Source organism: Saccharopolyspora shandongensis (assembly GCF_900106995.1).
Lineage (GTDB): Bacteria > Actinomycetota > Actinomycetes > Mycobacteriales > Pseudonocardiaceae > Saccharopolyspora > Saccharopolyspora shandongensis.
Genome location: NZ_FNOK01000022.1, coordinates 55,888 through 145,131 on the forward strand (window position 1 = coordinate 55,888; position 89,244 = coordinate 145,131).

At 71.4% G+C, this 89,244-nt stretch carries 73 protein-coding genes, 1 tRNA gene, 2 pseudogenes and 2 riboswitches (1 of these 78 only partly in view); of the genes and pseudogenes, 26 read left to right on the forward strand and 50 right to left on the reverse strand.

All coding sequences use genetic code 11. The features are described 5' to 3' along the window. The 3 genes from mdlC to BLW84_RS23155 form a co-directional block, all read right to left on the reverse strand. Nucleotides 1-1,540: the 5' portion of a benzoylformate decarboxylase gene (gene mdlC, locus BLW84_RS23145; RefSeq protein ID WP_093268642.1), read on the reverse strand. The gene continues 56 nt to the left of window position 1, outside the view; 1,540 of the gene's 1,596 nt are visible here — the first part of the coding sequence; its start codon is at nucleotides 1,538-1,540; its stop codon lies beyond the left edge, outside the window. Nucleotides 1,541-1,635: 95 nt separating this feature from the next. Continuing rightward, entirely contained in the window at nucleotides 1,636-2,136 is a 501-nt protein-coding gene (locus BLW84_RS23150) for an LppU/SCO3897 family protein (RefSeq protein ID WP_093268646.1), read from the reverse strand. A gap of 356 nt (nucleotides 2,137-2,492) precedes the next feature. After that, entirely contained in the window at nucleotides 2,493-3,254 is a 762-nt protein-coding gene (locus BLW84_RS23155; RefSeq protein WP_093268649.1) for a hypothetical protein, read from the reverse strand. Between the two features lie 468 nt (nucleotides 3,255-3,722). Here BLW84_RS23155 and BLW84_RS23160 point away from each other — a divergent pair, with 468 nt between their 5' ends. The 3 genes from BLW84_RS23160 to BLW84_RS23170 all read left to right on the forward strand — a co-directional run bounded on the left by BLW84_RS23160 (nucleotide 3,723) and on the right by BLW84_RS23170 (nucleotide 7,363). Further along, nucleotides 3,723-5,384 carry a DNA repair helicase XPB gene (locus BLW84_RS23160; RefSeq protein ID WP_093268651.1) on the forward strand — a complete coding sequence of 554 codons (1,662 nt, stop codon included), beginning with the start codon at nucleotides 3,723-3,725 and terminating at the stop codon, nucleotides 5,382-5,384. Between the two features lie 254 nt (nucleotides 5,385-5,638). Further along, nucleotides 5,639-6,232: a suppressor of fused domain protein gene (locus BLW84_RS23165; protein WP_093268654.1), complete on the forward strand. Its 594-nt coding sequence runs from the start codon at nucleotides 5,639-5,641 to the stop codon at nucleotides 6,230-6,232. Nucleotides 6,233-6,373: 141 nt separating this feature from the next. Then, complete coding sequence (locus tag BLW84_RS23170; RefSeq protein ID WP_093268656.1) at nucleotides 6,374-7,363, forward strand: o-succinylbenzoate synthase; 990 nt, start codon at nucleotides 6,374-6,376, stop codon at nucleotides 7,361-7,363. A gap of 483 nt (nucleotides 7,364-7,846) precedes the next feature. Here the strand turns inward: BLW84_RS23170 and BLW84_RS23175 are convergent, their stop codons facing one another. From BLW84_RS23175 to BLW84_RS23205, 7 genes are all read right to left on the reverse strand, one after another. Further along, nucleotides 7,847-8,620 (reverse strand): SRPBCC family protein, encoded by a 774-nt coding sequence (locus BLW84_RS23175; protein WP_093268659.1) that lies wholly within the window; start codon nucleotides 8,618-8,620, stop codon nucleotides 7,847-7,849. A gap of 193 nt (nucleotides 8,621-8,813) precedes the next feature. Further along, nucleotides 8,814-9,668: an FAD binding domain-containing protein gene (locus tag BLW84_RS23180; RefSeq protein ID WP_093268661.1), complete on the reverse strand. Its 855-nt coding sequence runs from the start codon at nucleotides 9,666-9,668 to the stop codon at nucleotides 8,814-8,816. After that, nucleotides 9,665-12,097, reverse strand: a complete 2,433-nt coding sequence (locus BLW84_RS23185) for a xanthine dehydrogenase family protein molybdopterin-binding subunit (protein WP_093268664.1) — start codon at nucleotides 12,095-12,097, stop codon at nucleotides 9,665-9,667. Before BLW84_RS23185 ends, BLW84_RS23180 begins: the two co-directional genes overlap by 4 nt. Beyond that, nucleotides 12,094-12,675 carry a (2Fe-2S)-binding protein gene (locus BLW84_RS23190; protein ID WP_093268666.1) on the reverse strand — a complete coding sequence of 194 codons (582 nt, stop codon included), beginning with the start codon at nucleotides 12,673-12,675 and terminating at the stop codon, nucleotides 12,094-12,096. The genes BLW84_RS23185 and BLW84_RS23190 overlap by 4 nt, the downstream gene beginning before the upstream one ends. A gap of 265 nt (nucleotides 12,676-12,940) precedes the next feature. Beyond that, the gene (locus BLW84_RS23195) at nucleotides 12,941-14,059 is read right to left on the reverse strand and encodes an XdhC family protein (RefSeq protein WP_093268669.1); all 1,119 of its coding nucleotides are present in this window, start codon (nucleotides 14,057-14,059) and stop codon (nucleotides 12,941-12,943) included. Nucleotides 14,060-14,184: 125 nt separating this feature from the next. Beyond that, nucleotides 14,185-15,333: a vWA domain-containing protein gene (locus tag BLW84_RS23200; RefSeq protein ID WP_093268672.1), complete on the reverse strand. Its 1,149-nt coding sequence runs from the start codon at nucleotides 15,331-15,333 to the stop codon at nucleotides 14,185-14,187. Nucleotides 15,334-15,364: 31 nt separating this feature from the next. After that, nucleotides 15,365-16,252, reverse strand: a complete 888-nt coding sequence (locus tag BLW84_RS23205; RefSeq protein WP_093268674.1) for an AAA family ATPase — start codon at nucleotides 16,250-16,252, stop codon at nucleotides 15,365-15,367. Between the two features lie 205 nt (nucleotides 16,253-16,457). Here BLW84_RS23205 and BLW84_RS23210 point away from each other — a divergent pair, with 205 nt between their 5' ends. Both BLW84_RS23210 and BLW84_RS23215 read left to right on the forward strand, forming a co-directional pair. Continuing rightward, nucleotides 16,458-17,015: a suppressor of fused domain protein gene (locus tag BLW84_RS23210; RefSeq protein ID WP_093268677.1), complete on the forward strand. Its 558-nt coding sequence runs from the start codon at nucleotides 16,458-16,460 to the stop codon at nucleotides 17,013-17,015. Between the two features lie 88 nt (nucleotides 17,016-17,103). Beyond that, complete coding sequence (locus BLW84_RS23215) at nucleotides 17,104-17,331, forward strand: PspC domain-containing protein (RefSeq protein ID WP_093268679.1); 228 nt, start codon at nucleotides 17,104-17,106, stop codon at nucleotides 17,329-17,331. A 337-nt stretch (nucleotides 17,332-17,668) separates the two neighbouring features. On the opposite strand, the gene BLW84_RS23220 is transcribed toward BLW84_RS23215, so the two are convergent. The 6 genes from BLW84_RS23220 to BLW84_RS23245 all read right to left on the reverse strand — a co-directional run bounded on the left by BLW84_RS23220 (nucleotide 17,669) and on the right by BLW84_RS23245 (nucleotide 25,145). Then, nucleotides 17,669-19,669: a glycoside hydrolase family 84 protein gene (locus tag BLW84_RS23220; RefSeq protein ID WP_093268682.1), complete on the reverse strand. Its 2,001-nt coding sequence runs from the start codon at nucleotides 19,667-19,669 to the stop codon at nucleotides 17,669-17,671. A gap of 157 nt (nucleotides 19,670-19,826) precedes the next feature. After that, the gene (locus BLW84_RS23225) at nucleotides 19,827-20,486 is read right to left on the reverse strand and encodes a copper homeostasis protein CutC (protein ID WP_093268684.1); all 660 of its coding nucleotides are present in this window, start codon (nucleotides 20,484-20,486) and stop codon (nucleotides 19,827-19,829) included. Nucleotides 20,487-20,686: 200 nt separating this feature from the next. Continuing rightward, nucleotides 20,687-22,315: a chaperonin GroEL gene (gene groL / locus BLW84_RS23230; protein WP_093268687.1), complete on the reverse strand. Its 1,629-nt coding sequence runs from the start codon at nucleotides 22,313-22,315 to the stop codon at nucleotides 20,687-20,689. Between the two features lie 225 nt (nucleotides 22,316-22,540). Continuing rightward, the gene (locus BLW84_RS23235; protein ID WP_093268689.1) at nucleotides 22,541-23,779 is read right to left on the reverse strand and encodes a serine/threonine-protein kinase; all 1,239 of its coding nucleotides are present in this window, start codon (nucleotides 23,777-23,779) and stop codon (nucleotides 22,541-22,543) included. Nucleotides 23,780-23,988: 209 nt separating this feature from the next. Beyond that, on the reverse strand, nucleotides 23,989-24,192 hold the full coding sequence (locus BLW84_RS23240; protein WP_093268692.1) for a cold-shock protein: 204 nt from the start codon (nucleotides 24,190-24,192) through the stop codon (nucleotides 23,989-23,991). Between the two features lie 269 nt (nucleotides 24,193-24,461). Continuing rightward, the gene (locus BLW84_RS23245) at nucleotides 24,462-25,145 is read right to left on the reverse strand and encodes a TIGR00266 family protein (protein WP_093268695.1); all 684 of its coding nucleotides are present in this window, start codon (nucleotides 25,143-25,145) and stop codon (nucleotides 24,462-24,464) included. 87 nt (nucleotides 25,146-25,232) lie between these two features. Between BLW84_RS23245 and moeA the strand changes: the two genes are divergently transcribed. The 5 genes from moeA (at nucleotide 25,233) to BLW84_RS23270 (ending at nucleotide 33,200) form a co-directional block, all read left to right on the forward strand. Next, a complete protein-coding gene (gene moeA, locus BLW84_RS23250) occupies nucleotides 25,233-26,477 on the forward strand; it encodes a molybdopterin molybdotransferase MoeA (RefSeq protein ID WP_093268832.1) in 1,245 nt (414 codons plus the stop codon). A 99-nt stretch (nucleotides 26,478-26,576) separates the two neighbouring features. Then, nucleotides 26,577-28,562 carry a M48 family metallopeptidase gene (locus tag BLW84_RS23255; protein WP_093268697.1) on the forward strand — a complete coding sequence of 662 codons (1,986 nt, stop codon included), beginning with the start codon at nucleotides 26,577-26,579 and terminating at the stop codon, nucleotides 28,560-28,562. Nucleotides 28,563-29,044: 482 nt separating this feature from the next. Continuing rightward, on the forward strand, nucleotides 29,045-29,767 hold the full coding sequence (locus BLW84_RS23260) for a phosphatidylserine decarboxylase (protein ID WP_093268700.1): 723 nt from the start codon (nucleotides 29,045-29,047) through the stop codon (nucleotides 29,765-29,767). Beyond that, nucleotides 29,764-30,705, forward strand: coding sequence for a CDP-diacylglycerol--serine O-phosphatidyltransferase (gene pssA / locus BLW84_RS23265; protein ID WP_093268702.1), 942 nt, complete (start codon nucleotides 29,764-29,766; stop codon nucleotides 30,703-30,705). The genes BLW84_RS23260 and pssA overlap by 4 nt, the downstream gene beginning before the upstream one ends. Nucleotides 30,706-31,001: 296 nt before the next feature. Continuing rightward, complete coding sequence (locus BLW84_RS23270) at nucleotides 31,002-33,200, forward strand: AAA family ATPase (RefSeq protein ID WP_093268705.1); 2,199 nt, start codon at nucleotides 31,002-31,004, stop codon at nucleotides 33,198-33,200. Between the two features lie 65 nt (nucleotides 33,201-33,265). On the opposite strand, the gene BLW84_RS23275 is transcribed toward BLW84_RS23270, so the two are convergent. Together BLW84_RS23275 and BLW84_RS23280 are read right to left on the reverse strand one after the other, a co-directional pair. Further along, nucleotides 33,266-33,898, reverse strand: a complete 633-nt coding sequence (locus BLW84_RS23275; RefSeq protein WP_093268708.1) for a LytR C-terminal domain-containing protein — start codon at nucleotides 33,896-33,898, stop codon at nucleotides 33,266-33,268. Beyond that, nucleotides 33,898-34,347: a DUF3263 domain-containing protein gene (locus BLW84_RS23280; RefSeq protein ID WP_093268711.1), complete on the reverse strand. Its 450-nt coding sequence runs from the start codon at nucleotides 34,345-34,347 to the stop codon at nucleotides 33,898-33,900. The genes BLW84_RS23275 and BLW84_RS23280 overlap by 1 nt, the downstream gene beginning before the upstream one ends. 172 nt (nucleotides 34,348-34,519) lie before the next feature. On the opposite strand from BLW84_RS23280, the gene BLW84_RS23285 reads away from it, so the two are divergent. Next, on the forward strand, nucleotides 34,520-35,101 hold the full coding sequence (locus BLW84_RS23285; protein WP_093268713.1) for a peptide deformylase: 582 nt from the start codon (nucleotides 34,520-34,522) through the stop codon (nucleotides 35,099-35,101). A 3-nt stretch (nucleotides 35,102-35,104) separates the two neighbouring features. Here BLW84_RS23285 and BLW84_RS23290 read toward each other — a convergent pair whose 3' ends face one another. Further along, a complete protein-coding gene (locus BLW84_RS23290) occupies nucleotides 35,105-35,761 on the reverse strand; it encodes a Uma2 family endonuclease (protein WP_245761325.1) in 657 nt (218 codons plus the stop codon). 86 nt (nucleotides 35,762-35,847) lie between these two features. Then, nucleotides 35,848-35,969: riboswitch (TPP riboswitch) on the forward strand. Here BLW84_RS23290 and thiC point away from each other — a divergent pair. From thiC to BLW84_RS23315, 5 genes are all read left to right on the forward strand, one after another. Further along, on the forward strand, nucleotides 35,957-37,606 hold the full coding sequence (thiC, locus tag BLW84_RS23295) for a phosphomethylpyrimidine synthase ThiC (protein WP_093268715.1): 1,650 nt from the start codon (nucleotides 35,957-35,959) through the stop codon (nucleotides 37,604-37,606). (Overlaps the previous riboswitch by 13 nt.) A gap of 419 nt (nucleotides 37,607-38,025) precedes the next feature. Further along, nucleotides 38,026-38,892: a bifunctional hydroxymethylpyrimidine kinase/phosphomethylpyrimidine kinase gene (gene thiD, locus BLW84_RS23300; protein WP_093268840.1), complete on the forward strand. Its 867-nt coding sequence runs from the start codon at nucleotides 38,026-38,028 to the stop codon at nucleotides 38,890-38,892. A gap of 174 nt (nucleotides 38,893-39,066) precedes the next feature. Continuing rightward, nucleotides 39,067-41,052, forward strand: a complete 1,986-nt coding sequence (locus BLW84_RS23305; protein WP_093268718.1) for an FUSC family protein — start codon at nucleotides 39,067-39,069, stop codon at nucleotides 41,050-41,052. Between the two features lie 78 nt (nucleotides 41,053-41,130). Continuing rightward, the gene (locus BLW84_RS23310) at nucleotides 41,131-41,583 is read left to right on the forward strand and encodes a hypothetical protein (RefSeq protein WP_093268720.1); all 453 of its coding nucleotides are present in this window, start codon (nucleotides 41,131-41,133) and stop codon (nucleotides 41,581-41,583) included. Then, nucleotides 41,570-42,091 (forward strand): DUF3995 domain-containing protein, encoded by a 522-nt coding sequence (locus tag BLW84_RS23315; RefSeq protein WP_093268722.1) that lies wholly within the window; start codon nucleotides 41,570-41,572, stop codon nucleotides 42,089-42,091. Before BLW84_RS23310 ends, BLW84_RS23315 begins: the two co-directional genes overlap by 14 nt. Before the next feature lie 23 nt (nucleotides 42,092-42,114). Here the strand turns inward: BLW84_RS23315 and thiG are convergent, their stop codons facing one another. The 3 genes and pseudogenes from thiG to thiO form a co-directional block, all read right to left on the reverse strand. Continuing rightward, a complete protein-coding gene (thiG, locus tag BLW84_RS23320) occupies nucleotides 42,115-42,879 on the reverse strand; it encodes a thiazole synthase (RefSeq protein ID WP_093268724.1) in 765 nt (254 codons plus the stop codon). A 102-nt stretch (nucleotides 42,880-42,981) separates the two neighbouring features. Beyond that, nucleotides 42,982-43,182 carry a sulfur carrier protein ThiS gene (gene thiS / locus BLW84_RS23325; RefSeq protein ID WP_093268727.1) on the reverse strand — a complete coding sequence of 67 codons (201 nt, stop codon included), beginning with the start codon at nucleotides 43,180-43,182 and terminating at the stop codon, nucleotides 42,982-42,984. Further along, a pseudogene (gene thiO / locus BLW84_RS23330) lies at nucleotides 43,170-44,300 on the reverse strand (glycine oxidase ThiO); the annotation flags it as partial. The gene thiS and the pseudogene thiO, both read right to left, overlap by 13 nt. Next, nucleotides 44,288-44,393, reverse strand: a riboswitch (TPP riboswitch). It overlaps the preceding pseudogene by 13 nt. A 360-nt stretch (nucleotides 44,394-44,753) precedes the next feature. On the opposite strand from thiO, the gene thiE reads away from it, so the two are divergent. Further along, entirely contained in the window at nucleotides 44,754-45,425 is a 672-nt protein-coding gene (gene thiE / locus BLW84_RS23335; RefSeq protein ID WP_093268732.1) for a thiamine phosphate synthase, read from the forward strand. Between the two features lie 70 nt (nucleotides 45,426-45,495). Here the strand turns inward: thiE and BLW84_RS23340 are convergent, their stop codons facing one another. From BLW84_RS23340 to BLW84_RS23350, 3 genes are all read right to left on the reverse strand, one after another. Further along, a complete protein-coding gene (locus tag BLW84_RS23340) occupies nucleotides 45,496-46,623 on the reverse strand; it encodes a S1 family peptidase (protein ID WP_093268734.1) in 1,128 nt (375 codons plus the stop codon). Nucleotides 46,624-46,782: 159 nt separating this feature from the next. Continuing rightward, a complete protein-coding gene (locus BLW84_RS23345; RefSeq protein ID WP_093268737.1) occupies nucleotides 46,783-47,715 on the reverse strand; it encodes a hypothetical protein in 933 nt (310 codons plus the stop codon). Nucleotides 47,716-48,108: 393 nt separating this feature from the next. After that, nucleotides 48,109-48,864: a GntR family transcriptional regulator gene (locus BLW84_RS23350; RefSeq protein WP_093268739.1), complete on the reverse strand. Its 756-nt coding sequence runs from the start codon at nucleotides 48,862-48,864 to the stop codon at nucleotides 48,109-48,111. 323 nt (nucleotides 48,865-49,187) lie between these two features. Here BLW84_RS23350 and BLW84_RS23355 point away from each other — a divergent pair, with 323 nt between their 5' ends. Genes BLW84_RS23355 through BLW84_RS23370 form a run of 4 tightly spaced genes read left to right on the forward strand, consistent with a single transcriptional unit; the run spans nucleotide 49,188 to nucleotide 53,338 of the window. Then, nucleotides 49,188-50,456, forward strand: coding sequence for an extracellular solute-binding protein (locus BLW84_RS23355; RefSeq protein WP_093268742.1), 1,269 nt, complete (start codon nucleotides 49,188-49,190; stop codon nucleotides 50,454-50,456). A 2-nt stretch (nucleotides 50,457-50,458) separates the two neighbouring features. Next, nucleotides 50,459-51,424, forward strand: coding sequence for a carbohydrate ABC transporter permease (locus BLW84_RS23360; protein WP_425441742.1), 966 nt, complete (start codon nucleotides 50,459-50,461; stop codon nucleotides 51,422-51,424). Between the two features lie 11 nt (nucleotides 51,425-51,435). Then, nucleotides 51,436-52,257: a carbohydrate ABC transporter permease gene (locus BLW84_RS23365; RefSeq protein ID WP_093268744.1), complete on the forward strand. Its 822-nt coding sequence runs from the start codon at nucleotides 51,436-51,438 to the stop codon at nucleotides 52,255-52,257. A gap of 31 nt (nucleotides 52,258-52,288) precedes the next feature. Further along, on the forward strand, nucleotides 52,289-53,338 hold the full coding sequence (locus BLW84_RS23370) for an SIS domain-containing protein (protein WP_093268747.1): 1,050 nt from the start codon (nucleotides 52,289-52,291) through the stop codon (nucleotides 53,336-53,338). 222 nt (nucleotides 53,339-53,560) lie between these two features. Here the strand turns inward: BLW84_RS23370 and BLW84_RS23375 are convergent, their stop codons facing one another. Further along, nucleotides 53,561-54,403, reverse strand: coding sequence for an amidohydrolase family protein (locus tag BLW84_RS23375; protein ID WP_093268749.1), 843 nt, complete (start codon nucleotides 54,401-54,403; stop codon nucleotides 53,561-53,563). A 217-nt stretch (nucleotides 54,404-54,620) separates the two neighbouring features. Here BLW84_RS23375 and BLW84_RS23380 point away from each other — a divergent pair, with 217 nt between their 5' ends. Then, nucleotides 54,621-55,574: an N-acetylglucosamine kinase gene (locus tag BLW84_RS23380; RefSeq protein WP_093268752.1), complete on the forward strand. Its 954-nt coding sequence runs from the start codon at nucleotides 54,621-54,623 to the stop codon at nucleotides 55,572-55,574. A gap of 277 nt (nucleotides 55,575-55,851) precedes the next feature. Here the strand turns inward: BLW84_RS23380 and dapA are convergent, their stop codons facing one another. From dapA to BLW84_RS23400, 4 genes are all read right to left on the reverse strand, one after another. Next, nucleotides 55,852-56,694, reverse strand: a complete 843-nt coding sequence (dapA, locus tag BLW84_RS23385) for a 4-hydroxy-tetrahydrodipicolinate synthase (protein WP_245761326.1) — start codon at nucleotides 56,692-56,694, stop codon at nucleotides 55,852-55,854. A gap of 29 nt (nucleotides 56,695-56,723) precedes the next feature. Then, nucleotides 56,724-57,386: a DUF3159 domain-containing protein gene (locus BLW84_RS23390; protein WP_245761327.1), complete on the reverse strand. Its 663-nt coding sequence runs from the start codon at nucleotides 57,384-57,386 to the stop codon at nucleotides 56,724-56,726. Nucleotides 57,387-57,457: 71 nt separating this feature from the next. Continuing rightward, nucleotides 57,458-58,198, reverse strand: a complete 741-nt coding sequence (locus BLW84_RS23395; protein WP_093268754.1) for an ESX secretion-associated protein EspG — start codon at nucleotides 58,196-58,198, stop codon at nucleotides 57,458-57,460. A gap of 96 nt (nucleotides 58,199-58,294) precedes the next feature. Beyond that, nucleotides 58,295-60,244, reverse strand: coding sequence for a hypothetical protein (locus BLW84_RS23400; RefSeq protein WP_093268757.1), 1,950 nt, complete (start codon nucleotides 60,242-60,244; stop codon nucleotides 58,295-58,297). A gap of 594 nt (nucleotides 60,245-60,838) precedes the next feature. Here BLW84_RS23400 and BLW84_RS23405 point away from each other — a divergent pair. Beyond that, nucleotides 60,839-61,642, forward strand: a complete 804-nt coding sequence (locus BLW84_RS23405; protein ID WP_093268759.1) for an SGNH/GDSL hydrolase family protein — start codon at nucleotides 60,839-60,841, stop codon at nucleotides 61,640-61,642. A gap of 391 nt (nucleotides 61,643-62,033) precedes the next feature. Here BLW84_RS23405 and BLW84_RS23410 read toward each other — a convergent pair whose 3' ends face one another. Further along, nucleotides 62,034-64,868, reverse strand: coding sequence for an AfsR/SARP family transcriptional regulator (locus tag BLW84_RS23410; protein ID WP_245761328.1), 2,835 nt, complete (start codon nucleotides 64,866-64,868; stop codon nucleotides 62,034-62,036). Between the two features lie 319 nt (nucleotides 64,869-65,187). Between BLW84_RS23410 and BLW84_RS23415 the strand changes: the two genes are divergently transcribed. Beyond that, nucleotides 65,188-66,222: an ADP-ribosylglycohydrolase family protein gene (locus tag BLW84_RS23415; protein WP_093268762.1), complete on the forward strand. Its 1,035-nt coding sequence runs from the start codon at nucleotides 65,188-65,190 to the stop codon at nucleotides 66,220-66,222. Nucleotides 66,223-66,313: 91 nt separating this feature from the next. On the opposite strand, the gene BLW84_RS23420 is transcribed toward BLW84_RS23415, so the two are convergent. From BLW84_RS23420 to BLW84_RS23440, 5 genes are all read right to left on the reverse strand, one after another. Next, nucleotides 66,314-66,823 carry an ion channel gene (locus BLW84_RS23420; RefSeq protein WP_177226645.1) on the reverse strand — a complete coding sequence of 170 codons (510 nt, stop codon included), beginning with the start codon at nucleotides 66,821-66,823 and terminating at the stop codon, nucleotides 66,314-66,316. Between the two features lie 369 nt (nucleotides 66,824-67,192). After that, entirely contained in the window at nucleotides 67,193-68,071 is an 879-nt protein-coding gene (locus tag BLW84_RS23425) for a metal ABC transporter permease (protein WP_093268768.1), read from the reverse strand. Beyond that, the gene (locus BLW84_RS23430) at nucleotides 68,068-68,919 is read right to left on the reverse strand and encodes a metal ABC transporter ATP-binding protein (protein WP_093268771.1); all 852 of its coding nucleotides are present in this window, start codon (nucleotides 68,917-68,919) and stop codon (nucleotides 68,068-68,070) included. The genes BLW84_RS23425 and BLW84_RS23430 overlap by 4 nt, the downstream gene beginning before the upstream one ends. A 3-nt stretch (nucleotides 68,920-68,922) precedes the next feature. Next, nucleotides 68,923-69,885, reverse strand: a complete 963-nt coding sequence (locus BLW84_RS23435) for a metal ABC transporter solute-binding protein, Zn/Mn family (protein ID WP_093268774.1) — start codon at nucleotides 69,883-69,885, stop codon at nucleotides 68,923-68,925. 229 nt (nucleotides 69,886-70,114) lie between these two features. Then, on the reverse strand, nucleotides 70,115-71,209 hold the full coding sequence (locus BLW84_RS23440) for an ABC transporter ATP-binding protein (RefSeq protein WP_093268777.1): 1,095 nt from the start codon (nucleotides 71,207-71,209) through the stop codon (nucleotides 70,115-70,117). Between the two features lie 184 nt (nucleotides 71,210-71,393). On the opposite strand from BLW84_RS23440, the gene BLW84_RS23445 reads away from it, so the two are divergent. Continuing rightward, complete coding sequence (locus BLW84_RS23445; protein ID WP_093268780.1) at nucleotides 71,394-72,494, forward strand: LacI family DNA-binding transcriptional regulator; 1,101 nt, start codon at nucleotides 71,394-71,396, stop codon at nucleotides 72,492-72,494. 225 nt (nucleotides 72,495-72,719) lie between these two features. Here the strand turns inward: BLW84_RS23445 and BLW84_RS23450 are convergent, their stop codons facing one another. The 8 genes from BLW84_RS23450 to BLW84_RS23485 all read right to left on the reverse strand — a co-directional run bounded on the left by BLW84_RS23450 (nucleotide 72,720) and on the right by BLW84_RS23485 (nucleotide 82,856). After that, on the reverse strand, nucleotides 72,720-74,402 hold the full coding sequence (locus BLW84_RS23450) for a polyamine aminopropyltransferase (protein WP_245761329.1): 1,683 nt from the start codon (nucleotides 74,400-74,402) through the stop codon (nucleotides 72,720-72,722). 13 nt (nucleotides 74,403-74,415) lie between these two features. Next, nucleotides 74,416-74,841 carry a DUF350 domain-containing protein gene (locus BLW84_RS23455; protein WP_093268786.1) on the reverse strand — a complete coding sequence of 142 codons (426 nt, stop codon included), beginning with the start codon at nucleotides 74,839-74,841 and terminating at the stop codon, nucleotides 74,416-74,418. Nucleotides 74,842-74,874: 33 nt separating this feature from the next. Further along, nucleotides 74,875-75,870, reverse strand: a complete 996-nt coding sequence (locus BLW84_RS23460) for a hypothetical protein (protein WP_093268788.1) — start codon at nucleotides 75,868-75,870, stop codon at nucleotides 74,875-74,877. Then, the gene (locus tag BLW84_RS23465; RefSeq protein ID WP_093268791.1) at nucleotides 75,867-76,304 is read right to left on the reverse strand and encodes a DUF4247 domain-containing protein; all 438 of its coding nucleotides are present in this window, start codon (nucleotides 76,302-76,304) and stop codon (nucleotides 75,867-75,869) included. The genes BLW84_RS23460 and BLW84_RS23465 overlap by 4 nt, the downstream gene beginning before the upstream one ends. A 3-nt stretch (nucleotides 76,305-76,307) precedes the next feature. Continuing rightward, the gene (locus tag BLW84_RS23470) at nucleotides 76,308-76,919 is read right to left on the reverse strand and encodes a DUF4178 domain-containing protein (protein ID WP_093268792.1); all 612 of its coding nucleotides are present in this window, start codon (nucleotides 76,917-76,919) and stop codon (nucleotides 76,308-76,310) included. 219 nt (nucleotides 76,920-77,138) lie between these two features. Then, complete coding sequence (gene otsB / locus BLW84_RS23475; protein WP_093268794.1) at nucleotides 77,139-79,688, reverse strand: trehalose-phosphatase; 2,550 nt, start codon at nucleotides 79,686-79,688, stop codon at nucleotides 77,139-77,141. Between the two features lie 135 nt (nucleotides 79,689-79,823). Next, nucleotides 79,824-81,263 carry an alpha,alpha-trehalose-phosphate synthase (UDP-forming) gene (locus BLW84_RS23480; protein ID WP_093268795.1) on the reverse strand — a complete coding sequence of 480 codons (1,440 nt, stop codon included), beginning with the start codon at nucleotides 81,261-81,263 and terminating at the stop codon, nucleotides 79,824-79,826. Nucleotides 81,264-81,407: 144 nt separating this feature from the next. After that, entirely contained in the window at nucleotides 81,408-82,856 is a 1,449-nt protein-coding gene (locus tag BLW84_RS23485; RefSeq protein WP_093268798.1) for a threonine/serine exporter family protein, read from the reverse strand. 233 nt (nucleotides 82,857-83,089) lie between these two features. Here BLW84_RS23485 and BLW84_RS23490 point away from each other — a divergent pair. Further along, nucleotides 83,090-83,162, forward strand: a tRNA-Thr gene (locus BLW84_RS23490). Between the two features lie 55 nt (nucleotides 83,163-83,217). Here BLW84_RS23490 and BLW84_RS23495 read toward each other — a convergent pair. The 6 genes and pseudogenes from BLW84_RS23495 to BLW84_RS23520 form a co-directional block, all read right to left on the reverse strand. Next, entirely contained in the window at nucleotides 83,218-84,573 is a 1,356-nt protein-coding gene (locus BLW84_RS23495; protein ID WP_093268800.1) for a tyrosine-type recombinase/integrase, read from the reverse strand. Between the two features lie 639 nt (nucleotides 84,574-85,212). Further along, nucleotides 85,213-85,524: a hypothetical protein gene (locus BLW84_RS23500; protein WP_093268802.1), complete on the reverse strand. Its 312-nt coding sequence runs from the start codon at nucleotides 85,522-85,524 to the stop codon at nucleotides 85,213-85,215. A gap of 500 nt (nucleotides 85,525-86,024) precedes the next feature. Continuing rightward, nucleotides 86,025-86,201: an excisionase family DNA-binding protein gene (locus BLW84_RS23505; RefSeq protein ID WP_093268804.1), complete on the reverse strand. Its 177-nt coding sequence runs from the start codon at nucleotides 86,199-86,201 to the stop codon at nucleotides 86,025-86,027. 429 nt (nucleotides 86,202-86,630) lie between these two features. Then, entirely contained in the window at nucleotides 86,631-88,070 is a 1,440-nt protein-coding gene (locus BLW84_RS23510) for a DUF3987 domain-containing protein (RefSeq protein WP_245761330.1), read from the reverse strand. 629 nt (nucleotides 88,071-88,699) lie between these two features. Further along, nucleotides 88,700-89,032 (reverse strand): hypothetical protein, encoded by a 333-nt coding sequence (locus tag BLW84_RS23515; protein WP_093268807.1) that lies wholly within the window; start codon nucleotides 89,030-89,032, stop codon nucleotides 88,700-88,702. After that, nucleotides 89,032-89,244: pseudogene (locus BLW84_RS23520) on the reverse strand (helix-turn-helix domain-containing protein); the annotation flags it as partial. The pseudogene BLW84_RS23520 and the gene BLW84_RS23515, both read right to left, overlap by 1 nt.

The following is an 89,244-nucleotide window of genomic DNA, read 5'->3' on the forward strand; positions in this document are numbered from 1 at the left end:
TCTTGCCTGTGAACTCCTCGGCGAGCGCCGCGTCGAGTTCCGCAGGCGTCCGCACCAGCTTCGACGGGCAGCCCAGGCTGGTCGCCAGCGCGCCGAAGTCGATGCCGCCGAGCTCCACGCCCGGCAGCCTGTCGCCGCCCGCCGCCTCGCCCAGCACCGCCACCGCCGCGTACCGCGAGTTGTCCATGATCACGAACGTGACCGGCGCCTGCTCGCGGACCGCCGTCCACACCGACTGGATCCCGTACATGCTGGAGCCGTCGCCGATCAGCGCGACCGTGCGCCGCGACGGGTCCGCCATGGCCACCCCGACCGCCGCGCCGATGCCGTACCCGAGCGCGCCGGAGAACCCGGTGAAGAACCCGCCGTCGGTGGACCGGATCGGGAAGTGCTCGTGCAAGTCGTTGCGGTGGCTGGGAGTTTCCTCCACGACGGCCGCGTCCGCGGGCAGCACCCCGGCGATCGTGTCGAAGACGTAGGAAGCGGTCATCGGCGTCGACGCGGTCGGCTTGGCCGGTCGCGCGTAGCCCGCCGGCGCGCTCCGCCGCTGCGCCTCGACCTGGCCGTTGACCTCCCGCACCGAGTGCGCCAGCGTGCCCAGCACGCCGCTGCCCCACCGGGCCCTGGCGAGCACGTCCGGGTCGTCGTGCACCAGGAAGATCTCGGGCAGCGCGGCCTCGTTCTCGCCGCGGTACACGTGGTAGGTGAAAGCCGGCGCGCCCCACACGACGACGAGATCGTGCTTGGCGAGCTCCTCGCCGAGCAACCGCTGCTCGGGCTGCAGGAAACCGGCGAACTGCGGGTGATCCTCGGGGAACGAGCAGCGCGGCGACATCGGCGCCGCGTAAACCGCCGCCTGCGTCTTCTCCACCAGCTCCACCAGCTCCGCGACCACGCCGTCGGCGTCCACCGCCGGGCCGACGACGAACGCCGGGCGCTCGCAGCCGCGCAGCGCCTCGGCCAGACCGGCGACGGCCGCGGGGTCGGGGGCGAAGCCGGGAGTGCGCGAGCGCGCGGTCACCGGCACGCCGGGCTGATCCCAGTCGTCGGCCGGGATCGACACGAACACCGGGCCGTACGGCGGGGTCGTCGCCAGCTGGTAGGCGCGCACCAGGGCCGCGGGCACGTCCTCGGCGCGAGCCGGTTCGTAGCTCCACTTCACGTACGGCTTCGGGAAGGTCGCGGCGTCGGTGGCACCGAGGAAGGGCTCGTCGAACATCAGGGTGCGGGTCTGCTGCCCGGCCGTGATGATCATCGGCGTCCGGTTGCGGTAGGCGGTGAAGATCGCGCCCAGCGCGTGCCCTACACCGCCCGCGGAGTGCAGGTTGACCAGCACCGGTTCCCGGCAGGACTGCGCGTAGCCGTCGGCCATCGCGACCACCACTGATTCCTGCAGGCCCAACACGTAGCGGAAGTCGTCCGGCCATCCCGTCAGGAACGGCACCTCGGTCGTACCCGGGTTGCCGAACACGGTCGTCAGCCCGAGTTCCCGCATCAAACCCCGGGTGATGTCACGGACCGTACGGTCCTCGCTGCGCATCGAAGCCCTCCCTCATCGCGCGAACAACCCCGCTCACCTGCGAGGTTGCCCTGACACGACATCACAAGGATGGCCGCCGAACCAGATCGCCTTCGTCACTCTGCGGAAGGACCGGTGCACACCGTCCGCGCCGGTTCCGGATAAACGGTGTTCCGGACCGTCCCTGGTGGGCACGCCGCCGCGCCGGTGGTGTTCGAGGCCACGCCGGTGACGCGCTCGTTCGCACCGGGTTCGCCGCAGCGCGCCTTGATCTCGATGCCCGCCGCCGGAACGCGCAGGCAGTCGCCGACCACCACGTCCGGCACCAGGCACAGCCGCAGCCCGCTGTCGCGGCGGACCGTCGCGTACCCCGGCCGGCACCCCTCGGAGACCTCGGCGATCAGGAAGTCCGACTCGGCGCTGCCGCAGCCGACCTGCCGCCAGTCGGGATCCGCCGCGCCTACGTCGGTGATGTCCACGCAGTCCCCGGCCTCCGGCCGGTCGGCGCCGAGGGCGAAGTAGGCGCCGATGACGATGGCGAATCCGATGGCGAGCACGCCGACGTAGGCGACGCGCCCGACCACCTTTCCGGCCCGGCTGCGCGGCGGATGGCTCATGGACCCCTCCGGAAACGATCTTGCCGCGCAAACTTAGCGGAAATCGCCGTCCGACCACCGCCGATCAGCACAAATGGTCCGATTTACCCCGGTTTCGGGATGGGCTTGCGTGGCGGTGCGGGTGGCGGCCCCCCTGCGGGAGTTGCGGACGCCGCCCGGACTCCGGGATCCCGACTTGTGCATGACCGCGGTACGCAGCTTCGGGGGCTGGCCTCAGCAGGGCGGGCACAGCCTGAGAACCCACGGCGGTGCGAGCCGAGTCCCACACCGCATGCGGCCAACGCCGCGTCCTAAAAGGACTCCTCGGGAGGAATCCGAGAAGGTCGTGAGCGCGCAACGGCGCTCACGACCGATCACTACTGCACGTTGCCGAAGCAGACGGTGCGCTTCTCGAACACGTAGTAGCCCTCGCCCTCGGCGCACGCGGTCTTCGGGTCGGTGCTGTCGGCGACCTTGGTCACCTGGTCCTCGGCCTTGCTGCACTCGATCTTCAGCGGCACGCTGTCCTCCGCTTCGCTGAAGTTCGTCAGGCAGTCGCCCTGCTTGACGTCCAACTCGATGCAGTAGGTCTTGCCGCCGACGACGTTGGTGTAGTCGTCGAGGCAGAGGCTCCGGTTGTTGCCCGACACGACGTCGGTGATCTTGTAGTCCGAGTCCGCGGAACCGCAGTCCGCGGCGTTCATCTCGCCGCCCTTCTCGCTGACCAGCGAGACGCAGCTGCCGGCCGCGAACGTGCTGCCCGAGCTCTCGGTGGTGCTCTCGGTGATGCGTTCGGTGGTGCGCGTCGTGCTGCGTTCAGTGGTGGGCGCGGTGGTCGGGCCGGCTTCGTTCCGGCCGCCGCCGCTGTTGACCGCCAGCAGGATGATCGTCACCACGATGCCGATGACCACCACCGCGCCGACGCTGACCAGGCCGATGATCAGGCCGGTGCGGTTCTTCTTCGGCGGCATCGAAGGCGGCTGACTGCCCGCGACGTGGCGCCAGAAGTCGTCCGAGGCGTTCGGCGGCGGGTACTGGCCCGACGGGTACGACCCGGAGGGATAGGACCCCGGGGGGCCCGGCTGCGATCCGTACGGCCCGGACTGCGATCCGTACGGATCCTGCGGTGGATAACTCACTGCTCCTCCGTTTTTTGTGCGCAATGAGCAACTTAGCCGAGCCCACCCCGTCATTAGTGCCCGAACGGGCGACAACGCCGAGCACCGAACACGCCACGGATTCACCCGATCACCGTTCGCAGCGAACCCGCATCCGTCGCGCGGCGCTTCCAAAGTTCTTCCCAGAGACGCGGCCGAGACTCGACGACGTGCGATCGGAACAGCGCAGGACCAGAGCGGGAGACGCGCGATGGTGGCTGCTGGCGCTCAGCTCCGGCGCTGGGCCGGTTGGCCGGTCTCGGCGGCGCGCTGGCGCTGGTGCTGCAACTGGTGCTCATCGCCCGGGCGCCCTGGTTGGAACGACGGTCGCGCGGACGCCGAACTGCCCCGGCCGGGACGGTGGAATACTGGGTGCGGAGTCCGGCCGCCGCCACCGGCACCGCTGATCACCTGCGAAGAAGCCGTCCGACCCGAGGGAGCTGCGCACCCGTGACCGACGGACCCCTGATCGTCCAGTCCGACAAGACCCTGCTGCTCGAGGTCGATCACGACCTCGCCGACGATGCCCGCACCTCCATCGCGCCGTTCGCCGAGCTGGAACGCGCCCCGGAGCACGTGCACACCTACCGCATCACGCCGCTCGCGCTGTGGAACGCGCGCGCCGCCGGACACGACGCGGAACAGGTCGTGGATGCTCTGGTGCGCTTCTCGCGCTACCCGGTGCCGCAGCCGCTGCTGGTGGACATCGTCGAGACGATGGGCCGCTTCGGCCGCCTGCAGCTGGTCAACGACCCGGCGCACGGCCTGGTGCTGAACTCGCTGGACCGCGCGGTGCTGGAAGAGATCCTGCGGCACAAGAAGATCGCGCCGATGCTGGGCGCGCGCATCGACGACGACACCGTGGTGGTGCACCCCAGCGAGCGCGGGCGGCTCAAGCAGATGCTGCTGAAGGTCGGCTGGCCCGCCGAGGACCTGGCCGGCTACGTCGACGGCGAGGCGCACGCGATCGCGCTGCAGCAGGACGGCTGGACGCTGCGCGACTACCAGCAGCAGGCCGTGCAGTCGTTCTGGGCGGGCGGCTCGGGCGTCGTGGTGCTGCCATGCGGCGCGGGCAAGACGCTGGTCGGCGCGGCGGCGATGGCCGAGGCGCAGGCGACGACGTTGATCCTGGTCACCAACACCGTCGCCGGGCGGCAGTGGAAGCGCGAGCTGATCGAGCGGACCTCGCTGACCGAGGAGGAGATCGGCGAGTACTCCGGGGAGAAGAAGGAGATCCGGCCGGTCACCATCGCGACCTACCAGGTGATCACCCGCCGCTCCAAGGGCGAGTACAAGCACCTGGAGCTGTTCGACTCCCGCGACTGGGGGCTGGTGGTCTACGACGAGGTGCACCTGCTGCCCGCGCCGGTGTTCCGGATGACCGCCGACCTGCAGTCCCGGCGGCGCCTGGGGCTCACCGCGACGCTGGTCCGCGAGGACGGCCGCGAGGGCGACGTGTTCTCCCTGATCGGGCCCAAGCGCTACGACGCGCCGTGGAAGGACATCGAGGCGCAGGGCTGGATCGCGCCCGCCGAGTGCATCGAGGTCCGGGTGACGCTGACCGACAACGAGCGGCTGGAGTACGCCACGGCCGACGCCGACGAGCGCTACAAGATGTGCTCGACGGCGCGCACCAAGGCCCCGGTGGTCAAGGCGATCCTGGACCGGCACCCGGGCGAGCCCGCCCTGGTCATCGGCGCGTACCTGGACCAGCTGCACGAGCTGGGCGAGGCGCTGGACGCGCCGATCGTGGAGGGCTCGACGAAGAACAAGGAGCGCGAGGAGCTCTTCGACGCCTTCCGGCGCGGCGAGATCAGCCGGCTCGTGGTGTCGAAGGTCGCGAACTTCTCCATCGACCTGCCGGAGGCGTCGGTCGCCGTGCAGGTGTCCGGGACGTTCGGGTCGCGGCAGGAGGAGGCGCAGCGGCTCGGCCGGCTGCTGCGGCCGAAGGCCGACCGCAAGCAGGCGCACTTCTACTCGGTGGTGTCGCGGGACACCCTGGACACCGACTACGCGGCGCACCGGCAGCGCTTCCTCGCCGAGCAGGGCTACGCGTACAAGATCGTCGACGCCGATGACCTGCTCGGGCCGGCGATCCCGGACGTCGGGTGACGACAATTGGGGGACACACCCGGTCGGCTGTCATCCAAAAGTGTCCGAGCTCGACCCCGCAGCCGCTACCGTTGCGATGAACGCACGCAGCACCCGAATCGCAGGTCGTCCCGGGTCCGGGGTGCGCGGGCGCCAGGAGTAACGCAGGTGCGGGTGTCCCACGAGATGCTGGAGGTGGCATGAGCGAAACTTCGCCATTCCTCGCTCATGCGAGCCGGTCCGACGCGGGTGTCGAGCGAGGTACTGGAGATCGGATGGGCACCGAGCAGGAACGCGCGGCGATGGGCGGCGCGCACCGGTTCGTCGGACTCGCGGAAAGCCTCGAACACCACGCCGGGACGCCGACCGGTGCCGAACCGCCGAACGTGCACGGCACCAACCGCGGCTACGGGCTGGTGTTCTTCCACCTGCAGCAGTACCACCTGACCACGGTGATCAGCACCGGCCTGCGGTTCCAGCCGCTGGGCGCCGAACCGGCCCAGGAACTCGCCTGCACGGTCTACAAGGAGCAGGCCGAAGCCGCCCGGCACCTGGTCGACCTCACCGCCGGTCTGCTGGTGCAGCAGCGCACCCACCTGGTGCCGGACCAGATAGTGCCGAACGAGCAACCGCTGCTGCCGGGCACCGAGTTCCACGGGGTGCTGGCCAGCGGCCACCCGCTGTTCCCGCCGGAGTTCACCAGGTTCACCGATCCGGACGGGGTGGAGCAGCTGCAGGTGTTCACGCTGCTGCCGGTCACCCTCGGCGAGCTGAACTACATCCTGGACAACGGCGTCACCTCGCTGCGCCAGCAGTGGGCCCGGTTCGAGGTGGACGTCTTCGACCTCGGCCGCCCCAGCGTGGTCTGACCGAGCGCGATCTCCGTGGGAATCGAGGAGGTCCCCGTTGCGGCCGGATCTCTGATTTCCGGGTGATCGCGGCGCCACCGGCGGGCGGTGGTCGCGTTCCCTTGCTCCGCGGTGACGGCGACGGGCTGAAAGGATCAGGCCATGGACTCGGCGACGATCGACCTGGCGGAGTTGGACGCGGTTCGGGTGTACGCGCTGCCCATGCGCAACAAGTTCCGGGGCGTCACGGTGCGGCGCGGAGTCCTGCTGAGCGGCCCGGCCGGCTGGGGCGAGTTCTGCCCGTTCGAGGACTACGACGACGCCCAGTCGGTGCCGTGGCTCCGAGCGGCGCTGGAGGCGTGCACCGAGGAATGGCCGGAGCCGGTGCGCGACCGCATCCCGGTGAACTGCACGGTGCCCGCGGTGCCGGCGGAGAAGGCGGCGGCGATCGTCGCGGCGTCCGGCTGCCGCACGGCGAAGGTCAAGATCGCCGAGCCCGGCCAGTCCCCCGGCGACGACGTCGAGCGCGTGGCGGCGGTCCGCGACGCGCTGGGGCCCGACGGCGCGATCCGGGTGGACGCGAACGCGGCCTGGGACGTCGACACGGCGGTCACCAGGATCCGCGAGCTGGACAAGGCCGCGGAAGGCCTGGAGTACGCGGAACAACCGTGCCCGACGATCGACGAGCTGGCCGCGGTCCGCCGCCGCGTGAACGTCCGGATCGCGGCCGACGAGAGCATCCGCCGCGCCGACGACCCGCTCCGCGTGGCGGTCGCCGGAGCGGCCGACGTGGCGATCATCAAGGCCACGCCGCTAGGCGGCGTCCGCCGCGCGCTGCGCGTCGCCGAGGCCTGCGGCCTGCCCTGCGTCGTGTCCTCCGCAGTGGAGAGCAGCGTCGGCCTCGCCGCGCAGCTCGCCCTGGCGGGCTCGCTGCCCGAGCTCCCCTTCGCCTGCGGCCTGGGCACGGTGGCGCTGCTCGACGGCGACGTCGTCGCCGACTCGCTGCTTCCCGTGGACGGCCACCTGCCGGTGCTCCGCCGTCCGCCGGAGCCGGATCCCGCGCTCGTCGCGGCGGCTACGCCGACCGCCGACGTGCAGCGCTACTGGCTCGACCGGCTCCGCCGGGTCCACGACCTGCTCGCACGGCCCTAGCCTTCGGCCGCGCGGGCACCTGGTTCCAGCGGCGTTCCAGGATGGCTCCGCCCGACTCGCCGGAAGGCCTCCGGCGCCTGGCGGCGGTTTCGCGCGAAACCGCCACGCCACCCCACGAGAATCGGCGGTTTCGCGCGAAATCGCCCTCCCGGCCCCACGCGAAGTGGCGATTTCGTGCGAAATCAGCGCCTCGGGCCGCCATGTCCCACGCGTGCCCGCGCACCGTTCTGAAGCGCCCCCGCAGGCAAAGTCGGAAACCCCGGATCTAGGCGGAAGCGCCATCGGGATTCGGGTGTTCACGATCCCGGTGGAGTGGTTCCGATTTTGGGCAGAACCGGACGCCCGCCACTCGCCTCCTTGACGTTTTCGCAGCTCTTGAAGGCCGTGGGCGTTGAACCCCAGCGGAGGAACTCGGGCAGGCCGACGCTCCGGGGAGGGACGCGGCCGCCACCTGGGGCGAGCCCCTGGTGACGGCCGGGTGGATCAGCGGCGGCGGCGCCGACGGCGGATGATGCGGAACGCGAGGCCCAGCACCACGACCGCCACCGCGACCGGGGCCAGGCGCTTGAGCAGCGGTGCTCCCGCCGTGCCGAGGAGGTCGATGGCCTCGTCCGCCGGTGCCGTGCCGCCGGTCACGACCGCGTCCGCCTTGCGCGCCGGTTCTTCCTTCGCCGTGCTGGTGAAAGCCGTGTCGTGGCTGCCCGCCGGCGTGACCCGCCAACTGGCCTTGTCCTCCGCCGCAGTCGCCGCAGCGCCGGAAGCCGCGGGGGCTTCCGCCTTCGCCTCGGCCTCCTCGGCCGGTGCTGCCGGTTCCTCCTCGGTGAGCCGCTTCGCGAGGTTCGCCGCGAACTGGCCCAGGATCTTGCCGCCGACCTCGGAGATCAGGCCGCGGCCGAGCTGCGCCGGCTTGCCGGTGACCTTCAGATCGGTGTCCACCGTGACCGCGGTGGTGTCGCCTTCCGGCGTGAGCACCGCCGCGACCGTCGCCGCGGCGGTGCCGCTGCCGCGCGAGTCCTTGCCGCTGGCGTCGATGACCACCCGGCGGGCGGCCTCGTCGACCTCCTTGAAGGTTCCGGTGCCCTTGTAGAGCAGCGTGACCGGGCCGAGCTTGACCTTGACGGAGCCGGCGAACTCGTTGCCCTCTGCCTTGGTGAGCGTGGCGCCGGGCATGCACGGGGCGACCCGCTCCGGGTCGAGCAGCGCCTTCCACGCCACGTCGACCGGCACCGGAACGCTGAACTGGTGCTGCATCTGCACTGGAGGGTCCTCCTGGTTCGACCGAGCTCGGCTCGAATGAGCCGTCCTTCCTGAAGAAGCTGCGTTTCACAGTCCACCACCAGCTTCCCAGCCGCAGCGGTTGTCCGATACCCCATTCGGATCATCGGGGCCCGGACGCCGAGCGGGGCGGCGGTTTCGCGCGAAACCGCCGCCCCGCAACGCGCGCGACCGCCTAGCCGCCCGCCGCGGCGAGCACCGCGCGGCCGGTGAGCACCTCGGCGAGGTGCTCGCGGTAGTCGACGTCGGCGCTGGCGTCGGCCGCCGGGCTGGTGCCCTCGGTGGCGTGCCGGGCCGCCGCCCGGACCGCCTCCGCCGTGGCCGGCTGGCCGACCAGGGCCTCCTCGACGCCGCGCGCCCGGATCGGCGTCGGGCCCATGTTGGTCAGCCCGATGCGGGCCTCGGCGATCGTCCCGCCGGACACCCGCACCGCGGCGGCCACGCCGACGATCGACCAGGCCTGGGCGACGCGGTTGAACTTCTCGTAGTGCGCGCTCCACCCCGTCCACTTCGGCGTCCGCACCTCGACCAGCAGCTCGTCGGGTTCCAGCGCGGTGGTGAAGTAGTCGACGAAGAACTCCGCGGCCGGCACCACGCGCCGTCCGGACGGCCCGACCAGCACCATCTCGGCGTCCAGCACCAGCGCCGGCGCCGGCAGGTCGCCTGCCGGGTCGGCGTGCGCCAGCGAGCCGCCGAGGGTGCCGCGGTGGCGGACCTGCGGATCGGCGACGGTGCGGGTGGTCAGCGCGAGCAGCTTCGCGTGCTGCTGCACCAGCGGATCGCGCAGGACGTCGTGGTGCGTGGTCATCGCGCCGATGACCAGCGCGTCGCCGTCCTCGCGCACGCCGCGCAGCTCGGCGATGCGGCCGAGGTCGACGACCGTTCCCGGGTCGGCCAGCCGCATCCGCAGCACCGGCAGCAGGCTCTGCCCGCCCGCCAGCACCTTGGCGTCCTCCCCGGCCGCCGCGAGCGCGGCGACCGCTTCCTCCACAGTGGAGGGTGCGACGTATTCGAACTGCGCGGGAATCACCGGTTTCCTCCCTGTGCGTCCATCGAACCGAGCCCGCCGCCGGCTTCCGGCGCGGTGGCGCCGCTTTCGCGGGCACCGGTCACGGCCCGCCACACCCGCTGCGGCGAGCACGGCATCTCCACGTCGTTCACGCCCATCGGCCGCAGGGCGTCCACGATCGCGTTCACCACCGCCGGGGTCGAGGCGATGGTGCCCGCCTCGCCGACGCCCTTGACGCCCAGCGCGTTGGACGTCGCACGGGTTTCGGTGCGGTCGGTGACGAACTCCGGCAGGTCGGCCGCCGACGGGATCAGGTAGTCGGCCAGCGTCCCGGTGGTCAGCGTGCCGGTCTCGTCGTAGACGGCCTCCTCGTACAGCGCCTGCGCGATGCCCTGGGCGAGCCCGCCGTGCACCTGGCCCTCGACGATCAGCGGGTTGATCACGCTGCCGATGTCGTCGACGCACACGTACTTGCGGATCTTCACCTGCCCGGTCTCGGTGTCCACTTCGGTCGCGCACAGGTGGGTGCCGTGCGGGAACGAGAAGTTCTCCGGGTCGAACGTCGCTTCGGCGTCCAGGTTCGGTTCCACGCCGTCCGGCAGGTCGTGCGCGGCGAAGGCGGCGAGCGCGACCTCGGCCAGCGCGGTGCCCCGGTCGGTGCCGCGGACGCCGAACCGCCCGGAGGCGAACTCGACGTCGTCCTCGGCGCATTCCAGCAGGTGCGCCGCGATCTTCTTGGCCTTCTCGACGACCTTGTCCGCGGCGCTGACGACCGCCATCCCGCCGACGGCCAACGACCGCGACCCGTAGGTGTCCATGCCCTTGGGCGCGACCTGGGTGTCGCCGTGCAGCACCTCGACGTCCTCGAACGCGACGCCGAGCCGGTCGGCCACGATCTGGCTCCACGCCGTCTCGTGCCCCTGCCCGTGCGGCGAGGAGCCCGTGACGACCTCCACCTTCCCGGTCGGCAGCACCCGGATCGACGCGTGCTCCCAGCCGCCCGCGCCGTAGGACAGCGAGCCCAGCACCCGCGACGGCGCCAGCCCGCACATCTCGGTGAACGTCGAGATGCCGATGCCCAGCTGGACGGGATCGCCGGAGCGCCGCCGCTCCTCCTGCTCCGCGCGCAAGGCCTGGTAGCCGAACAGCTCCATCGCCTTGTCGGTGGCGGCCTCGTAGTTGCCGGAGTCGTAGGTCAGCCCGGCGACCGTGTCGTACGGGAACTCCTCGTGCGCGATCCAGTTCTTGCGCCGCAGTTCCATCGGCTCCATGCCGAGCTCGTTGGCGAGCTCGTCCACCATCCGCTCGATCGCGAACGTCGCCTCCGGCCGCCCGGCACCGCGGTAGGCGTCGGTCGGCGTCTTGTTGGTGAACACGTTGGTGCAGGTGAAGTGGTAGGCGGGGATCTTGTAGATCGAGTTGAACATGAACGCGCCGAGGATCGGGACGCCCGGCGTCACCAGCCGCAGGTAGGCGCCCATGTCGGCGAGCAGCTCCACCTTCAGCCCGGTGATCTGGCCGTCCCTGGTCGCCGACATCGACAGCTTCTGGATCTGGTCGCGGCCGTGGTGCGCGGAAACCATCGTCTCCGAACGGGATTCGGTCCACTTCACCGGCCGCCCCAGCTTGCGGGCGAGCACGAAGGCGATGAACTCCTCCGGCGTCACCTGGAGCTTGCCGCCGAATCCGCCGCCCACGTCCGGCGCGATGACCCGGATCTTCTGCTCCGGCACGCCGAGCGACATCGCCAGCATCAGCCGCAGGATGTGCGGCACCTGGGTGGCCGACCACATGGTGATCTGCTCGCCGGTGGGATCGACGACCACCGAACGCGGCTCCATGAACGCCGGGATCAACCGCTGCTGCCGGAAGGTACGGTCGATGCGGACCTCCGCGCCGCTCAGCGCCTGCTCGACGTCGCCGCCGGTGCCGGCCGCGGCCGAGTCGAACGTCCAGGTCGCGTTGCGGTTGGTGCCCAGTTCGTCGTGCACCAGCGGCGAATCCGCCTGCAGCGCCGATTCCATGTCGAGCACGACCGGCAGTTCGGCGTAGTCGACGTCGATGGCGTCCAGCGCGTCGCGCGCCTCGGCCGCGCTGCGCGCCGCCACCACCGCCACGGCTTCACCGGCGAAGCGCACCTCGTCCACGGCGATCGGGGGCGCCGCCGGGGCCTTCATATCGTCGGTGATCGGCCACGCGCACGGCAGGCTGCCCTGCTCGCCTGCGACGTCCCGACCGGTGATCACCGCCTGCACCCCCGGCATCCGGCGCGCCTCGTCGGTGTCGATGGATGTGATCCGGGCGTGCGCGACGGGGCTGCGCAGGATCGCCAGGTGCAGCGTGCCCATCGGCGTCAGGTTGTCGGTCCAGCGGGTGCGGCCGGTGATCAGCCGCGCGTCCTCCTTGCGCTTGCGGGCGCGCCCGAGCTCGGGCTCCAGGACCGATGTCATGACTGCCGACCTCCCGTCACCTTCGTCTCGACCTGCTCGTCGGCGGGCGTTCGCGGTACCGGAGCTTGTGACTGTGTTTTTTCGGGGGCGTGCTCGACAGCCGGACCGGCGCCGGGCTGCATGCGCTGCGAAGCGTCGCGGACCGCGCGGACGATGTTCTGGTACCCGGTGCAGCGGCAGAGGTTGCCCTCCATGCCTTCCCGGATCTGCTGGTCGTCGGGGTCGTTCACCTCGGCGAGCAGGTCGAGCGCCTGCATGATCATCCCGGGTGTGCAGAACCCGCACTGGAGGGCGTGGTTGTCGTGGAACGCCTCCTGCACGGGGTGCAGCCGGCCGTCCTGGGCGAGGCCCTCGACGGTCGTGACGTCGTGCCCGTCGGCCTGCACCGCAAGCACCGAGCACGATTTCACGCTGTGGCCGTCCATGTGGACGGTGCACGCGCCGCAGTTGCTGGTGTCGCAACCGACGACGGTGCCTACCTTGCCGAGACGTTCGCGGAGGTACTGGACGAGCAGCAGGCGCGGCTCGACCTCATCGGTGTAGTGGGTGCCGTCGACGTTGACGGTGATGCGCGGCATTTGGGCGGCCTCCTCGGAGGAACTGGCCCGCGGTGCGCGGACGGTCGGGAACGGGACTGCTCCGCCTGGGTGACAGAGGTCACTCCGAGAGCCTGCTACGCCGATCGAACACGAGCAAGCGCTGAAAGCGTTGTCTCCGGCCTCGCATTCCGTGACGACCCGACCGCCGCTCCTGCCCCAACCACGACCCGCCCCGGACGGCACCGGTCGGTCCGCGATATCCGGTGAAATCGCGGAAGTTGTCCACAGCCGAAGCAGGTTGTGGTCACGAGTGGTGGTGGATCGGCCCCTCGACGTCGGAGAGCCGCACCCCGCGGCCGCCCCAGCGCAGCGCGATCAGCTCTGCCGCGATGGACACCGCCGTCTCCTCCGGGGTCCGCGCGCCCAGGTCCAGGCCGATCGGCGAGGACAGCTTCGCCAGCTCCGCCTCGCCCAGGCCCTGCTCGCGGAGCCGCCGGAGCCGGTCCTCGTGGGTGCGCCGGGAGCCCATCGCGCCGACGTAGCCGAGGTCCTGCCGCAGCGCCGCCTCCAGCACCGGCACGTCGAACTTCGGGTCGTGGGTGAGCACCATGACCGCGGTCCGCTCGTCGATCCGCCCGGCCTCCGCCTCGGCCGCCAGGTAGCGGTGCGGCCAGTCGACAACCACATCGTCCACGCCCGGGAACCGGCTGTGCGTGGCGAACACCGGCCGCGCGTCGCAGACCGTGACCCGGTAGCCGAGGAAGGCGCCCATCCGGGCCATCGCGGCGGCGAAGTCGATCGCGCCGAAGACCAGCATCCGCGGCGGCGGCTCGAAGGAGTTCACGAACACCCGCAGCCCCTCGCCGCGCCGCTGCCCCTCCGGGCCGTACTCGATGACGCCGCTCCGGCCGCTGGCGAGCATGCCGCGCGCGTCGTCGACGACCGCGTCGTCGATCCGCGTCGACCCGAGGCTGCCGCTGGTGCGCTCGCGCCACACCAGCAGGTGCGAGCCGACCTTCGACTCCTCGGGGTGCTCCAGGATGGTCGCGACGGCGACCGGCTCCTCGGCGCGGACCGAGGCGGCGACGGTGTCGAGCTCCGGGAAGGTCTCGCGGTCCACCCGCTCCACGAAGACGTCGAGGATCCCGCCGCAGGTCAAGCCGACCGCGAACGCGTCGTCGTCGCTGACGCCGTAGCGCCGCAGGACCGGATCGGCGCCTTCCAGGACGCCGGTGGCCTCCTCGTAGACCGCGCCTTCGACGCAGCCGCCGGAAACGCTGCCGACCGCCTCACCACCGGCGGTCACCAGCATCGACGCCCCAGGCGGCCGCGGGGCCGACCGGAACGTCGCGACCACGGTGCCCAGCCCGACGGCCTCGCCCGACTCCCACCGCTTGGTCAACTCGTCCAGCACGTCACGCACAGCGCACCTCCGCTTCCTCAGCGCCTCCCGGCGCCGCACACCTTCCACCGAGCCCCGGGGCGACGCGAACGGCCTGTTCACCTCGCCCATCGGGACGAACGGGCCGTTCACCGCACCGGGCCCGGTCAGTTCTGCCTGAAACCCGCACTTCGCTCCTCCGGCGCCGATCCCGGCTGGGACAACCGGCGCACCCACGACCACACGTCCTCCAGCGAGCGCAGGCTGTGCCCCGCCACCATCCGGTCAACGTGCGGCAGGGCCGCGACAATCCCGGACTGCACCGGTTGGTACCCGTCGTGCCCGGCATGCGGGTTGGCCCAGACCACCGCCCGCGCCAGCCGCCGCAGCCGACGCATCTGCTCGCCCAGCTCCGCCGAGTCGCCGCGCTCCCAGCCGTCGGAGAACAGCACGACGACGGAACCCCGCGCGATGCCCCGCTGCCCCCACCGGTCCAGGAAGACCCGCAGCGTCTCGCCGAGCCTGGTGCCGCCGGAGAAATCCGGCACGGCGCGGGAAGCCGCCAGCAACGCGGCCTCCGGATCGCGCTGCCGGAGCTGCCGGCTCACCCGGGTCATGCGGGTGCCCAGCGTGAAAACCTCGGTGCTGGCGGGCGAACGCCGCACCACGACGTGCGCGAACCGCATCAGCGCATCGGCGTACGGGCTCATCGAACCCGAGACGTCGATCAGCAGCACCACCCGGCGCGGCCGCCGAGAGCGTTTCTGGCGGCGCAACCGCAACGGCTCGCCGCCGGAGCGCAGCAGCTCGCGGAGCGTCGCGCGCGAGCTGAGCGCACCGCGCTTGCTGCGGCGATGCCGCAGCGCGGGCCGCGTCGGCGGCTCGGGGCGCAGCACCGCGAGCATGCGCCGCAGGTGCTCGCGCTCCGCCGTGCCGAGCTCCGCGAGGTCGCGACGGCGGAGCACCTCCGCGTCGCTGGCGGCGGCGGCAAGCGGCTTGTCCGCGTCGCCGTCCTGGTCGCCGCCATCGGCCGCGGAGAGCGCAGCGATCCGCGCCGGACGCGGCAGCGGACGGCCCGGCGACTCGGCGGGCAGCGCAGCGCCGCCGAACCAGCTGCCGAAGGCAGCGTCGTAGCGGGGCACATCGTCCGGCTCGGAGCACAGCGTCAGCCGGCCGGCCCAGTAGACCGCGGAGCGGTCGAGGCCGACGTGCTCGGTGGCGGCGAGGAAGGCCTGGACCCGGGTGGGGCCGCAGGCCATCCCGGAGTGCCGCAGGGCGCGGGCGAAGCCGACCAAGCCGGTCGCGGTGTGCTCCATCGCCCCCTCCTCGGCGTTCGGTTCCAGCAGTTCAGGGCGCCACGATGCCCGCGGCGCGGACCCGTTCGGCGTCCTCGCGGTACTTCAGCACCGCGCCCAGCGTGCTCGCGGCGATCTCCGTGTCCAGTTCGTCCTGGTCGAGCGCCTGCAGCGCCTGCGCCCAGTCCAGCGCCTCCGCCACGCCCGGCGGCTTCAGCAGCTCCATCTGCCGCATCCGCTGCACCGCCGCGGCCACCTGCTCCGCCAGCCGGGCGTCCAGCCCCGGCAGGCGGCGCCGCAGGATCGCCACTTCCCGCTCCAGGCCCGGGTGCTCCAGCCAGTGGTAGAGGCAGCGGCGCTTCAGCGCGTCGTGCACCTCGCGGGTCCGGTTGGACGTCAGGATCACGATCGGCGGCTGCTGCGCCCGCACCACTCCGAACTCCGGAATGGTCACCGCGTATTCCGACAGCACCTCCAGCAGGAACGCCTCGAACTCGTCGTCGGCGCGGTCGATCTCGTCGACCAGCAGCACGCAAGGCGACTCCTGCAACGCGCGCAGCAGCGGCCTAGCCAGCAGGAACCTCGGGGTGTACAGCGAGGATTCGGCGGCGTCGGCGTCCAGCTCGCCGCCGGAGGCCGCCTCCAGCGTGCGCAGGTGCAGCAGCTGACGCGGGAAGTCCCAGTCGTAGAGGGCCTGCGCGGCGTCGATGCCCTCGTGGCACTGCAACCGGATCAGGTCGACCCCGAGCGCCGCGGCCAGCGCCTGCGCCAGCGCCGTCTTGCCGGTGCCGGGCTCGCCCTCGCACAGCAACGGGCGACGCATCCGCATCGCCAGGAACGCCGCCGTCGCGATGCCCTCGTCGGGCAGGTACCCGGTGTCGTCCAGCGCCGTCGCGACCTCGGCCGGGGACTTCATGTCGAGCGCGTCATCCACCGCCATGCCGCCGAGCGTATTCGAACCACCGGCCCGAAGGCGATCATCGGATCATCCGGCGAGCGGGGCCGGAACCGCGCCACCCGCTGTGCCAACCTCCAAGACGGCGATCGACTCGCGTGCCCGGCCGATCGTTCACCCGGGGCGCGGCGGCCGTGGTCGATGCTCTTGCCCGTTTCCGTAGGATCGCGGAGGTTTCGGAGGGTGGTGCATGAGCCGGTTCAGCGGGTTCCCCGCACACGTTGAGACGCACATCGGCCGGGTCCGCGGCGCCGACAGCCGGCTGGCGGACGGGCGCGATCGGGGCTACCACCTCGTCTACTGCGACCACCCGGACGGCGCGCACGTCTCGGTGCTGACCAGCGGCCTACGCGACCGCACGGCGGGCGCGCCGCTGCCCCAGGAGCTCATCTGCACGTTGCAGTCGGAGCAGGAGCTCTACGCGCGGCACCTGACGGGCGTGATCGCCGAGCTGCTGACCGAGAGCAACAGCCGGGTCGGCTACGGCGCGCTCATCATGAACGACCGGATCCTGTTGCCGGACACCGAGATCTGCGGCGCGCTCGCCGCACCGCACCCCTACCTCGGCGACTCGTTCGACGTCCTGCTCGACGAGGCGGGCGAGCCGGTCCTCCAGCTGATCACGCTGGTCCCGATCACCCGCGAGGAGGCCCAGCTGGTGGCCCGCTACGGCCGGGACGCGCTGTACGACCGCTGGGAGCGGGAGAGCTCCAACCTGCTCGACATCCACCGCCCCTCCGCCGCCTGACGCCCCAGGGGTCGGCGGCCGGGGAATCCGGGTCGGGTCGGGGTCGTACCCCGAGGTCTCCGGCTCCTCCGGGGCGCAAGCTGGAGGCATGACCGAGAACTTCTCCACCACCCAGACCACCGCCGAGTCTCCGGTTCGGAAGTTCCGCCGCAGCCGGGAGGACGCCATGATCGCCGGGATCTGCGCAGGCACCGCCAAGGGGCTCAACGTGGACGCCACGATCCTCCGCGTCCTGCTGGTCGCCGCCACGCTGCTCGGCTTCGGCGCCGGCATCGTCATCTACCTCGTCTGCTGGGTGCTCGTCCCGCAGGAGTGACGGCCAGTTTCAATTGGAACTGCAGTCGGAGAAACACAGTTTCAATTGAGGGTTTTTCATCCTGGTCGGGTACCGCAGCTGCGGCGTCTGACCTGCGCCTGAGTGCGCGCCGTCGCCAAGCGCCGTCAGGCGCTTTCAGGCCCGCCCTCGCAACTGGCACCGCCGCGGGTTCTCAGCGTTCGCCTGGCGAGGACGCGAGGACGGCCCTGACGCCGTGTATTGGGCATACATAAGTCAGGGCACCCACAGCCAGGCGGGCGCTGTAACTCCCGCAGGGGGCCGCCACCCGCACCGCCACGCAGAACGAGGTTGGAAAAACCTCATTGAAACTGCACCGTCAGCGGATGCCGGGGGCCTGTTCGATGAACGTGTCGAGCACGCCGTCGGCGACCAGCACCTGGCCCTGGGGCCGGACCTCGCCGGGCAAGGTGCGGATCTGCTTGGCCTGGTCGGCGAACTGCCGCGCCGCGGTGAAGTGCCCGAAGGTGCTCCCCTCGTCGCCGTTCGCCCGCGCCTGCAGACCGTCCACAGTGGCCACCAACGCCTTGCCCCACAGCTCGGTGGCCGTCAGCCACGGCTTCGCATCGGCGACGAAGTCAGCAGGCACGCCCCGCCCGATCTGCTCCGGCGCATCCGCGATCGCCTGCGCGTAGCCGCGCAGCGCGGCCGCCGAACCCGCTCGGTCGCCGCGGTCCCAGCCGTCGCGGAACTCCTGGATCCGCCGCGCCAGCTCCGGCGCCGGCGGCAACCACGGCCGCCCGCTGGGCAGCGGCGCCATGTGCTCCAGGTCGAAGAACACCATCAGCGCGTCGACGGTCGCCTGATCGGCGACCAGCCCAGGTTCACCGGCCGCGCGCCTGCCCGCCAGGTACTCGGCCGCCGCCCGCCAGGCCCGCTGCGGGTCGAAAGCCGCGTCGTTCCAAGCGAAATCGGCCGCACCGATCTCCACGACCTTGCTCGCCGCCGCCAGGTTCATCGGGTTGGACACGTCGCCCACGAGCTGCCCGCTCAGCCCGCGCTCGCGCTTCTCGTACGGTCCGAGCAGCAGCCGCCCGACGGAACCGTCGAAGTCGTTGACCGGGTAGTTGTCCCAGAGGAAGAGCTTGCGACCCCAGACCTTCTCGGCCTGCTGCGCGTCGGAAACGGTGATCTGGCGCGGAATCACGCCGTCGCCGGTCCACATCACCAGCACGCGCGGGTCCAGCGCCGTGCGGATCGCCGTCTTGTAGGCCGAATCCTCCACGTCGGAGTACTCGGTCGGCACGAACTGCAGCGGCGCCACGCCGGGATGGGTGTCGACGAACTCGCGCTGCACGCGGTTCAGCAGCTCCGCCTGCGCCTGCCCGGCCGCGCCCTCGGACGGCTTGCCGTACTTCGCCTCGTCGCCCGCGCAGTTCCAGCGGGTGTAGGAGATGTCGTCCAGCGGCACGGAGAAGTCGCGCACTCCCTCGTCGTACACCGTCTGCAGCTTCGCCAGCAGCGCGCGGAAGTCCGCGTCGTCGCTGTAGCAGATCGAGGTGCCCGGGGAGAGCGCGAAGGTGAACTTCACGTGGTGCGCCGCGGCCTGCTGGATCAGCTGCTTCACCTGGGCCAGGTCGCCGGCCGGGTACGCCTCGCGCCACTTCTCCCGGTGGTACGGGTCGTCCTTGGGCGCGTAGATGTAGGTGTTCAGCTTGACGTCGCCGTAGAAGGCCAGCTGGTCCATGCGCTCGGCGTGCGTCCAAGGTGGACCGTAGAAGCCTTCGACGGTGCCGCGCAGCGGCATCGACGGGTGGTCCACGATGCCGACCCCGGCGAGGCGGCCCGGCGAGGCGATCTGCCGCAACGTCTGCACGCCGTAGTAGGCGCCGGCGGCGTCGGAGGCGCCGATGAAGACGACCGGGTTGCCGCCGCCGCGACCGGCCAGCACGTAGCCCTCGGGCGGCAGCGGCGCGGGCGCGGCGAAGCCCAGCTCCTGCAGGCCCTTCACCACCGTCGGCGAGGTGCGCTCGCCGATGCGGACGCTCAGCGCGGCCCCCTCGGACGGCGGGCCGGGTTCGCGCACCACGACGTCGCTCGCCCCGGCGAGCCGCAGCACCAGGACCGCGAGGTCGCGGGTGGGCTGGTCGACCAGCGGATCGACGACCACTTCGACCTTGCCCCGCACCGGGATGTCGTCGCCGAGCCGCTGCATCTCCTGCGGCTGCGGGGTGACCTGCGGCAGCCCGGTCGCGGGCAGCGACTGCGGCGGTGGCGCGGTCGGCGTCGGCTCCTGCGGCGTGGTGTTCGTGCAGGCCGCCAGCACGACGCACATGAGCGTCGCGACCACGGCGGACCGCCGGACGTTTCGACCGAGCATGACTCCTACCTCACCTGGACTGCCACCGGCCCACAGGACATCACACGCCGCTCCCAGCCGCCGCCGCACCCGGGAGCGCCGTGATCATTCGCACTGCAAGCAACGAACAATATCAACGGCGCTCGTTCCGCCCGGCCGGTCGTGGTGGCGGTGACGCTCAGATGAGCAGCTCGCGCCAGCTCCGAACCCGCTCCACCTGCACCGATCCGCCGACGCGAGCACCGGTGCCGATGTGGAAGGCGCGGGCCCCGGCGGCCCGCAGGTCGGCGAGGTGCTCCTGGCGCAGGCCGCCGCCGACGAGCAGCGCCACGCCGTCGACGTCCTGCCGCTCGGCGCGTTCTCGCAGGTGGGCAAGGCCCTCGTCGACGCCGTCGGCGGCGCCTGCGGTGAGCACGGTGTCCGGGCCGAGCGACACCGCTTGGTCCCAGGCGAGCCGGTAGTCGGCGGCGTGGTCGACCGCGCGGTGGAAGGTCCACGGGCACCCGTCGAGCTCGGCGAGCACCTCGCGGGTGGCGCCCACGTCCACCTGCCCGTACGCGTCGAGGAACCCGAGCACGAACTCCCGCGCCCCGGCCTCCCGCAGCTCACCCACCCGCCGCCGCAGCGCATCGGCATCGGCGGCGAAGCCGGGTTGGTCGCGCACCATGACCCGCACCGGCAGGTCGGTGGCCGCGAGCACGCTGCGCACGGTCGACGGCTCCGGCGTGAGCCCGTCGGCGGCCAGGTCCCGCACCAGCTCCAACCGGTCGGCACCACCGGCCTGGGCGGCCTCGGTCTCGGCGGCGTCCAGCACGATCACTTCCAGCAGCGCTCCCACACCCGCACCGTAACCGGGCGGCGGAAGCCCGGCGAGGCCCGCCTGTTCCGCCGGCCAGGAAGGCAGCGACGCCGTTTTCGCGCGAAAACGGCGTTGCCAGGCACGCGGAACGCCGTTTTCGCGCGAAAACGCCCCCGGGAACGGCCGAAGGGCCGTCCCCGAGCGGGGACGGCCCTTCGAAAAAGCGACAGCAGCGTGGATCAGAAGTCCATGCCGCCCATGCCACCGGTCGGGTCCGGGGCGCCGGCCTTCTCCTTCTCCGGCTTGTCCGCGACCACGGCTTCGGTGGTCAGGAACAGCGCGGCGATGGAGGCGGCGTTCTGCAGCGCCGAACGGGTGACCTTGGCCGGGTCGAGGACGCCGGCCTGGACCAGGTCCTCGTACTCGCCGGTCGCGGCGTTGAGGCCGTGGCCGGAGGTGAGGCCCTTCACCTTCTCCGCGACAACGCCGCCCTCGAGGCCGGCGTTGATGGCGATCTGCTTCAGCGGCGCCTCGACGGCGATCTTCACGCTGTTGGCGCCGGTCGCCTCGTCACCGGTCAGGTTGAGACCGTCGAAGGCAGCCTGCGCGGCCTGCAGCAGAGCGACGCCGCCACCGGCGACGATGCCCTCCTCGACCGCGGCCTTGGCGTTGCGGACCGCGTCCTCGATGCGGTGCTTGCGCTCCTTGAGCTCGACCTCGGTCGCCGCACCGGCCTTGATGACGGCCACGCCGCCGGCCAGCTTGGCCAGCCGCTCCTGCAGCTTCTCGCGGTCGTAGTCGGAGTCCGAGCGCTCGATCTCGGCACGGATCTCGTTGACCCGCCCGGCGATCTGCTCGTCGTCGCCGGCACCCTCGACGATGGTGGTCTCGTCCTTGGTGACGACAATCTTGCGGGCGCGGCCCAGCAGGTTCAGGTCCGCGTTCTCCAGCTTGAGGCCGACCTCTTCGCTGATGACCTGGCCGCCGGTCAGGATCGCCATGTCCTGCAGCATCGCCTTGCGGCGGTCGCCGAAGCCGGGGGCCTTGACGGCGACCGACTTGAAGGTGCCGCGGATCTTGTTGACGACCAGCGTGGCCAGGGCCTCGCCCTCGACGTCCTCGGAGATGATCAGCAGCGGCTTGTTGGCCTGCATGACCTTCTCGAGCAGCGGGAGCATGTCCTTGACGTTCGAAACCTTGGAGCTCAGCAGCAGGATGTACGGGTCCTCCAGGACCGCCTCCATCCGCTCCGAGTCGGTGACGAAGTAGGGCGAGATGTAGCCCTTGTCGAAGCGCATACCCTCGGTGAGCTCCAGCTCCAGGCCGAAGGTGTTGCTCTCCTCGACGGTGATGACGCCTTCCTTGCCGACCTTGTCCATCGCCTCGGCGATGAGCTCGCCGATCTGACGGTCGCCGGCCGAGATCGCGGCCGTGGCGGCGATCTGGTCCTTGGTCTCGATCTCCTTGGCGTTCTTGAGCAGCTGCTCGGCGATCGCCTCGGTGGCCTTCTCGATGCCGCGCTTCAGGGCGATCGGGTTGGCGCCGGCCGCGACGTTGCGCAGGCCCTCGCGCACCAGCGCCTGGGCCAGCACGGTGGCGGTCGTGGTGCCGTCACCCGCGACGTCGTCGGTCTTCTTGGCGACCTCCTTGACCAGCTCGGCCCCGATCTTCTCCCACGGGTCCTCGAGCTCGATCTCCTTGGCGATGGAGACACCATCGTTGGTGATCGTCGGCGCGCCCCACTTCTTCTCGAGCACGACGTTGCGGCCCTTCGGCCCGAGCGTCACCTTGACGGCGTCAGCGAGGGTGTTCATGCCGCGCTCAAGACCGCGGCGGGCGTCCTCGTCGAACGCGATCATCTTGGCCATTGCGGTGTGGTCCTCCACCTGTCTGGACGCCGCGGTGGCGGGTTTGCGCACCCCACGGCAGGACTCGTGCTCGGCCAGGTTCGGTGCCCGCGACGGACGACCGTGCGGCGGCGCCGTCTGGTGGCACCGCCGGAGACGGCCTCACCGCCCCGACCTGGCACTCAACCTTGCTGAGTGCCAATACCGTGTTTAGCACTCTCACCAGTCGAGTGCAAGCGAGACCCGTCAGCGGGTGGGCACCGACGTGGGCAGGTCGCTGTTGTTGTACGAGGAAGTTTCCGTCGCCGTCGAGTCGGTGCTGCCGCCGCCGGAGCCACCGAGCGAGTTGGCCATCACAACGAAGATGACCACGATCACCACCAGCGCGATGCCCGCCAGCACCGGCACGATCCACTTCGCCGAGCTGCCGGACTTGGTCGCGAACGCCGCCGAACCGGCCGGGATCGGCGGCCGCAGCCGCACGGGGTCGTTGCCGGGCGGCGGCAGCGGGCGCGGCGGCTGCTGCTGGTAGGGCGGATAGCCGGGCGGCGCGGGCGGCGCGTACTGGACCGGCATCGGCCCGGACATCGGCCCGGACATCGGAGCCGCGGGTGGGGCCACCTGGCGGGGCGGCGGCGGGGTTTCGCCGCCGGCGGCCGGACCGAGCGCGGCGCGAGCCGCCGCGATCAGCTCCTTGCAGTTGGTGAAGCGCTGGTCGGCCTTCTTCGCCATGCCGCGGCGCAGCACCTCGTCGATGCCGCCGGGCAGCACCACCAGCGACGTCGCCGGCGGCGGCTCCGCGCCCAGGTGGCCCTGGATGACGTCCTGGACCTGCCCCTGGAACGGCGGCCGCCCGGTCAGGCAGGCGAACAGCATGCAGGTCAGCGCGTACTGGTCGGTGCGGCCGTCCACCGGTTCGCCGCGCAGGTGCTCGGGCGCCGCGTAGGTCGGCGAGCCGAGGAAGTCGCCGCTGGCGGTGCGGTGCCCGGTCGCGCCGCGCCGGGTGAGGCCGAAGTCGGCGAGGTAGACGTGCTCGTTGGCGGACTCGCGCGAGGTCACCAGCACGTTGGCCGGCTTCAGGTCGAGGTGCACCAGGCCGCGTTCGTGCAGCATGTCCAGCGCCTCGGAGACCTGGGAGAGCAGCTCCAGCGCGCGCTTGGGCGAGATCGGCCCGTCCTTGATCAGGCTGGCCAGGTCGGACCCGTCGACCAGCCGCATCGCGATGTAGAGCATGCCGTCGACCTCGCCGAAGTCGTACAGCGGCACGATGTTGGCGTGGTCGATGGCCGAGGTGTTGCGGGCCTCGTCGACGAACCGCTCGCGGAACTCCGCGTCACCGGTGATGTGCTCACCCATGATCTTGAGCGCGACCTTGCGACCGAGCCGGGTATCGGTGGCGCGGTACATCACGCTCATCCCGCCGCGGCCGAGCACTCCGTCGATCTTGTAATGGCCGAGGCGCTGCCCGGTGAGGTCTGCCGACACGCGGAGCAGCCTAACGTTTCGCGATCACGCACGTCCCGGTGTTCGACAACACCGTGATGACATCGATTCCACACGCGCCGCGGCCCGGCCCCGCGAACGGGAACCGGGCCGTCGAACGAGTTTCCGCCTTTGAAGCGGCGCAGCCGCTTGGCCCACCTGCGCAGGATGACCACCTGCGCAAAAGGAGTCTTGGACAGTACTTCTGTGCTTCAGACCTTGCGGACACCGTCTGCTTGGGTGCGGCCGTCGCGTCCCGCTTTCACTTCGAATTCGACCCGATCCCCTTCGGAAAGGGTTCGGAAACCAGACATGTTGATCGCGGAGTAATGGACGAAAACATCGGATCCACCGTCTGTCGCGATGAATCCGTAGCCCTTCTCCGAGTTGAACCATTTGACCGTGCCGACCGCCACGGCGTCCTCCTCTAAAAGTGACGCACGGCACCCAAAGCGCCGCTGGAGCAACGGCAACGCTACCCCAGAAAGCAGGCCTCGTCGCGGGTTCGGCAATGCAACTTTTCCGTTAAACGCTGGGCCGAACGGGTGTCGTCGTCGGCCACGTTCAGTTATCGGAGTGGGCTGACTCGGGAATTCGTCCGAATGCATGAGCCCATTTGCGCTCTCGGCGAAATTCGCACTAGCCCTTTGAAGCGACGGCTATGCACAAGCTGCGCAACTCGCACTCAGGAGCGCGCGCCCAACCCATTTGCCTGCAACCAGGTGACGAGTCCTCGCGGATTGCGGGTTTGCGTCAGCACCTGGCCGGGACCGGCGAAATCGAACACCAGGCCCTCACCGCTCTTGAGCGATTGGGCGATGCCCTGGTTCATCTGCCGCAGCCGGCTCTGCACCGTGTCGGCGTAAGCCACGACGTGACCGGTGTCGATCGTGACGTACTCGCCGGGCTGCAGCGTCACCACGTCGAGCGCGCCGTAGCAGGAGACCACCACCGGACCCTGGCCGCCGACGTGGGTCATGAAGCCGCCCTCGCCGCCGAAGAGGTTCTGGAAGCCGCCCCACTGCGTCTCGACCTGCACGGTGCTGGCGGACGCGAGCCAGCAGCCCTTGGTCACGCACCAACCGATCCGGCCGTCGAGCTCCAGGACGTTCAGGTCGCCCGGCAGGTTCGGCGCCACGTCCACCCAGCCGCCCTGCTGCGGGGCCGTATAGGTGGACACGAAGAAGGACTCGCCGCCAAGCGCGGCGCGGGCCAGCGACTTCAGGAAGCCGCCCTGGGCGCGGGCCTCGACGGTCACGCCGTAGCTGGTGGCGAGCATCGCACCGGACTCGACCTGCACCGGCTCGCCCGGGGCGAGCATCAGCCGGGCCACCCCGAACGACGGCGTGTGACGGGTGCGAACCTGCACGGCTACCTCCTAGACGAGCCCGGGGACGAGTCTGCCACGTTGATCGGTGCGACTATTCGCACGCCGGTAGGGACAGCGGGGGTGTCCATGACCGATGATCTGGGCGTGTCGCACGGAACCGGAACACCCGCTCTGACCGCGGTCGCAGATCACCAGTCGAAGATCGCCGCCCTGCTCGCCCCGACGCCGGTGGTGGTCAAGCCGCTGGCGGACTGCCTCGGGCTGGCCCTCGCCGCGGACCTGACCGCGCCGATCTCGCTGCCGCCGTTCGACAACTCCGCGATGGACGGCTACGCCGTCCGCTCCGTCGACCTGGCCGGCACGACGCCGGAGCAGCCGGTGCTGCTGCCGGTCCACGAGGACATCCCGGCCGGCCGGGTGGACGTGCCGCCGCTGCAGCCGGGCACCGCGCACCGGATCATGACCGGCGCCCAGATGCCGCCGGGCGCGGACGCGGTGATCCCGGTGGAACGCACCGACGGCGGTACCGAGCAGGTGCGGATGTTCGCCGCCGTGCAGCCGGGGGCGCACGTGCGCCGCGCGGGCGAGGACGTCACGGCGGGCGCCACCGTGCTGGCGGCGGGCACCACGCTGGCGCCGTCGCAGCTGGGCGTCGCCGCCGCCGTCGGGGCCGCGGAACTGCCCGTGCACCGGCCGGTCCGGGTGCTGGTGCTGTCCACCGGATCGGAGCTGGTGGCGCCCGGCACGACCCTGCAGCCGGGGCAGATCTACGAGTCCAACGGCCTGATGCTGGCCGCCGCGGTGCGCGAGGCCGGCGGCGAGGCCACGCTGCTGCGGTTCGTGCCGGACGACGTCGAGGCCTTCCACGCCGCGCTCGCCCCGCACCTGGCCGACACCGACCTGCTGATCACCTCCGGCGGCGTCAGCGCCGGGGCCTACGAGGTCGTCAAGGACGCGCTCACCGGCACCGGCGTCGAGTTCACCAAGGTCGCGATGCAGCCCGGGATGCCGCAGGGCTGCGGCCGGTACCGGGACGGCGTCGCCGTGGTGACGCTGCCCGGCAACCCGGTCAGCGCGATGGTGTCGTTCGAGGTGTTCGTGCGGCCCGCGCTGCGCGCCGCGGCCGGGCACCTGGCCACCCGCCGCCCGGTGCGGCAGGCGAGGCTGACCGAGCCGCTGTCCGCGCCCGCGGGCAAGCGCCAGTACCGCCGGGGCCGGTTCGACCCGGCCACCGGCGGGGTGACGCTGCAGGGCGCGCCCGGCTCGCACCTGCTGGCGGGCCTGGCCAGGGCGAACTGCCTGCTGGAAATCCCCGAGGACGTGACCGAACTCGCCACGGGGTCCACAGTGGACGTAATGCTGCTGGAGTAGCTCGCCCCGGGCACCCGGAAGATCATCTGGTTGACGGATGGCACCGGCGTCCCCAAGACTGCACCACCATCACCGACCACCCCTCCGGAGTTCTGCACCGTGCGTGGCCCCTGGCGCGCCGCCCTGGCGCTGGCGTTGCACATCGGCTTCTTCCTCGCGCCGATCGCGCTGGTCCTCGGGCTGCTCGCGATCTCGGCGTTCACCTTCCGATACGACCAGTCCAGCGGCATGAAGGCCGCGCTCGCGGCGGTCGCCGTCGGCGCGCTCTTCGCGATCGGGCTGCGCGCCGTGCTGCGCAGCCGGGTGCGGCCGCGCGGCGTGCGGCTGGACCGAGCGGAGCAGCCGCAGCTGTGGCGGATGGTGGAGTCGATCGCCGCCGACGCGGCCGCACCGCTGCCCGACGAAATCCGCATCACCTCCGACCCGACCGCGAACATCCGCGAGGACACCGCGCTGCTGGGCCTGCGCATCCGGACCCGCTACCTGGAGCTCGGGCTGCCGCTGCTGGCCGCGCTGAACGTCAGCGAGCTGCGGGCCGTGGTGGCGCACGAGCTCGGCAGGCTGACCGGGCGCAGCAAGCTGACGGTCACCGCCTACCGGGCGTCGGCGAGCGTCGAGCGAACCGTCGACGGGCTCACCGGCGGCCCCGTCAAATGGATGTTCACCGGCTACGCCCGGCTGTTCACCGCGATCGCGGCCACCACCGGCCACGACCTGGAGCTCGCCGCCGACGCCATCGCGGTCCGGGAGGCGGGCACCCGCGCGGCCGCCACGGCGCTGCGGAAGCGGATCGCCATCGAGCTCGGCTGGCAGGAGTACTCCGACGAGTACCTCAGCATGGCCAAGGCCGTGGGCCACACGCCGGACGTGCTGCTGGGCTTCCGCAACTTCATGGAGCACCCGACCCGCAAACCGGAGCTCGCCGAGCGGGTCAAGAAGGCGATCGCCGAGGGCGAGGACGGCAGCCGCACCCACCTGCCCGCGCGCCGGCGCATCGAAGCGATGAAGCGGATCAAGGTCAGCGGCCGCGACATCGACGACCGGCCCGCGTTCGCCTTGCTGCGCAACCCGCGCAAGAGCGTGCCGGACCTCGAAGACCGCCTGATGGTCGACGGCCTCAAGCGCCGGCTGGGCTGGCCGGAGCTGGCCCGGCTGGCCGGCGCCGCCCACGTCGCCGAGCGGGCCGCGCTGCTGAGTTCCGCCGTGGCGCAGAGCGGACTGCCGGTGGAACCGGCGATCGCGGGCATCCTGCCCGCCATCCACCGCGGCCAGGGCCACGACCTGATCAACCCAGTGCTCAACCCCGGCCTGTGTCCGGAACGCATTGACGAGGCCGCCGTCGACACGCTGACCGAGCTGCTCGGCAGCGCCGTGGTGGACGCGCTGATCTGCGCCCGGCGGGCGCACCACGAGCTGGACTGGGGCGGCCCGTCGACGGTGCGGCTGGCCAACGGGCAGCCGCTGGACCCGGACCGGCTGATCCGCCCGGCGGTGGCTGATCCCAGGCTGATCCCGGGCCTGCACCGGGCGCTGGTCGACCTCGGGGTGCCGATGACCCACGCGCGCCGCCCCGCCGCGGAGCCCGAGCCCTCGCTGGCCGGGATCGTCAGTCCGGTGCAGTGCACCGGCGGCAACTACGACCTGCTGGTCACCGATCGCGGCCTGGTGCTGCTGCCCAGCTCCGCCAGCACCACGAAGCGCCTGCTGGCCGGCACGCTCGCCCGGTTCCGCAAGGCGGAGCAGGAGCAGCTCGCCGAGCTGGCCGCCACGCCGATCGGCGAGCTCCGGGAGCGGCCCGGCGCGCAGTGGGTGGACAGCCGGGACGTGGCCCGCGCGCGGCTGGACCAGGACCGCGCGGGCTGGTCGCTGTCGCTGGAGTTGTACCTGGACGAGTACGCGGTGTCCGAGCTGGACGACATCGGCGTGCAGGACGGCGAGGACGGCGTGTCCGAGCTGGTGCTGCGCAGCACGGCCGATGGCGTGGAGCACGGCGACCCGTACCGGGGTCTCGGCGAGCTGATGGGGGCGCGGATGAACCTCGACGAGACCGACGACACGAATGAGGGAGAAGGGCCAGGGTTCTGATGACTCTTCGTCATGTAACGGCGCCGTGAGGTCCTCCAAAAGCGGCTACGGACATTTTGTGAACTCAATTACACTGGAAACCGCGTAACGAACCGTCGCCCAAATACATCTCCTAGACGTCCGCACAAACCCACTACCGCTTGCCAGTGGGGGCGGACACACCGAGGACCGTGCGCCGTCGGGGGGTGCACGGACCACACCGGGGAGGCCGTCCGACGTCTACGGGGAGACGTCGAACGGCCTCCTCGCTTTACATCACCCGACCGGGTTACCTGGGCGGCGCGTTGGCGGTAGCATCCCGGAAACGGATAGACGCAGGTCAGCAGGGTAGTTCTTGATCAACTACGCCCCCTGGCGTCGGTTGACGTGAGGCGTCCGCGATGCTGTACCGACGACGGCACCGGTCGGCGCTCGGCGTTCGCGCCGGAGAACCGGCCGAACCGCCGCACCATAGACCGCCGACGCAGGGGCGTAGCACCTCGATGAGCACCGCCGAAGAACCGAAGAAGAACCTGCTGGCGCACCTCGCCGCGCTGGCCCGCGACACCATCCCGCCGATGCACCCGGCAGGCCGCCCGTTCGTGCTCGGCGCCGCCATCGCGACCCTCCTGCTGCGCCGCCGCTGGCGCGCGGCGGGTGTGCTCGGCGGCATCGTCACCGCCTGGTGCGCGTGGTTCTTCCGCGAGCCAGTCCGCACCACGCCCAGCCGCGAGGGACTCGCCGTCGCGCCCGCCGACGGCACGATCTCGCACATCGAGCCCGCGGTGCCGCCGGCCGAGCTGGGCCTCGGCGACGAGCCGATGACCCGCATCAGCGCCTTCCTGACGATCTTCGACGTGCACGTCCAGCGGATCCCGCTGAGCGGCAAGGTCGAGACCATCGCCTACCGCCCGGGCAAGTTCCTCTCCGCCGACCTGGACAAGGCCAGCGAGGACAACGAGCGCAACTCGATGGTCATCCGCGCCGACGACGGCACCCAGGTCGCCGTGGTGCAGATCGCCGGCCTCGTGGCCCGCCGCATCGTCTGCTCCGTCTCCGAGGGCGACGTGCTGCAGGCCGGCAACACCTACGGGCTGATCCGGTTCGGCTCCCGGGTGGACCTCTACGTGCCCACCGGCAGCCGGATCCTGGTCGAGCCCGGCCAGCGCACCATCGGCGGGGAGACCGCCCTCGCCGAGCTGCCTCGGGGGACGCATTCCTCATGAGCATGCACAGCGCCCCCGGCATCCGGCTGCTGCCCAACGCGATCACCGTGCTGGCGATGTGCGCCGGGCTGTCGGCGGTCCAGTTCGCGCTCAACGGCCAGCTCACCGGCGCGATCGCGGCCGTCGCGGTCGCGGCGGTGCTCGACGGCCTGGACGGGCGGATCGCGCGGCTGCTCGACGCCACCTCCAAGATGGGCGCCGAACTGGACTCGCTGTCCGACGCGATGTCCTTCGGCGTCGCCCCGGCGCTGACGCTGTACGCCTGGCAGCTGCAGGACAACCGCGTCGGCTGGGTGGTCTCGCTGATCTTCGCGGTGTGCATGGTGCTCCGGCTGGCGCGGTTCAACACGCTGCTCGACGACGCCGACCAGCCGCCGTACGCCAAGGAGTTCTTCGTCGGCGTGCCGGCCCCGGCGGCCGGGCTGCTCGGGCTGCTGCCGATCGTCCTGACCGCGCACTTCGGCTACCTGGGCTGGTGGGCGAACCAGAACGTGGTGATGGTCTGGATGGTGCTGATCGCGGCGCTGATGGTCAGCCGGGTGCCGACGCTGTCGCTGAAGACCGTGAAGGTGCCGCCGAGGGCGGCGGCACCGCTGCTGGTGCTGGTAGCGCTGCTGGCGGCGGGAATAATCATGTTCCCGCTGATCTCGCTGGCGATCGCCATGGTGATCTACCTCCTGCACATCCCGTACGCGGTCTACCGCCACAACTGGCTGGCCAAGCACCCGGAGGCGTGGAGCGCACCGCCGCGAGAGCGGCGTGCGATCCGCCGGCGCACCCAACGCCGGCTCGGCCTGCGCCCACCGCTGCGCCGCAGCGTGGCGGGCGCCGCCAGGCGCGTCCGCCTACCGCGACGCCACAGCCACCCGGACGGACCCCGCCGCAGCTGGCGGCGCCTGGAGTTACGGCGCAGCCGCAACGACGGCCCCCGCCGCTAACGACCCACCCCCGAAGGCGCCGCCCGGCGCAGCCCGGCCCGGCTCGGCGGGGCCCGGCGCGCGGGGCTCCTCCCAGCGGGGTTCCGCAATTCAATGGAAATCGAAGGTCCGATTTCCATTGAATTGCGGAAGTTGTCCACAGGCACCCCCGGGTTGTCCACATCCTTCGGCGTGTCCGGGGCACGACACACCCGTGGGTCCGCAGTTTCAATTGAAACTGCGGACCCACGTTCCGCCGGGCCCTGCGTCGGGCGTTGGCGGCGTCGGTGCCGGTTCCGCGCGGTTAAGCTCGCGGCGTGCCGTCGATAACGCTGACCGCTCGACTCTCCCCGTCCGCCAAGGACACCCGGCGCGGCGTCGTTCGCCTGCATCCCGAGGTGCTCGACGCCCTGGGATTGCGGCCGTGGAACGCCGTGCAGCTGACCGGTGCCCGGGTCACCGTGGCGCTGGCCGCCGCGGCCGCGCCCGGCAGCCCGACCGGGGTGCTGCTGCTCGACGACGTGGCGTTGATGAACCTCGGCCTCACCGAAGGCGCCGAGGTGGGCGTCGCGCCCGTGCAGGTCTCCGCCGCGAAGCGGGTGAACATCGCGGGTTCCCAGCTCGCCCGCGCCACCGTTGCTCCCGAGACCGTGCGGATGGCGTTGACCGGCAAGGTCTTCGGGACCGGCGACACCGTGTCGCTGCTGCCCCAGGACGTCGCGCCGGCGACCACCGCGAACGCCGGCGAGGTGCGCCGGAAGCTCGCCACCGCCATCGGCATGACCTGGACCAACGAGCTGATCACCATCGCCGCCACCGAACCGCCCGGCGCGGTGGCCGTGCAACCGTCCACAGTGGTCGAATGGCGGGGCGGCGCCGCACCGGCGGACGCCCCCGCCCCGCCGGCCGCGCCGCAACCGGCGCCGGTCGAACCGGCCGAGCAGGCGGTCCCGGTCGCCGACCTGGTCGGCTCCCGCGACACCGCGAAGCGCCTCACCGAATGGCTGCGGCTGGCCTTCGAGCAGCCCGAGCTGCTGCGCCGCCTCGGCGCCGAACCGCACCTCGGCGTGCTGCTCAGCGGCCCGGCCGGCGTCGGCAAGGCCACCCTAGCCCGCGCCGTGACGAGCGCGATCGGCGCGGAGCTCGTCGAACTCGCCGCGCCCAGCGTCGCGGCGCTCGAACCGCGCACCGCGGCCCAACGCCTCCAGGACGCGATCAACCGCGCCACCAGCGCAACCGGCAACTGCGTGCTGCTGCTGACCGACGTCGAGAGCCTCCTGCCGGGCACCGAGCCGCCGCCCCTGGCGACCGTGGCGCTCGACGCGATCCGTGGCGCGATCGGCACCGACCGGCTCGCCGTGGTCGTCACCAGCTCGCAGCCGCAGGCGATCGACCCCAGGCTGCGGGAGCCGGGCCTGGTGGACCGGGAGCTCACCCTCGGCCTGCCCGACGACGCCACCCGCGCGGATCTGCTGCGGGTGCTGCTGCGCAACGCGCCGTTGGCCGAGGACGTGCAGCTCGCCGAGGTCGCCGAGCGCGCCCCGGGGTTCGTCGTCGCCGACCTGGTGGCGCTGTGCCGGGAAGCGGCGGTCGGCGCGGCGTTGCGGCACCAGGACGACACCGCCGATCCCCGCATCCGGCAGCAGGACCTCCTCGACGCGCTGGCCTCGGTCCGCCCCATTTCGATGTCCACATCGGACAACCTGCAGACCGGCGGGCTGACGCTGGACGACGTCGGCGACATGACCGAGGTGAAGCAGGCCCTCACCGAGACGGTGCTCTGGCCGCTGCAGTACCCGGATTCGTTCACCCGGCTCGGCGTCGAGCCGCCGCGCGGCGTGCTGCTGTACGGGCCGCCGGGCTGCGGCAAGACGTTCCTGGTGCGCGCCCTGGCCGGCAGCGGGCGGCTGAACGTGCTCGTGGTCAAGGGCGCGGAGCTGATGGACAAGTGGGTCGGCGAGTCCGAGCGGGCGGTCCGCGAGCTGTTCCTGCGGGCCGCCAACGCGGCCCCGACGCTGGTGTTCCTCGACGAGGTGGATGCGCTGGCGCCGCGCCGCGGCCAGTCCTCGGACTCCGGCGTGGCGGACCGGGTGGTCGCGGCGCTGCTGACGGAGCTCGACGGCGTGGAGCCGATGCGCGACGTGGTCGTCCTCGGCGCGACGAACCGTCCTGAGCTGGTCGATCCCGCCCTGCTCCGCCCTGGACGCCTGGAGCGCCTCGTCTACGTCCCGCCGCCGGACGCGGAGGCCCGCGAGGCGATCCTGCGCGCGGCGGCGAAGAACACGCCCTTGGCGTCCGATGTGGACCTCGCCGCCCTGGCGGCCGGGCTGGACGGCTACTCCGCCGCCGACTGCGCGGCCCTGATCCGCGAGGCGGCCCTGACCGCGATGCGCGAATCCCTTTCCGCGGCGGAGGTTTCGGCCGCGCACCTCGCGACGGCCCGGAAGGCGGTCCGGCCCTCCCTCGACCCGGCCCAGCTCGCGTCCCTGGAGGCCTACGCCACCAACCGCGCCTGACCGCGCGATTCCGCGAAGCCCGGTGGCGGCGCGATCCCTCTCGAAATCGCGCCGTCACCGGCGGGTCACTTGGCGGCGACCGTGCCCTTGTAGTCGTTGGTGATGATGGCGATCAGGCCCGGCGTCGCGTCCTGGATGCCGTCGAAGCGGGGCTCGGAGCGCGCCCCGAAGTGGGCCGCCATGTCCTTCGCCTGCTGCTCCTCGACCGTGCCCGGCCGGAAGTAGATCGTCGTGGTGGGGATGCGCCCCGCCGAGTAGTTGCCGACCTCCGGAACCTCGTAGCCGGTGCTCCGGAAGTCCTCCGCGGCGCGGTGCGCCAGCCCGCTGATGGTGCTGTTGTTGTAGACGCGCACCAGGATCTTGCCCGTCACGTTGCCGGAACCGACCGGCACGTCCTGGTTCTGAGTGCCCTGCGGCGGCGGAGTGTCCTGTGTGGCCGGTGGCGGCGCGACGGGCGGCGCGAGCGGCGTCGTGGCGGCGGGCGGCACCACCGCGGACTCGGCGGGAGGGTTCTGCGCCAGCGAGGTGATTGGTGGGTTGTTGCCCGGTTCCGGGGGCAGCGGTTGGGCCGTGTTCGCCGTGTTACCGCCGGAAACCAGCGTGGCGATGCCGATGACGCCCGCGATCGCACCGGCACCGATCAGGCCGAAGCCGATGATCTTGGCCTTGGCCGGTCCGGTGGGTTCCCCTGAAGTCATCAGTGCAACTCGATTCCCAGTCGTTGGGCGGCCCGTGCGCGCTGCCGTCCCGCCCGTGCCTTGCGCAGCCGCTTGATCAGCATAGGGTCTGCCCGCTCGGCGACCGGACTGTCCAGCAACGCGTTCAGCAGTTGGTAGTACCGCGACGGCGACATGTCGAACAGCTCGCGGACCGCGAGCTCCTTCTTCACGCCTTCCCGCTTCCACCACTGCGACTCGAAGGCCAGAATGCCCCGGTCCCGGACGGTGAGCTCGCCGTCCGGTGGTAAGGGCTGCGACGGCACCGGCGGCGGCTCGACGATCCGCTCGATCGGCTGGGTGATCGGCTCGGCGAGGCGCAACCGCCGACCGGGTGTCGGATCGGATTTCGGCTTCCGCTGTTGCAGGCGCGCCAGCTGCTCGCACTGACGAGCGATCTCCTGCGCGGTCAGCATTTGGGCGGCGTCCATCTGGCTCCTCGCCTCGCGATTCGGGACTTCCCGCGTTCGCTGGAATCACACAGCTGTGATTCCCCCTCAATTACACCATGCCCGGAATCCCGGCGGGAGCGGATCACACCGGCGAGTACCGGGCCCGGAACACCCCGTCGGCCCGACCGCCGAAACCGCTAAAGTCCCGCTCATGGCTGTTCACCCGATCTGCGTCGTCGGCGACCCGGTGCTGCACCACCCCACCCGCCCGGTGGAGCACTTCGACGACGAGCTGCGCACCCTCGTCGAGGACATGTTCGAGACGATGGCAGCTGCCAACGGCGTCGGGCTGGCGGCCAACCAGATCGGCGTCGACCTGCGGGTGTTCGTCTACGACTGCCCCGACGACGAGGGGGTCCAGCACCGCGGCGTGGTGGTCAACCCCGAGCTGACCACCTCCGGGATCCCGCAGGGCATGCCGGACCCGGACGACGACTGGGAGGGCTGCCTGTCGGTGCCGGGCGAGTCCTACCCGACCGGCCGGGCGAGCTGGGCGAAGGTCACCGGGTCCGATGTGGACGGAAAGCCGATCGAGGTCGAGGGGACCGGTTTCTTCGCCCGCTGCCTGCAGCACGAAACCGACCACCTGGACGGTCATCTCTACCTGGACCGCCTGATGGGCCGCCACGCCAGGGCGGCGAAGAAGATGGTGCGCCGCAACGGCTGGGGAATCCCCGGCCTGACGTGGGACCCGGCGGAATCCGGCGACCCCTTCGCCGAAGACGAGGACTGAACCTCAGAAGTCCCTGGTTTCCAGGGTCAAGTTGAACGGATCGGGCAACTCGACGGGCTTGTCGAAAGGCACGCAGGACAACTCTCGATAACTGCCGGACTCAGGATTGGAATAAAGCAACACCGACGGACCGCCTGCCCGGAATCGGTCGATCAGGAGATAGAGCGGCACACCGCCAAGCGCGTACCCTCTGAGCTTCGTTTCCCGATCTGTCTTGGCATTACTCCATGATGTGATCTCGACAGCGAGCAGCAGTTGATCCGCCACAACTGGATCACCTGGCGGATCTGCATCCAAAACTTCACGCGGGACTACCGCGAGGTCAGGCTCATAGGTATCACCAGTTGCCGGGATCACGACCCCCAGCGCCGTAGCCAACTCCCACTCATCCAGGATCACCCTGGCCAACGCCTTGATCACACGGGAATTGACCTTGTTGTGCGGCTTTCCGGGCGGCGGCGTCATCACGATCACTCCCTCGATGATCTCCGCGCGCCAGCCCTTGCCTGGCAGCTGCACGTTCCGCCAGGCTTCCACCAACTCGTGCCACGTCGAGGGCTCGAGCGCCGGGGCAGCAGTCATAGCGCGATCACCTCCTGTATCGATGCCATCACGCACCGCACCCACCACCTCTGACACCGTTGCGATCGCCCTGGTCATGAGCCTAATGGCAAACCGCGCTGCCGTCATCGGGGTGAACCGGGGTTGGCAGCCCGCGGTCTCCCGGCTAGCCTCGGGCAGCGACAAATCAACACCGCGGGAGCTCGCACCAACAGCGGGCTGAGAGGGCGGCTGGAGAACTCCGGGGCCGCCGACCGCATGAACCTGACCGGGTAATGCCGGCGTAGGGAGTGGATGGCAGTGGCCGACGTGCGTCCGAACGCGTCCGAGAGCGGAACCCAGATCACCACCGGGCCGATCAGCGGCTCGCGAAAGGTGTTCCGGGACACCGAATCCGGCCTGCAAGTGCCATTCCGCCGCATCGAGTTGACCAACGGCGAGCACCTCGACGTGTACGACACCTCCGGGCCGTACACCGACGAGAACGCCACCGTCGACGTCCACAGTGGACTTCATCGGATGCGGGCGGGGTGGGCCGACGGCCGGGAGCACCGGACCCAGCTCGGCTGGGCCAGGGCCGGCGTGATCACGCGGGAGATGGAGTACATCGCCGTCCGCGAGGACGTGTCGCCCGAGCTGGTCCGCGACGAGGTGGCCGCGGGCCGGGCGGTGATCCCGGCCAACCGCTGCCACCCGGAGAGCGAGCCGATGATCATCGGCAAGAAGTTCCTGGTGAAGGTCAACGCCAACATCGGCAATTCCGCGGTGACCTCCTCGGTCGAGGAGGAGGTGGAGAAGATGGTGTGGGCGACGCGCTGGGGCGGCGACACCGTCATGGACCTGTCCACCGGCAAGCGGATCCACGAGACCCGCGAGCGGATCCTGCGCAACTCGCCGGTGCCGATCGGCACCGTGCCGATCTACCAGGCGCTGGAGAAGGTCAACGGCGATCCGGCCGCGCTGACCTGGGAGATCTACCGCGACACCGTCATCGAGCAGTGCGAGCAGGGCGTGGACTACATGACCGTGCACGCCGGCGTGCTGCTGCGCTACGTGCCGCTGACCGCGAACCGGGTCACCGGCATCGTGTCCCGCGGCGGCTCGATCATGGCCGCGTGGTGCCTGGCGCACCACCGCGAGAGCTTCCTCTACACGCACTTCAGCGAGCTCTGCGAGATCCTGCGCGACTACGACGTCACGTTCTCCCTCGGCGACGGCCTGCGGCCGGGCTCCATCGCGGACGCCAACGACCGCGCGCAGTTCGCCGAGCTGGAGACCCTCGGCGAACTCACGCACATCGCCCGCGAGCACGACGTGCAGGTGATGATCGAGGGCCCGGGCCACGTCCCGATGCACAAGATCGCCGAGAACGTGCGGCTGGAGGAAGAGCTCTGCGGCGAGGCGCCGTTCTACACGCTCGGGCCGCTGACCACCGACATCGCCCCCGCCTACGACCACATCACGTCCGGGATCGGCGCGGCGATGATCGCCCAGGCCGGCACGGCGATGCTCTGCTACGTCACGCCCAAGGAGCACCTGGGGCTGCCGAACCGGGACGACGTCAAGACCGGCGTGATCACCTACAAGATCGCCGCGCACGCCGCCGACCTGGCCAAGGGGCACCCGCGGGCGCAGGAGCGGGACGACGCGCTGTCCAAGGCGCGGTTCGAGTTCCGCTGGACCGACCAGTTCAACCTGTCGCTGGACCCGGACACCGCGCGCGCCTTCCACGACGAGACGCTGCCCGCCGAACCGGCCAAGACGGCGCACTTCTGCTCCATGTGCGGGCCGAAGTTCTGCTCGATGAAGATCACCCAGGACGTCCGGAAGTTCGCCGCGGAGCGCGGCCTGACCAGCGTCGAGGCGATCGAGGCCGGGATGCGGGAGAAGTCCGACGAGTTCGCCGGGGCCGGCGGCAAGGTCTACCTCCCGCTGGCCGACTGACCCGCGGCACGTCGTCCAAGTCCTCCGGCATGTCGTGTCCCGGCACGCCGGAGGACCGCAATCTCCCATTGAGGTTTTTCCAACCTCGTTCTGCGTAGCGGTGCCGGTAGCGGAACCTCAGCGCCCGCCTGGCTGTGGGTGCCCTGACTTATGTATGCCCAATACACGGCGTCAGGGCCGTCCTCGCCAGGCGAACGCTGAGAACCCGCGGCGGTGCCAGTTGCGAAGGTGGGCCCGAAAGCGCCTGACGGCGCTTGGCGACGGCACGCACGCAGGCGCAGGTCAGACGCCGCAGCTGCGGTACCCGACCAGGATGAAAACCCTCCATGGAATCGAAGGTCCGATTTCCGCTGGAATCGCGTTCCCGGCCGGTCCGCGCCTTGGAAGATCGGGCGGAGCGGGGTCGTAACATGAAGTGGATGCACGAGATCTCGGCCGGGCACGAACTCCGGCCCGCGAACAACACCGCTCCCCCGACCGCGCTGACCATCGCCGGGTCGGACTCCGGCGGCAGCGCCGGGATGCACGCGGACCTGCGCACCTTCTTCGCCTGCGGCGTGCACGGCATGACCGCGGTCACCGCCGTGACGGTGCAGAACACCGTCGGCGTCACCGGGCTGGTCGAGATCTCGCCGGAGACCGTCGCCGCGCAGGTCGACGCGGTCGCCTCGGACATCGGCGTGGACGCGGCCAAGACCGGGGTGCTCGCCTCGGCCGCCACCATCGAGGCCGTGCTGGACGTCTGCGACGAGCACGGCATCGGCCGCGGCGGTCGCACGCCGTTCGTCGTGGACCCGGTCGCCGCCTCCCGCAGCGGCGAGCCGCTGCTGCGCCCGGACGCGCTGGACGCCCTGCGGCACAAGGCCTTCCCGCGCGCGACGCTCGTCACCCCGAACCTCGACGAGGTGCGACTGCTGACCGGCATCGACGCGCGGACCCGCGCGGACCTGCTGGACGCCGCGAAGGCCGTCTTCGACTTCGGCCCGCAGTGGGTGCTGATCAAGAGCGGCCACCTGGAAGACGACCCGGAGTGCATCGACCTGCTCTTCGATGGCGACGAGGCGATCCCGCTGCCCGGCCCCCGCTACGCGACGGTGCACACCCACGGCGCCGGGGACGTGTTCGCCTCGGCGATCACGGCCGCCCTGGCGAAGGGCGCTTCGATGCCGGACGCGGTGCGCAGCGGCAAGCGGTTCGTCACGCGCAGCGTCTCGGACGCCTACCCGCTCGGCGCCGGGGTCGGGCCGGTGTCGACGTTCTGGCGCATCAGCCCCCGGTCCGTCTGAATCCCCCCAACCAGGCCCCTAATAGAGTGATTTTCGTCCCGGATCTGTAACCCGAATGGCGTGCCCGATCGACACAGGGGTTGAGAAGCGCGTAATTCCCGAGATCGTGGGCCAGCGGCGGCCCGCGGTCTGCTGCGCGCTGCGCGCACGATGACGACAGGGGTTTGCAACAGCGTGGCTAAAACGGTGTGGACACGAGTACGGGGACTGCTGGCCACCGAGGCCGGGGCGCCGGATCCCCGGCAGCGCCAGTACGCGGTGCTGGTGCTCATCGCCGTGGTGGCCGGCACCGCCATCGGCTGGATCTTCGGCCTGCAGACCCCGGCGCTGATCGCCGGCCTGACCGCGGTGCTCGCGCTGATCGCCACCGGCGGCCAGTCGCTGCGCTCGGACCTGCAGCGGTTCGTGTGGTTCACCCCGGCGCTGGTGCTCGTGATGACCGTCGGCCCGCTGCTGAGCAACATCCCGGTGCTGGCCGGGCTCGCGGTGGCGGTGGTGGTCTTCGGCGCCGGCATGCTGCCCGCGCTGGGCGAGCACTACCGCATCGGCGGGCAGACCTTCGCCGCGGCGACGCTGGTGTCCACCACCACCGGCATCGGTTCCGACCAGCCGGTGCTGGTGCTGCTGGCGGCGAGCGCCGCGGGCGCGGCGTTCGCGCTGGTGCTGCGGGTGATCATCGGTCTCAGCGATCCGACCAGGGCCACCCGCGTGGCGGTCGCCCGGACGCTGCTCGAACCCGGGCCGGGCGTGGTCGAATCCGCCGCCGCCGCGTGGCGCGCCGACGGGTCCAGCACCTGGCTCGGTCAGGTGCTCGCCGGGGCCGCCCGCTTCCGCGCGGCTCGGGAGACGCTGCTCGCGCAGGCCCAGCAGAGCGACCGGGCCGAGGCCGCACGCCTGGAGCAGATCGTCGCGGAGGCCGACCAGGTCGCCGCCGAGCTCGCCCGGGCGGTGCGCTCCCGCGCCTGCACCGGACTGCCCGCGGCGGCCCGCCGCGACCCGGCGCTGGCGGTCGTGGCGCGCGGCGGACGGCAGGACCTGCCGGACGCGGTGCAGGGCCTCAACCAGGGGCTGGACCGGATCCGCGGTGCCGTGGTGCGGCGCGTCGAGACGCCGTTGCCGCCGTCGGCTCCCGGCGCGCGCCGGGAACGCGTGAAGGGCGCGATCCGCGCGCACCTCTCGTTCCGCTCGTCGCTGTTCCGGCACGCGCTGCGCTGCACCCTCGCGGTCGCCTTCGGCATGGTGATCGTCCTGCTGCTGCGCGATCCTTCGGCGTCGAGCCTGCTGCTCGCGCTCTACGTGGTGCTGCAGCCTGCGGCTCGCGACAGCATGACCGGCGCGCTGGAGCGCACCGGCGGCGCGGTGCTGGGCGTGACCGCGCTGGCCGTGCTGATCGGCCTGCTGCCGGGGGCGTTCTTGCTGGTGCCGCTGGTGATCGGCGGGATGCTGCTGAGCATGCCGCGGCTGCGCACCGACTATCAGGCGCTGCTCGGTTGCCTGATCGTCGTGACCGTCGTCGACCAGGCGATGCGGCTGGAACGGCCGCTAGTGAACGTGGGGATCAGCTTCGCGGCGAACACGGCGGTCGGCGCGGCCATCGCGCTGATCGTCGGCTACGTCAGCTACCTGGTGCTGCCCAGCAGCATCCTGCCGGACGTGCGCGGCGCGGTGCGGTCGACGGTGTGGGCGGTGTCCGAGCTGCTGCGCAGCGTGCGGGCGGCCGGGCAGGGCGTCGATCTGCCCGCAGCGCTGCAGGCCGCGAACGTGCTCGCGCTGCGGCGCACCCAGGACCTGCTGGGCATGCCCGCGCTGCTCGACGGGACCGGCGAGGAGACCGACGACGACCGGGCGACGCGCGCGGCGGCGATCGCGCTCGACGCATTGCGCCAGGACGTCGCGACGCTCGCGTTCCGGCCGGAGTCCGAGCAGGCGATCGCGGTGCCGGCGCTGCGCGCGGTGGACGACCTGCTGGGCGGCAAGCCGACGGCGAAGATCCCGGACGTGCCCGAGAGCAGCGCCCCGGCGACGGAGCTGCTGGCGAGCTCGCTGGTGGAGAACGCCCTGCACGCCCGCCAGGCGATCGACCGGACCTTCGGTTACGACAACCCGTGGAAGAGCTACACGATCAGCTTCGTCCGCCCCGAACGCCTCCACATCCGCTGATCGTCTCCCTCCCGGGAGGGAGGCGTTTCCGCCTCGGGCGGGAGTGATCCGCGGCCCGCGATTCCTACCGTCGCAGGCATGGGTGGTTCCGATCGGCCACGACGCTGGCCCGCATGCGCACTAGCAGTGCTCTTCCTCGGCTACGCCGCGGGAAAAGCCGTCTTCGCCTGGCAGGGCAGGCTCGGGTTCCCGGGCGGCCCGGCCGTGCCGGATGCCGTGCGCGACGGCTACTTCATGGACGCCGCGACGGCCCAGTGGCTCGCCGCCGCGACCGGGGTGCTGGCCGCGTGCGTGGCCATCGCCACGATCACCGAGCCGGGACGCCGCGCGCCGAGATCGTTGATGCTGCTGGTGCTGGCCGGGATGTTGCTGGCCGTCGCCGCCGGCGCGGCGATCATGATCGTGGACGGCTTCATCGGCATCGGGGTGGGCTGGCAGTGGCACCACGGGGTCCTCGGGATCGCCGTGGTCGGGCTGCTCGTGGCGATGATCCGGTCCTACGCGGAGGCGACGAAGCATGTCGTGGGCTGACCGCACGCGGGCGGGCGCATACGGGGCGGCAGCCTGCGCCGCGGCCTACGGGTCGATGAAGCTGGCACAGGCGCTCGGGGCCAATGCGCTGGCCGACAAGGACCCGCTGCGGCCGGACCTGCGCGAACGGCTGCTCGCCCGCGATCCGCTGTTCGTGGCGAGCCACTGGGTGCTGGCCGGTGCCGCGGTGGTCGGCATCATCGTCGCGCTGGCCACCACCCGGCCCTGGCGTGCGCCACTCCCGCGCCGGCTGCTGCTGACGATCGCCTGGACGCTCGGGATCTTGATGATCGTCCGCTCGATCGGGCCGCTGGGCATCGGCTTCGTCAGTGACGCGTTGGTGCTCACCGGGATCGACGAACCGCCGCCCGAGCACGCCGCGCTGGCGCGCGACCTGGCGCTCTGGGACCTGCTGCTGTGGTCGCCGTTCTTCCTGCTGTGGGGCGTGTGCTGGGCACTGGCCGCCTGGCGGTTGGGCCGGGACCGCCCGCCTCCGACCATCCACTGAGGACTCGTCGGCCCGGCCCCGGCTCACTCCAGGGGACGGCCGGGGCTGGATGCCTGCGCCCAGAAGCGCTTGGGAATCCGGCCCGCCAGGGCCGCGAGGCGGCCTCCCTCGACCGCCGCCCGCATCGCGGCCGCCATTCGCTCCGGGTCCTGGGCCCGGGTGACCGCCGTGGCCAGCAGCACCGCCGAGCAGCCGAGCTCCATCGCCAGCGCCGCGTCCGAGGCCGTGCCGATGCCCGCGTCCAGCACGATCGGCACCGACGCGCGGGAGACGATCATCTCGATGTTGTGCGGGTTCCGGATGCCCAGGCCGGTGCCGATCGGCGAGCCCAGCGGCATCACCGCGGCGCAACCGGTCTCCTCCAGCTTCAGCGCCAGCACCGGATCGTCGTTGGTGTACGCCAGCACCACGAAGCCCTGGTCGACCAGCTGTTCCGCGGCGTCGAGCAGCTCCACCGGGTCGGGCAGCAGGGTGTCGTCGTCGGCGACGACCTCCAGCTTGACCCAGTTCGTCTCCAGCGCCTCCCGCGCCAGCTGCGCGGTCAGCACGGCCTCCGCCGCGGTCCGGCAGCCTGCCGTGTTCGGCAGTGCTTCGATGCCGAGCTTGCGCAGCAGGTCGAGCACCCCGGTGCCGCCACCGGCGTCGGCGCGGCGCATCGCCACGGTCGTCAGCTCGGTTCCGGACGCGATCAGCGCGCGCTCCAGGACCGCGAGGTTCGTCGCCCCTCCGGTCCCGGTGATCAGCCGCGAGCCGAACTCGCGGCCGGCGATCACCAACGGGTCGTCCATGACTCTCCTAACAACGGGTCCACCGAATCCGGGTAGCGCGGGATTCGGCGCGCTTCTGTTGCCCTGCAAAGGGGTTCGGGTGGTGACCCACCCGGAGGGGCGTCAGCCGCCTTGCACTGCGGTGAGGACCTCGATCGCGGCATCGGGGCCCAGCGCGGTGTCCGGCCACAGGGCGCGCGGCACCACGGCACCGTCCAGCGCCACGGCCACGCCCCGCTCGGGCACCCCGAACTCCTGCAGCACCGCCGCGAGCGTTGCGCCTGCGGCGACCTGCCGGTTCTCCCCGTTGATCACGACGTGCACTGCTGTCCTCCCCATCGGCTCGGATCGGCGGCCTTGATCTCGACGGCTGGCTCCTCGCCGCGCAACAGCGCGAGCGCCGCCTCGACCGTCACCGGGGCGAGCAGGAAGCCGCCGCGGTGGTGCCCGGTGGCCGCCAGGACACCGGGTTCCAGCCAGCCCAGCACCGGCAGGTTGTCGTCGGTGCTCGGGCGCAGCCCGGCCGCGGCCTCGACCAGCCGGTATTCGGCGATGCCCGGCATCAGCCGCTCGGCGTCGGCGATCAGGTCCCGCACCCCGCCCACGGTGACCTCGGTGTCGAACCCCACCTCGTACTGGGTGGCGCCGAGCACCAGGCCGCCGTCGTCGCGCGGCACCAGGTAGGTCTGCCGGCCGCGCACCGGGCCGCGGATCGTGCGGCTCGGCGGCGGCAGCGCCGTGGCTCGCGCGCGCAGGCGGAGGATCTCGCCCTTCACCGGCCGAATCCGGTCCCGCAGCGTGGGATGCAGCTCGCCCGAGTGCACGCCCGCCGAGATCACCGCGATATCGCAGTCCACAGTGGAATCTTCGAGCTCCACCGCGCCGGGCCGGACGCGCGTCGCGTTCGCCGCGACGAACTCGACGCCCGCCGCGGTCGCGGCCGCGCGCAGCGCAGCCAGCGCGAGGCGGTTGTCGACCGCGAGATCGCCCGGCACTTCGAGCCCACCGCGCACCGCCGGGCCCAGCGACGGTTCGAGTCGCCGCACCTCCCGGCCGGTCAGGCGGGTGACGGCGCGGCCGAGCCGCGCGAGGTAGTCGGCCAGGTTGTCGAGCTCCGCGCGGTCCGCGCTGTCGACGCCGACGACCAGGGTTCCCTCGCGGCGCAGCCCCGAAGGCAGGCCCGAGGCCCGGGCGAGTTCGTCGGCGAACTCCGGCCAGAGCCGCAGCGACGCCGCGCCCAGCTCCAGCAGTTCCTCTTCGCCGGGCCACGCCTCCGCCAGCGGCGCCAGCATCCCGCCGGCCACGTTCGACGCCCCGGACGCCGGTTCGGCGTCGACGAGTTGCACGCGATGCCCGGCGGCGGCTGCGCGCCATGCCACGGACATGCCGATCACGCCGCCGCCCACGACGACGACGGATTTGTTCCGTTCTTCAGACACTCCACGCTCCCTGCGCCGGCATGACCCGGATCAGGTTCGACGGTCGGGGCCAACGCCCCCTCTCAGCCCGGCAACCGGGCTCCCGTGCTCACCAGCAACCACCGTACCTGGCGAGGATCGCCACGTCGTTACCCGTCATGAACTCACTTTGCGTAACGGCGCAGGTAGCGGTCCCCCTGCGGGAATTACCGTCGCCGCCTGGACTCCGGGATCCCCGACACACGTATGCCCAATACGTCGCGTCGGTAGCTGGCCTCGCCCAGTAGCCCAGAAGGGCGGGCACCGTCTGAGAACCCGCGGCGGTGCCGGTTGCGCAGGTGAGCCAAGCGGCTGCGCCGCTTCAAAGACGGGCGGTCGAGCAACTTTCACAAATTTCGGGCGCCGGGTGGGAACGCGCGCCGGTGCCCGCGTTCACGCGGTCCGGCGACCGCGCCGCGGGGAGCTACCCTGTGGGACATGCCTGGATTGGACGGCTTCGGCATCCGCGCTCGCCTCGACGAGGCGCGGCTGTACCTGTGCACCGACGCGCGCACCGAGCGCGGTGATCTCGCGGAGTTCGCGGACGCCGCCTTGGCCGGCGGGGTCGACATCATCCAGCTGCGGGACAAGAACCCGAACGGCTCCCCGCTGGAGGCCCGCCACGAGCTGGCGGCGCTGGAGGTGCTGGCCGAGGCCTGCCTGCGGCACGGCGCCCTGCTCTCGGTCAACGACCGCGCCGACGTCGCGATGGCCGCCGAGGCCGACATCCTGCACCTCGGGCAGGACGACCTGCCGGTGGAGATCGCCCGGCGCATCGTCGGCGAGCACGTCGCGATCGGTCGGTCGACGCACGACGTGGTGCAGGCGGACGCCGCCGCGATCGAGCCCGGCGTGGACTACTTCTGCACCGGCCCGGTGTGGACGACGCCGACCAAGCCGGGCCGCTCGGCGGCCGGGCTGGAGCTGGTGGAGCACGCCGCGGAGCACCGCGGCCACGGCCGGCCGTGGTTCGCGATCGGCGGCATCGGCCCGGACAACCTGGACCAGGCCCTCAAGGCCGGCGCGGAGCGGGTCGTCGTGGTCCGCGCGATCACGGAGGCCGAGGACCCGCGCGCCGCGGCCCGCGAGCTCCGCGATCGCCTGCCGTAACGCCGACGGCTGAGCCTCCCCGGACGCGACGCAGCCCCCGGCCGGGTGCCGGGGGCCGGTCTGGTGGCGCTTACTGGGTGAGCAGAGTCAAGCCGTAGGCCTGCAGGATCTCGTTCACCGGCTGGAAGTAGGTCGTGCCGCCGGAGCTGCAGTTGCCCGAACCGCCGGAGGTCACGCCCTGGGCCTGGCTACCGGACAGCCAGGAGCCGCCCGAGTCGCCGGGCTCGGCGCAGACGTTGGTGCGGGTCAGACCGGTCACCGTGCCCTGCGGGTACTGCACGGTCTGGTTCTTGGCCTGCACCGAACCGCAGTGCCAGCCCGTGGTGGAGCCGGAGCGGCAGATGGACGCGCCCTCGGCGGACTCGTTGGAGCCCGCGACGGTGACGTTGCTGCCGTTGTACTGGTTCACCAGCGGCTGCGGGGTGTCGGCCGAGCCGACCCGGACCCAGCCGTAGTCGTTGCCCGGGAACGACGAGCCCTCGAACTGGCCGGCGGGCTGCGAGGTGGAGTCGCCGGCGTTGCCGCAGTGCCCGGCGGTCACGAATCCGCCCTGCACCGAGAATCCGACGGAGCAGCGGGAGCCGCTGCCGATGTAGTAGGCGTTGCCGCCGATGACATCGGCGTAGGTGCGGGGGTCCTCCAGCGATTCGGTGACGCGCACCGCATCCGTGAGGACCCCGGAGGCGTGCACGAACTGCGCCGCGTCGGGCGCGGTGCCCGGCCGGGTGGTGAGGACGACGGAGTTCCCCTGGCCGTGGACGTACCAGCCGGAGACGCCCTGCGGGGCCGTCTCGCTGCGCTCGTTGAGTCCTTCGACGACCCCGTTGAGCTGCTCCATGCTGTAAACGACGAGCTTCGGCTCGGCGCCGGCCGCGCGCACCTCGTCGAAGCGGGCCTCGTCGGTGACGCCGACGACGAGCTTGCCGAGCGCCGGGTCGAAGTAGGACCCGCCGAAGGTGCTGCCCAGCGTGCCGCGCAGGCGCTCATCGGCCTCGCCGGCGGCGGCTTCCTGGTCGAGCCGTTGGAGGGCCTGGTCGCGGTCCAGGCCGAAGTCGCGCTGCATCGCGTCGAGCAGAGTCGCCGTCTCTGCCGCGGGCGGCGCGGTTGCGGTCGCGGTGGCAGGCATGGTCAACGCGGCCACCGTTCCCGCCGCCAACATCACGGTCCCGGCCATCCGGGCCGCGAGTCTGCGCTTCATCTGATGTCTCCCTCTTCGTGAGCTGGATCTCATCGCCCCGTCGCCAATCCAGTATCAGAGGAGAACATCAGTCCCACATCCGCCTTTCGCCCCATTCGCCCAAAACGCCCCCTGCGCAACACCATCGAGGTAGCGCAGGAGGCGTTTGACCTGGTTTTTCTATCCCCCAGAAGAAGACTGACGCGACTCGCCTGTCTCGAGGGGCAGCTCGAGGTGACCCGATTCCGGCGCCTGGCTGGGCCGTTCGGCCATGGTCGGCGCCTGCGTCGGCTGCTCCCGGGTGGGCGTCGGGTTTTCCGCGGTCGGCGGCACCGTCGGCTGCTGCGTCGGCGTCGCCTCGGTCGTCGGCTGCGGCTGCTGGGTCGGGGTCTCCCTCGGCTTCGTCGGCTCGGTCGGGACGCTGGGCGCGCGCTGCTCGTCGCGGTGCAGCACCTGACCGAGCGTGGTACCGCCGTCACCGCCGGAGAGCGGTTTCCCCGTCACTCCTTCGAATCCGGTGACGATCAGCATGCTCAGCACGAACACCGCGGCGCAGCTCGCGGCCACCATGGCCCACCGGACGTGGCGCTTGCGCCGGTCGGCGGGCGGCTTCGCGACCGCGACGACCTCGGTCGCCTGCCCCGCCTCGGCCACGTTCAGCATGCGGGTCGCCGCGTCGATGTCGATCTTCGCCGTGCGGTCCTCGTCCACGACCGTTTCCCCGCCCGGCCAATGCATTCCGGGCGCCAGACGGATCTGCCGCGTCGCCTCGACGGATTCGTCCTTTTTGGACACGTAGCGCGCGACGGTGGTCCGCCGGAGCTTCAGCGCCGAGGCCTTCGCGGCGGCGTGCACCGCCTTCTCCTTCGCGCTGTCGAACGACCGCTGGTAGAGCGCCCCGCCCACGGTGATCACCACGCTCGTCAGCGCGGCACCGATCAGGGTGCCCGCCACGCCGAGCCGGGATCCCAGGAAGGCCGCCGTCACCGAGGCCAGCGCCGCCCCCGCGACCTGGGTCGGCGACACGTCGGCCTTCTTGGACTTCTTGGCCTCCTCGCCCGGCTCCTGCTCGTCCGGCTCCTCTTTGCGCCTGACCTCTTTCTCGCTGACCATCGCTCCCACGCTCTTGAACGCACTCTCTCCCTGAACGGTCCAACGGGCGAACACGAGCGTTTTCTCCAGATCGTTGCCAAACCGTGAGGACTCCCACTTCGCGTAACGCGGCCGACAACGACGAAGGGCACCCCGATCCGGGGTGCCCTATCGCACGTCTTTGCTCTTTGAAGCGGCGTCAGCCGCTTAGCCCACCCTCGCAACTCGCACCGCCGCGGGTTCTCAGACTGGGCCCGCCCTTCGGGGGCTACTGGGCGAGGCCAGTCCCCGATGCCGCGTATTGGTCATACGTAAGTCGGGGATCCCGGAGTCCAGACGGCGGCCGTAACTCCCGCAGGGGGGCCGCCACCCGCACCGCCACGCAAGGCGAGTCTGGAAACAGGTTTCTCAGGCTCAGTTGGGTGGGTTGAGGCGGGCGACGAACTTGTAGCGGTCGCCCCGGTAGATGGAGCGCACCCACTCGACCGGGCGCCCCTCGGTGTCGAAGGAGTGCCGGGACAGCAGCAGCATCGGCAGGCCCACGTCGGAGCCGAGCAGTTCCGCCTCCTCCGGGCTGGCCAGCGCGGTCTCGATGGTCTCCTCCGCGTGCCCCAGCTCTACCTCGAAGCTCTCGCGGAGCACCTGGTAGAGCGAACCGCCGGACTCCAGCCGGGTGGTCAGCCCGCGGAACCGGGTCAGCGGCAGGTGGGTGGTCTCGATGGCCATCGGCTCGCCGTCGGCCAGCCGCAGCCGGCGCAGCCGCAGCACGGTCGAACTCGGCTTGGTCCCGAGCAGCTCGGCCAGCTCCTCCGCGGCCGGTTCCTCGACGACCTCCAGCAGCCGGGAGGTGGGCTGGCGGCCCTGGGCGCGCATGTCCTCGGTGTAGCTGCTCAGCTGCAGCCGCTGGGCGACCTTCGGCTTCGCCGCGAAGGTGCCCTTGCCCTGCACCCGCAGCAGCCGGCCCTCCACGGTGAGCTCGGCCAGCGCTTGGCGCACCGTGGTGCGGGAGACGTCGAACTCGGCGGCCAGCGAGCGTTCGGTAGGAATCGGCGCACCGGGCGGCAGGGATCGGAGCATGTCCAACAGGTGCTGCTTGAGCCCCCAGTACTTCGGTTCGCGTTGTGCGCGTCCGGGCGAGTCCGCCCCACCGGACACGGACGTTTCGAGCATCGTTCCTCCTACCACCGCAACCTTGCCGCCGTTGTTCCGCTCCCCGAGGCGTCGAGTCGCCGGCCTGCCGAGTCCTGATACCTCAGCATGCCCGAAAGTCGGCCGCCTGAACGCCGGTGGCGGCGACGCGCTGACGCGGCGAGCCGGCGCCCGAAGATCAAGCCAGCCTTATGCGTGCATGAACAGTAGCGCCGAAAAGTCTTGACATCGCGTGCCCCACGCCACAATCTTGCTCGCATTGGTCTACACCAAAGTTAGGCGGGTGCTCGGCCCCGACGGCGAGCCCCCGCGGCTCCGCGCCGGCGCGGAGGAAGGGGCGAACGTTGAAGACCTGGAAGGCGCTCGCAGCAGCCGCTGCGTTGTCGTTGACCCTCGCTGGTTGCGGCGGCGGAGCCGGCGCGAGCGACAACAAGCTGACCGTCTGGCTGATGGACGGCTCGGCACCCGACGTCCTGATCGAAGAGCTCAACAAGGAGTTCGAGCAGAGCCACCCGGGCATGAAGGTGGACTACCAGATCCAGCAGTGGAACGGCATCCAGGACCGCCTGACCACCGCTCTGACCAGCAACGACCCGCCGGACGTGATCGAGCTCGGGAACAGCCAGACCGCGCAGTTCTCCTCCGAGGGCACGCTGCTGGACCTCACCGCGGACGCCGGCGGCATGGGCAAGTCGCAGTGGGTACCGGCGCTCGCCGAGTCCGGCGCGTGGGAGGGCAAGCAGTACGGCGTGCCGTTCTACGCCGCCAACCGCGTCGTCGTCTACAACAAGGAGCTGTTCCAGCAGGCGGGCATCACCCAGCTGCCGGCCAACCGCGAGGAGCTGCTCGCCGCGATCACCAAGCTGGAGCAGACCCACGGCGCGGACCCCGACTTCCAGTCGCTCTACCTGCCCGGCCAGTCCTGGTACGCGCTGCTGTCGTTCATCTGGGACTCCGGCGGTGACATCGCGACCGGCCAGGGCGCGGAGTACAAGGGCGCGCTGGACACCCCGCAGACCCGCGAGGGCGTCGAGTACTACCAGCAGCTGTTCAAGACCTCGGCCACGTCCGCCCCGGCCGACACCGACGAGGCCGAGCCGCAGCAGGCCGAGGTGTACGCCAAGGGCAAGGTCGCGATGATGATCGCGCTGCCGTGGGAGGTGCAGACCGCCGCGAAGACCAACCCGAAGATCACCGAGCTCTCCGGCGCCTTCCCGATCCCGTCGAAGTTCCCGGGCAAGACCGCGCCGGTGTTCCTCGGCGGCTCCAACCTGGCGATCCCGGGCGGCAGCGCCGACGCCAACGCCGCCAAGGACTGGCTGAAGCTGCTGACCAGCCAGAAGTACCAGACCAAGCTCGCCGACAGCGGCGTCGTGCCGGGTGCCTCGCAGGACACCAGCGCGCTGGCGAAGAACCCGGTCAGCGCCGCGATGGCCATCGCATCGAAGGACGGCAAGGTGCCGCCGCCGGTGCCGCAGTGGGCGGCCATCGAGTCCGGGCAGAACCCGCTCAAGGACATGATGACGGCCGTGCTGACCGGCCAGAAGACGGTCGTCGACGCCACCTTGGAGGCGAACGACAAGATCACCCGATTGCTGGCGGCGAACAACTGATCATGACCGCTACGCACACCCGCCCGGCGCCGGGCACCGCGGGTTCGCCCGTGGTGCCCGGCGCTCGGCGCCGCCCGCGAGTCCGGGAAGCGATGCCGTACCTGCTGCTCGCTCCCGCGGTGCTCGCGCTGATCGCACTGCTCGGCTGGCCCGCGGTGAACGTGGTCGTGACCAGCTTCCGCAAGCTCGACCTCGGCGAGCTCACCCGCGGCGAGTTCACCTGGATCGGCTTCGACAACTACGCGCAGATCCTCGGCAACCCCGAGTTCTGGACCGTCACGCTCCGGACCGTGGTGTTCACCTCGTCCATCGTGGCGGCCACCGTGCTGACGGCACTGCTGCTGGCGCTGCTGATGAAGCACGTGCCGGTGGTTCCGCGGGTGGTGCTGCAGGTCAGCCTGCTGCTCGCATGGGCCATGCCGCAGCTGGCCGCGACCACGGTGTTCCAGTGGATCTTCGACCAGCAGTACGGGATCCTGAACAAGACGCTGGTGCTGCTCGGCTTCGAGTCCTTCGCCGGGCACTCCTGGTTCGCCACCGGCGCGAGCACGCTGACCGTGGTCGGCATCCTGATCACCTGGCAGGCCGTGCCGTTCGTGGCGATGACGCTGTACGCCGCGCTGCTCGGGGTGCCCAAGGACCTCTACGAATCGGCCGGGATCGACGGCGCCAGCGGCTGGCAGACGTTCACGGCGATCACCTGGCCGCAGCTCAAGCCGGTGCTGATGATCGTGACGTTCCTGTCGGTGTTGTGGGACTTCAAGGTGTTCTCGCAGGTGTGGGCGATGCGCGAGGGCGGCCCGAGCGGCGGGAGCACGACGCTGCCGGTCATGCAGTACCTCGAAGGCATCGCGGGCAAGCACTTCGGCGCCGCCGCCGCGGTCAGCGTGCTGATGGTGCTCGTGCTCGTCGTCGTCTGCGCCCAGTACCTGCGGCTGCTGCTGCGCTCCCAGGAGGTGGACCTGTGAGGAGTGGAGCCGTGAGGATCCGCCGGATCGGGCTGTCCGCGCTGGCGCTGGCCATCGCGGTGATCTTCGTGTTCCCGACGTACTGGATGTTCGCCAGCTCGTTCAAGCCGCGCGGCGAAGTGCTGTCCACGTCCTACGACCTGGTGCCGAGCACGGTCACGCTGCAGAACTACGCGACCGCGCTGTTCGGCTCGGACTTCCTGCGCTACCTGGGCAACAGCCTGCTGGTCACGCTCACCGCGGTGGCGTGCTCGCTGGTCGCGGGCACCCTGGCGGCGCTGGCGATGAGCCGGTTCCGGTTCCGCGGCCGCAAGGGCTTCCTGATGCTGGTGCTGGTCGCGCAGATGGTGCCGTTCGAGGCGCTGATGGTGCCGATGTTCCTGTTCATGCGGGACCTCGGGCTGCTGAACAAGCTGCCGTCGCTGATCCTGGTGTACTGGGTCACGACGCTGCCGTTCACCATCTGGTCGCTGCGCGGCTTCATCGACGGGATCCCGATGGACCTGGAGGAGGCCGCCATGGTGGACGGCTGCGGGCGGGCCGAGGCGTTCCGCCGCGTCACGCTGCCGCTGCTGGGGCCGGGCCTGGTGGCCACCTCGGTGTTCGCGTTCATCACCGCGTGGAACGAGTTCCTGTACGCGCTGATCTTCATGCGTTCCCAGGACCTCCAGACGCTGCCGGTGTTCCTGCAGAGCTTCCAGAACGCGTTCGGCACCGACTGGGGCGCCACGATGGCCTCCGCGACCCTGTTCACGCTGCCCGTCCTGGTGTTCTTCCTGGCGGTTCAGCGGAAGATGGTGTCGGGCGTCACTGCGGGCGCCGTCAAGGGCTGAGTAAGATTGGTCTAGACCTACATCTGAAGGGATGGACCCGATGACCGCCACCCCCGGTCGCCACATGACCGACGAGATCAGCCAGCAACCCGCGATCTTCGCCGACCTGCTGGCCGGCCGGGACGCGATCGCCGAGGTGGCCGCGAAGATCGCGGAACGCCGGCCGCGCTTCGCGCTGCTGGCCGCCCGCGGCTCCAGCGACCACGCCGCGCTCTACGCGAAGTACCTGCTGGAAGTCCTGCTCGAAATGCCCGTCGGGCTGACGTCGCCGTCGACGACCACGCTCTACGGCGCGCAGCCGGACCTGACCGACGTGCTGCTGGTGTCGGTCAGCCAGAGCGGCGGGTCCCCGGACCTGCTGGAGGTCACCGAGTCCGGCCGGAAGCGCGGCGCGCTGACGGTCGCGGTCACCAACACCTCCGACTCGCCGCTGAACTCCGCCGCCGAGCTGTCGGTGGACATCCGGGCGGGCCGCGAGCAGGCGGTGGCCGCGACCAAGACCTACAGCGCGACGCTGCTCGCCCTGTACCTGCTCGTCGACGCGGTGCGCGGCGGGACCGGCGCGGACGCCGAGCCGATCCCCGAGCTGGCCGCGACCGCCCTGGCCGACGGCCAGAAGATGGTGGACGACGCGGTGCGCCGCTACCGCTTCGCGGAGCGGATGGTCACCACGGGGCGCGGCTACTCGCTGGCCACCGCCTCCGAGGCGGCGCTGAAGCTCGCCGAGACCAGCTACCTCTCCGCCCGCGCCTACAGCGGCGCCGACCTGCTGCACGGCCCGGTCGCGGCGGTAGACACCGACACCGCGGTGCTCGCGCTGTGCAGCAACGGGCGTGGCGGTGATGCGATGCGCGAGGTGCTCGACGTGGTCCACGAGCGCGGCGCGGACGTCTGCGCGATCGGCTCGGCGGCCTCGGACGTGCCCGCGTCGCACCGCATCCCGGTGCCCGCCTGCGCCGAGGAGCTGGCGCCGGTGCTGGAGGTCCTGCCGGTCCAGCAGCTGGCCCTCGGGCTAGCGCTGGCCCGGGGCTTCGACCCGGACAGCCCGCGCGGCCTGAAGAAGGTCACCCGCACCCGGTGACCGACGGCGTTTTCGAAGTGAACGGCCCGTTCGCCCCACCTACCGGAGCGAACGGGCCGTTCACTTCCGCCGGCTTGGTTGCGCTGAGCGACGACATTCCGCTGCCGGGCGAGTAAAAGCCCGCCTCACCGAGGGGGCGGGGTGAGACGGGCACCGCCAGGTTACGCCGAACGGAGCACGCCGCAAGCCTCGGGTCGAGCCGAACGGCAGAGTCCAAAGACCCTAAAAGCCGTACACCTCGCGCGCCGTCGCGTCGAACACCGCCGCGCGCTGCCGATCGTCGAGCCCGGCGGCCAGCTGCCGGGCCACGCCCATGACCTGCCCGTAGTCGGCGGCGAGCAGGCACACCGGCCAATCCGAGCCGAACATCAGGCGGCCCGGCCCGAACGCCTCCAGCACCACGTCCACGTAAGGCGCAAGCCTCACCGGATCAGGTTGCCGGGCCCAGTCGTCCTCGGTGACCAGCCCGGACAGCTTGCACACGACGTTCGGGTGAGCGGCCAGCGCCCGGATGCGGCTCGCCCACGGTTCCAGCTCGCCGGTGGCCACGGGCGGTTTCGCACAGTGGTCGAGCACGAAGGTCAGCTGCGGGAACTGCCCGACGGCCTTGATCGCGGCCGGCAGCTGGTGCGGCCGGACCAGCAGCTCGTACACCAGCCCGGCGTCCTCGACCGCGGCCAGCCCGTTGAGCACCTCCGGGCGGATCAGCCAGTCCGGGTCCGGCTCGTCCTCGACCTGGTGCCGGATGCCCTTCAGCCAGCCGCCGGACGGGTGCGTCTGCAGGCGGCCGATCCGCTCGCGAGCGTCCCGCGCGGTCAGGTCGACCCAGCCGACCACCGCCGCGATCCGGTCCACGGTGTCGGCCAGCACCAGCATCTCCGGCGTCTCGTCCGGGTCGGCGGCGGTCTGCACCAGCACCGTGGCGGTCACGCCGGAACCCTTCAGCGCGGCCTGCAGGTCGGCGGGCCGGAAGTCGCGGCGCAGCGGCTCCATCGCCTCGCCGACGATCCACGGCTGGTCCCGGACGTCGAGGTCCCACAGGTGGTGGTGGGTGTCGACGGTCATCGAGCGGCCCCGCTCGCGCCGCGACTGCCCGCGCCGTCCAAATAGGACATCCGACGTGACCCGGCAAGGTCGTCCATGCTCCAGCTCCCCGACTGATCAAGCAACGCCTCGATGTATAGCCGGTCGCCACGCCGGATGCCAGGGGTTGGCGAGAAGGTCCTGGCCGGTTTTGGTCGTGCCGGCCACGGCGCGCGGCCGCGACGGGTAGAAAGGGCGGATGCACGGCGACGAAGCGGCGCTCGTACTCGGCATGGACATCGGCGGAACCAGCAGCCGGGCGCTCGTCAGCGACCTGTCCGGCCGGGTGCTGGGCCGCGGCGAAGCGGCCGGCGGCAACCCGAATTCGCACCCGCCCGAACAGGCGGCGCGGCAGATCGCCGATGCCGCGCGGGCGGCGCTCGCCGGGCTCGACCCGGCGGCGGTGCGCAACTGCGTGATCGGCATGGCCGGGGTCAGCAAGATGGCCGATCCCGAGTTCGGCGCGCTGTTCGACCGCACGTGGTCCGGGCTGGGCCTGCGGAGCCCACGGCGAGCGATCAGCGACTGCGAGGTGGCCTTCGCGGCGGGCACGCCGGATCCCGACGGCACGGTGCTGATCGCGGGCACGGGCGCCATCGCGGCCCGCATCGAGCAGCACCGGATGGTCGCGACCATCGGCGGTCACGGCTGGCTCCTCGGCGACGAGGGCTCGGCGTTCTGGCTGGGCCGCGAAGCCGTGCGAGCCACGCTGCGCGCGCTGGACCGCGGCAAGCCGCTGCACGGCCTCACGGCGGCAGTGCGCGACCGGCTCCTGCCGGACGCTCCGGACGCTCAGCGCAGGGAGCTGATCAGCGCCGTGAACGCGGCCCCACCGATCCGCCTCGCGGAGCTGGCACCGCTGGTGACGGCGGCCACCGACGAAACGGCAGCCGACATCGTCCGCCGCGCCGCCCAGGTCCTGGCCGACACCGCGGCGGCGACCCGCTGCCACGGCGAATCCAGAACGATCGTGCTGGCAGGAGGCTTGGTTGCGCCGGGCAACCCGGTCCGCGAAGCGCTGCGCGGCACGCTGTCCCACCGAGGCTTCCAAACCCAGCGCACGGCGGGCCCAGGCGAAGCCGGAGCGGCCTGGCTGGCGGCGCTGGACCTCACGGACGACCCGCAGACCCTCCACGAACGCCTGCTCCCCTAGCCCCAGCAGCGTCGCCGGGTGGTGCTCCGATCTTGCCGAAGATCTGGCGGCTCCCCGGCGAACATCCCAGCGCCCAGGCATTTCCGGGCACACCAGGGTGTCCGGCGGAACCGGCCCGATCCCAGGGGGCTCGTTCAGCGTGGAGCGCCGGTGCGTGGGGGACGTGCCCCCTGAACACAGGGCGCCGATTTCGCGCGAAATCGCCATCGCCCGTCAGGCACCGGGCGCCATCGCGATCAGCCGCGCCGAGCCTTCCTGGAACGCCCAGGCGATCACCTCAGGCGAGGCCGACCTCTTGGAGGCCCTTGCGGATCGCCGCCAGCTCCGCCTCGTCCGCGTCCACCAGCGGCAGCCGGACCCCGCCGACCCGGTGGCCGACCAGGTTCAGGGCCGCCTTGACCGGGATCGGGTTCGTGGTCGTCGACAGCGCCGCGTACAGCGGCTTCAGCGAGGCGTCGATCTCCGCGCGGCGCTCCGGTTCGTCCACCATGCGCCGCATCTGCGGGCCCACGAGGTGGCTGGCCACCAGGATGCCGCCGAGACCGCCGAGGTCCAGGGCCGTGGCGAAGCCGTCGTCGTTGCCCGCGTACAGGCCGAGGCCGTCGATCTGGGCGAGCGCCGCGTTGTCCGCCTGCTTGACGTAGTCGATGTTCTCGACCTGGGCGAGCTCGGCGAGCAGGTCGTGCGTCAGCGACAGGCCGATCCGCGACGGCACGTTGTAGAGCACCACCGGCTTGTCCGTCGCCCGCGCGATCTCGGTGAAGTGCCGGACGAGGCCGCGGCGGTTGGGCCGGTTGTAGTACGGCGTCACCGAAAGCACCGCGTCGGCGCCGAGCTCGGTCGCCCGCGCCGTCATCTCGCAGGCGTGCGCGGTGTTGTTCGACCCGGTCGAAGCGATCACCGTGGCGCCCGCCGGGCGCTCGGCGCAGGCGAGCTCGATGAGCCGCAGGTGCTCCTCGTCGGACAGCGTGGGCGCCTCGCCGGTCGTCCCGCAGACCACGATGCCGTCCGAGCCGTGGTCGATCAGGTGGCGGAACAGGCCCAGGAAGGCGGCTTCGTCGACGCGCAGCTCGTCGTCGAACGGGGTGACTATCGCGGTGATCACGCTGCCGAGAGACATGAGCGCATTCTGCTCCTCCGGCCGAGCGGTCACGACTGCGGATGCCGCAGTCCCGGGTGCTCCGGCGGCAGGGACCGCCGCATCACCCACCAGCTCGCCGCCACGCACACCGCCACCAGCGGCCAGGTCAGCACGACCTGCGCGATGGTCAGCGCGCCGGTGAAGCCCAGCAGCCACAGCGGGATGAACACCACCAGCCGCACCACGTACTGGCCGACCCAGACCCAGCTCGCCCGGCTGTACGCCCGCAGCAGCACCGGATCGCGGCGCCACCGCCGGGCCTGGCCGAGGGCCGTGCCGACCACCACGCCGAGCAGCGGCCAGCGGATCGCGATGCTGATCATCCAGGCCAGTGCGCTGAGCGCGTTGGTCACCAGCCGGGGCAGGAAGAAGTCCGCGGCATCCCCGGTGTACAGCGCGATCAGCGCGCCGAACAGGACCGCGAGCAGGCTGATCAGCACCGCCAGCGGCCGGGCTCCCCCGCGCAGCCGCCACCCGGCGATCAGCGCGCCCACCACCACCGCCGCGCCGCCGCCGATGGCGATCGACTCGCCGCCGAAGAACCACCCGGCGCCGAACGCGATGGGCGGCAGGCTCGCGTCGATCGCGCTGGCACGGCCGCCGAGCAGCCGCATGAACGAATCGCGGTCGTCGCGTTCCGCCGCGATCCCCGCCTGCCGGTCCTGCGTCACGGAACCCAGCCTGCCCTAACTAGCGCCCCGTCCGCACCCACCAGTGGCACGCGACTCCTCGACGAGGCATTTCAGCCGAGCCCCCGGCGGGCCCGGTCGAGGAGGGCGGCGAGCTGGCCGGCGATGCGGGGCTTGTCCGCCGGGCGGCAGGTGACGACGTCCTGGCCGTCGGCACGCTCGCCCTGCAGCGCGTAGCGGCCCCGGTCGTTGTCGAACCAGATCAGGTTCGGGATCCGGCCGCGCGGCCCGCCGCGCCGGGCGCCGCCGACGACGAAGTGCCCGAGCCGGTACTTCTGCCCCGAGGTGATCGAACGCAGTTCGGCCAGCCCGTCGATGTCGGCGTCAGTCGGGTGGCCGTGGCTGCGATCGGCCACCGCGCGCACCTCGCCGCCGCTGCCGGGCGGGGCGTCGGGCAGCAGCTCCGCGCACACCCGGGGCAGCGCATCCGGCGCGAGGAAGCTCATCCGCAGCCCACGGCCGTCGAGCACGCCGACCACGCCGACCTCGCCGGTCGCCACGACCCGCGCCGCCAGCCGCTGCCCGGCGCGCACGTCGAGCAGCCCGGCGGCGGCGATCGACACCTCGGAGCTGCACAGCAGGTACAGCGCGTCCTCGACCTCGGGCTCCGGGCGGCCGTTGCGGGCCAGGCCGGTCGACTCCAGCTCCTGCCACACCTGGGCGGCCAGCCGGTTGCGGTCCTCCGCGGCCTCGCCGACGCGCGGGAGCTCGAACGGGTACTGCCGCACGGTGAGGTTCAGCTGCTCACCGAGCAGGTCGACCGCGGGGATCGACAGGGTGATCGTCTCGACCATCACAGCTCATTTCGAGTCGGGGTGCACCGGTCGGGCGCCGAGGCCCGCGCCGCGAGCGTTGGACCCACCGGCGGCGCGAGCCACATCGAACAATCCCTAGAAGTCCCGGTAGCTGGAGGGCGCTTCGCCCAGCACCGGCGGGGCGACGAGGCGGCTCTCGCCGTCGTCCTCCTCGAAGAGTTCGTCGGCTTCGACCAGGAACTGCGGCACCGCGCCCCGGCCGCTCTCGCCCGGCTTGTAGCCGCCGCCGGCGCGCAGGTCGTCGTCCTCCCGGCGCTCTTCCTTGAAGTCGTCGGCCGACCAGGTCATGTTCCGGCCGTAACCGGCCCGCGACGACGAGGACCCGCCCCAGGTTCCGGACGATCCCATCGGCCCGAACCCGCCGTCGGCGCGCTGCGCGAGCTTCGGCGCCCGCGCGGGCGCGGGACGCCGCTGCTCGGGCGGGCGAGGCGGCTCCGGCTGCGGCTCCGGCGGGCGCGGTGGCGCCTGCGGGGCCGGCGGCGGGCCGGAGTTGACCGGCATCGGGCCGCTCGGCGGGCCGTCCGGCCGCGCGGGCGGCGGCCCGACCGGGCGCCCGGCCTGCGGCATCGGACCGCTCGGCGGCCCCTCGGGCGGCGGCCCGGGAGCGGCCGGAGGCCGCGGCGGCGGACCACCCAGCGACGGGTTGCCGACCGGAGGCGACTGCGGACCCTGCGGAGCAGGAGGACGCGGATCGGCCATCGGCGGGCCGTCGACGGGCGGCAGCCCGGAGGGCGGCGGACCGGCGAGCCGGGGCCCGGGAGCGTCATGCCGCGGCGCGCCGTCAGACGCGAGCGGTGGTGCGTCGGGCCGCGGCGGAGCCTGCGGCGGCGGACCGCTGAGCGGAGCGGCCTGCGGCAGCGGGCCGCTCGGCGGGCCGAGCTGCGGCGGCGGACCGTCCAGCGGCAGCTGGCCGGGCGGCGGACCGTCCGGGCGGGGCGGAGCGGCCTGCGGCAGCGGGCCGCTGCCCGGACCGGAGTCGTGGCGCGGCGGCGGGCCGTCCAGCGGAGCGTCGTGACGCGGCGGAGCCTGCGGCGGCGGGCCGCTCAGCGGACCCGCCTGCGGCGGCGCACCCACCGGGGCGGCGTCGGGTCGCGGCGGCAACCCGTCGGGACCGGGCATCGGCCCATCGTGGGGCGGCGGGCCGTCCGGCCCCGCCTGCGGAAGGTCGTGGCGCGGCGGGCCAGCCTGCGGCAGCGGGCCGCTCGGCGGGCCGACCTGCGGCTGCGGTCCGCTCGGCGGGCCGGAGTCGTGCCACGGCGGCAACCCGTCCGGCCCGGGCATCGGCCCGTCGTGGGGCGGCAGACCATCCCGGCCTGGCGGCGGACCGTCGTGCCGTCGCCCGCCGGCCTGCGGCGATGGGCCGCTCGGCGGACCGTCGAGCGGCGGAGCGCCGTGTCGCGAGGCGTCCGGTTCGGGAGCCGGCAGTCCGTCTTGCGGCAACGGGCCGCTCGGCGGTCCCTGCTGCGGCAGGGGCCCGGAGTCGCGTCGCCGCGGCGGGCCGTCCAGCGGAGCGTCGTGGCGCGGCGGTCCCGCTGGCGGCGGGCCGCTCGGCGGTCCTGCCTGCGACGGCGGGCCGCCCACCAGGCCGTCGTGGATCGGTGGCAGCGGGCCGCTCAGCGGGTCGTCCTGCAGGAGCGAGCCGCTGAGGCCGCCGCTGAACCCCGTCGGGCGCTTCGGCTCATCGAGCGGCTCGGGACCGAGCGAGCCGGACAGCTCGGCCGGCGGTTCCGGGCGGCCCGGCGGCACGTCGAGTCCGCCGAGGTCGCCGGAGATCGCCAATCCGCCGCCCGGGGTCTTCGGCGCTTCGGGTCGATCCGGCGCCGGCCTGGCGTCTTGGGGCTGCCTGTGCTGGTCGTGCTCGAAGCGATCAGGGAGCTGCTCGGCACGCTGCCACAGCGCGAACGGGTGCAGTTCGGCGGCCAATGCGGCGAGCTCGCCGCGCAGATCGAAGCGCATCGGACGCTGGGCGGGCGGCCGGGGCCCGCTCGGTGCCGGCGGCACGTCGCCGCCGAGCGAGCCGCGCATCGGCGCGTCCGCACGGCGTCGTCCTCCCGGGCCAGCGGCCCGCTGTTGCGCGTCGAAGCCCGCTGGCCCCGGCGCGGACGCCGGATTCTGCGGTGACGTCACGATTCCCCCAGATATTCGGGACGGTTGCAGCGCCGCGCGACGTCCGGGTGTACCCGAACCGCGGGCGCACTGGAATCGACGCAACGGAGCACGCTGTCGTTCCCCAACTCAACCGACCGCGATGACGCGGAACAGCGGGCGGCGCGGCGTCTCCCCGAACGCACACCAGGCTGCCACCTGCATCGATCGCAACATCACGGGCCCCCTCATTGCATCTGTTACCGCCGAAGGACAGTAGCAGCTGAGGTTCACCCGTATCGGTGTTTCGAGGAATGGCCACCCAGTTGCTGCCGCGACGCCGGAAAAGTGCAGTGCGGCAACGAAATTCGCAAAATTCGCGCAGCGTCCGGGCGAATCGGACAGAAATACTAGACCGCCCCGTGCCGTTAATCACTAGTACGGAACCGACGGTGGCGTAGGTAGCCGTTCGAGCGCCAATCTGGTTTCCGGTCACCGCGCGTGCGGGAGGAAAGACCAGGAAGGAAAGAGTCAATGGAATCGCAGCGCAACGCCGGCTCGGCGCGCTGGGGCAGCTTCGTCGCGCTGGGGGACAGCTTCACCGAGGGGCTCGCCGACGCGGATCCGAACGGGAGCTTCCGCGGCTGGGCGGACCGGCTGGCCGAACACCTGACCGCCCACGACCCCCAGCTGCGGTACGCCAACCTCGCGGTGCGCGGCAAGCTGATCCGCCAGATCGTCGACGACCAGGTGCCCCAGGCGGTGGCGCTGCGGCCCGGGCTGGTCGCCCTGAACGCAGGCGGCAACGACATCATCCGCCCCGGCAGCAACCCGGACGCGGTCGCGGAGCTCTTCGACTCCGCGGTCGGCGAGCTGCGGGCCACCGGCGCCGACGTGCTGATCGGCACCGGCTTCGACACCCGCGGCACCCCGGTGCTGCGGCACGTGCGCGGCAAGATCGGCACCTACAACTCGCACCTGCGGGCGATCGCCGACAAGCACGGCTGCTACGTGATGGACCTGTGGTCGATGCGGGTGCTGCGGGACATCCGGGCCTGGAGCGAGGACCGGCTGCACCTGTCCGCGGCTGGTCACCGGCGGGTCGCCCTGCGCGCGTGCGAAGCGCTGGGCGTCCCGGTCGCCGCGGACTGGCGCGAGCCCTGGCCCGCGCTCCCCGAAACGCCCTGGCGGGAGCAGTGCGCCCGGGACATCCGCTGGGCCCGGGAGTACCTGGCGCCGTGGATCAGCCGCCGCCTGCGGGGCGTGTCCAGCGGCGACGGCCGCACCGCGAAGCGCCCGCAGCTGGAGAAGCTCACCGCGGGACGCCCCTCGGCCTGAGCTCCGGAACAACGTTTTCCCTGGTCAAACCTGCCGTGAGTACTTTGTGCTGCTATGGCGACACAAAGTACTCACGGCCCCTGACCAGGCGGAACACCCCCGGATACCCCAAACAAGACGAAGTGCGGACCTCCGGCAGGATCACCCACTCCTGGCGCCGAAAGCCCGCACTCACCCCCACGTCCCATTCGGGATGAACCGTCCCGAATGCCAAGCCCCCCTTGCGGCCGCCCCGGCCGGCCACGAGTGCCGACCGGGACGACCGGGCGACAATCCCCCCTTGGACTCCCCCCAGAGCCGCCCGTCGTGCGGACCATGCACGGCTTGATCCGCACATGATGAAAGTTCCCAGCGGGCGCTACACAGTCGCTAAACGTCGGCTAAACGCCCCTCAGCAGGCGGCCGCGGAGAGGTCTTCCAGCCGCGCGCGGACCTCGGTCGAGCGCGGCGAGCCCTCCGATTCGAAGATCGCCAGCGCGGTGTCCCAGCGGGTCCGGGCCACCGCCAGGTCGCCGCGGGACCGGGCGGCGTCGCCGAGGCCCAGGTACGCGGATGCCTGCCGCATCGCGGATCCGCACTTCAGCGCCATGTCCAGCGCCTCGTGGTGGAACCGCTCGCCGTCGGCGATCCGGCCCAGCTCGATGCTCACCTCGCCGCAGTTGTTCAGCACCATCGCCAGCGTCTCCAGGTCGTCGGCGTCCCGGTACAGCGCTTCGGCCTCGAGCAGGTGCGCCAGCGCCTCCTCCAGCTCGCCGTTGACCTGCTCGACCATGGCGAGGTTGTTCAGCGCCCCCGCCACGAAGTACCGGTCGCCCAGCGAACGGTAAACCCTCAGCGCGTCCTGGCAGTGCACTTTCGCCTCTTCGTACCTCTTCAGGCGGAACAGCACGCTGCCCATGTTGACCTGGGTCATCGCCAGCCGCGCGGAATCGCCGGTCCGCACCGCGGCCTGGTACGACTCGTCGTAGTGCGCCAGCGCGGCGTCCAGCCGGCCCGACCGCGAGTACGCGACCCCGAGCCCGGCCGGCATCAGCACCTTGCCCGCCGGGTCGTCCACCGCCCGGGCCGAGTCGAGCCCGTCGCGGTAGATCCGGATCCAGTCCTCCCACGGGCAGCGCACCATCAGGTAGTTGAACTGCAGGCGGGCCAGCGGCCAGGCCAGCTCGTGCATGCCCTCGGCGTTGGCCGCCCGGACGGCGGCGACCAGGTTCGTCCACTCCGCGTCGAACCACTCCAGCGCCTGCGACCGGTCGGTGATCTCCGGCCGGGGCACCTCGGGCCCGCTGGAGAAGTCCAGGTCGTCCCGGGCCGGGCGGAGGAAGCGGCGCGCGTGGTCGGCCGTGACGAGGTAGTGGTTCAGCAGCCGGCGCAGGGCCTCGGTGTCGGCCGAGGTCGGCTCGGCCAGCAGGTCGCGGGCGTAGACGCGCAGCAGGTCGTGCATGCCGAACCGGTCCGGCTCGGTCTCGGTGACCAGGTGCGCGAGCGCCAGGGCCCGCAGCCTGCGCTGCGCGTTGGGCGGGTCGGTGCCGCACAGCGCGGCGACGGCGTGCGAGGTGAAGCTGTGGCCGGGCACCAGCCCGAGCAGCCGGAACGTGTCGGCGTGCACCGGGTGCAGGCTGCGGAAGGAGATGTCGAACGCGCGGCGGACGCTGGTGTCGACGTCGTCGATGTCCAGCGCGTGCAGCCGGTTGCGCTCGTCGGTCAGCTCGTGCACCAGGTCGGACACGCCGCGCGCCGGGTTCGCCGCGAGCCGCGCGGCGGCGATCCGCAGCGCCAGCGGCAGCCCGCCGCACAGCTCCGCCAGCGCGGCCGCGGCCGCCGGCTCGGAGGCAGACTTGCCGGGCACGCCCGCCCGGTCGAGCAGCTCGATCGCGGTCTCGGTCGGCAGCGTTTCCAGCGGCAGCACCCGCGCCCCGCTGCGCACCACCAGCCCGTCCAGCCGCCGCCTGCTGGTGACCAGCACCAGCGACTCCGCGCTGCCCGGCAGCAGCGGGCGCACCTGCTCGGAGTCCCGCGCGTTGTCCAGCAGCACCAGCACCCGGCGCTTGGCCAGCAGCGACCGGTACAGCGCGGTGCGGTCGTCCAGCTCGACGGGGATCGCGTTCGCCGCGACGCCGAGCGCTTTGAGCATGCTGGTCAGCACCTCGCCGGGCGTCAGCGGCTCGCGCTCCGAGTCGTAGCCGCGCAGCGATGCGTACAGCTGCCCGTCGGGGAATTCGTGCTCGACGCGGTGCGCCCAGGTCAGCGCGAGGGCGCTCTTGCCGACGCCCGCGGTGCCGGTGACCACGGCGAGCAGGCTGGAGCCGCGTTCGCGCTCCGCCAGCATCTCGTCGAGCGCCGCGAGTTCGCCCTGGCGGCCGACGAATCCGGCCGGGGCCGGCGGAAGCTCCGCCGGGATCGGGCGCTTGAGCTCGGGCCCCGGTTCCGGTCGGCGCTGCGGGCTGCGCAGCGCCGGGTCGTCGCGGAGCAGCTTCTCGTAGAGTTCGCGCAGTTCGGGGCCGGGATCGAGGCCGAGCTCGTGGGACAGCCGGTGGCGGAGGGCGTGGTAGCGGGCCTGCGCCTCGGCGCGGTGCCCCGCTCGGTAGTGGGCCAGCATCAGCTGGCCGGTGAGCCGCTCCCGCAGCGGATTCCGGTCGACCAGGATGGACAGTTCCAGCACCAGCTGGTGGTGCCTGCCGAGATCCAGGTCGGCGGCGACCCGCTCCTCCAGCGCCATCAACCGCAGCTCGTCCAGGTTCGGCGCGACCATCCGGTACAGGCGGCTGCTGGCGAGGTCGGAGAGCACCGAGCCGCGCCACAGCGTCAGCGCCTCGGCCAGCATCCGCGACCGCGCCGCCGGTTCCATGCCGTGCGCGCGGTTGATCAGCGCCCGCGCGCGGTGCGCGTCGATCCGGTCGCTGTCGACCCGCAGCAGGTAGCCGGGCGGGCGGGTGACGATCTCGGCCGAATCCGCGTCGGCGCCGAAGAGCTTGCGCAGCCGGGAGACGTAGCCGTGGATGATGGTCCGGGCGCTGGCCGGCGGCTCGTGCTCCCACAGCGTGTCGATCAGCCGGTCCATCGAGACGACTTGGTTCGGTTCCAGCAGCAGGCAGGCCAGCAGCGCGCGGACCGGGGCGCTGCCCAGCGGCTGCGGGCTGCCGTCGACGCGCACCTCGAGGGGACCGAGCAGGCGGAACTCGAACCCCGCGCCCGGTGCCTCGGTCGAGCTGCCGTGCCCCGCCATCATCTCCAAATCCGACTCTCGCTCATGTTTGTTGAGTCTTCAGACAGTCTCGGGTACCGCGCACGGCGAGTCCACACCCCCGGAAAGCCCACTCGGCGGCCGGTCCGCCGCCCAAAACCCGACACACCGTAACGAGGCGCGGCCGAACGCATGTCGATCACCGGCCGACGATTCACCCCAATGGAGCCATGTCCGATTCCTCCCGCGGCGTCCGGCCCAGCCCGATGTTGCGGTGAACATCTCCCGGCGACCTGATACGCCAAGTAAAGTCTGGGCACGGCGATCACTCGTACGAGGACACTGTGGAAGGAGAGCCGCACCCGTGCCCACCCCGTCCACAGTGGTCGATCGCGCGGTGGCCTGCCTGCTCGGCGGGGCGCTCGGCGATGCGCTCGGCAGCCCGGTCGAGTACGCGCAGCTGGACGACATCCGCGCCGAGTTCGGTCAAGCAGGCGTGGCCGAACCGCCGCCGCAGGCACTGCTCGGCGACGCCACGCAGCTGGCGCTGTTCACCGGCGAGGGTTACCTGCACGCGTGGACCACCGGTAACAACGGCGGCAATTGGCGGCCGGTCGAGTCCACCGCCGCCGCTTACCGACGGTGGTTGATCACCCAGCAAGAAGACAAGCCGCAGCCCGGCGCGACCGGCCTGCTCGCCGAGCCCGAGCTGTACGCCAACCGGGCGCCCGGCCTGACCAGCCTGCGCGCGCTGCAGGAACCCGAGCTAGGCACGCCGGACCGGCCGCGGAACACCTCCAAGGGCTGCGGCGGAGTGGATCGCAGCGCGCCGCTCGGCTTCGCGCCCACCGCCGAGATGGCCTACCAGCTGGCCTGCCAGTGCGCGGCGCTCACCCACGGCGGCATCAGCGGCTGGGCCTCGGCCGGGGCGCTGTCGCTCATCGTGCACCTGGTGGCCGTGCAGGAGCGGAAGCTGCCCGCCGCGGTGGACCAGGCAGCGGGCCGCGTGCTGCGCGAGGACGGCGAGGCCGCGACCGCCCTCGCGGAGGCTTCGACGCTGGCGCGACTGGGCGCGAGCGTCGGGCACATCGAGCGGCTCGGCCAGGGCTGGGTCGGCCCGGAGGCGCTGGCCATCGGCGTCTACTGCGCGCTCGCGATGCCCAAGCCCGAGCAGTTCGCCGACGCCCTGCGGCTGGCGGTGAACCACTCCGGGAACAGCGACACCACCGCCGCCGTGACCGGCAGCATCCTCGGCGCCCGGCACGGCACGGCGGTGCTGCCCCGCCCGTGGCTGGCGCGGCTGGAGATGGCGGACGTGATCGAGCGCATCGGCCACGACCTCGGGGCCTCGTGCAGCGGCGAGCAGTTCAACGAACGCCGCTACCTCGGCCTCGCCTGAAGCACGGTTTCCGCTGGTGAACACCCGTGCGTGTTTTGTGCTGCCATAGCGACACAAAACACACACGGCACCTGATCAGCCGAAACGGAGCTCAGTCGTCGTCCGGCCGGGATGCCTTGGCCCGTACGACGGCGACGGCCGCGGCGAGGAACCCGATGTTGAAGGCCATGTGCACCGCAGCGACCGCGCGGGCGAACTGGGACTCCGCGTGCACGTCGCCGAAGCCGACGGTGCTGGTGATCGTCAGCGAGTAGTAGAGCGCGTCGGTCTTGGTGCGCAGCGACGTGATCGAGCCCGGATCCTGCCGGGCCAGTCCGAAGTAGACAGCCGCGAAGAACAGCACTGCCAAGTACAACGCCACGGCCACTCCGGCGATGGAACTGCCGTGGCGCGCGCCGCCGATCCGGAACCGGCGCACCTGGAACAGGATCAGCGAGGAGATCGCGAGCAGCCCGACCGCGAAGACCACGACCGCGTTCACGGTGCCGACGAGCCCGAACCGGTCGACCGGCAGGAGGTAGTAGGCGACGGTGCACGCCACCACGGCGCCCAGCGAAGTCGCCAGGTTGATCAGGACCCGATTCCGGCCGCTCCCAGGCACGATCGCCAGCTTCGGCCAACCCCGGACCCATCGCCATTCGGGCCCCGTGCTCGACCCGCAGTTTCAATTGAAACTGCCACCACGTGACCGCAGTTTCAATTGAGGGTTTTTCATCCTGGTCGGGTACCGCAGCGGCAGCGTCTGACCTGCGCCTGAGTGCGCGCCGTCGCCAAGCGCCGTCAGGCGCTTTCGGGCCCACCCTCGCAACTGGCACCGCCGCGGGTTCTCAGCGTTCGCCTGGCGAGGACGGCCCTCACGCCGTGTATTGGCATACATAAGTCAGGGCACCCACAGCCAGGCGGACGCTGAGGTTCCGCCACCCGCACCGCCACGCAAATTGAGGTTGGAAAAACCTCATTGAAACTGCCGTCAGGCGGCGGCCGGGACTCGGGACAGGCGGCCGAGCCGGCGCTTGCCGAGCACGCGGCACACCAGGTAGATCACGAACGAGATGATCGTGACGAAGGCGCTCACCGGCGCCCCCGGCGCCAGCGACAGCAGGATGCCGCCCAGCACCGCCACCTCGGCGAACACCACGGCCAGCACCGTCGCCTTCACCGGGCTCGCGGTCACCCGCGCCGCCGCGGCTCCCGGCGTCACCATCAGCGCCAGCACCAGCAACGCGCCGACGGTGTAGACGCCGAGCGCGGTCGCCACGCCGACCAGCACCGCGAACAGCGGCGTCAGCAGCCGCGCCGGAACGCCGCGGGCCGCCGCGACATCCGGGTCGACGCTGGCGAACAGCAGCGGCCGGTACACGAAGGCCAGCACGACCAGGACAGCCGCCGCGGAGCCGGCCAGCAGCAGCACGTCCGAGGAATCGACGCCGACGATCTGCCCCACCAGCAGGCTGAACTTGTTCGAGGTCCGCTCCGGGTTGAGCCACAGCAGCAGCACGCCGACGCCGAGCCCGAAGGACAGGATCGCGCCGATCACCGAATCGCGTTCGGTGCCGCGCTGCCCCAGCAGGCCGAGCAGCAGCGCGGCGACCACGGCGCCGGCCAGCGCCCCGACGCCGACGCCCACGCCGATCAGCAGCGCCGCGGCGGCACCGGTGAACGCGAGCTCGGCCGTGCCGTGCACGGCGAAGGACATCTTCCGCGCGACGACCAGCGGCGCCAGGCAGCCGGAGACCAGCCCCAGCGCCGCCGCGGCCAGCAGCGCCTGCTGGACGAACGGGTAGCCGAGCAGGTCGATCGTGGTCGAGAAGTCCAGGATCTTGCCCAGCGCGTCGATGAATGCGTTCACGCCTCTTCCGCCTCTTGCACGTGGTGGTCGTGCTCGTGCTCGTCGGTGCCGGCGACCACCAGCCGCCCGCCGACGCGGGCGACCTCGACGTCGGTGCGGTACAGCTCGGACAGCGTCGCGGAGGTCATCACCTCGTCCGGCGGGCCGATCCGGAACCGGCCGTCGACCAGGTAGAGGACCCGGTCGACCAGCGGCAGCACCGGGTTGATCTCGTGGGTGACGAACAGGACCGCGGCCCCGGCCTCCCGCGCCTGGCTCGCGATCAGCCGGCTGACCTTGCGCTGGTGCGCGATGTCCAGCGACAGCAGCGGCTCGTCGCACAGCAGCACCGCCGGGTCGCTGACCAGCGCCTGCGCCACCCGGAGCCGCTGCTGCTCGCCACCGGAGAGCAGGCCCAGCGGCATCCGGGCGTACTCGGTCGCCTCGACCGCGCGCAGCGCCGCGGCGACCCGCTGCTTGCGCTCGCGGCGGCCGCGCAGGCCGGTGCCCCAGTGGTGGCCGTCCAACCCGAGACCGACCAGATCGCTACCGCGCACCATCACGGTCGCGTCCAGCGCCCGCTGCTGCGGGACGTAGCCGATCCGGTTGCTGCCCCGGCGGGCCGGCCCGCCGGCGATCTCGACGCTGCCCGCGGAAAGCTGCTGCAAGCCCAGCAGCACCCGCAGGAGGCTCGTCTTGCCGGAGCCGTTCGGCCCGAGCACGGCCAGGAACTCCCCCGGCGCGACGTCCAGGTCCAGGCCGGACCACAGGACGCGGGGTCCGTAGGAGAGTTCCGCGCCGCGCAGCCGCACGGCCGGGGCCGTGGCGGTGGGCGCGAGGACGGTTTCGGTCTCGGGTTTGGCGGTCATCTCTCAGCGATTCTGGGTCAAGGCGGCCTGCAGGGCCGTGATCTGGTCGTCCATCCACTGCACGTAGGTCTTGCCCTGCGGCAGGGTCTCGGTCATCTCCACGACCGGGATCTGATTCTGCTCGGCGGCGCTGCGCACGTTGCGGGTGACCGGCGATTCGGTCTGCGGGTTGTAGATGACCGCCGCGGCCTGCTTGGAGTTCACGGCGTTCTGGATCGCGGCGACCGCGGCCGCCGACGGGTCGCTCTCGGCCTCGACGGCCTTGACGAACTCCGGCGGCGTGATGTCCTGCAGGCTCGCCGCTTCCACCAGGTAGTGCGCGACCGGCTCGGTGACGATCACCTGCTTGCCCCGGTTCTGGTCGCCCAGCTCGCCGACCCGTCCCTGCAGCTTGCCGATGTCCTCCGCGAAGTGGCCCGCGGCCTTGCCGAACTGCTCGGCCTTAGCCGGCTGCAGCTTGCTCAGCTCGGCGCTGACGTCGGCGGCCACCTGCTGCACGACGTGCAGGTCGTACCAGACGTGCTCGTTCGCCGAGTGGTCGTGGCCCTCGTGCCCGTGCTCCTCGTGCCCGCCGTGCTCACCCGCGGGCTCGCCCTCGTGCTCGTCCTTGACGGCTTCGACGACGGGTTTGCCCTGGCCGCTGCTGCCGAGGATCTTCTCCATGAACCCGTCGTATCCGCCGCCGTTGAACACGACCAGGTCCGCGTCGGTGACCTTCGCGGCGTCCTTCGGGGTGCTCTCGTAGGAGTGCGGGTCGGCGTTGGGGTCGCTGATGATCGCCTCGACGTCCACGTCGTCGCCGCCGATCGCCTGCACGACGCTGGCCCACGCGCTGGTGGAGGCGACGACCTTGATCTTGTCGCCGCCGCCGGCCGCCTGCTCGCCGGTGCCGCAGGCGGTCAGGGCGATGGCGGTGACGGCGAGGCCGGCCAAGGCGGTGGCAGCGGAGCGGCTGCGGACGGTCATCGGTTGCACTCCTCGGTGATAGGCCCCTTGCGCAGCAGACTGACGGCTTACTGCGAACGGTAACGGAAACCGTTGTCAACTACAGTCTAAGCACGTCTCCGCACAACACTCCACCAACCGGGTTATTCCTGTTGCGCACACAACGACGCCCCCGCCAGGACCAGCGGGGGCGTCGGCACGGGGGCCGCAACCGTCGGCGGCCGCCTGAGCAGCCACGATCGGTTCGCGATCAGGCGACCAGGCGATCTCCGGTCTCAGGGTGGAAGAGGTGGATCTCACTGTGGTCGCGCAGGGCGACCTTGACCTGCTGGCCAAGCGCGGGCGGGGTGCGACCGTCGGCGCGGACCACGAAGCGCTCCTGCGAGCCGTTGACGTCGATGGCGCCGTGGATGAGCGCGTCGGCGCCGAGCTCCTCGACCAGCTCGACGGTCATGGCCATGCCGTCGTCCTCGCTGGAGGTCAGCGACAGCGCTTCGGGGCGCACGCCGAAGGTGATCTCCTTGAGGTCGCCCGCGGCGGCCACGGCCTCGCGCGGCAGCGGGATCGTGGTGCCGTCGAGCACCGCGCCGTCGCCGGTCAGCGGCACCGTCTTGAGGTTCATCGCGGGCGATCCGATGAAGCCGGCGACGAAGGCGTTGGCCGGGTTCTCGTACAGCTCGCGCGGGCTGGCGCACTGCTGCAGCAGCCCGTCCTTGAGCACCGCGACGCGGTGTCCCATCGTCATCGCCTCGACCTGGTCGTGGGTGACGTAGATGGTGGTGGTGCCCAGCCGCTTCTGCAGTGCCGCGATGTTCGCGCGGGTCTCCACCCGCAGCTTGGCGTCGAGGTTGGACAGCGGCTCGTCCATCAGGAACACGCTGGGCTCGCGGACGATCGCGCGACCCATCGCGACCCGCTGCCGCTGACCGCCGGAGAGCGCCTTGGGCTTGCGGTCCAGGTACTTCTCGAGGTCCAGCATCCGCGCGGCCTCGGTGACCTTCTCCTTGATGACGCCCTTGGGCGTCTTGCGCAGCTTGAGCGCGAAGCCCATGTTCTCCGCGACCGTCATGTGCGGGTACAGGGCGTAGGACTGGAACACCATCGCGATGTCCCGCGACTTCGGCGGGGTGTTGGTGACATCGTTGCCACCGATGGTGATGCCGCCCTCGTCGACGTCCTCCAGCCCGGCGAGCATCCGCAACGCCGTCGACTTGCCGGACCCCGACGGCCCCACCAGCACCAGGAACTCACCGTCGGCGATGTCCAAGGCGAGCTTGTCCACCGCCCGTACCGGTGGACTCCCCTGGTAAACGCGCGAGGCGTTGACGTACGCAACCTCAGCCATCTGTGACACCTTTCACGGAATCGGTCATGAAAACGTAACCGCAAAATCGCTCTGGGTCAGCCCCTCGAATGAACCAACTCGGAGAGTGATCACCCTGCGTCGCTCCGTGTTCATGATTCGAACGTGAGTGGGATATGCATCATGCTCACTTCACCGAGGGGTACTGAACCGTTACGGTTCCTCCATGGCGCGGTCAACGAATGCCCGGCGGCCTGCGACGCTCGCATCGCTCGCTGCAGAACTCGGGGTCTCCCGGACGACGGTTTCCAACGCGTACAACCGTCCGGACCAGCTCTCCCCGGAGCTGCGCAAGCGAGTCCTGGAGACCGCTCGCCGGCTTGGCTACCCGGGGCCGGATCCGGTCGCGAGGTCGTTGCGGACGAGGAAGGCGGGCGCGGTCGGCCTGCTGCTCACCGAGAACCTCTCCTACGCGTTCCGCGACCCGGGCGCCGTCGGCTTCCTCGAAGGACTTGCGCTGGCCTGCGAAGACGCCGGCCAGGGCCTGCTGCTGATCCCGGCGAGCCCGGAGCGCGAGGACGTCGCCTCGGTACACCGCGCCGGCGTCGACGGCTTCGTCGTGTACTCCGTCCCCGAGGACGACCCGCACCTGGCCGCGGTGCTCGAACGCCCCGTGCCGGTGGTGGTCTGCGACCAGCCGCGCCTGGACAACCTGGACTGGGTCGGCCCGGACGACGGGAAGGCCATCAAGAGCGTCGCCGACCACCTGATCGGCCTGGGACACCGCCGCATCGGCGTGCTGTGCATGCGCCTGGCCCGGGGCCGCAACGACGGTCCCGCGTCCGTGCAGCGGCAGGCCAACGCCAGCTTCCACGTGCAGAAGGCCAGGCTGACCGCGCTGGCCGAGGTGTTCAGCGAGGCGGGCGTGGACTGGACGAAGGTGCCGGTGGTGGAGCGCTTCGACCACACCACGGCGTCCGGGGCGACGGCGGCGGCGCAGCTGCTGGAGATCGACCCGGAGATCACCGCGATCGTGTGCACCTCGGACATCCTCGCGCTCGGCGCGCTGAGCGAGGCCCGCAACCGCGGCCTGCGGGTGCCGGAGGACTTGACCATCACGGGCTTCGACGGCATCCCGGACGCGGAGCGGGCGGGCCTGACGACGGTGCGCCAGCCGTGGCTGGAGAAGGGCCGCGCGGCCGGGCGCCTGCTGCTGGAGGCCAGCGAGCCGGGCCGGCCCCGCCACATCCAGCTGGAAACCCAGCTGATCACCGGAGCCACCTCGGCCCCGCCCCGCTCGGCAGAAGAGCGCTGGTTCGGCCCGTGACCCGGCGGGGCTGATCACGGGCCGGACAGGCCCCCGGTGCACCCGAGCAGGTCAGAGCCAGGAGTTCCGATTTCGCCTAAAATTGGGAAGATCGCTGGCTCAGCGAGGGCTTACCGGGTACCGATTTTGGTTAGAACGGGGAATTTCCCGATTCGGCGGGCGCTGGTCAGGCACTGGGTTTCCCGGCTTCGCCTGGGATCGGGAACCTCTTTCGGCCTGGTGGGGTCAGTAGTTCGCCCACTCCCCCTGGGCGTACTGGAGGATCGTCGGGCGCATCAGGGTCGACGGCTCCAGGCCCGGGATCCTGGCGCGGTCCGGCGAGAACGTCGCCGCCGCTTGCAACGTCGCCGCGTCCAAGGACCGCAGTGGCGGGGCGTCGGCCGGGAGCCGCAGGGACGGAGCGCCGGGCGAGGCGAGCGAGGTTCCGCCGGACGACGCTACCGGGTGTCCTGCCGTCGTGTGGTCGCCCGCAATTTCAATTGAAACTGCGGAACCCGGGGTGGCACCGGCCAGGTGGAAGCCCCATTCGCCGAAGCTGGGCATCGCGATCTGGTACGGGACCGTGTTCAGGCCCGCCGACCGCATCGTCGATTCGATGCACCAGAACGCCTTCGGCGCGAAGAACGGCGAACCCGCCTGCACCACCACTCGCGCGTTGTCCGACATCGCTTGCCGGACCAGCCCGTAGAACTCCGTCGAGTACAGCTTCGCCGTCGCCGTGGAGTCCGCGTCGGGCATGTCCACGAGCACCACGTCGTAGCGTTCGCGGTTGTCCCGCAGCCAGCTGAAGGCGTCCGCCGCGATCGCCCGCACCCGCGGATCCGCGAAGGCGTCCTTGTTCAAAGTGGACACTCGGGGATCGGTGCGCGCCAGCTCCAGCACCGCCGGGTCCAGGTCCACCAGCGTGGCCTCGCGGACGTCCGGGTACCGCAGCACCTCGCGCAGCGCCAGGCCGTCGCCGCCGCCCAGCACGAGCACCCGCTCCCGCGGCCCGGCCATCGCCGGATGCACCAGCGCCTCGTGGTACCGGTACTCGTCCATCGAGCTGAACTGCAGGTCTCCGTTGAGGTACAGCCGGGTGTCGCTGTTCCCGTTCAACGAAACCGACTCGGTCAGCACGACGTCCTGGTACGGCGTGCGCTCCGAATGCACCACCGGGTCCGCGTACAGCGCCTGGCGCGCGGTGACCTCGAAGTCGTCGGCGAACGCGTAAGCACTGACGAGCACGCCGCCGACCAGCACGGTCGCCCCGGTCAGCAGCAACGTCGCGCGCTTGGAGAGCTCCCGGCGGAAGACGGTCAGCACCAGCCCGATGCCGGCGGCGGCGTTGACCATGCCGACCAGCAACGCGCCCTGCACCTGCCCGAACAGCGGCAGCAGCAGGAACGGGAACGCCAGCCCGCCGACGAGGCCGCCGACGTAGTCGGCCGCGAACAGGTCGGCGACCGCGGAACCCGCGTCCTGCCGCCGGATCCGCTGCAGCAGCACCATCAGCAGCGGGATCTCCGCGCCGATCAGCACGCCGAGCACGAGCGCGGTGGCGATCAGCGCGGGCATGTACAGGCTCAGCCACGCGAACGCGGCGTACAGCCCGAGCACGCTGATCCCGCCGAGCAGCGCGAGCAGCAGTTCGATGCCCGCGAACGCCGGAGCCGCCCAGCGCTGCAGGGGTTTCGCCGCGAGCGCGCCGACGCCCATCGCGAACACCATCAGCGACAGCACGATCGACGCCTGGCCGACGGTGTCGCCGATCAGGTAGCTGCCGAGCGCGACCAGCGCCAGCTCGTAGACCAGACCGCAGGCGGCGCAGATGAAGACGGCCACCAGCACCGCGGTCCGGGCGATCCGGCCGCGCGGCTTGACCGGATCGGCGGGCTCGACTGGATCGGCGGTGGGTTCGGCGGTCACCGACACGCGATGTTCACCAGATCGCGGCGGCGATGAGCACCGCGATCACCACGTGCGACGTCGCCGACACCCAGGTCGCCGGGTGCATGTTCGGGGAGGAGAGCTCGTCGCCGAGCCTGCCGGGCGTGACCGCGTCGATCAGCAGGAACGACAGGCTCATCAGGATGAGCCCGAGGAGGCCGAAGGCGAGGGTGCCGATCAGCCCGGCGATCAGGTCGTCGGCGCTGCCGACGATCGCGGTGGTCAGGATGATCCCGACCCCGATCAGGCCGGAGACCAGCAGCAACGCCGCGTTCGGGTTGCGCTGGACCCAGATCAGGTCGCGGAGCTTGCCCGGCGTGGCCAGGTCGACGAGCACGTAGCCGAGCGCCATCATCGCCACGCCGATCACCCCGTAGGCGACCGCGGCGAGCAGGCCGGCGAGCATTTCCTGGAGCAAGGTGGGGCCCTTCTGGTGTCGTGTTCGGTGCGGTCAGCGGCGGGGGCCTGCCGGCGGCGGGCCCTGCGGTGGCGGAGGCCAGGACTGCCGCGGACCCGCGGGCGGCGGAGGCCACCCCTGCTGCCCCGGCGCCGCAGGTCCTCGCGGCGGGTGCGGCCCGGGCGGCTGTCCCTGCGATCCGCCCGGTCGCGGGCCCTGCGGCGCGGGCGGCGACCCCTGCGGCGGGCCAGCCGGAGGTCCCTGCAGTTGCGGGCCTGTCGGCGGATTCCCCTGCGGTCCCGGCGGCGGCGCGGGCGGAGTGTCCGATGTGGACTTCTGCTTCGCGCGGGCCCGGAAGCCCAGCAGCAGGGCGAGAACCACGACGACGCCCAGCCCGCCGAGCCACGCCCAGGGCACCCAGTCCGAGCCGGAGCCGTCGCCCTTCGGCAGCGACGGGACCGAGGCGGTGCCCGACGCGTCCTCGGTCGCCTGCGGCGCCGTCAGCACGCCGTTCTCCACCAGCAGCAAGGGCAATCCGAGCGCGGCCTGCCCGGTCGCGGTCACCGGCTCCTCGGCCAGCGCGTCGGCGGTGACGCCGAGGTTCACGAAGTCGTCCGCCTCCAGCTGCGCGTCGAGGTCGCCGGACGCCGCGACCTTGACGTCGGCCGCGTCGACGTCGTCGTCGGTGTCGGCGGCCGCGACGAACACCCGGGTTTCGGCCCAGCGCGGGCAGCTGTCGGCCGGGACGCCGGGGCCGCGGCTGGAGCCCTGGTCGAACTGCTTCGTCGAGCCGTCGACCAGCTTCCAGCCGAAGCACACCCCGTGCGCCCGCTCCGCCTCCGCGAGCCGCTGCGCGAGCTGTTGCGCATCGGCGGGCGTGAACCGCTCGATCGGCGGCCCCGCGTAGCTCGAACCGTCCAGGTAGTAGGTGCTTTCCTCCGAGGTGAAGGTGTTCTGCGCGGACTCGCCGCCGATCGTCCCGGCGACCGCCAGGCCGACGGCGAGGACGGCGCCCGCGGTCACGACGAGCCCGACCTTCTTGCCGCTCACTTGCCCGCCCCCGGCCCCCGGCCGCGGAAGCTCTCGCCGTGCGGGCTGCTCCAGCCCCAGACGCCGCCGACGTGGCTGTGGTAGCGGCGGTAGGCGCGGTCGGCATCCATCAGGTGGATCACCGATCCGGGCGCCTGCGGCTGGATGATCACCGCGTCATCGGAGTACCGCAGGTAGATGCCCGACGAGTCGGCGTACTGGGACTGCGGGCGCCACTTCGAGGTGATCTCGGCGGCGACGACGCTGGGCGGCTTCGGGCTGGTGTACGCCCGGTTGTCGGAGTCGCCGGGCAGGTCGAGGTGCGCAGCGCGGGTGTAGTTCTTCGCCACGTAGCCGTGCGGCCCGGTGCCGGTGGAGAAGATCGCCACCAGCCCGATGACCAGGGCCAACACCGCGGCTGCACCGGCGATCACGAACCAGAAGCGGGGTTTCACCGGTCAGTCCGCCGTCGGGTAGATGAGCACGTCGTAGCGGCTGAGCGCTTCGCCGCTGCTGGCTTCCCAGTCGGCGCCGCCGTAGGACTCGAAGCCCAGCATCGATCCGTCCGAGGCCTCGTAGTCGTGGTAGCGCACGGTGCCCTGCTCGGCCAGGCCGGTGGTGGCCTCGCTGCGGAACTCGGCGCTGCCGGATTCCTCGGAGTGGTAGGTGCGGCCGCCGAAGTCGATCGTCTTCGGGCCGGGCTCGCCGGCGTCGGCGACGGGCGTCCACAGCGAGAGGATCAGGTCCGGGTCCTCTTCCACGGCCAGCCACACCTGCCCGCCCTTGGCGTCGTCGAGCAGGTGCTCCGCCCAGGTCCAGCCGCCTTCGGAGAGCCGGACGGTGCCGCGGACGGTGTAGGAGCTGCCGCGCACCTCGACGATGTCGCCGGCCTTCAGCGCGCGCGGGTCGCCGCGCAGCGAGTCCTGGTCACCGGTGTGGAACGGATCGGTGGGCGGGGTTTCTGGTTTCGCGGCAGCGCGCTTGGCCCGCATCCCCATGATCACGGCGAACACCACGACGACGATCAGCACGATGATCACGACGATCAGCGTTGCGGTCAGTCCGTTCACCCGTCCGCCTTCCCCTCGTGCGAGCGTCCGGCACAGAGCGTATTAGCCCGCCCCCGACGGGATGACATCAATCGCCCAAATCGTGATGCGGATCAGAACCGGGTGAATACACCGGTGATCGCCAGGCCAGGCCGCGGTTTCGCCTGCTCAGGCCCCGTGAGTACTTTGTGTCGCTATAGCGACACAAAGTACTCACGGCCATTCACCTGGCAAAACGTCCTATGCGGACAGCAGCTGGGCGCAGCGGATCAGGCCCAGGTGGGAGTACGCCTGCGGGTGGTTGCCCAGGGAGCGCTCCGCGATCGGGTCGTACTCCTCGGACAGCAGCCCCGTCGGACCGGCCGTGTCCACGATCTGCTGGAACAGCTCCTCGGCCTCCGTGCGGCGGCCGATCAGCAGGTACGCCTCGATCAGCCAGGCCGCGCACAGGTGGAAGCCGCCCTCGTCGCCCGGCAGACCGTCGTCGCGGCGGTAGCGGTACACGGTGGAGCCGCTGCGCAGCTCCGCCTCGATCGCCGTGACGGTGGCCTGGAACCGCTCGTCGGACGGGTCGATCAGCCCGGACAGCCCGACGTGCAGCGACGCCGCGTCCAGGTCCGAGCCCTCGTAGGCGGTGGTGAACGCCTGCACGTCCGGGTGCCAGCCGTTCTTGACCACGTCCTGGCCGATCTGGTCGCGCAGCGGCGCCCACGACGGGTCGGCCTCGCGGCCGTACGCGGTGGCCAGCTTCACCGCGCGGTCCAGCGTCACCCAGCACATGACCTTGGAGTACACGTGGTGGCGCGGCACGTCGCGCTCTTCCCAGATGCCGTGGTCGGGCTCGAACCAGCGGTGCGAGACGGCCTCGGCCATCGCCTTCACCAGGTCCCAGTCCACGTCCCGGATCCGGCCGGTGGCCTGCGCGAGGTGTGCGATCAGCTCCACCACGGGCCCGAACACGTCCAGCTGCACCTGCTGGTCGGCGAGGTTGCCGACGCGGACCGGCCGCGATCCGGCGTAGCCGGGCAGGCTGTCGATCACGGCCTCCGGGCCGAGCCCGGTGCCCTGCAGCGTGTACAGCGGGTGCAGCCGCTCGGGGCCGGGCAGCGTCTCCAGCACCCGGTGCAGCCAGTTCAGGAACGCCTCGGCCTCGGCCGTGGAGCCGAGCGTGACCAGCGCTTGCGCGGTCATCGCGCCGTCGCGCAGCCAGCAGTACCGGTAGTCCCAGTTGCGGACGCCGCCGATCTCCTCCGGCAGCGAGGTGGTGGCCGCCGCCATGATCCCGCCGGTGTCGGTGTTGCACAGCCCGCGCAGCGTCAGCGCGGAGCGGGCGACCAGGTCGCGCTCCACGTCGGGCAGCGACAGCGTCTTCATCCACTCCGACCAGTACCGGTCGGCCTCGTCGCGGCGCTCGACCTCGGCGGCCGCCGACGACAGGTCGTCGGTGCCGCAGCGCAGCTCCAGCACGATCGGGTTGTTCTCACTCGGGTCGACGACCGCGTGCGCGGATTCGTGCATGCCGTCGGAGCTGATCTCCCACTGCACGCCCGGCGAGTACAGCACCATCGGCTCGGCGGTGCCCTGCACCCGCAGCCCGCCGGCCTCGGCGGTCAGCCGCACCGCCACCTGCCCGAACTCGGGGCGCGGCGCGAACTCCACCGCCGCCGGCACGCTGCCGCTGATCACCCGGACCACGTCGGTGCGGTGGCTGTCGGTGCCGTGCGCGAGGTAGTCCGTGACCAGCAGCCGCGACCAGCGGGTCTCCACGATCATGGTGTTCGGCACGTACCGCTGGCCCAGCGGCAGCGGGCTGCGCTGGGCGCCGTTGCCGCCCTGCGGGCGGATCGTGAAGTGGCCCGCGCCGGGGCCGCCGAGCAGGTCGGCGAACACCGCGGCCGAGTCGGGGCCGGGGTGGCACATCCAGGTCAGCCGCGCGTCGGGGGTGACCAGGGCGACGGTGCGCTCGTTGGACAGCATCGTCAGCCGCTCGATCGGCGGGGCCTGCTCGCCGTAGAGCCAGGTGCGCCGTTCCTCCATCAGGAACGCCAGCACGGTCGCGACCTCGGTGGTGCTGCCGATCCGGTAGGTCGCCAGCGTGTCCCCCTCGCCGACCTTGATGCCCAGGTCGGGGCCGTGCAGCCGGGCGAAGGCCTTCTCGTCGGTGACGTCGTCGCCGAGGAAGATGGCCGCGGTGGCGCCGACCTGGTGGCGCAGCGCGTCGAGCGCGTTGCCCTTGTCGGTCTGCACCACGGCCAGCTCGATGACCGCCTTGCCCTCGGTGACCTGCACACCTTCCCAGGCCGCCGGGCCGGTGCGGACGGTGTCCAGCACCTCCTCGGCCACCTCGGCTTCGGCGCGCCGGACGTGCACCGCGACGCTGGCGGGTTTGTTCTCCAGCGTGACGCCGGGTTTGCCGCGCACGATGTCCTGCAGTGCGATCTGCAGCTCGGTGCGCAGCTGGGTGGCCTCGGGTTCGAGTTCGTGCACGAACCCGACGTCGAACTCCGAGCCGTGGCTGCCGACGAGGTAGACCTCGGCGGGCAGCCGGGACAGGGTGGCCAGGTCGCGCAGCGCGCGACCGGAGATCACCGCCGTGGTGGTCGCCGGCAGCGCGGCCAGCGACCGCAGGGCGTGCACCGATTCGGGCAGCGGTTTGGCCTGGGTGGGGTCCGCCACGATGGGGGCGAGGGTGCCGTCGTAGTCGCAGGCGACCAGAAGTCGAGGCGTCCGCGCGAGCTGCACGATCACCCGGCGCAGCTCGGCAGGAAGGGCTTCGGCGGTCAACGCCATACTCCTCAGGGGGGCGCGGTCAAGTCGTTTGTGGATCGATCCCGTTCGCGCCACGGCGGTGGCCGTCGACGGCGAGCGGTTCGAACAAGTATCGCTGAGGCCGGGCCGTCTGTGTTGTGGACCGGTTACCCGCGGCTACTCCACGAGCGGTGCGCCCAACGCTTCGAGGAACGACCGCGCCCAGCGGTCGACATCGTGCGTGAGCACCTGCCTACGCAGTGCGCGCATCCTACGGCGTCCTTCGGCCTCGTCGATGTCGAGGGCCGCGAGCAACGCGTCCTTGACCCCGTCCAGGTTATGCGGGTTCACCAGGAACGCGCTCGTGAGTTCTGCCGCGGCACCGGCGAACTCGCTCAGCACCAGCGCGCCGCCGAGGTCGTGGCGGCAGGCCACGTACTCCTTGCACACCAGGTTCATGCCGTCCCGCACCGGCGTCACGACCATGACGTCGGCGGCGCAGTAGAAGGTCACCAGGTCCTTGCGGTCCACCGAGGTGTGCAGATAGTGCACGGCGGGGTGACCGACGCGGCCGAACTCGCCGTTGATCCGCCCGACCTCGCGCTCGATGTCCTCGCGCATCTGCTTGTAGTGCTCGACGCGTTCCCGGCTGGGCGTGGCGATCTGGATCATCGTCACGTCCTCGGCCTTGATGTGGCCCTCGGCGAGCAGCTCGTGCATCGCGTGCAGCCGCACGTCGATGCCCTTGGTGTAGTCGAGGCGGTCGACGCCGAGCATGATCTTCTTCGGGTTGCCGAGCTCGGCGCGCAGCATCTTCACGCGCTGCTGGATCTCCTTGGTGCGCGACAGCTTGTCGAGCCCGGCGGCGGCGATGGAGATCGGGAACGCACCGACGCGCACGGTGCGGTCGCCGACCTGCACGACGCCGGGCCGGGAGCGGACGCCGACCTGGCCGCGGCTGGGTTCGAAGCCGGCCAGCCGGCGGGCCAGCCACAGGAAGTTCTGCGCACCGCCGGGCCGGTGGAAGCCGACCAGGTCGGCGCCGAGCAGCCCGCGCACGATCTCGGTGCGCCACGGCAGCTGCATGAACAGCTCGACCGGCGGGAACGGGATGTGCAGGAAGAACCCGATGCGCAGGTCGGGCCGGAGTTCCCGGAGCATCGCCGGGACCAGCTGCAGCTGGTAGTCCTGCACCCACACCGTCGCGCCTTCGGCGCTGACCGCGGCGGCGGCCTCCGCGAACCGCTTGTTGACCCGCCGGTAGGCGTTCCACCAGGAGCGGTTGTACACCGGCGGAACCACCACGTCGTGGTACAGCGGCCACAGCGTGGCGTTCGAGAATCCCTCGTAGTACTCGGCGAACTCGTCCGCCGACAGCGGCACCGGGTGCAGCTGCAGGCCGTCGTCGCTGAACGATTCGACCTCGATGTCGGCGACGCCGGGCCAGCCGACCCACGCGCCGCGCCGGGCGCGCAGGAACGGCTCCAGCGCGGTGACCAGGCCGCCGGGGCTGTGCCGCCAGCGTTCCGTGCCGTCGTCGAGGCGTTCCAGATCCACCGGCAGCCGGTTCGCGACCACGACGAAGTCCGCTCGATCGGGCGTGCTGCCCTTGCTCACCGGTATTCCTCCCGCCGTATCGGCCACCTGTCGCGAGGCTAGCCAATCCAACCTGCTGCTGCGTGCTGCGTGTGGTGCAAATCGGGCCGGCCGGCCCGTGGGTCTTCCGGCCCGTCGGAGCGCCGCCGGAAGACCCGCAGCCGATCAGTCGATCCGGCGCTTGGTGGGGCGCAGCGGGCCGGACATCCGCGGCCCGGCGAACCGGCGTTCCAACCTACCGAGCCGGGTGCGGACCGGCTGCGCGAGATATTCGCCGAGCACCACGCCGGCGCCGAGCGCGAGCCCGGTGGCGACGGCGAGCATCAGCGTGGCGACGCCGGCCGGGCTGCCCAGCACGGACAGCTCGTACAGCCCGCGGTAGGTCGCGAAGCCCGGCAGCAGCGGCGCGACGCCGGAAACGGCGATCACCAGCGCGGGAATCCGAAGCCGTCGCGCGATGATCCCGCCGATGAAGCCGACCACGGTGGTCGCCACGGCCCCGGCCAGCACGGTGTGCACGTCGACCAGCGTCAGCAGCAGCGAGTGCACCGTCGCGGCCACGCCGCCGCCGATCCCGGCCGCGAGCAGCAGCCGCTGCGGCGCGTAGCTGGCGAGCGCGAAGCAGGCGGACGTGGACGCACCGGCGAGCATCTGCACCGGCAGGTGCAGGGGCAGGGCGGGCGCGGGCACCTCGGCACGGCCGAGGGCCTGGGCGTCCAGGCTGCCGACGGACTCGCCGCCGATGCGCACGCCGATGTACAGCGAGAGCACGACGCCGGCGATCAGCCCGGCGGACATCAGGGCCAGCTCGGCGATCCGGCCCGCGGCCGTGACGTTGTAGCCGGTGATGGCGTCCTGCATGGAGCCGACCACGGTCATCCCGGACAGCAACACGATGATGCTGGCCGCGATCGCCAGCGCGGCGTTGTCGAGCAGGCCGGTGGCGTAGCAGCCCAGCGCGATGGCGGTCGCGATCGCACCGCCGACGGCCTGCTGGAAGAAGAACGGCAACGCGCGCTTGTTCAGCAACCGCCCGACGCGGTCCACCAGCGCGGTCGATCCGGCGGCCACCAGCGGCAGCAGCGGGGTGGAGCCGCCGCCGAGCAGCACGGCCAGCGAGGCGGCCATGCCCGCCCAGGACAGCGTGGCGACCCAGCGCGGGAACGGGTGCGGAGCAGTGGTGATCCGGTCCAGCTCGGCGTAGGCCTCGGCGGCGGTCAGCTCGTTGCCGGTGATCCGCCGCAGCAGATCTTCGACGTCGGCCAGGCGTGTGTAGTCCAGGGAGCGGTTTCGGACCACCCGCAGCGAGGTGATCGGCGGCAGGTCGGTGCCCCGGTAGGTGGACACCGTGATCGACGTGTAGATGACGTCGACCTCGGTGTGCGGCAGACCATAGGCGCTGACCACGGCGATGATCGTCGCGGTCACGTCCGAGGCGCCTGCCCCGCTGGCCATCTGCACCTCGCCGATGCGCAGCCCGAGGTCGAGCACGAGGTGGACGGTGGACTCGTCGGGCAGAGCCGGCCCGTAGACGACGTTGCGAGCCCCGGGCGGCATGGTCAGTTCCGGGTCGCGCCGCCGCAGCACACCGCGGGCGCGGTGCGTGATTCCCACTGCTGGTCTTCCTTCCTGCCGGGCCGCCTTGCGGGCGGGCCGCCGTGCCTGATCTTCCCCTCGGGCATCGCCTGTCATGAGCCGACCGTTGCACCCTCGATCTGTGGCGTCCATCACTGATTTCCGGCCAGTCGTCGACTGCACCGGAAGTAGCCGCCCGGCAGCAGTCACGCGGCCGCTTTCCACCCCGGGCGGAACGACGCTTACGATGTCCCCGCACGACGGAAGTGCATGCCGCTGTAGCTCAGTTGGTAGAGCGCCCGCCTTGTAAGCGGACGGTCAGGGGTTCGAGTCCCCTCAGCGGCTCCGACGGTACCAGCGGAAACGCCCCCAACCACCCGGTGACCAGGGGCGATCCGTCTCACTTCCCGTCTCGGTTGGGGTTCCAGAAGTACCCATTCAGCTGATCGGCGATCTCGCGGCGCAACCCCTCGGTGACGTGCATGTACCGCTCTTTCATCCGGATCGACGACCATCCCATGTGGTCCTGTACTGCCCGGTCCGGCACGCGGAGCAGCATGAGCACCGTCGCTGCGGTATGGCGAGCGTCGTGAAGCCGAGCATCTCGAACACCGGCCTCCGCGAGGATCTCCTTCCACTCTCCCCAATCGCGCCGCGGATCGATCGGCCTGCCGTTGGGTTGCGTGAAGATCCAGCCACCCTCCTGCCACTCGGTACCGGCGTGAACCCGTTCTCGCTGCTGGGCCTCCTCATGCCGCATGAGCAGTTCGAAGATCTCGTCAGGAAGAACGAACCGCCGGCGGCCAGCCTTCGACTTCACGTCGACCTCGCGCAGTCCGCCGCCGTGCCGCTTCGGGCAGCTGCTGGCATGCCTGGTGCAATTCGGCGGGCACGGTCGGGCACGCCCTTTCTCGTCGCGAATGCAGTTCTTCCGGTTGCGGTGCCGAGTGCAGTTCTCCGGGCAAGCCTCTCGGTGGAACCGCGCACCGCAGGAGTGCGGATCATCGCAACCGTGTTGCCAGGCTTGCCGCTGAAGCGCCCTCCGAACGCGGTAAAGCCTGTTTTCCCGATCGAGCCGCTCCCACTTGAAGCCCAGCGCTTCACCCTGACGGCAGCCCAGTGCGAGAGCGATCACGAATCGCACGCCGTTTCGACGATCGAGCGCGGCCGTAATGATCTGCTGGGCTTCCTTCGGCGCGAAGGGCTCGACTTCCTCTTCTTCGACCTTCGGAGCTTTCACAAACCGCACCGGGCTTTCGGTGACGTGCCGACGCCGAAAAGCCTCGTTGAAGGCAGCCCGAGCAGTGCGATGCACCTGGTGGGCGGTTCCCGCCTTCGCACCGGATTCCTGCATCTTCGCGTAGAGCTTTTCGAAGTGCTCCGGTTCAATTCGGTCGATCCGGTGCGCGCCAATGCCGGGGATCAAGTGCTTGTACACCGCCGTGCGGTAGCCCTGGAGAGTCTTGTAGCGAACGGACGGCGCGGCGATGTTCTCAACCCAATGCGTGAGCCACTTCTCGACGGTCCAGGCATGGCCGGGCTTTCGAACCTTCCCGCTCTTGCGGTCGTTTTCAAGCTCGCGGACCTTGTCGATGACTTCGGTTTCGGTCTTGCCCTGGACGTGGCGGCGGTCGGGTTTGCCGTCGTCGCGGACGCCCATGGTGACGCGGCCGTGCCAGTAGCCGTCCTTGCCGAGGTAGATGCTGCTGGCTCCGTTGGGTGCCCGGGTGCCTTCCGGGCGGCGTTTGCGTGGCATCGGTTGTCCTCCTGGTTGCGGGCGCGCGGGGTCGCCACGCCCTTGGCGTGCTGGGTTAGATCGGGAGTTAGATCCGCGTTGGCGGGTTAGATTTCTAACTCCAGGGTTAAACCAGTCCGCGTGGGGTCTGACCTGCGGGAAGTTAGAAAGTTAGGTGAGTTAGCCGCCCGTTGGGAGCGTTCGAGATTGGCTCCCAACCCGGGGGTCTGCGGGGACCTCGGTGGCCTAACTCGGTCCCTTGTCGCCTAGCGCGGAGTCTGGGTCGAGGAGCGCCCGGGTTGGCGTCGGGTGGGTGCCGGCGGCCGTCGTGCTGCTAGACGCTAGGCCGCTGGTCGACGGCGGTCCGGGTCGCTAGCGGCCCTGCTAGGTCTAGCAGTCCTGGCCGCTAGGTCTAGCGGTCCCTCGCTCGCGCGAGTGTCCAGTTTTCTAGACACCTGGCCGTCGGCGGTGTGCCGAAGGCGTTGGCGGCATCGGTCGCGGATGAGGTCCGGCGGCCTGTCGCCGAGGGCTGGTTTCCGGCCTTGATGACGGGCTCTCGATGGGTACTCATTTGCCTCATTCGGCTCATTCCGGCAGGTCGCCGGGGATGAGGCGGCGAATGAGCGATCTCATTCGGCGGACGTGACCTCATTGCCTGGCTCATCCGGCAGCACCGGCCACCAACGGCCTAGTCCGCCATGTTCGCCGGGGAGCTCGTCGGCGTAGCCGCGGTGCGGGCACAGCTGCACCGGCTCGGTCCAGCGCGAGCATCGCGGCCCGCAGTCCGGCGAGCACGGCGAACCCGGCCAGCGCGAGAGTGCGCACCATGCCGGACGCCACGGCCAGCGTGCCGATCAGCAGCGCGGGCAGCACGGCCCGCCACATCACCACGGCCACCGCAGCGATGACGAGCACCGCGATGACTCCGAGCACGGCCAGGACGCGGCCGGTGATCTCCAACAGCGGGTTCATGGTCGGTCTCCCTTCGAGGGGTGTTGGAGGGTGAAAAGCGCCGGGACATTGCCTGGGGTCCTGCGCCAGGCCATGTCCCGGCCGCTTCGGGGTGGGTGGATGGCCGGCGCCCGGCCAGCACGCGTCAAACGAGGGGCGGTGCGGCTGTTCCTGCGGCGGCCCACCCCGGCCACCCGCCCACCCCTGGCCGGGTTCGGCCTGGTCGCGGATGGTGGATCCGGCGGGTGGGCGACCGGGTGGGAATCCACCCGGCGGCCTGCGGCCCACCCCCTTGTCCACCACGTGATCCAGCAAGTGAGTGGATGGCGTCCAGTGGCCGCAGGTGCCGCGTGGAGCGGGGTTCGCGAGGCCGATCCACTGGATTCACTGGACTCACTTCCACATCGTTTCCGCAGGTCAAGCCCAGTGAATGCCGGAAGTGGATGGCCAAGTGACTATCCACTTGCCCCGGCCGGACTCACTGGCCCATCCACTTGGGTCTGCGGCCCGCCGAACGGGCCTCAGGCGGCGCGCTGTTCGGCGGCCAGGCGCTCGACGTAGGCGGTGACGGCTTCGGCCGGGATGCGGCGGGCGTGGCCGATGCGCACCGAGGCGACGGCGCCGGACTTCAGCAGCCGGAACATCGTCGTCCGGCTCACCGACAACCGACGCGCAGCGGCCTCGACGGTGAGCAGCACGCGCGGCGCCTCCTCCGACTGCCGGGGCACAGGGAGGGAATGACCGTGGGGAGCCGGAAACCGCGTTTTCCGGGGGTTTCCCGGGGCGTATTCCCTCGCCTCCCTCGTTCCCTCTCGGAGGGTTTCCGCAGGTCGTACCGAGGGAATCGGCGAGGGAACGCGGGAGGGAGAATTCCCTCCCTCCCCGGCGACTCCCTGCCCTGTTCCCTGTCCGATTCCCTGCCGGATCGACGGGTTGGCGTGCTGGCTGCGGTTCATGGGTGCTCCTGATGTCGGGCGAACTTAGCGAACTTTCGAACTTTGGGGTTGACCTGCGGTTTTAGTGGTGACCTAAGTTCGCTGCGTGGCGAACTTAGGGGCTAAGTTCGCGGGCCAGCGAACTTAGGAACTCATTGTTTTCCCTGGTCAGGGGCTAAGTTCGAAAGTTCGCTAACTTCGCGAGGTAGAGACGTAGATCCGAGTGGCGCGACCGCTCTTGCCATCGGCCCGCGCCCGCTCGCCTTCGGTGATCTCTCCCTTCTCGGTGAGCTGCTGGATGTAGCGATCGATGTCGGCGGCCTTGGTCTTGCCCTGGAAGAACTCGGCGTTGACCTCCTTGCGGGTGCGCCCCTCCGGCCCGGCGTCGGCGATCCAGGCGGCCAGGCGTGGCCCGGTGGTGTCGTTGCCGCTGAACACCGCACGGGCGGAGGCGACGGCGTAGCGGACGAACGCGGCGGCGGCGGCCAGGTGCTCGACGGTGATCAGCTCCACGCCGTCGAGCGCGGCGTGGAGCCCGGCCACGCGCAGGCAGTTGGGTGCGGCGCGGGAGAGGAACTGTTCGATCGGGCCGTCGTCGGCGCTGTAGCCGCCGAACTCGACGTAGAGCCGCTGCCACAGCGCGGCGGCGTCGCGGGTAAGGCCGAGTTGCCCGAGGCGGGAACCGGCGGCCAGGCGGGCGCGGAGGTCTACGGCCAGGTGGTCGAGCAGGGTCGGGTCCGCTCCGGTGCTGCTGGGCAGGAACTGGGTCTGCGCGACCAGCACCGGCAGGAACCGGTTGTAGGTGCCCCCGGCCATGTCCGACGCCGAGAGCTTGGCCTGGAACTCCTTCGGCGTGATGTGGGCCAGGATCCCAACGTGGGTGTCCCGCACGATCCGCGCGTTCACGCCGAGCGTGGAGAGGTTCCCGCCCTCCCACGCCGCGCGCAGCGTCGCCGAGAGCGTGTTGCCCTCCCGCTTCATCCGAGCCATGACGGTGGCCCACTCGGTCTCGAACGCCAGCAGCCGCCGATCACCAGGCGGCAGCAGCGACGCCCGCTTCTTCCCCTTGCCCTGGTCCTCGCCGTCGTCGGGGCCGGTCGCGCCCGCCTCGTCCTCGTTGAACGCCTGCGTCAGCCCCTCACCGGAGGTCAAACCGGAGTGGATGTTGCGGTCCACGAAGTCCGGGTCGGTGGCCAGCAGCAGCCGTTTCGCGGCCGACCAGCCCGCACCCTTCCTGCCGACTCCCGTCCGGCCGATGACCATCGGCCACACCAGCAACGGGTGCCGGTCGTCCCCGGCCCGCATGTGCGGCCCGTCGCCGAGATAGACCCCGGTCGCGGCCATCAGCGACGCGAGGATGTTCGCGGGGTCGGCCTCGCTGGTCGGCTCCAGGCGGCGCACCAGCGAACCGAGGTAGGTGCCGAACATCGCCTCGTCACGGTCGGGCAGCTCCGAGCGAGCGCGGGCGATCTCCTCCAGCGCGCGCCGCTCGGTCTCCGGGTCCAACGCCAGCGACGGGACCGCCGGCACCGGCCCCGCGGCCTCCATCGGCGGCTGGGTGGCGTCGGGGACCAGGTGCAGCCGTCGCCGCTGTTCGCCCGGTTCGGCGGGCGGTGTTTCAGGCTTACTCATGGGCTTTCGGCTCCGATGCGACTCGGTGGTGTTCGTGCTGTTCGCTGGCGGTCGAAAGGGCCTCGACTCGACCCGACTCCCGGGGGGTCGACCGCCCTATCCCGATGCAGGTCGGCGGGGTCGACCGCCCCTCGACCCGATCCGGGCCGACTTCGGTCGAGTCGGGGTCGACTCATGCAGGTCGCCGTCTCGGTCGCCCGGTCGGCTCGGTCGGCTCGGTCGGCCGGTCGGCCGGTCGGCTCGGTCGGCCCGGTCGGGAGAGGGGTTCTCGGCGGGTTCTCGGTGCTTCTCGGGTCCGGCTTCTCGGGGTTCTTCCCATGCAGGTGAGAAGCGGTGAAGAACCCGGGAGAACCGACCCCGTTCCGGCCGCCGGGAACCTGGTTCCCGGTCTGCTCCCAACCCCGGAGTTGGGAGCCGGTTTCTGCTGTTCCCGGCGGTTCCGGACCCGGGCCTGTTGATCGGGTGGGAACCCGGCCGGTGGCGGCGTTCAAACCCCGTGTGGCGGCACGGGGTGGCGGAATGGCACCACCGGCCGGGTGTCTGGGGTGGCGTTCCAACAGGCCGCAACGGGCCGTTGCCGGAACCCTCCTGTGGGTCGTGTTCGTCCTGGTTGATCGGGCCAACAGGGTCTAGTTCGGCCAGAGCACGTCCGGCTCGACTTCGACCGGGTGCACCAGGCGCTGCCGGGCGGGCTCCGGCAGCTGCATCAGCACCGAGATCGCCTCTGCCCGAGCTTCGGCCAGGGCGTAGCGCTGGCGGTCGAACGTCGGCCCGCCGCGCTCGATCAGCGTCGCCATCCCGCGTTCCAAGCGCTCCATCGCGGCGTCTGGGACGGTCAGGTGCAGGTGCCCGACGAAGCGCGCCAGGTCGGCGATCTCCGCGCCCAGGAGCTCGGCGTGGGTCAGGGGGCAGGCGTAGAGCGCGGTCACCATGCCGTGCCGGGTCACTGCCTCCCGCGACATCACGCCACCCCTTCCAGCTCGATCCGCTCCGCGCCCGACAGACCGCCGATCAGCGGGTCTTTCGGGTTGGAGATCGCGTGCGGGGTCGGAGTGGCGTTGGCGATGTCGGCGCGGGTGACCACCGGGTGATTCCGGGACCACTCCCCGGCGATGCCCAGCTCCTCGGCCGACGCGTCGTAGACGTCGCTGAACAGCTGCTGGTAGGTCACCGA

What these genes read in the sequence shown, in the direction of transcription:
- BLW84_RS23405 (WP_093268759.1), top strand. Translation starts at nt 60,839, where the DNA reads ATGGAATCGCAGCGCAACGCCGGCTCGGCGCGCTGGGGCAGCTTCGTC.
- BLW84_RS23495 (WP_093268800.1), bottom strand. Translation starts at nt 84,573, where the DNA reads ATGCCACGCAAACGCCGCCCGGAAGGCACCCGGGCACCCAACGGAGCC.
- BLW84_RS23190 (WP_093268666.1), bottom strand. Translation starts at nt 12,675, where the DNA reads ATGCCGCGCATCACCGTCAACGTCGACGGCACCCACTACACCGATGAG.
- BLW84_RS23150 (WP_093268646.1), bottom strand. Translation starts at nt 2,136, where the DNA reads ATGAGCCATCCGCCGCGCAGCCGGGCCGGAAAGGTGGTCGGGCGCGTC.
- BLW84_RS23310 (WP_093268720.1), top strand. Translation starts at nt 41,131, where the DNA reads ATGGGTGGTTCCGATCGGCCACGACGCTGGCCCGCATGCGCACTAGCA.
- BLW84_RS23280 (WP_093268711.1), bottom strand. Translation starts at nt 34,347, where the DNA reads ATGGACGCCGCCCAAATGCTGACCGCGCAGGAGATCGCTCGTCAGTGC.
- BLW84_RS23315 (WP_093268722.1), top strand. Translation starts at nt 41,570, where the DNA reads ATGTCGTGGGCTGACCGCACGCGGGCGGGCGCATACGGGGCGGCAGCC.
- groL (WP_093268687.1), bottom strand. Translation starts at nt 22,315, where the DNA reads ATGGCCAAGATGATCGCGTTCGACGAGGACGCCCGCCGCGGTCTTGAG.
- BLW84_RS23430 (WP_093268771.1), bottom strand. Translation starts at nt 68,919, where the DNA reads ATGACCGCCAAACCCGAGACCGAAACCGTCCTCGCGCCCACCGCCACG.
- BLW84_RS23260 (WP_093268700.1), top strand. Translation starts at nt 29,045, where the DNA reads ATGAGCACCGCCGAAGAACCGAAGAAGAACCTGCTGGCGCACCTCGCC.
- BLW84_RS23500 (WP_093268802.1), bottom strand. Translation starts at nt 85,524, where the DNA reads ATGAACCCGCTGTTGGAGATCACCGGCCGCGTCCTGGCCGTGCTCGGA.
- BLW84_RS23200 (WP_093268672.1), bottom strand. Translation starts at nt 15,333, where the DNA reads ATGGAGCACACCGCGACCGGCTTGGTCGGCTTCGCCCGCGCCCTGCGG.
- BLW84_RS23440 (WP_093268777.1), bottom strand. Translation starts at nt 71,209, where the DNA reads ATGGCTGAGGTTGCGTACGTCAACGCCTCGCGCGTTTACCAGGGGAGT.
- BLW84_RS23165 (WP_093268654.1), top strand. Translation starts at nt 5,639, where the DNA reads ATGGGCACCGAGCAGGAACGCGCGGCGATGGGCGGCGCGCACCGGTTC.
- BLW84_RS23340 (WP_093268734.1), bottom strand. Translation starts at nt 46,623, where the DNA reads ATGAAGCGCAGACTCGCGGCCCGGATGGCCGGGACCGTGATGTTGGCG.
- BLW84_RS23210 (WP_093268677.1), top strand. Translation starts at nt 16,458, where the DNA reads ATGAGCCGGTTCAGCGGGTTCCCCGCACACGTTGAGACGCACATCGGC.
- BLW84_RS23215 (WP_093268679.1), top strand. Translation starts at nt 17,104, where the DNA reads ATGACCGAGAACTTCTCCACCACCCAGACCACCGCCGAGTCTCCGGTT.
- BLW84_RS23275 (WP_093268708.1), bottom strand. Translation starts at nt 33,898, where the DNA reads ATGACTTCAGGGGAACCCACCGGACCGGCCAAGGCCAAGATCATCGGC.
- thiD (WP_093268840.1), top strand. Translation starts at nt 38,026, where the DNA reads ATGCACGAGATCTCGGCCGGGCACGAACTCCGGCCCGCGAACAACACC.
- thiG (WP_093268724.1), bottom strand. Translation starts at nt 42,879, where the DNA reads ATGGACGACCCGTTGGTGATCGCCGGCCGCGAGTTCGGCTCGCGGCTG.
- BLW84_RS23395 (WP_093268754.1), bottom strand. Translation starts at nt 58,198, where the DNA reads ATGGTCGAGACGATCACCCTGTCGATCCCCGCGGTCGACCTGCTCGGT.
- BLW84_RS23220 (WP_093268682.1), bottom strand. Translation starts at nt 19,669, where the DNA reads ATGCTCGGTCGAAACGTCCGGCGGTCCGCCGTGGTCGCGACGCTCATG.
- otsB (WP_093268794.1), bottom strand. Translation starts at nt 79,688, where the DNA reads ATGGCGTTGACCGCCGAAGCCCTTCCTGCCGAGCTGCGCCGGGTGATC.
- dapA (WP_245761326.1), bottom strand. Translation starts at nt 56,694, where the DNA reads ATGTCTCTCGGCAGCGTGATCACCGCGATAGTCACCCCGTTCGACGAC.
- thiC (WP_093268715.1), top strand. Translation starts at nt 35,957, where the DNA reads ATGGCAGTGGCCGACGTGCGTCCGAACGCGTCCGAGAGCGGAACCCAG.
- BLW84_RS23285 (WP_093268713.1), top strand. Translation starts at nt 34,520, where the DNA reads ATGGCTGTTCACCCGATCTGCGTCGTCGGCGACCCGGTGCTGCACCAC.
- BLW84_RS23170 (WP_093268656.1), top strand. Translation starts at nt 6,374, where the DNA reads ATGGACTCGGCGACGATCGACCTGGCGGAGTTGGACGCGGTTCGGGTG.
- BLW84_RS23400 (WP_093268757.1), bottom strand. Translation starts at nt 60,244, where the DNA reads ATGCGCGGCTCGCTCGGCGGCGACGTGCCGCCGGCACCGAGCGGGCCC.
- moeA (WP_093268832.1), top strand. Translation starts at nt 25,233, where the DNA reads ATGACCGATGATCTGGGCGTGTCGCACGGAACCGGAACACCCGCTCTG.
- BLW84_RS23185 (WP_093268664.1), bottom strand. Translation starts at nt 12,097, where the DNA reads ATGACATCGGTCCTGGAGCCCGAGCTCGGGCGCGCCCGCAAGCGCAAG.
- BLW84_RS23380 (WP_093268752.1), top strand. Translation starts at nt 54,621, where the DNA reads ATGCACGGCGACGAAGCGGCGCTCGTACTCGGCATGGACATCGGCGGA.
- BLW84_RS23345 (WP_093268737.1), bottom strand. Translation starts at nt 47,715, where the DNA reads ATGGTCAGCGAGAAAGAGGTCAGGCGCAAAGAGGAGCCGGACGAGCAG.
- BLW84_RS23410 (WP_245761328.1), bottom strand. Translation starts at nt 64,868, where the DNA reads ATGATGGCGGGGCACGGCAGCTCGACCGAGGCACCGGGCGCGGGGTTC.
- BLW84_RS23350 (WP_093268739.1), bottom strand. Translation starts at nt 48,864, where the DNA reads ATGCTCGAAACGTCCGTGTCCGGTGGGGCGGACTCGCCCGGACGCGCA.
- BLW84_RS23375 (WP_093268749.1), bottom strand. Translation starts at nt 54,403, where the DNA reads ATGACCGTCGACACCCACCACCACCTGTGGGACCTCGACGTCCGGGAC.
- BLW84_RS23435 (WP_093268774.1), bottom strand. Translation starts at nt 69,885, where the DNA reads ATGACCGTCCGCAGCCGCTCCGCTGCCACCGCCTTGGCCGGCCTCGCC.
- BLW84_RS23370 (WP_093268747.1), top strand. Translation starts at nt 52,289, where the DNA reads ATGGACCCGATGACCGCCACCCCCGGTCGCCACATGACCGACGAGATC.
- BLW84_RS23290 (WP_245761325.1), bottom strand. Translation starts at nt 35,761, where the DNA reads ATGACCAGGGCGATCGCAACGGTGTCAGAGGTGGTGGGTGCGGTGCGT.
- pssA (WP_093268702.1), top strand. Translation starts at nt 29,764, where the DNA reads ATGAGCATGCACAGCGCCCCCGGCATCCGGCTGCTGCCCAACGCGATC.
- BLW84_RS23445 (WP_093268780.1), top strand. Translation starts at nt 71,394, where the DNA reads ATGGCGCGGTCAACGAATGCCCGGCGGCCTGCGACGCTCGCATCGCTC.
- BLW84_RS23510 (WP_245761330.1), bottom strand. Translation starts at nt 88,070, where the DNA reads ATGAGTAAGCCTGAAACACCGCCCGCCGAACCGGGCGAACAGCGGCGA.
- BLW84_RS23360 (WP_425441742.1), top strand. Translation starts at nt 50,459, where the DNA reads ATGACCGCTACGCACACCCGCCCGGCGCCGGGCACCGCGGGTTCGCCC.
- thiE (WP_093268732.1), top strand. Translation starts at nt 44,754, where the DNA reads ATGCCTGGATTGGACGGCTTCGGCATCCGCGCTCGCCTCGACGAGGCG.
- BLW84_RS23515 (WP_093268807.1), bottom strand. Translation starts at nt 89,032, where the DNA reads ATGTCGCGGGAGGCAGTGACCCGGCACGGCATGGTGACCGCGCTCTAC.
- BLW84_RS23205 (WP_093268674.1), bottom strand. Translation starts at nt 16,252, where the DNA reads ATGGCGGTGGATGACGCGCTCGACATGAAGTCCCCGGCCGAGGTCGCG.